101 protein-coding genes, 3 tRNA genes and 1 rRNA gene (1 of these 105 running past the window's edge) are annotated in these 115,343 nt (G+C 60.4%); 43 read left to right on the top strand and 62 right to left on the bottom strand.

Annotation, left to right across the window (positions count from 1 at the left end):
* The 8 genes from K328_RS0101320 to K328_RS0101285 all read left to right on the top strand — a co-directional run.
* Positions 1–289 carry the end of a branched-chain amino acid ABC transporter ATP-binding protein/permease gene (locus tag K328_RS0101320; RefSeq protein WP_051284271.1) on the top strand. It extends 1,385 nt beyond the left edge of the window, so only the last 289 of its 1,674 coding nucleotides appear in the window; its start codon lies off the left edge, out of view; it ends in the stop codon at positions 287–289.
* Positions 286–1,005: an ABC transporter ATP-binding protein gene (locus K328_RS22050; RefSeq protein WP_036553020.1), complete on the top strand. Its 720-nt coding sequence runs from the start codon at positions 286–288 to the stop codon at positions 1,003–1,005. Before K328_RS0101320 ends, K328_RS22050 begins: the two co-directional genes overlap by 4 nt.
* A gap of 56 nt (positions 1,006–1,061) precedes the next feature.
* Positions 1,062–1,748: an orotate phosphoribosyltransferase gene (locus K328_RS0101310; RefSeq protein ID WP_028464420.1), complete on the top strand. Its 687-nt coding sequence runs from the start codon at positions 1,062–1,064 to the stop codon at positions 1,746–1,748.
* 39 nt (positions 1,749–1,787) lie between these two features.
* Positions 1,788–2,411 carry a glutathione S-transferase family protein gene (locus K328_RS0101305; RefSeq protein ID WP_028464419.1) on the top strand — a complete coding sequence of 208 codons (624 nt, stop codon included), beginning with the start codon at positions 1,788–1,790 and terminating at the stop codon, positions 2,409–2,411.
* 89 nt (positions 2,412–2,500) lie between these two features.
* Positions 2,501–4,201 (top strand): peptide ABC transporter substrate-binding protein, encoded by a 1,701-nt coding sequence (locus tag K328_RS22045; RefSeq protein WP_036553019.1) that lies wholly within the window; start codon positions 2,501–2,503, stop codon positions 4,199–4,201.
* A gap of 38 nt (positions 4,202–4,239) precedes the next feature.
* Entirely contained in the window at positions 4,240–5,208 is a 969-nt protein-coding gene (locus K328_RS0101295; RefSeq protein ID WP_028464418.1) for an ABC transporter permease, read from the top strand.
* On the top strand, positions 5,205–6,128 hold the full coding sequence (locus K328_RS0101290; RefSeq protein WP_036553018.1) for an ABC transporter permease: 924 nt from the start codon (positions 5,205–5,207) through the stop codon (positions 6,126–6,128). The genes K328_RS0101295 and K328_RS0101290 overlap by 4 nt, the downstream gene beginning before the upstream one ends.
* A 49-nt stretch (positions 6,129–6,177) precedes the next feature.
* Complete coding sequence (locus tag K328_RS0101285) at positions 6,178–6,591, top strand: hypothetical protein (protein WP_036553016.1); 414 nt, start codon at positions 6,178–6,180, stop codon at positions 6,589–6,591.
* 22 nt (positions 6,592–6,613) lie between these two features.
* On the opposite strand, the gene K328_RS0101280 is transcribed toward K328_RS0101285, so the two are convergent.
* From K328_RS0101280 to K328_RS22035, 7 genes are all read right to left on the bottom strand, one after another.
* Complete coding sequence (locus tag K328_RS0101280) at positions 6,614–7,225, bottom strand: PAS domain-containing protein (protein ID WP_028464415.1); 612 nt, start codon at positions 7,223–7,225, stop codon at positions 6,614–6,616.
* 98 nt (positions 7,226–7,323) lie between these two features.
* Entirely contained in the window at positions 7,324–7,758 is a 435-nt protein-coding gene (locus K328_RS0101275; RefSeq protein WP_028464414.1) for an antitoxin Xre-like helix-turn-helix domain-containing protein, read from the bottom strand.
* A 237-nt stretch (positions 7,759–7,995) separates the two neighbouring features.
* The gene (locus tag K328_RS0101270) at positions 7,996–8,802 is read right to left on the bottom strand and encodes an ABC transporter permease (RefSeq protein WP_028464413.1); all 807 of its coding nucleotides are present in this window, start codon (positions 8,800–8,802) and stop codon (positions 7,996–7,998) included.
* A complete protein-coding gene (locus K328_RS0101265; RefSeq protein ID WP_028464412.1) occupies positions 8,799–9,398 on the bottom strand; it encodes an ABC transporter ATP-binding protein in 600 nt (199 codons plus the stop codon). The genes K328_RS0101270 and K328_RS0101265 overlap by 4 nt, the downstream gene beginning before the upstream one ends.
* A gap of 31 nt (positions 9,399–9,429) precedes the next feature.
* Positions 9,430–10,602, bottom strand: coding sequence for a M20 aminoacylase family protein (locus K328_RS0101260; protein ID WP_028464411.1), 1,173 nt, complete (start codon positions 10,600–10,602; stop codon positions 9,430–9,432).
* A gap of 52 nt (positions 10,603–10,654) precedes the next feature.
* A complete protein-coding gene (locus K328_RS22040) occupies positions 10,655–11,926 on the bottom strand; it encodes a metal-dependent hydrolase family protein (RefSeq protein ID WP_084608037.1) in 1,272 nt (423 codons plus the stop codon).
* Between the two features lie 59 nt (positions 11,927–11,985).
* Positions 11,986–12,900, bottom strand: coding sequence for a ribokinase (locus K328_RS22035; protein ID WP_036553015.1), 915 nt, complete (start codon positions 12,898–12,900; stop codon positions 11,986–11,988).
* A gap of 67 nt (positions 12,901–12,967) precedes the next feature.
* Here K328_RS22035 and K328_RS0101245 point away from each other — a divergent pair, with 67 nt between their 5' ends.
* Entirely contained in the window at positions 12,968–14,395 is a 1,428-nt protein-coding gene (locus K328_RS0101245) for a mannose-1-phosphate guanylyltransferase/mannose-6-phosphate isomerase (protein ID WP_028464410.1), read from the top strand.
* Complete coding sequence (gene bluB, locus K328_RS0101240; protein WP_028464409.1) at positions 14,392–15,042, top strand: 5,6-dimethylbenzimidazole synthase; 651 nt, start codon at positions 14,392–14,394, stop codon at positions 15,040–15,042. Before K328_RS0101245 ends, bluB begins: the two co-directional genes overlap by 4 nt.
* Positions 15,043–15,052: 10 nt before the next feature.
* On the opposite strand, the gene K328_RS0101235 is transcribed toward bluB, so the two are convergent.
* The 4 genes from K328_RS0101235 to pobA all read right to left on the bottom strand — a co-directional run bounded on the left by K328_RS0101235 (position 15,053) and on the right by pobA (position 21,214).
* A complete protein-coding gene (locus tag K328_RS0101235; RefSeq protein WP_084608202.1) occupies positions 15,053–16,669 on the bottom strand; it encodes an MFS transporter in 1,617 nt (538 codons plus the stop codon).
* Between the two features lie 97 nt (positions 16,670–16,766).
* A complete protein-coding gene (locus tag K328_RS0101230; protein ID WP_028464407.1) occupies positions 16,767–18,329 on the bottom strand; it encodes a tetratricopeptide repeat-containing glycosyltransferase family protein in 1,563 nt (520 codons plus the stop codon).
* Complete coding sequence (locus K328_RS0101225; protein ID WP_028464406.1) at positions 18,316–19,971, bottom strand: tetratricopeptide repeat protein; 1,656 nt, start codon at positions 19,969–19,971, stop codon at positions 18,316–18,318. Before K328_RS0101225 ends, K328_RS0101230 begins: the two co-directional genes overlap by 14 nt.
* Positions 19,972–20,038: 67 nt before the next feature.
* Complete coding sequence (gene pobA / locus K328_RS22030) at positions 20,039–21,214, bottom strand: 4-hydroxybenzoate 3-monooxygenase (protein ID WP_036553013.1); 1,176 nt, start codon at positions 21,212–21,214, stop codon at positions 20,039–20,041.
* Between the two features lie 154 nt (positions 21,215–21,368).
* Between pobA and K328_RS0101215 the strand changes: the two genes are divergently transcribed.
* Positions 21,369–22,286, top strand: coding sequence for a helix-turn-helix domain-containing protein (locus tag K328_RS0101215; RefSeq protein ID WP_028464405.1), 918 nt, complete (start codon positions 21,369–21,371; stop codon positions 22,284–22,286).
* A gap of 9 nt (positions 22,287–22,295) precedes the next feature.
* Here the strand turns inward: K328_RS0101215 and K328_RS22025 are convergent, their stop codons facing one another.
* The 5 genes from K328_RS22025 to K328_RS0101190 all read right to left on the bottom strand — a co-directional run bounded on the left by K328_RS22025 (position 22,296) and on the right by K328_RS0101190 (position 29,090).
* The gene (locus tag K328_RS22025) at positions 22,296–24,251 is read right to left on the bottom strand and encodes a polysaccharide biosynthesis protein (protein WP_036553003.1); all 1,956 of its coding nucleotides are present in this window, start codon (positions 24,249–24,251) and stop codon (positions 22,296–22,298) included.
* Between the two features lie 99 nt (positions 24,252–24,350).
* Entirely contained in the window at positions 24,351–25,376 is a 1,026-nt protein-coding gene (locus K328_RS0101205) for an MraY family glycosyltransferase (RefSeq protein ID WP_028464404.1), read from the bottom strand.
* Between the two features lie 45 nt (positions 25,377–25,421).
* Complete coding sequence (locus K328_RS22020) at positions 25,422–27,044, bottom strand: heparinase II/III family protein (protein WP_051284269.1); 1,623 nt, start codon at positions 27,042–27,044, stop codon at positions 25,422–25,424.
* A 27-nt stretch (positions 27,045–27,071) separates the two neighbouring features.
* Entirely contained in the window at positions 27,072–27,737 is a 666-nt protein-coding gene (rpe, locus tag K328_RS0101195) for a ribulose-phosphate 3-epimerase (RefSeq protein WP_028464403.1), read from the bottom strand.
* Positions 27,738–27,791: 54 nt separating this feature from the next.
* Positions 27,792–29,090 carry an RsmB/NOP family class I SAM-dependent RNA methyltransferase gene (locus tag K328_RS0101190; RefSeq protein ID WP_028464402.1) on the bottom strand — a complete coding sequence of 433 codons (1,299 nt, stop codon included), beginning with the start codon at positions 29,088–29,090 and terminating at the stop codon, positions 27,792–27,794.
* Positions 29,091–29,279: 189 nt separating this feature from the next.
* On the opposite strand from K328_RS0101190, the gene K328_RS22015 reads away from it, so the two are divergent.
* On the top strand, positions 29,280–30,638 hold the full coding sequence (locus K328_RS22015) for a methyl-accepting chemotaxis protein (protein ID WP_169721155.1): 1,359 nt from the start codon (positions 29,280–29,282) through the stop codon (positions 30,636–30,638).
* Here the strand turns inward: K328_RS22015 and htpX are convergent.
* Positions 30,635–31,498: a zinc metalloprotease HtpX gene (gene htpX / locus K328_RS0101180; protein WP_028464401.1), complete on the bottom strand. Its 864-nt coding sequence runs from the start codon at positions 31,496–31,498 to the stop codon at positions 30,635–30,637. The genes K328_RS22015 and htpX overlap by 4 nt on opposite strands.
* Positions 31,499–31,615: 117 nt before the next feature.
* Between htpX and K328_RS22010 the strand changes: the two genes are divergently transcribed.
* On the top strand, positions 31,616–31,840 hold the full coding sequence (locus tag K328_RS22010) for a DUF1674 domain-containing protein (protein WP_036553001.1): 225 nt from the start codon (positions 31,616–31,618) through the stop codon (positions 31,838–31,840).
* A 26-nt stretch (positions 31,841–31,866) separates the two neighbouring features.
* On the opposite strand, the gene K328_RS0101170 is transcribed toward K328_RS22010, so the two are convergent.
* The 3 genes from K328_RS0101170 to K328_RS0101160 are packed head-to-tail and all read right to left on the bottom strand — an operon-like array spanning position 31,867 to position 34,930.
* Positions 31,867–32,829 (bottom strand): dimethylarginine dimethylaminohydrolase family protein, encoded by a 963-nt coding sequence (locus tag K328_RS0101170; RefSeq protein ID WP_028464400.1) that lies wholly within the window; start codon positions 32,827–32,829, stop codon positions 31,867–31,869.
* Between the two features lie 6 nt (positions 32,830–32,835).
* Positions 32,836–33,987, bottom strand: coding sequence for a CaiB/BaiF CoA transferase family protein (locus tag K328_RS0101165; RefSeq protein WP_028464399.1), 1,152 nt, complete (start codon positions 33,985–33,987; stop codon positions 32,836–32,838).
* Between the two features lie 4 nt (positions 33,988–33,991).
* Positions 33,992–34,930, bottom strand: a complete 939-nt coding sequence (locus tag K328_RS0101160) for a hydroxymethylglutaryl-CoA lyase (protein ID WP_028464398.1) — start codon at positions 34,928–34,930, stop codon at positions 33,992–33,994.
* Positions 34,931–35,121: 191 nt separating this feature from the next.
* Here K328_RS0101160 and K328_RS0101155 point away from each other — a divergent pair, with 191 nt between their 5' ends.
* Positions 35,122–35,628, top strand: coding sequence for a YHS domain-containing (seleno)protein (locus K328_RS0101155; RefSeq protein ID WP_036552999.1), 507 nt, complete (start codon positions 35,122–35,124; stop codon positions 35,626–35,628).
* Positions 35,621–37,159 (top strand): sensor histidine kinase, encoded by a 1,539-nt coding sequence (locus tag K328_RS0101150; protein WP_084608036.1) that lies wholly within the window; start codon positions 35,621–35,623, stop codon positions 37,157–37,159. The genes K328_RS0101155 and K328_RS0101150 overlap by 8 nt, the downstream gene beginning before the upstream one ends.
* Here the strand turns inward: K328_RS0101150 and K328_RS0101145 are convergent.
* Positions 37,079–37,690 (bottom strand): LysE family translocator, encoded by a 612-nt coding sequence (locus K328_RS0101145; RefSeq protein WP_028464395.1) that lies wholly within the window; start codon positions 37,688–37,690, stop codon positions 37,079–37,081. The two genes, K328_RS0101150 and K328_RS0101145, sit on opposite strands and share 81 nt — an antisense overlap.
* A 105-nt stretch (positions 37,691–37,795) precedes the next feature.
* Here K328_RS0101145 and K328_RS0101140 point away from each other — a divergent pair, with 105 nt between their 5' ends.
* A complete protein-coding gene (locus tag K328_RS0101140) occupies positions 37,796–38,728 on the top strand; it encodes an SMP-30/gluconolactonase/LRE family protein (RefSeq protein ID WP_028464394.1) in 933 nt (310 codons plus the stop codon).
* 169 nt (positions 38,729–38,897) lie between these two features.
* Positions 38,898–40,292: an MATE family efflux transporter gene (locus K328_RS0101135; RefSeq protein WP_028464393.1), complete on the top strand. Its 1,395-nt coding sequence runs from the start codon at positions 38,898–38,900 to the stop codon at positions 40,290–40,292.
* A gap of 2 nt (positions 40,293–40,294) precedes the next feature.
* Here the strand turns inward: K328_RS0101135 and K328_RS0101130 are convergent, their stop codons facing one another.
* On the bottom strand, positions 40,295–41,866 hold the full coding sequence (locus K328_RS0101130; protein WP_084608035.1) for an alkaline phosphatase family protein: 1,572 nt from the start codon (positions 41,864–41,866) through the stop codon (positions 40,295–40,297).
* 89 nt (positions 41,867–41,955) lie between these two features.
* On the opposite strand from K328_RS0101130, the gene K328_RS22005 reads away from it, so the two are divergent.
* From K328_RS22005 to cysE, 3 genes are all read left to right on the top strand, one after another.
* Complete coding sequence (locus tag K328_RS22005) at positions 41,956–42,276, top strand: ArsR/SmtB family transcription factor (RefSeq protein WP_036552997.1); 321 nt, start codon at positions 41,956–41,958, stop codon at positions 42,274–42,276.
* A gap of 49 nt (positions 42,277–42,325) precedes the next feature.
* Positions 42,326–43,372 carry a permease gene (locus tag K328_RS0101120; protein ID WP_036553328.1) on the top strand — a complete coding sequence of 349 codons (1,047 nt, stop codon included), beginning with the start codon at positions 42,326–42,328 and terminating at the stop codon, positions 43,370–43,372.
* Between the two features lie 123 nt (positions 43,373–43,495).
* Positions 43,496–44,314 (top strand): serine O-acetyltransferase, encoded by an 819-nt coding sequence (gene cysE, locus K328_RS0101115; protein WP_028464390.1) that lies wholly within the window; start codon positions 43,496–43,498, stop codon positions 44,312–44,314.
* Positions 44,315–44,353: 39 nt separating this feature from the next.
* Here cysE and K328_RS0101110 read toward each other — a convergent pair whose 3' ends face one another.
* Positions 44,354–45,109, bottom strand: a complete 756-nt coding sequence (locus tag K328_RS0101110; RefSeq protein WP_245577368.1) for an IclR family transcriptional regulator — start codon at positions 45,107–45,109, stop codon at positions 44,354–44,356.
* Positions 45,110–45,367: 258 nt separating this feature from the next.
* Here K328_RS0101110 and K328_RS0101105 point away from each other — a divergent pair, with 258 nt between their 5' ends.
* The 4 genes from K328_RS0101105 (at position 45,368) to K328_RS0101090 (ending at position 50,107) form a co-directional block, all read left to right on the top strand.
* Entirely contained in the window at positions 45,368–46,429 is a 1,062-nt protein-coding gene (locus tag K328_RS0101105; RefSeq protein WP_028464388.1) for an NAD-dependent epimerase/dehydratase family protein, read from the top strand.
* 10 nt (positions 46,430–46,439) lie between these two features.
* Positions 46,440–47,699, top strand: coding sequence for a TIGR04372 family glycosyltransferase (locus K328_RS0101100; RefSeq protein ID WP_028464387.1), 1,260 nt, complete (start codon positions 46,440–46,442; stop codon positions 47,697–47,699).
* A gap of 264 nt (positions 47,700–47,963) precedes the next feature.
* A complete protein-coding gene (locus tag K328_RS0101095) occupies positions 47,964–49,232 on the top strand; it encodes a TIGR04372 family glycosyltransferase (protein WP_028464386.1) in 1,269 nt (422 codons plus the stop codon).
* Complete coding sequence (locus tag K328_RS0101090) at positions 49,229–50,107, top strand: DMT family transporter (RefSeq protein WP_028464385.1); 879 nt, start codon at positions 49,229–49,231, stop codon at positions 50,105–50,107. The genes K328_RS0101095 and K328_RS0101090 overlap by 4 nt, the downstream gene beginning before the upstream one ends.
* A 31-nt stretch (positions 50,108–50,138) precedes the next feature.
* On the opposite strand, the gene K328_RS0101085 is transcribed toward K328_RS0101090, so the two are convergent.
* The 3 genes from K328_RS0101085 to K328_RS0101075 all read right to left on the bottom strand — a co-directional run bounded on the left by K328_RS0101085 (position 50,139) and on the right by K328_RS0101075 (position 53,772).
* Positions 50,139–51,371, bottom strand: a complete 1,233-nt coding sequence (locus K328_RS0101085; RefSeq protein ID WP_028464384.1) for a hypothetical protein — start codon at positions 51,369–51,371, stop codon at positions 50,139–50,141.
* A 275-nt stretch (positions 51,372–51,646) separates the two neighbouring features.
* Entirely contained in the window at positions 51,647–53,062 is a 1,416-nt protein-coding gene (locus K328_RS25475) for an ATP-binding protein (protein WP_051284265.1), read from the bottom strand.
* A gap of 23 nt (positions 53,063–53,085) precedes the next feature.
* Positions 53,086–53,772, bottom strand: coding sequence for a response regulator (locus K328_RS0101075; protein ID WP_051284726.1), 687 nt, complete (start codon positions 53,770–53,772; stop codon positions 53,086–53,088).
* Between the two features lie 230 nt (positions 53,773–54,002).
* Here K328_RS0101075 and K328_RS21995 point away from each other — a divergent pair, with 230 nt between their 5' ends.
* Both K328_RS21995 and K328_RS0101065 read left to right on the top strand, forming a co-directional pair.
* A complete protein-coding gene (locus K328_RS21995) occupies positions 54,003–54,827 on the top strand; it encodes a MipA/OmpV family protein (protein ID WP_051284262.1) in 825 nt (274 codons plus the stop codon).
* A gap of 18 nt (positions 54,828–54,845) precedes the next feature.
* Positions 54,846–55,082 (top strand): hypothetical protein, encoded by a 237-nt coding sequence (locus K328_RS0101065; protein WP_028464382.1) that lies wholly within the window; start codon positions 54,846–54,848, stop codon positions 55,080–55,082.
* 37 nt (positions 55,083–55,119) lie between these two features.
* Here the strand turns inward: K328_RS0101065 and K328_RS0101060 are convergent.
* A tRNA-Leu gene (locus K328_RS0101060) sits at positions 55,120–55,206 on the bottom strand.
* 144 nt (positions 55,207–55,350) lie between these two features.
* Here K328_RS0101060 and K328_RS0101055 point away from each other — a divergent pair.
* Entirely contained in the window at positions 55,351–55,932 is a 582-nt protein-coding gene (locus K328_RS0101055; protein WP_028464381.1) for a YqaA family protein, read from the top strand.
* Positions 55,933–55,956: 24 nt separating this feature from the next.
* Here K328_RS0101055 and mnmA read toward each other — a convergent pair whose 3' ends face one another.
* The 5 genes from mnmA to K328_RS21990 form a co-directional block, all read right to left on the bottom strand.
* Entirely contained in the window at positions 55,957–57,132 is a 1,176-nt protein-coding gene (gene mnmA, locus K328_RS0101050; protein WP_028464380.1) for a tRNA 2-thiouridine(34) synthase MnmA, read from the bottom strand.
* Positions 57,133–57,197: 65 nt separating this feature from the next.
* A complete protein-coding gene (gene tenA / locus K328_RS0101045; protein WP_028464379.1) occupies positions 57,198–57,884 on the bottom strand; it encodes a thiaminase II in 687 nt (228 codons plus the stop codon).
* Entirely contained in the window at positions 57,881–58,201 is a 321-nt protein-coding gene (locus K328_RS0101040) for a 2Fe-2S iron-sulfur cluster-binding protein (protein WP_028464378.1), read from the bottom strand. Before K328_RS0101040 ends, tenA begins: the two co-directional genes overlap by 4 nt.
* Positions 58,202–58,236: 35 nt before the next feature.
* Positions 58,237–59,349: a cysteine desulfurase family protein gene (locus K328_RS0101035; RefSeq protein ID WP_028464377.1), complete on the bottom strand. Its 1,113-nt coding sequence runs from the start codon at positions 59,347–59,349 to the stop codon at positions 58,237–58,239.
* A gap of 73 nt (positions 59,350–59,422) precedes the next feature.
* The gene (locus K328_RS21990) at positions 59,423–59,836 is read right to left on the bottom strand and encodes an Rrf2 family transcriptional regulator (protein ID WP_036552993.1); all 414 of its coding nucleotides are present in this window, start codon (positions 59,834–59,836) and stop codon (positions 59,423–59,425) included.
* A gap of 358 nt (positions 59,837–60,194) precedes the next feature.
* On the opposite strand from K328_RS21990, the gene K328_RS0101025 reads away from it, so the two are divergent.
* Complete coding sequence (locus tag K328_RS0101025) at positions 60,195–60,863, top strand: alpha/beta hydrolase (RefSeq protein WP_028464376.1); 669 nt, start codon at positions 60,195–60,197, stop codon at positions 60,861–60,863.
* A 10-nt stretch (positions 60,864–60,873) separates the two neighbouring features.
* Here the strand turns inward: K328_RS0101025 and K328_RS0101020 are convergent, their stop codons facing one another.
* The gene (locus K328_RS0101020; RefSeq protein WP_051284260.1) at positions 60,874–62,001 is read right to left on the bottom strand and encodes an anhydro-N-acetylmuramic acid kinase; all 1,128 of its coding nucleotides are present in this window, start codon (positions 61,999–62,001) and stop codon (positions 60,874–60,876) included.
* A 110-nt stretch (positions 62,002–62,111) separates the two neighbouring features.
* Between K328_RS0101020 and tyrS the strand changes: the two genes are divergently transcribed.
* Positions 62,112–63,359: a tyrosine--tRNA ligase gene (gene tyrS / locus K328_RS0101015; protein ID WP_028464374.1), complete on the top strand. Its 1,248-nt coding sequence runs from the start codon at positions 62,112–62,114 to the stop codon at positions 63,357–63,359.
* Positions 63,360–63,378: 19 nt separating this feature from the next.
* Here tyrS and K328_RS0101010 read toward each other — a convergent pair whose 3' ends face one another.
* On the bottom strand, positions 63,379–66,510 hold the full coding sequence (locus tag K328_RS0101010; RefSeq protein ID WP_028464373.1) for a YhdP family protein: 3,132 nt from the start codon (positions 66,508–66,510) through the stop codon (positions 63,379–63,381).
* A 170-nt stretch (positions 66,511–66,680) separates the two neighbouring features.
* On the opposite strand from K328_RS0101010, the gene K328_RS21985 reads away from it, so the two are divergent.
* The 4 genes from K328_RS21985 (at position 66,681) to K328_RS0100985 (ending at position 73,240) form a co-directional block, all read left to right on the top strand.
* Entirely contained in the window at positions 66,681–69,671 is a 2,991-nt protein-coding gene (locus tag K328_RS21985) for a bifunctional [glutamine synthetase] adenylyltransferase/[glutamine synthetase]-adenylyl-L-tyrosine phosphorylase (RefSeq protein WP_051284258.1), read from the top strand.
* A gap of 100 nt (positions 69,672–69,771) precedes the next feature.
* A complete protein-coding gene (gene recQ, locus K328_RS21980; RefSeq protein WP_051284256.1) occupies positions 69,772–71,604 on the top strand; it encodes a DNA helicase RecQ in 1,833 nt (610 codons plus the stop codon).
* An 85-nt stretch (positions 71,605–71,689) separates the two neighbouring features.
* On the top strand, positions 71,690–72,151 hold the full coding sequence (gene bcp / locus K328_RS0100990) for a thioredoxin-dependent thiol peroxidase (RefSeq protein WP_036552992.1): 462 nt from the start codon (positions 71,690–71,692) through the stop codon (positions 72,149–72,151).
* A 246-nt stretch (positions 72,152–72,397) separates the two neighbouring features.
* On the top strand, positions 72,398–73,240 hold the full coding sequence (locus K328_RS0100985; protein WP_028464371.1) for a flagellin: 843 nt from the start codon (positions 72,398–72,400) through the stop codon (positions 73,238–73,240).
* Between the two features lie 20 nt (positions 73,241–73,260).
* Here the strand turns inward: K328_RS0100985 and K328_RS21975 are convergent, their stop codons facing one another.
* Both K328_RS21975 and hisI read right to left on the bottom strand, forming a co-directional pair.
* Positions 73,261–73,812 (bottom strand): cytidine deaminase, encoded by a 552-nt coding sequence (locus tag K328_RS21975; RefSeq protein ID WP_051284254.1) that lies wholly within the window; start codon positions 73,810–73,812, stop codon positions 73,261–73,263.
* 5 nt (positions 73,813–73,817) lie between these two features.
* Positions 73,818–74,267, bottom strand: coding sequence for a phosphoribosyl-AMP cyclohydrolase (gene hisI, locus K328_RS0100975; RefSeq protein ID WP_156901142.1), 450 nt, complete (start codon positions 74,265–74,267; stop codon positions 73,818–73,820).
* A gap of 105 nt (positions 74,268–74,372) precedes the next feature.
* On the opposite strand from hisI, the gene K328_RS0100970 reads away from it, so the two are divergent.
* The 3 genes from K328_RS0100970 to K328_RS0100960 are packed head-to-tail and all read left to right on the top strand — an operon-like array spanning position 74,373 to position 78,270.
* A complete protein-coding gene (locus K328_RS0100970) occupies positions 74,373–75,254 on the top strand; it encodes a ferritin-like domain-containing protein (RefSeq protein WP_245577367.1) in 882 nt (293 codons plus the stop codon).
* Positions 75,255–75,259: 5 nt separating this feature from the next.
* Entirely contained in the window at positions 75,260–77,077 is a 1,818-nt protein-coding gene (locus tag K328_RS0100965; protein ID WP_028464368.1) for an adenylate/guanylate cyclase domain-containing protein, read from the top strand.
* Between the two features lie 35 nt (positions 77,078–77,112).
* Positions 77,113–78,270 carry a M20 family metallopeptidase gene (locus K328_RS0100960; protein WP_051284252.1) on the top strand — a complete coding sequence of 386 codons (1,158 nt, stop codon included), beginning with the start codon at positions 77,113–77,115 and terminating at the stop codon, positions 78,268–78,270.
* A gap of 106 nt (positions 78,271–78,376) precedes the next feature.
* On the opposite strand, the gene K328_RS0100955 is transcribed toward K328_RS0100960, so the two are convergent.
* Complete coding sequence (locus K328_RS0100955; protein WP_028464366.1) at positions 78,377–81,961, bottom strand: ABC transporter ATP-binding protein/permease; 3,585 nt, start codon at positions 81,959–81,961, stop codon at positions 78,377–78,379.
* A gap of 155 nt (positions 81,962–82,116) precedes the next feature.
* Here K328_RS0100955 and K328_RS0100950 point away from each other — a divergent pair, with 155 nt between their 5' ends.
* Positions 82,117–83,031 carry a LysR family transcriptional regulator gene (locus tag K328_RS0100950; protein ID WP_028464365.1) on the top strand — a complete coding sequence of 305 codons (915 nt, stop codon included), beginning with the start codon at positions 82,117–82,119 and terminating at the stop codon, positions 83,029–83,031.
* A 119-nt stretch (positions 83,032–83,150) separates the two neighbouring features.
* Here the strand turns inward: K328_RS0100950 and K328_RS0100945 are convergent, their stop codons facing one another.
* The 3 genes from K328_RS0100945 to fliG form a co-directional block, all read right to left on the bottom strand.
* A complete protein-coding gene (locus K328_RS0100945; protein ID WP_028464364.1) occupies positions 83,151–83,762 on the bottom strand; it encodes a pyridoxamine 5'-phosphate oxidase family protein in 612 nt (203 codons plus the stop codon).
* Positions 83,763–83,941: 179 nt separating this feature from the next.
* Positions 83,942–84,277, bottom strand: a complete 336-nt coding sequence (locus tag K328_RS0100940) for a TraR/DksA family transcriptional regulator (RefSeq protein WP_028464363.1) — start codon at positions 84,275–84,277, stop codon at positions 83,942–83,944.
* Positions 84,278–84,302: 25 nt separating this feature from the next.
* Entirely contained in the window at positions 84,303–85,325 is a 1,023-nt protein-coding gene (fliG, locus tag K328_RS0100935) for a flagellar motor switch protein FliG (protein WP_028464362.1), read from the bottom strand.
* Between the two features lie 290 nt (positions 85,326–85,615).
* Between fliG and K328_RS0100930 the strand changes: the two genes are divergently transcribed.
* The gene (locus K328_RS0100930) at positions 85,616–86,917 is read left to right on the top strand and encodes a hypothetical protein (protein ID WP_028464361.1); all 1,302 of its coding nucleotides are present in this window, start codon (positions 85,616–85,618) and stop codon (positions 86,915–86,917) included.
* A 19-nt stretch (positions 86,918–86,936) separates the two neighbouring features.
* Here K328_RS0100930 and K328_RS25470 read toward each other — a convergent pair whose 3' ends face one another.
* The 3 genes from K328_RS25470 to K328_RS21960 all read right to left on the bottom strand — a co-directional run bounded on the left by K328_RS25470 (position 86,937) and on the right by K328_RS21960 (position 89,515).
* The gene (locus K328_RS25470) at positions 86,937–87,749 is read right to left on the bottom strand and encodes a universal stress protein (RefSeq protein WP_051284250.1); all 813 of its coding nucleotides are present in this window, start codon (positions 87,747–87,749) and stop codon (positions 86,937–86,939) included.
* A 99-nt stretch (positions 87,750–87,848) separates the two neighbouring features.
* Positions 87,849–88,715 (bottom strand): DUF547 domain-containing protein, encoded by an 867-nt coding sequence (locus K328_RS21965; protein WP_156901140.1) that lies wholly within the window; start codon positions 88,713–88,715, stop codon positions 87,849–87,851.
* Positions 88,712–89,515 carry a 2-keto-4-pentenoate hydratase gene (locus tag K328_RS21960; RefSeq protein WP_051284246.1) on the bottom strand — a complete coding sequence of 268 codons (804 nt, stop codon included), beginning with the start codon at positions 89,513–89,515 and terminating at the stop codon, positions 88,712–88,714. Before K328_RS21960 ends, K328_RS21965 begins: the two co-directional genes overlap by 4 nt.
* A 144-nt stretch (positions 89,516–89,659) precedes the next feature.
* Here K328_RS21960 and K328_RS0100910 point away from each other — a divergent pair, with 144 nt between their 5' ends.
* The 4 genes from K328_RS0100910 to K328_RS0100895 all read left to right on the top strand — a co-directional run bounded on the left by K328_RS0100910 (position 89,660) and on the right by K328_RS0100895 (position 92,216).
* Entirely contained in the window at positions 89,660–90,472 is an 813-nt protein-coding gene (locus K328_RS0100910) for a formate/nitrite transporter family protein (protein WP_051284244.1), read from the top strand.
* A 204-nt stretch (positions 90,473–90,676) separates the two neighbouring features.
* A complete protein-coding gene (locus K328_RS0100905) occupies positions 90,677–91,048 on the top strand; it encodes a hypothetical protein (protein WP_156901139.1) in 372 nt (123 codons plus the stop codon).
* 82 nt (positions 91,049–91,130) lie between these two features.
* A tRNA-Arg gene (locus K328_RS0100900) sits at positions 91,131–91,207 on the top strand.
* A 247-nt stretch (positions 91,208–91,454) separates the two neighbouring features.
* Complete coding sequence (locus tag K328_RS0100895) at positions 91,455–92,216, top strand: hypothetical protein (protein WP_028464358.1); 762 nt, start codon at positions 91,455–91,457, stop codon at positions 92,214–92,216.
* A 395-nt stretch (positions 92,217–92,611) separates the two neighbouring features.
* On the opposite strand, the gene K328_RS0100890 is transcribed toward K328_RS0100895, so the two are convergent.
* The 12 genes from K328_RS0100890 to K328_RS0100830 all read right to left on the bottom strand — a co-directional run bounded on the left by K328_RS0100890 (position 92,612) and on the right by K328_RS0100830 (position 108,266).
* On the bottom strand, positions 92,612–93,016 hold the full coding sequence (locus K328_RS0100890) for a hypothetical protein (protein ID WP_028464357.1): 405 nt from the start codon (positions 93,014–93,016) through the stop codon (positions 92,612–92,614).
* 563 nt (positions 93,017–93,579) lie between these two features.
* The gene (locus K328_RS0100885) at positions 93,580–94,470 is read right to left on the bottom strand and encodes an NAD(P)-dependent oxidoreductase (protein WP_028464356.1); all 891 of its coding nucleotides are present in this window, start codon (positions 94,468–94,470) and stop codon (positions 93,580–93,582) included.
* Positions 94,471–94,609: 139 nt separating this feature from the next.
* Positions 94,610–96,709 carry a TRAP transporter permease gene (locus K328_RS21955; RefSeq protein WP_036552990.1) on the bottom strand — a complete coding sequence of 700 codons (2,100 nt, stop codon included), beginning with the start codon at positions 96,707–96,709 and terminating at the stop codon, positions 94,610–94,612.
* A gap of 87 nt (positions 96,710–96,796) precedes the next feature.
* Complete coding sequence (locus tag K328_RS0100875) at positions 96,797–97,801, bottom strand: TAXI family TRAP transporter solute-binding subunit (protein ID WP_028464355.1); 1,005 nt, start codon at positions 97,799–97,801, stop codon at positions 96,797–96,799.
* 270 nt (positions 97,802–98,071) lie between these two features.
* Positions 98,072–100,231: a catalase/peroxidase HPI gene (katG, locus tag K328_RS0100870; protein WP_205620563.1), complete on the bottom strand. Its 2,160-nt coding sequence runs from the start codon at positions 100,229–100,231 to the stop codon at positions 98,072–98,074.
* A 443-nt stretch (positions 100,232–100,674) separates the two neighbouring features.
* Positions 100,675–102,927 carry a TonB-dependent receptor gene (locus K328_RS0100860; RefSeq protein ID WP_028464353.1) on the bottom strand — a complete coding sequence of 751 codons (2,253 nt, stop codon included), beginning with the start codon at positions 102,925–102,927 and terminating at the stop codon, positions 100,675–100,677.
* Between the two features lie 143 nt (positions 102,928–103,070).
* Positions 103,071–104,087, bottom strand: coding sequence for a FecR family protein (locus tag K328_RS21950; RefSeq protein WP_051284242.1), 1,017 nt, complete (start codon positions 104,085–104,087; stop codon positions 103,071–103,073).
* A gap of 111 nt (positions 104,088–104,198) precedes the next feature.
* The gene (locus K328_RS0100850; protein ID WP_051284240.1) at positions 104,199–104,723 is read right to left on the bottom strand and encodes a sigma-70 family RNA polymerase sigma factor; all 525 of its coding nucleotides are present in this window, start codon (positions 104,721–104,723) and stop codon (positions 104,199–104,201) included.
* Between the two features lie 119 nt (positions 104,724–104,842).
* Entirely contained in the window at positions 104,843–105,943 is a 1,101-nt protein-coding gene (locus K328_RS0100845) for a CaiB/BaiF CoA transferase family protein (RefSeq protein WP_028464351.1), read from the bottom strand.
* 10 nt (positions 105,944–105,953) lie between these two features.
* The gene (locus K328_RS0100840; protein ID WP_028464350.1) at positions 105,954–107,108 is read right to left on the bottom strand and encodes an acyl-CoA dehydrogenase family protein; all 1,155 of its coding nucleotides are present in this window, start codon (positions 107,106–107,108) and stop codon (positions 105,954–105,956) included.
* Between the two features lie 37 nt (positions 107,109–107,145).
* A complete protein-coding gene (locus K328_RS0100835; protein WP_245577366.1) occupies positions 107,146–107,727 on the bottom strand; it encodes a thiamine pyrophosphate-dependent enzyme in 582 nt (193 codons plus the stop codon).
* A 2-nt stretch (positions 107,728–107,729) separates the two neighbouring features.
* Positions 107,730–108,266: a thiamine pyrophosphate-binding protein gene (locus tag K328_RS0100830; protein WP_028464348.1), complete on the bottom strand. Its 537-nt coding sequence runs from the start codon at positions 108,264–108,266 to the stop codon at positions 107,730–107,732.
* A 107-nt stretch (positions 108,267–108,373) separates the two neighbouring features.
* On the opposite strand from K328_RS0100830, the gene K328_RS0100825 reads away from it, so the two are divergent.
* Positions 108,374–109,300, top strand: a complete 927-nt coding sequence (locus K328_RS0100825) for a LysR family transcriptional regulator (RefSeq protein WP_028464347.1) — start codon at positions 108,374–108,376, stop codon at positions 109,298–109,300.
* Between the two features lie 79 nt (positions 109,301–109,379).
* On the opposite strand, the gene K328_RS0100820 is transcribed toward K328_RS0100825, so the two are convergent.
* From K328_RS0100820 to rrf, 7 genes are all read right to left on the bottom strand, one after another.
* Entirely contained in the window at positions 109,380–110,411 is a 1,032-nt protein-coding gene (locus K328_RS0100820) for an extracellular solute-binding protein (RefSeq protein ID WP_036552989.1), read from the bottom strand.
* 32 nt (positions 110,412–110,443) lie between these two features.
* A complete protein-coding gene (locus tag K328_RS0100815; protein WP_156901138.1) occupies positions 110,444–111,265 on the bottom strand; it encodes an ABC transporter permease in 822 nt (273 codons plus the stop codon).
* Positions 111,258–112,187: an ABC transporter permease gene (locus K328_RS0100810; RefSeq protein WP_051284238.1), complete on the bottom strand. Its 930-nt coding sequence runs from the start codon at positions 112,185–112,187 to the stop codon at positions 111,258–111,260. Before K328_RS0100810 ends, K328_RS0100815 begins: the two co-directional genes overlap by 8 nt.
* Entirely contained in the window at positions 112,184–113,257 is a 1,074-nt protein-coding gene (locus tag K328_RS0100805; protein ID WP_028464343.1) for an ABC transporter ATP-binding protein, read from the bottom strand. Before K328_RS0100805 ends, K328_RS0100810 begins: the two co-directional genes overlap by 4 nt.
* The gene (locus K328_RS0100800; protein ID WP_028464342.1) at positions 113,250–114,728 is read right to left on the bottom strand and encodes an amidase; all 1,479 of its coding nucleotides are present in this window, start codon (positions 114,726–114,728) and stop codon (positions 113,250–113,252) included. The genes K328_RS0100805 and K328_RS0100800 overlap by 8 nt, the downstream gene beginning before the upstream one ends.
* A gap of 350 nt (positions 114,729–115,078) precedes the next feature.
* Positions 115,079–115,155, bottom strand: a tRNA-Met gene (locus K328_RS0100795).
* A gap of 58 nt (positions 115,156–115,213) precedes the next feature.
* Positions 115,214–115,328: ribosomal RNA gene (rrf, locus tag K328_RS0100790) — 5S ribosomal RNA — on the bottom strand.
* Between the last annotated feature and the right edge of the window lie 15 nt (positions 115,329–115,343).

Below are 115,343 nucleotides of genomic sequence, written 5' to 3'. Positions count from 1 at the left end.
CCTCGAAATCGCCCGCGCGCTCGCGACCGGCGCCTCCATCCTTGCCCTGGATGAACCTGCGGCCGGCATGAACGAGGTGGAGCGGGCCGCCCTTGCCACCCTGTTGAAACGGCTGGCGGATGCGGGTCATGGCATCCTGTTGATCGACCATGCGATGGATTTCCTGCTGCCCCTGGCGGACCGGGTGATCTGCCTCAGCGCCGGGCGCGTTGTCGCCGAGGGATCGCCCCACGAGGTTGCCCGCGATCCGGCGGCCATCAACGCCTATTTCGGGGAGAGTCCGCTGTGAGTGCCCCGCTGCTGTCTTTCCGGAATGTTTCTGTGCAGCGCGGCCGCGCGATGGCCGTGCGCGATCTCACGCTCGATGTCGAACCGGGTGAGATCGTCGCCCTGATCGGCCTGAATGGCGCCGGTAAATCGAGCCTGTTGCGGGCAGCCATGGGACTGGAAGCGCTCATGGTGGGCGACATCCTGTTCCGTGATCAGTCACTAAACGGCGTTGGCACACCCGACCGGGCGCGGCGCGGCATCGGATATTGCCCCGAAGGGCGCCGCCTGTTCCCCGGCATGAGCGTTTCGGACACGCTGCATGCGGCGATGCAGGCACCAAGCGGGCAACGCCTCGCACGGATCGAAGAGCTCACAGATCTTTTCCCCCTGCTCGGCACCATTCTCGACCGGGAGAGCTGGAGCCTCAGCGGCGGACAGCAACAGGTTGTCGCCATCGTCCGCGCGCTGATGCAGCGCCCGGAGATTCTGCTGCTGGACGAGCCCTCCCTCGGCCTTGCCCCGGTCATCTGCCAGGAGCTGTTCCCCGCCATCCGGCGGCTTGCGGATGAAGGAGCCGCCGTGCTTCTGGCGGAACAAAGCACGGCCACGGCCCTCGCTGTCGCCGACCGGATCGCGGTACTGCACCGGGGCACTCTCGTCCTCACAGAGGCGGTTGCCACGCTTTCTCACGACCGCTTGAAAACAATCCTGCTTTCCGAGGGTGAACAGCGCTGACGCTTGGTTTATGCTCGCCAAAAAATCGACCAGCCCGCCTTTGGAGATCCCCGTCGATGGACGAGAGCCAGACCCCCGACTTCCGCCAGAGCATCGCCGAGACCGCAGCGAATATCCTGCTCGAAATCGAAGCCGTGCATATCCGCCCGGAAGAGCCGTTCACCTTCACTTCCGGCCGGCTCAGCCCGGTCTATGTGGATTGCCGCAAGATCATCAGCTTCCCGCGCGCCCGGAAGCAGCTGATGGAGATGGGTGTTGAGCTGCTTGCCCAGAAAGCCGGGTTCGAGCAGTTCGATGCCGTGGCCGGCGGTGAGACGGCGGGCATTCCCTTCGCCGCCTGGATCGCGGATCTGCTCGGCCTGCCCATGCTCTATATCCGCAAGAAGCCGAAGGGCTTCGGCCGCAATGCCCGGATCGAGGGCACCTTCGAGGACGGCGCGCGCATCCTGCTGGTCGAAGATCTGGCGACAGATGGCGGCTCCAAGCTCTCCTTCATCGACGCCATCCGCGAGGCCGGCGGCGAGGTAGCTCACTGCTTCGTGGTGTTCCACTATGGCAACTTCCCGCAGAGCACCACGTCGATGAAGGAAAAAGGCGTCGACCTGCACGGGCTCTGCACCTGGTGGGACGTATTGGCCGCGGCGGAAAAGCGCGGCTTCACCGAAGCGCAGCTCAATGAAGTGCGGCAGTTCCTGCGCGATCCGGATGGATGGGCCGCAAGCCGCGAGACCGTCGACGTCTGATAAAAACGAACCGCTAAAAATCAAAATGGGGGAAGCGTGATGCTGAGGATTCTCGGCCGCAACAATTCGAGCAACGTGCAGAAGGTCACCTGGCTCTGCGAGGAGCTGTCGATACCGAACGAGCGCGAGGATTTCGGCGGTGCCTTCGCCAACACGAAAGACAGTCACTACCTCTCCCTGAACCCCAACTCCCGGGTCCCCACGATTATCGAGGACGATTTTGTCCTCTGGGAATCGAACGCCATCGTTCGCTATCTCTGCAACAAGTACTCGGCTGGCGACATGGCCCCGGCGGACCCCCGCGCCTATGCAGATGCGGACCGCTGGATGGATTGGCTGCAGACCACCGTTCTGGCCCCGATCACGGTGATTTTCTGGGGCCTGGTCCGGACACCCGAAGCAGAGCGTGATCTGGCGGCAATCGAAGGTGCGCGGGATAACATGATCCCGATCTGGAAGATCCTCGATGAGCGGCTGACGGGTCGCGACTACATCATGGGCGACAGGCTGACAATGGCGGACATCGCGATTGCCATCAATTGCTACCGCTGGATGACCCTGATACAGGACCGGCCGTCCATGCCCGCTCTTGAGGCTTGGTACGACCGGATCGCCGCGCGTCCAGCCTTCAGGAAACACGTGCTGGATATTCCGCTGACCTGATTTATCAATACCGGAGCGCGGCGCTGGAAATCCCCCGCCGCGCCGCTTATTCTTACAAGATCAATCCACCGAGACGGAGACAGCCCCCGATGCGACGATCCGCCCGCGTCCTGACCTTCTGGCTGCTCCTGTTTCTTTCCGCACTTTCCCTTGCCCGCCCGGCAGACGCGCGTGAACAGCTCGTCATCGGAATAACCCAGTTCCCGACAACGCTGAACCCGATGATCGATTCCATGCTGGTGAAGACCTATGTGCTCGGCATGGCGCAGCGTCAGATGACAATCTTCGGCCATGACTGGGAGCCGATCTGCCTCTGGTGCACCGAGCTGCCGACCTTCGAGAACACGCGGGCGAAACGCTTTCCGGTGCTCAACCCGGCAGGCAAGGAAACCGGCCGGGAGGGTGTGCGCACGACCTACACGATCAAGCCGGGCGCCATCTGGGGTGACGGCACGCCAATCACCACCGATGACGTCCGGTTCAGCTGGGAGGTCGGGCGCCATCCGGAAACCGGTGTCGCGGATGCCAACAGCTATCAGGAAATCCTCGATATCGAGGTCGAGGACGACCGTACCTTCACCATCGTCCGGGACAAGATCGACTACCGCTACAACACGCTCGGCGATTTCCAGCTCCTGCCTGTCCATCTGGAGCGCGACGCTTTCGCCAACCCGCGGGAATACAAGAACAGGACCCTCTACAAGACCGCCCCCGGCACGCCCGGCCTCTATAACGGCCCCTACAGGGTTACGGAGGTGAATGAAGGCGCCTATATCGTGCTGACCCGGAACGAGCACTGGCAGGGAAGGGAGCCTGTCTTCGAGCGTATCGTGGTCAAGACCATCGAGAAAACGGCCGCGCTCGAAGCCAACCTGCTCTCCGGCTCAATCGATTACATCGCGGGCGAAGCCGGGCTCACCCTCGACCAGGCGCTCGGCTTCGAGAAGCGTCATGGCGACACTTTCGACGTGATCTACAAGCCCGGCCTGATTTACGAGCATATCGAGTTCAATCTCGACAACCCGGTGCTGGCCGACATCAAGATGCGCCGTGCCCTGCTTCACGCCATCGACCGCAAGGCGATCTCGGACAAGCTGTTTGCCGGGAACCAGCCGGTGGCCCACGGCGCAGTCAACCCGCTGGACTGGGCTTACCATGACAAGCTGCCCCTCTATCCCTATGACCCGTCGCGCGCCAAGGCGCTGCTGGAGGAGGCTGGCTGGACAGAGATCAAGAATGGCGTGCGCCACAAGCCGGACGGTACGAAACTCAGCCTCGAGATCATGACCACCGCTGGCAACCGGATCCGGGAGCTGGTCGAGCAGGTACTGCAGAACTACTGGAAAAAGGTCGGGGTCGAGGTGACGATCCGGAACGAACCGGCCAGGGTGTTCTTTGGCGAGACCGTCCAGAAACGCAAATTCCCGGCCATGGCCATGTTCGCCTGGCTCTCCGCTCCTGAATCCCTGCCTAAAACCACGCTCTATTCAACCGCTATCCCGACCGAAGCAAACAACTGGTCCGGTCAGAACGTCACCGGTTACAGCAGCCCGGAAATGGACGGATTGATCGACGCCATAGAGATTGAGCTCGACCGGGAAAAACGCCGGGCGCTCTGGGCCGAGCAGCAGACCCTCTATTCCACCGACCTGCCGGTCCTTCCGCTCTATTTTCGTTCAGATGCCTATATCCTGCCGAAATGGCTGAAAGGGCTGAGACCGACCGGACACAAGTACAGCTCCACCTATTGGGTCGAGCAGTGGCGCGACGGATCAAGTGCGAGCCAGTAACGCCATGCCAGTAACGTCATGAGAACTCCCGGATCGCCATGACCGGATTTCTGGTTCGCCGTATTTTCCAGGCCTTGATCGTACTCTGGGTCATGTCCTTCGTGACTTATGGGTTGCTGGCCCTGATGCCGGGCGATCCGATCGACCTGATGCTGGCCGGTGATCCGAACGTGACATCCGCCGATGTGGCGCGCCTGCGTGCCCTGCATGGCCTCGACCGACCTTTTCTGGAGCGTTACGGCGATTGGCTGGCCGGCGCACTCAATGGCGATCTTGGTTATTCCAGGCTGTTTGGTGCACCGGTTCTGGATGTCCTGGCACCAAGGCTGCTCAACTCCCTGCTGCTGATGGGACTGGCATTCCTTGTTGCGGTCTCGATTGCCCTGCCGGCGAGTGTCGCTGCCGCACGCCGTCCCGGAAGCCTCACGGACCGTTTGATCAACCTGCTCTGTTTTGCCGGAATATCCGTCCCGGCGTTCTGGCTCGCATTGCTGATCATCCTGCTTTTCGCCGTCACTCTCGGTCTGTTTCCAGCGAGCGGCATGGCCACCATCGGCGATGGCGGATTTGACGACCGGGCAGCCCATCTTGTACTTCCCGTCATCACCCTCGCCGTCGCCAGCCTCGCTCAATATACCCGCCACGGCCGGGCGGCGATGATCGAGGTGTTGCGTGAGGATTACATCCGCACGGCGCGCGCTAAAGGCGTCACCGAACGAGCCATTCTCTGGCGTCACGGTTTCCGCAATGCGCTGATCCCTGTGATCACCATCATGGCGCTCGATTTCGGCGCTCTCTTCTCCGGCGCCCTGATTGTCGAGACCATGTTCGCCTATCTCGGCATGGGCAAGACGATCTATGACGCGGTGATGGGGAACGATTACAACCTCGCCCTTGTCGGACTGCTTCTGGCCACAGCCATCACCCTGGCCGCGAATATCGCCGCTGACATCGCCTATACTCTTATCGATCCGCGCATTCGGCTGACCGGAAGGCGCCCGGCATGAGCATGGCAACCATACATGCCGTTCAAAGGCGTAGCCCCTTCGCACGGCTGAGACGCAACGGTTCCGCCACCGCCAGCCTCGTTCTCCTCGCAGGCCTGCTGCTCGCATGCTTCAGCGCTCCACTGACCGGTGCCGCTGTCGGCATCGACGCCACATCCATCGATCTCTTCAACATCGCAGCGGCACCATCGGCCGATCATCCGCTCGGCACCGACGAGATCGGCCGGGATCTGCTGATGCGGCTCCTCGAGGGCGGCCGGGTGTCGCTGACGGTTGGCCTCGCAGCCGCGCTGAGCGCGACCGTCATCGGCACCTTGATCGGTCTGCTGGCCGGCTATCGCGGCGGCATTGCGGACGCCGTGCTGATGCGGCTCGCCGACGGGGTAATATCCCTGCCGTTACTGCCCCTGCTGATCGTGCTGGCCGCCATCGACCCGGTAAAGATCGGCCTGCCTTCGGAGCTGGTGCATTCGGAGAGTTTCAGCCTCTACCGGATCGTCATCATCATCGCGCTTGTCGGATGGACGACAACGGCACGGCTGGTCCGCGGAACGGTCCTCAGCCTGCGGGAACGGGATTTCATCGAGGCCGCCCGCGCCCAGGGCCTGCCGCCGTCCCGCATTCTGTTACGCCATCTGCTGCCGAACGCGGCATCTCCCATACTGGTCGCCATGACCCTGACCATAGGCAACGTGATCCTGTTCGAAAGCGTCCTCAGCTTCCTCGGTCTCGGCATCCAGCCCCCAATCCCGAGCTGGGGCAACATGCTGACCGGAGCACAGGACCTGATCTCGGTCGCACCGATGCTCGCAGTCTGGCCGGGATTGCTGATTTTTGCCGCCGTCATCGCTTTCAATTTCCTCGGCGACGGATTGCAGGACGCGCTTGATCCGCGCGCTCTGAGCCAGCACGGACGATGAGTTGCCGCGCCGCATTGACGCCTCGCCAGCCCGTCTCTAGCTTGGCCCCATGAACCGCTTCCGCGCCCTCTCCCTTATGCTGATCTTCGTTGCCACACTCGGCCTTGCAGCCTGCGAAGAGGAGCAGCCGACCGTGGTCAACCGGCGCGATGGCAAAGCACCGCCCGGCGCCGGGCAGACTGGTGAGCTTTGCGTGCTGGTCCGTAATCGCGCGCCTTTCACCATCACCGGCAGGATCCAGCTGAAAACGCGCGAGCGGACGAGCTTCCGGCTGGCGCGCAATGGACGGACGAAGATCTGTCTGGCGGGAACATTGTACGGCGGAGACACGGTTTCGCTGGTGCTGACCAACTTCATGACCCTGCCGCTATTTTCCTGCTATGTGCGGTTCGATCAGTCGATCGACGTCTATGCCCGGCCCCACCCCGACGGCGGCTGGCTCTACAACGCCCCCTGCAGCTAATTCGGCCACAACTCCGAAGGACCTAGAGCAGCCCGTCTTTCCGTCCGGTATCCGTCGGAACCGACGAGACCGGGATGTTTCCGACGATAAACTGCTCGCAAACATCGCCGCCGTAAGAGACAGGAAGAACCACGCGGCGCCAGATCTTTCCGCTGAGCCAGACCGGCGCCAGATGCTCCGAGTAAATCGGCCGGTTCGACTCGCAAACGGCGAGATAGACCGCACGATACATCAGTGCCAGCTCGTGCCGGGTTGCCCGGTTCATCTCGGAGACCGTGTGACCGGTCCAGTCTTTTGACGACGAGTCTGAAATTTCGGTGCCGTACAGCCGATAGCGGGCGTCGAAACCATTCCTGAGCACATCCAGGATCATGATATTTCCGACAGCAGGCAGCATGGACAGCATGTCGAAATCTGCGCGGTTATGCAGCCCCGTCTGCGGGTCGGCCTTGTCGAGCCAGAGCTTGTAGAGAAACGCGAGCTTCGGCTCGGCCAGACTGTCCATCTCCTCAACAAAGCTGATCTGATGGACGTCGCTGCCGAATTCGTCCCGGAAGCGCCCATCGAGAATGGCGCTCCCTGCCCGCCGGATCTCATCGTCTGTAAGCTCCGGCGGCTCTACCTGTGAGTGCATTGAATTATCAGGATTTTTCATTTGCAGACCGTAGCAAGAGCGGCAGAAGAGGGAAACTGATTTACGCGCTAATTAGACAGGCAATGTTGATTACCGGATCACACCGCCGCAGCCTCCTGGACCACTTTCAAATGGCGGCGGACAGCCTGAATTTTGTCGATATCACCAGTCGCCATGAAATCTACCGGAGGCTTGCCCCGAAATGGGTCGAGCCGATTATTCGTCGTCGGCCAGCTTTCCCCATTCGTTTCCCCGAAAATCGCGGTAAGGCTACGATAGATCGCAACGAATGCGGACGTACGCTCAAGCTGCTCAGCCGAAAGAATGCCTTTCCAGCTGCCGTCGTCCATCGCAGCCCAGGTCGCCTCGTCGACATTCATAAGCTTGGCAGCCTTGCGCTCCGGCAACGCCCAAAGATCAAACAACGTCGCCACTGTCTTAACAGCGACCGGCGTCAATTCCTTGCGATCCTTGGTTCTTTGCAGGCGATCATTTTGCGACCTATCGCCATGGTCTCTGGAAATATGATTCATAGTTTAAAAATCCCTGCCGAGATATTCCGTTTCGGCTCCCCTGTGTGCGCGGACGCACATGCCCACCGTTCAAGCGGCCGGGTCAATCTTTAGAGGCCAATAAAAGCACAGCACTTATACCATTGTCGTAAAAAATATACTTCAGATGATCGAAAATTCCAAGTATCGGACGATTTAAATAGAATAAAACTTTACCGAAATTCAGTGAAAAATTCCCTAAACAAAAGCTAATTTTCGTCAGTTCGCCGTTGCATCCGTCAACCGGTCCAACCTCAATCTATGTCGCTGGTCCGAAAGGCGCCGGCTGATGGCGAATACAGCCCCGGTAACGCCGATTGCGGTTGCCCCGGCGATCAGGAACATGACCAGAAGCTGATACTTCACAGCCTCGACCGGATCGATCCCGGCAAGAATCTGACCGGTCATCATCCCGGGCAGATAGACCAAGCCTGTCGCCGCCATTGAATTGATGGTCGGGGTCATTGCCGTCCTGAGGGCCGAGCGTACCATGGGCAAGGCCGACAACCGGAATGTCCGGCCAAGGGCCAGTTGCGCTTCAACGGCCTGCTTACCATCGGCCAAAGCGCTGGTAATGGAGCGAATGGCGAGCGCCACGCCGGTCATGCAATTGCCAAGCACCATGCCAAGCAAGGGGAGCAGATATTGCGGGTGATACCAGGGATCGGCCGCAACCTGTGTGATCAGGGCAAAGCTCATCACCAGAAGGGCGGCCAGCGTCATCACCCCGGTGCCGAGCCCATAGGCCCAGAACCCCTTCAGCCGCCGATCCTGCCGCGCCATTGCTTCGTACCCGGCAAACCCGAGCATCACCAGCACGGCGAGTCCGGTCCAGAAGGGTGAAACCGTGGCCAGCAGGAAATCGAGGATCAACCCGATCAGCAGAAGCTGCACGACCATCCGGACCGAGGAGATGGCAAGGCTACGGGCAAGACCTAGAGAGAGCGCGATGGAAACCGCACCGTTGATCAGAAGCAATGAAGCCGCGAGGGCAAGATCCACATAGTCGAGCGTTACGTAACTCACGCGGCTGTCTCCTGGACCAGCTTGCCTTCTTCCAGACGATAGCCTTGCCGGGAGATTCGTTTGAATTGTGCCGGGTCGTGGGTCACAAAGAGACAGCTCCCACCTGCCTCGCAATGTTCCGCGACAAGCTGCTCGACCACCGCCATTGCCGCTTCGTCGAGTGAGGCTGTCGGCTCGTCGAGAATCAGGCAGCGAGGCTGGTTCTCAAGAAGCCGGACAAGACCGAGACGTTGACGCTCCCCCGAGGAAAGGCGGGAGACGGACCAGTCTCCCGCTGCCGGATCCAGTCCCAGCCGCTTGGCCATGGGCCGACACGCACTCCAGTCGGCGAAATGCGCCGTTACACGGTCGGCCCACCAGCCGGGCTCCGCAGGCAGATAGCCGACCTGCCGCCGCCAGTCAGGCGCCGACATGGTGTTACGATCCCGGCCGTCCAGTGCGACAGTACCCTCGGAAGGATCAAGATCGGCAATCGCCCGCAGGAAAACAGACTTTCCGGAACCCGAGCGGCCGCGCAACGTAACGCATTGCCCGGCTGCAACCTCAAGATCGAGAGGGCCGAGATGCAGTCTTACAAGGCTCCGGACCGTCAGCATACCGAAGCGCCTCTCACAACCGATACCGGGATCAGCTCGCGCGAGGCAACTGATCCTCGACAAGCTGGCTCCAGTAGCTGGCGCCCCAGGGCAGAGCCTCGTCGTTGAAGTCGTAACCGGCGTTATGCAGCATCTTGCCTTCGCCGCCGCCGCCATTGCCCATCCAGATATAGCAACCCGGCTTCTTCTCCAGCATGAAGGCGAAATCCTCGCCGCCCATGCTCGGGGTCGGGTCGCGGACGACCATCTCGTTTCCGACCAGACGCTCGGCGACCTGGGCCGCTATCGCGGTCTCGGCTTCGGAATTCACGGTCGGCGGATAGCGCTTTTCGTAGCGCAACTCTGCGGTCGCGCCAAAACCGGCGCAGACACCGTCGATGATCTGCTTCATCTTCGGCTCGATCATGTCCCGCACTTCCGGACGGAAGGACCGGGTGGTGCCGGCGAGCTGAACCATGCCGGGGATGACGTTGTAGGCATCGCCGCCATGGATCTTGGTGACAGAGACCACCACAGCATCCATTGGGTCGACGTTGCGGCTGGCGATGCTCTGCAGGGCGGAGACGACCTGCGCGGAAACCAGAATCGGATCAATGCCGAGATGCGGCATGGCGCCGTGACCGCCGACGCCCTTGATGTCGAGCTCAAACATGTCATAGGCGGCCATCATCGGGCCCGGGCGGACCGCAACGGTGCCAACCGGCATGCCCGGCCAGTTATGCATGCCCCAGACGGAGTCCACCGGGAACTTTTCGAACAGGCCTTCCTCGACCATCACCCGGCCGCCGCCCTCGTTCTCCTCAGCCGGCTGGAAGATGAACTGGACGGTGCCAGAGAAGTTCCGGGTCTCCGCCAGATACTTGGCCGCGCCGAGCAGCATGGTGGTATGCCCGTCATGGCCGCAGGCATGCATCTTGCCCGGGTTTTCCGAGGCATATTCAACACCGGTCTGCTCGGTGATATCGAGTGCATCGATGTCCGAGCGCAGGCCGATGGCACCGCCCTCGCCATTGCCTTTCAGAGTGCCGACCACGCCGGTTCCGGCCAGTCCCCGATGCACCTCTATGCCGAAGCTTTCGAGCTTCTCGGCGATAAACGCGGCGGTCCAATGCTCCTCGAAAGCCGTTTCGGGGTGCCGGTGCAACTCACGCCGCCATGCGGTCATTTCCTCGTGAAACTCGGCGATCCTGTTATTGATTGGCATTGGGAACTAGCTCCGTTAATCGAAATCAAAAGGCCGCGTTCGCGACCCTGGCTCAGAAAGCCGCGTTGGCGGCACTGGCAAAGCGGAGCACATTGTCCGCCGGACTGCGCGTCTCGTGCTCGGCTGAATCCGTGCGGATCCGAGCCGGAACACCGTTCTTCACCACCATACGATGGTTCGCCCGATCCGCAACACGGTCGATATCGGCCAGCGGATCGCCATCAACGATCAGCAGATCCGCATGGTTGCCCACAGCGACCGTGCCGCGTTCCTCCAGCCCCATCAGGTCGATGCCGTTGCGGGTAGAGAAGATGATCGCGTCCATTGGCGATATCCCGATATCGACCATGTAGCGCAGCTCCAGAGCGTTCTTGCCGTGCTTGTTGAACGGCGTGCCCGCATCCGTCCCCATGGCGATCTTGCCGCCGGCCTTGTAGAACATCTGGATCGACTGGATGTGCCGTTCCTCGACCCGGATGGCCTTTTCCACGGCTTGCGCCGGAATACCATTATCCTTGTTAGCAACGATGTTCTTCACCGCCGACAGGGTCGGCACAAGATAGGTCCCGGCCTCCAGCATTTCCTTCAGGCACTGCTCGTCCATGAAGATGCCGTGCTCGATGGAAGCAACACCGGCGCGGACGGCGTTCAGGATACCGAGACCGCCTTGGGCATGACTGGCGGTACGCTTGTGGAAACGCTTGCCCTCTGCCACTCCGGCGGCCATTTCCTCGGCCGTGAAATGCGCATCTTCCGGGCTGACACCCGGCGTCATTACGCCGCCTGTCGCCATCAGCTTGATCAGGTCGGAGCCGGCATGGATCTGCTCGCGCACGGCCTTGATTACCTCGTCCGGCCCGTCCGCAATGCGGCCGTTGCGGTTGCCGTGTCCGCCGGTCATGCAGATGATCTTGCCGGAACAAAGAATGCTCGGACCGATCTGAGCACCGCTGTTGCAGGCATCGCGCACCGCGAATTCCAGATAGTCCTTGCCGCCGCAGTCACGCAGCGCGGTGATACCGCCCATCAGCGAGGTCTGCGCGTGCTTGTAAGCCGCCATGGTGATCTGGCCCGGCGTCATCATCGACTGAACCGAAACCGGGTTGCCCTCGCCGCCCATGCAGAGATGCACATGACAATCGACCAGCCCCGGCAGCAGCGTGCCGCCGGTGAAATCGACCCGAAAACCGGTGAACCCCTGAAAACGATCGCGCGGCGCCACCTCGGCAATCCTGCCGTCACGCACCATCACACCGTGATTTTCGAGATTGGCACCCTCTCCGTCGAGAATTGCACCGCCCTCATAAAGGGTTTCAGTCGTCATGATTTATCCTCACCGGGCCTGTCGGGCCCGCTCTTTGTTCGCTGCGTTTGTTGTCGTCTTTAAACGTGTAATACGGAAGGCAGGTCGGCCAGGGCCGCGTTGATCCGTGCCTCATTCAACTCCGGAGACTGGGCTCCTGGCAAGGTACAGATGACACCGCTCGCAGCCGCCGCGCGCCGCGCCGCGTCCAGCAAGCTCACCCCCCGATCCAGTGCAGCAGCCAGAACGCCGCAGAACGTATCGCCCGCGCCCACAGTGTCGACCGGCTGAATGGGCAGCGCCGGCACATGGAAACAGTGTCCTTCCGACGCGACGACAACGCCTTGCGCCCCAATGGTCATAATTCCAGTGCCCCGACAGAGCCCGGCGAGGCCGCGAGCGAGATCCACATTTTCAAGCCCGGCGCTGGCCCCGAGCAGGCCCATAGCCTCCTCCTCGTTCGCGATCAGAATGTCGACATCGGCGATGGCCGCCGGGGAGAGCGGACCAAGCGGGGCATCGTTCAGAATCACCCGGCACCCCCGCGTCCGGGCACGCTGGATCGCTGCTTCGGTATCAGCCTGAGGCAATTCCATTTGCAGAAGCAGAGTTGCTCCTTTGGCCAACAGATCGTCCGACAGCCAATCCGCCGATGCCTTCATATTGGCGCCGCTGGCAACCAGGATCTGGTTCTCCCCGCTCTCCTCGACCGATATGATTGCCGTGCCGGTTACACCTTCCACTGCATGAATGCCGGAAATGTTCACACCGGCATCAGCAAGCGCGTCCAGACAGGGCGCCGCGTTCGCATCCTGCCCGACAGCACCGACAAAGCGGACAGCGGCACCGTCCCGGGCAGCGGCGGCGGCCTGATTCGCGCCCTTTCCGCCAGGGCAGAAAGTAAAACTGTCGGTCAGCACGGTCTCCCCGCGCCGGGGTAATTTAGCAAAGGAAAAGAACAGGTCGGCGTTTATGGACCCGAACACGACGATCATGATCTGCTTCCGTCCGGTGCTGTATGTTAGTAAGCCTTTCTAGATATAGAAATTGCGAAGTTTGCACATGATTTATCCAGTCATTCTTTCCGGCGGCTCCGGCACGCGGCTCTGGCCTGTCTCGCGCGCACTCTATCCGAAGCAACTGCTGCCAATGCTGTCCGACAAGACAATGCTGCAGGAAACCGCGCTTCGCTTTCCGGAAGGCACGGGCTTCGGCGCGACCTCCGTGATCTGCAATGCCGAGCACCGCTTCGCCGTGGCGGAGCAACTGCAGAGCGCCGGTATCAAGCCCTCCGCGATCATGCTGGAGCCAGAGGGCCGGAATTCCGCACCTGCCGCCGCGATCGCCGCCCTGCATGTGCAGAGCATCGATCCCGAGGGACTGGTGCTGCTGCTCGCCTCCGATCACCGGGTTGAGCGGCCGGAAGCATTCCGAGCGGCCGTCGAAACCGGCGCTGTTGCAGCCCGCGCCGGACAGATGGTCACCTTCGGCATCACGCCTGACCGGCCTGAAACCGGCTATGGCTATATCCGGCGCGACGGCACGCTGGACGGTATGGACGGCTGTTACGCCATTCAGGGCTTTGTCGAAAAACCGGATCGTGGGACTGCGGAAACCTATCTCGCTTCCGGAGATTATTACTGGAACAGCGGCACCTTTCTGTTCCGCGCCACCGATTTCCTGATCGAATTGAAACGCCTGGCGCCGGATATCCTCAAAGCAGCCAAAGCAGCGCTGGACAAGGGGCTCTCCGATCTGGACTTCCGCCGGCTCGACGCAGACGCCTTTGCCAAGGCGCCTTCTATCTCACTCGATTATGCGGTGATGGAAAAAACCGACCTCGGCGCGGTTGTCCCTCTCGACGCAGGTTGGTCCGATGTCGGTTCCTGGAGTGCCCTCTGGGCCGTGCAGGACAAGGACACGGACGGTAATGCCGTGCAAGGCGATGTCTGGCTTCACAATACGAGGAATACACTGGTTCGAGCCGAAACCCGGCTGGTCACCGTGATCGGTGGTGAGGACCTGATAGTGGTCGAATCCTCCGATGCCATTCTGGTTGCGTCGATGGAGGCGGACCAGGACGTCAAGCTGGCGGTCGAGGCGCTGAAGGAAGCGGGACGCCCGGAGGCAATCAGCCATGCGACAACGCACAGGCCATGGGGTAACTACCGGAACATCGACAGCGGTGACGGGTACCAGGTGAAGCGGATCACCGTGACACCGGGCGGCCGTCTCTCCCTGCAGAGCCACAAACACCGTGCCGAGCACTGGACGGTAATCAAAGGCAAGGCCCGGGTCACGCGGGGGCCGACGATGGAGCTACTGGATGTGGTTCATCTCGATGCGGACCAGTCCATCGACATTCCGCTCGGCTGGATCCATCGTTTGGAGAACCCGACGGACGAGCCGCTGATCATCGTCGAGGTTCAATCCGGCTCTTATCTCGGCGAAGACGATATCGAACGCTTCGACGATCAGTACGGACGATGACCGGCGAGGGCCGAGTTCCGGAATTCGACGCCGCCTTTCGGGCGCAGTTCGAGCAATTGCTGCGTTGGCGCCGGGATGTCCGGGCCTTCCGTCCAGATCCCTTGCCTGAAGGTGCATTACAGCGGCTGGCGGAGATCGCTTCGCTCGCCCCCTCTGTCGGCTACAGCCAGCCCTGGCGCTTTGTCACCGTCTCCGATCCCGAACGCAGGAAGATCATCCGGACCGCTTTCGAGGACGCGAACAGAGAAGCGCTTGAAGGCTATGACGGCGAGCGAAAGCAGCTCTATGCCCGCCTGAAACTTGCCGGGCTGGATCAGGCGCCGGAGCAGATCGCCATCTTCACCGACCATGGAACCCCACGCGGTCATGGTCTCGGCCGGCAGACCATGCCGGAAATGCTTGATTACTCGACCGTGAATGCCATCCACACCTTCTGGCTGGCAGCGCGCGCGGAGGGTATCGGCGCGGGATGGCTGTCGATCCTCGATCCGGTCCGCGTAACCGAGGCGCTGGACGTACCGGAGGACTGGTCCCTCACCGCCTATCTCTGTGTCGGCTATCCGGCGGAAGAGTCGGAACGGCCAAAACTGGAACAGGTCGGCTGGGAAGAGAAAGCGGGCGAGAGCAGCGCGATACTGCTCCGCTGATTGCCGATTGCTAGGTTGTCCGGAAGCGCGTGGGCTGGATTACGGCAACAACAATCAAGGGAAGCGCCAGGGTCAGCACCGCAACGGTGATCAGCAGCATCCCGAGCTCGCTATAATCGGCTGGAACCTGAATTTCTCCGGTTGCCCTGTCCCGCACCTCGCGTGTGACCAGAAATGTCTGGTTCAGGTATTTCGTACCCAGGGCACCGGCAGACAGCCCCAAATTGATGAAGGAGGCCATGATTGCGAAGAAGGTCGCCTTCAAATGCACCGGGGCAGTCCTGGCAATCCAGGCCAGCACGGGGATCAATGAAACCTGACCGAGCGGCGATTCAATCGCCGTATCGATCAGGGCGATGAACCGGGCATCCACCACCCCGCCGGTCAGCGGTGCGGTCCATTCGTGGATGCCGTAATAGAGCGCGATATCCGGCAATGAGAGAACACCGGCAAACACCGACAGCAATACAACGATATAGGCGATCGACCGCGTTGCCATAAGCGGTCGCAGGATCACCATCCCGGCCATTGCAAGACCGGCGCTGATCAGTGTCAGAATCGAGAAAAACTGCTGATCGAAGCCGAGCTCGTCGATATTGAACCAGGCCGATCCGGCGCCCGGCGAGGGTATCGCGCGGAACACGAAGACGATAATCGCGGTCCCGATAAGCGCGAGCCGCTGGGCCGGCTCAAGCTCGGGCAACAGCCGGGAAATCAGGAAGCAGACGATTGACATCGATCCGGCGAAGACGACCTCCTCCGAATACCCGAAACCGCTCAGACCGACGCTGATGGTGAATCCGGCAAAAGCCAGACTTCCGCCGAGGATCCACCAATTCGGATCCGCTTCTCCGTCAGGCCGGAACAGCATTGAATCGACTTCGGACGGCGGCAGGCCGGTCGCGATCAGCTGACGCGCCCGTCGGCGCAGCATGACACCGCCGAGAATGACACCCACAACGGAAATCACCGGCACGCCGAGCGCGAGCAGATAGATATCGGCGTAGATCCCGACTTTCTCCGCCTCGCTCATGGCTTCCACACCGTCGAACATCGTGATGTTGACCACCGCCACCAGCGCGATCCCCCCGATCAGCGCAAACCGTCCAAGCATCTGCATGGTGGTGTGCATGGCCTTGACGTCATCTTCCGCGAACGGCTCCCCATGTTCGTCCAGGGCTGGAACCGCTTCCACGGTCATGGCGTCGGCAACCGCATCCTGCAGGATGTATCCCGTCGGTGACAGCAGCGCACTCAGCACGAACCAGGCTGTCGTCGGCATGACGGCAGCCATGGCTGTGGTATGCGCGATAAGCCCGTACATGATCAGCAAACTGGCCGAGACCAGCACTGCGCCGAGATAGACGAGAACCGACTTCCATTTCCAGATGATGTCGACCAGGTGCCCGACCGGCATTTTCAATGCCCAGGGAATACCAGCCCAGAACCCGAGGGCAGCAAGGAATGCCGCAGAAAGGTCGAGATATTCCTTCACGAAGAAGGTGCCAACGATCGACGTCAGGCCGGAGATGCCATAGGCGAGGTAGACCATCAGGGGCGGCAGATAGGACCAGCGCATCTGCTCCAACAGCCCTACGATGACCTCGTGCAGCCAAGTCTTTCTCATTTGCATCGCCATGTCTGCCTCAGTTAATCCTGTCACTCTGCCCGACGCTGAACATCGCACCTAAGCCTTTGTGAGCCTGCTCAAGGCCACCTACTTTTCATTCGCGGGATTGCACCCAAGCGGACAGTTCAGACTGAACCTGCCGGAAAACGGGTTTCCAGTCGCCAGGCACCGGTTGCCTGAACAGGCGGGCATTGGGATATGCCGGTGTCCGACTACCCTTCCGCAGCCAGATCCAGCTCGGGCCAAGTCCGGAAGCGAGCAGAACCCAGACTGGTGTCGTGGTCCGGGCGGCAATATGGGCCGTCGTATTGCCGACCGTAATCACCAGATCGAGTTCAGCAACTCGTTCCGCAAAATCTAGCGTCGGACTGTAGGGATCGAAGCCCGGTATGGATTCGATCTCCTGGAACATCTTCCAATCCCGCGCGCCTTCACCATATTGCAGCGAAACGAAGCAGCATCCCGGAGTCTTCAGAAGTCTCGCCCAGTCCTCAAGAGCCGTGGATTTGAGGCCACCGATAATTGGAGCACCAGACCACCAGGAAATGCCAATGCGCAGCTGATGACTGTTCCGGCGCGGCCTCTGAAGAACCCGTTCCCTGCCACGTTCGCTCAAGTCCGCCGGCCCGCGCGCAAAAAAACGCCCAACGAAATCGAACGGGTAGCAGGCTGTTGCCCGCCACTCCGCGCCACCGGTCAGGACTTCATCGATTGAATCGATCACCCTGACTTCAGGATACAGTTCTCGAAAAAGCGCGCGGTTCCTAGGGTCAACAAGGAGCGTAACCCGGTCCGCGGCCTCCACCGCCCGCTGCAGGAAAATCGAGAACTGCAACTCGTCACCAATCTGATCCATGCTCCAGAGCAGCAAAGACCCACTGGCCAGCGGGCGGCCCTCCCATTTCGGGAGTCCCTCAATCGGCGGCAGCCATGCGGGTAGCCTGAAATACTCGAGACGGCGCCAACCTTCCTGAAAAGCGCCAACAATCATCAGAGCGCGCCCCAGTTCGCCTTGCGCTTCTCTGCTCTGCGGATTGACCGCGACCGCGCGCCGGAACCACCCGACTGCCCCACGAGGGTCGTTTTTTCGCCGACGCCAGAGACCGCAATTGCGCAGAGATAAAAAATCGGCGGGCGTCGCACTCAGAGCTCTACGAACCGCCTCTTCGGCATCCTCGCCACCCATAATCAACGCTTTGAGGCGCGCTATATTACCTAGTGTTCCGGTGTGCAGCGGACGTGCGATCTGCGCTCGTCTGAAGTTCCCGAGCGCGTCCTCCGGCTGGTTGGCCCTGTCATCCGCGTTGCCGAGATTGTAGTGACCGTCGCCGTTTTCCGGTGCCATAAGCGCCGCGCGCCGGAGCATGGAGATATTGTCCTCCGAGAGCCCGGCCAGCGTGAAAAGCTCGCGGTGCAATGGAACGACGCATCGTCCCGGAAGTGCCGCTGCCGCCCAATGCGCAAAGCGGCCGGAATCCGATGAAGCGCCAATGGTTCTTGAGGAAAGGCTGAGATAGTAGCAACTCGCCGGGTCGAAAGGCGCCAGCAGCAATGCCCGTCGCGCCGCTATCAGGCTGGCCGTCGATTGACCCGCGACGGCAGCCTCAGCGGCCTTCTGGCGAAAATGCGCCGCGTGCCGCGTGTCAGCCTCCACCATGCCCGAACAACATGGTGATATTGATCCGCCGATGGATATAGCCGTCCTTGAACTTGAAACGGTCTGTTTCGTGGAACAGCCGCGAGTCGAACAGCAAGGCCCGATTCTCACGGTTAGGCACCCGAACCGGGTTATCCCTCTCATCGCCGAGGAAGTCGTAAATCTCTTCCGCCGGTGCAGCATTATAGCGCTCGAAAGTCCAATCTTGCGGGGCTGGTTTCCGGAACACCAGCAGACCACCGGTTTCGGGTTCCAGATTGGACTCTGCGTGATTAATCCAGAAATTGACGTTCACGGCGGCAAAATCGGCGTGTGGATTGATGCCGGCCATGTGCTGATCGTATTTGTAGGCCCACATCATTTTCAGATTGTGTGGACCAAGAATGCGCGGCAATCGTTCGCGCAAGCCGCGCCCGATGGCGAACAACAATGGATCGTTGAAGCCGGAGCGGTAGTAGGCACCGAGATAACCAGCGCCTTTCAGCTGATGCCAGATCGTCGATTCGAAACAGAACCGACGCAGCCGGGCGAGAGCGTCTTCACTCAGCAAGGCATCGATGGCAATCGCACGTGGATCGCCATCCAGATAGCTTTCCTCAATCTTGTTCCAGTCCAGGTCGGTGTTGAGAGGATTGGTATCCCCCCAGCCCGACGCGGCAATATAGACGAGACGATTGTAGGATCGCTCAATCCGACCATATTCGGCATCATCGAGATTGAAGGAAATTGCCCCGCGCTGCTCCTCGCTCAATCCGTCCAGAAGAGCTTGATAGGCTTCCCATTCCGATTTGAAATTGTCCGGCAGAACGTCACGTTCGGACAAATAGCGGTATTGCTCGGCATCATGCTTCAGACGATGGCGGGCACAGGTCCGGTCTACCGGTTGTACCGGCATCAAGGGCATTTCAGCGTATTCGGGAGCATCCTCTAGCGGACGACCGTGAACAAGCCGCGCGCGCCGGGCATAAGGCTCTGCAGCAGCCTCGAACCTGCCCTCATCGATAAGCGTGACTCCGAGATTGAACCAGATGTCGGGATTGTTCGGCTCCCGCTTCAGCAAAATCCGGTAGAGCGCCTCAGCCTCGATGTTTCGGCCATTCTGCTGCAGCAGAAATGCGCGATGCATACTGGCCCCGAGATCCGAAGAATCCGCATTGAGCAAGCGATCGGTTGCCCGCTCGACAAGAACCGCGTCGCCCGCGCCCTGTGCAGCCCCCAGCAGCAGGCCGCTCTGCTGATCCGGAGCGATGGCAAAGGCGCGTCCCGCCGCCAACAGGGCGCCAGCCGTATCGCCTTCGGCAGTAGCAGCTTCGCTTTGCAGCGTATAGGGGCCGATGCCTTCCGGCGCCAGAACCTGGGCCTTGACCGATGCAAGCCGGGCAACCTCCTTGCTGCCCGCCCGATGGGCCGCAAGAGCCAAATTCGAATGCACGGCAGCCACCCCCGGAAGCCCTCGGGCAGCAGCGGCATAAGCTCCTTCGGCCTCCTCGTTTCGTCCCTGCTTCAGGCGAATAATGCCGAGATAGAACTGCGCTGCCGGCTGGCGCGGGTTTTCCGCAACAATGGCAACAAGACCCGGCTCGGCGGCGTCAATGTCGCCCGCCTCCACCTGCTTAATCAAAGCGTTAATATCGTGGCTCATGCATCGGTCATAGCGCGTTCAAGGCTTGGCGCCAACTGGCGACATCATCCTTTATCGCCGATTTCGTTCAACCGAACGGAAGGCCGACATAATTCTCCGCGATGGTCTTCCGGCCCGCTTCCGAGCTCGTGAAATAGTCGAGGTCGGCAATCTGGATTGCCTCATCGAACGGCTCTCCGTCAGGGAACTTGTGCAGCAGGCGGGTCATGAACCAGGAGAACCGCTCTGCAGCCCAGACACGTTTCAGCGCAGTTGCCTCATACGCATCCAGCAAATCAGTTGAACCGCTCTTGAAGAAGGCCACGAGCGCATCGTTCAGCACCTTGACGTCACCAGCCGCAAGGTTGAGCCCCTTGGCGCCGGTCGGCGGCACGATATGCGCGGAATCACCGGCCAGGAACAGGCGGCCATGACGCATGGTCTCGCAGACGAAACTCCGCATAGGGGTTACATCCTTGCGCAGGATCTTGCCTTCGTTCAGGCGGAAGCCGTCTCCGGATTCCAGCCGTATGTGAAGCTCGCTCCAGACACGCTCATCCGGCCATTCATCAAGGTTCTCTTCCGGATGGCACTGCAGATAGAGCCGCGTCACTTCCGGCGAGCGCATGCTAAACAGGGCAAAACCGTTCTGGTGGTAGGAATAGATCAGCTCATCCTGGGCCGGAGCCGCCTCGGCCAGAAGACCGAGCCAGGCAAAAGGATAGACTTTTTCGAACAATTTCAGGCGGTCCTGCGGAATGGTCTGACGGGAGACACCGTGAAAGCCGTCGCACCCGGCGATGAAATCGCAAGTCAGCACAACATCCTCACCGTGCCGGGTGAAGCGCACCGACGGACTGTCGCTCTCGATATCGTGCAGCTGGACATTCTCGGCCTCGAACAGGATCTGCCCGTCGAAATCCTTCTTCAGCGCGATCAGGTCTTTCACCACCTCCTGCTGGCCGTAGACCGTCACTGTCTTGCCATCGGTGAGTGAGGGAAAATCAATCCGGCGCTTCTCACCGCGGAACACAATATCCACCCCTTCATGAGGCAGGCCCTCGCGTGCGAGACGGTCTCCGGCGCCGATCGAGTGCAACAGCTCAACCGTCGGGTGCTCAAGGACGCCTGCTCGGATCCGGCTCAGCACATACTCTTCCGAGCGGGCCTCAAGAATCACACAATCGATGGCGCTTTGACGCAAAAGTTGAGCCAGAAGAAGGCCGGCGGGACCGGCTCCGATGATAGCGACCTGTGTTTTCATTCTCTGGATCCTCCTGAATATCTTAAGTTTTATCCCGGAATCCGAAAGCCGCTAAGAGAGGTTCAGGACAAAGAATTGCATTTTCCGGCCAAACCGATCTTTATTAGAAGCGAGCGCGCTGATTTTTTGAGCACCGGAAACCGGCAATTTTAGTATGAATTCCATCCCCTCCTTCAATCTTTATCTCGACGGCGATGGAATTGTAGAACCGCGATTCCTGCATATCGAAACGATTCCAATGCGCAGCCGGGAAAATGATTGGACAATCCGGCCACACCGGCATCCGGAGCTCTTCCAATTCCTGCTTCTCACCGCGGGCGCTGCCGACATGCAGCTTGAAGGCTCGACAGCACGCCTCGTCGCGCCCGCCTTAACGGCCGTCGCGCCGAACGCGATTCATGGCTACGTCTTCCGGCCAGACACTGAAGGCTATGTTCTGACAATCGCGGAAGCCTACCTGACCGAACTGGTCAAACATGCTGATGATGCAGCGGCGCGGGACGCTATTCGAACGTCAGCGATTGTGCCACTTGCCGAAGACTTGCGAACGGTTGAAGAGATACGTCTTGCCTGCGAACGGGTGATCCTCGAAAGCCGACGGGAAAAAGCGGGAAAAAATGCTCTGGTAGCGGCAGATTTGCTCCGCATCCTCGGCCTGTTCATCCGCCTTACCGAAAGCGCCAGAGAGTCCAAGAATGCCGCCGCTGTACCGGACAATTTATTCGAACGGTTCCGGACACTGGTGGAAGAATGCTTCCGCAACCAGCTTACGATTACGGATTATGCAGAACGTTTGGCAACGTCCGAACGGACCCTCCGCCGGGCAACACAAACGTGCTCCGGACGCACACCTCTCGAGATACTGAAACAGAGAACTCTGCTTGAGGCGCAGCGCGACCTGCTCTACACGGCAAGGTCCGTCGCTGAAGTCGCCTACGGCCTTGGGTTTGAGGACCAGGCCTATTTCAGCCGTTTCTTCGCAGCAGGAACCGGCCTGACACCAACCCAGTTCAGAAAACAGCACAAATCCTATCTGACGGCCACGCCGGAACCCGATACGGCGAATGTCTGAGCAAATCTTCTAGGCCGGACGCTCGACTGCATGCGCCTCCGGGGGATGAACTTCCGGCTCCCCCACAACCGCACCCGTTTGCCCGCTGAACTCGGGCACAAGCCGGGCCAACAAGCCAAGAACCTGCTCGCCATTGCGCTGCCGCCCGCTCGCCTCGATCTCGTCGAGCACCCGGGACAGAACGGCAAGATCGGCTGTGCGCGGAGAAGCGCGATGAATGCCTTCGATCTCGGTTGCGATCAGGGCCTCGGCGTCGTGGAACAGCTCCTCGAAAAGCTTCTCGCCTGGACGCGGCCCCGTATAGGTGATCTCGATATCGATACCGGGAGTAAGGCCGGACAAACGGATCATCTGTGCCGCAAGATCGGCGATCTTCACCGGCTCACCCATATCGAGGACACAGATGGCGCCACTTTCCCGCGCCTCGGCGCTTGTCCCCGCATCCATCGCGGCAGCCTGCAGAACCAGCTCCACTGCCTCGCGCACGGTCATGAAATAGCGGGTCATGTCCGGATGGGTAACGGTCAGGGGACCGCCCCGGGCCAGCTGACGCTTGAACAGCGGAATGACCGAACCGGTAGAGCCGAGCACATTGCCGAACCGAACGGTGACATAGCGCGGACCGCCCCGGCGCGCCTCTTCCCGGTCTTTCGCCTGGCAATAGGCCTCGGCCGTCCGCTTGGTGGCTCCCATGACATTGGTCGGGTTCACCGCCTTGTCCGTGGAGATCAGCACCATCTCGCCCACGCCGTGCCGTGCGACGGCATCCGCCACATTGCGTGTGCCAATGACATTGGTCATCACCCCGTCGGTTGGATTGGCTTCGACCAGTGGCACATGTTTCAGCGCCGCTGCGTGAAAGACGATATCAGGCGCGAAGGCAGAAATCCGTTCATCTACTGACTGGGCATCGCGGACGTCGGCGAGCAATGCCTTGCGCGGCAGGTCAGGGAACTTTTCGGAGATTTCGAGGTCGATCTGATAAAGCTGGAATTCACCGGCATCAAGCAGGGCAAGCTCTGATGGCCCGAGTGCAGCGATCTGGCGCGAAAGCTCGCCACCGATGGTCCCGCCAGCCCCGGTGATCATCACCTTGCGGCCGCCAATCAGGTCAGAAACCCCTTTGCGGTCCAGAACCTTCTGCGGCCGGCCGAGCAGATCTTCCACATTGACAGAACGCACTGTGTCCACCGATCCATCGGCGCCTTCCAGCGACGCCATCTTCGGCATCCGGCCAACGGCGAGGCCAAGATTGTTCGCTCGATCCAGCAGATCGCGGATCACGGCGCCCTCGATGGACTGCCGGGTGATGACGAGGCGCTGCGGCGCTGTATCCCGCTTGCGCAAGTCGGCCACGACCTTATCCAGCTCGTCCAGAGTGCCCAGCACCGGCACACCACGGATCATACGGCCGACACGACCGCCAAGATCGTCAACAATCCCGACAACCCGGTAGGGCGCATCCTTCTCGCGGCCCATTTCACGAATAAAGGCATCCGAGCCGTCCCCGGCCCCGATCAGCAACACCGGAACCCGGTCCGCAGCGTTTCGCTCGAACAGGCTGGAGAAAGCCCCATCCTTGACCAGCCGGTAGGCAAAGCGCGGCCCAGCCAGCAGTAGCGTCAGGACGAAAAACTCGATGATCAGGAAAGAACGCGGGAAATCGTCCAGCCGGGTAGCGAGGAACTGCACGACAAGAAACAACGCGATGCAGACAACCACCGCCCGGACGATCCGGCTGAGGTCGCTCATCGAGGCGTAGCGCCAGACTGTCCGGTCGAGGCGCATGGAAAAGAACACAACGGCAGCAACGCCGGTAAAGGCAACCAGTCCGAACCCGACCACCTCACGCGGCCAGACCAGAATGTCCTGGCCAAGCCGCAAGGTCAGCGAAATCAGAAAGGATAGAGCCGCCATTCCGACATCGTGCAGGAAGGTCAGGAAACTGCGCCTAGAGCCGAACATTGTCACCGTTCTTAACTTCCCCGCCCAACGGGCCCGAAACGCCAATGACCATAAACCAGTTGTGCCGGGGCGTCTGCCCCTGCCGAGCCGCACACCGTTTCAGACCGCTTGCTCCACCTTCCGTCCGCCCCGGCGGAAGAGAAGGCAAAGCAAGATAACCGCGACCAGCCCTGCAAGCACGGAGAACACCGGATAGGCCGGTGCTACGAACAGGGCCAAGGTAATCAGGATGATATTAAGCGCCAGAATGGCCAGACAGGCACCGGCATGACTGAAGCCTCGCTGCGTTGCCTGCTGATAAAAATGCTGACGATGCGCCTCGAAGATATTTTCCCGCCGGAGCCCGCGTTTGACCAGCGTGAAGGTCGCATCGAACAGATAATAGCCCGGCAGCAGCAACACCACTGCCCAGCCTGAAGACCCATCCGAAGCGGCGCCGGTCTCAAGCAGCATCCATCCGGCGAAGAAGCCGAGTGGGATGGAGGCGACATCGCCGATAAATATCTTCGAGGGTTGCCAGTTCCAGACCAGAAAACCGGCAATCGCCGCAACCATTGCCAGCGCCGGAAGCTGAATAAAGGCGCCAATCCCGCCAAGCACGGACAATCCGAGCAGACCGCCACCAATGCTGATCGTCTCGATCCCGGTAATGCCGTCGATGCCGTCCATGAAGTTGAACAGATTGACGAACCAGAGCCAGGCGAACCCGGCGATCGGGAGTTCGATCCAGACCGGTATCAGACCATTGCTGAGCCCCGTGTCCGGGACCGTCACCAGCAACCCGGCAGCAACGGCCGCCGCCTGCACCAGCAACCGGAGACGGGCCGGCAGGCTTTTCAGGTCGTCGATGAAGGACAGCACGGCAAGGCCGGCTGTCAGTCCGGCAAGCAGCAGGGATTTGACATCGAGGTTTCCCTGCAGCGCCAACCAGCCGATCCAGCCGACAAGCATCACCGTGACAACGGCGATCCCGCCACCGCGCGGCTTCGGCACAACGTGGCTGCTGCGCTCGTTCGGAACATCAATCACGGCGCGGCGCGTCAACAAAGTGATCAGCGCGCGTGTTCCCAATAGCGAGGCAGTGAACAGGACGGCGAAAAGGATAAAGGCTGTAAGCAGTTGCATGGGCGCTCTTATAGCTTTCCGGCGGCCATAAGGGCCAGCCGATTGTCAGCCCGCCGTCTTGCTGTCTTCGCGCTGAAGGGCCCAACGGATGGCGACCTCCCCGGTCGCCCGGATATCATCCAGCGGCTCACGGATCACCAGTTGCTCGCAACGCTGGAACTGACCGCCCCGCCCGAAATAGACGCTCTCGTTCAATGCCAGCCCCCGGTCGCAGCGCAAACGCCAACCAGAGCCGCTGCCGAGCCTGATCAATGCCGCAGATCCGCCCTGGATGATGGAGGCACGGACTTTCGGATGCAGATGCAGCCTAATACAGGCTTCCTTCGGCAGATCTCCGGGATCGCCAGTATAGACCAGCCGGTCCTCAACCCTGAGATCGTTCCCCGCATGGGACAGATAGACGCGGCGGAAATGTTTCAAGCCATGGGTCGGCAGATAGCCGTCATGCTCCGCCTCGATCAACAAGTCCCCGTCATTTTCCGAGCGTTCGGCCCGCACATTCGCCGGTCGGGCGCCGGTAACGCCGTCCGACTCGATATCGGCTGCGTTGCGATCATCCACAACCAGTGTCGAATGCGCCGCCGTGGCACGGAGCGCACCGTCCCATTTCGGATCCATCGGGCTTGCGCCACAATTCACGATCATCCGCTGCTTGCCAACACTGAGCTCGAAGGAGAGCATTCCCGCATGGGCGGTGTGATCGGCAGGCGAAGGCTTGCCCGTGTCCATGATCAGACAAGTCCGCCCGGCAACAAGGCGTTCAAAACCGCTGTCCGGAGCGGAGGCCAGCGACTTCCGCTTGGTTTCGGCCTGCGCGATCAGACTGTCGATGAACCAGACATCTCCTTCGGTCGCATGATTGAAAAGGGCCAGCCCGCCATCGCCATGCCGAAGCAAGCGCAGCATCGCCGTCATCATGGAGATGCGCTCGTCCAATGCCTCGTCAGCATGTTCCGCCAAACGCAGCGCTTTCCTGATTTCGACCAGATCAGCGAGTACGGAAACCTGCATGGCAGGTGAGCGGGAGACATGCCCGCCATCTGCTGCGACCTGCCGGTCGAGCTCGCGATGCAGCCATTGCAGGGCCTGGGATATCTTGCCGTGACCTTCACCAATCACAGCCATCGCGGCGAACATGCCTTTCGCCGCAAGCAAACGCCGGGCACCCGATGCCGAGGCCTCGATATCGCCGACCAAATGCCTGTATTGGCGGCCGATGGACTGGAAGAAATCGGCGCGGAATTCATCATCGGCGGAGCCGCCGAAGAAGTCGTAATTGCCGATCCAGGAGGACAGGCGTGCGCCGAGAATGTCAGGACGCCAGAGCAGAGCATCCCATTCGTCATGCCGGGCAAGCCAGCCATCCACCAGATCGCGGGCCCGCAGCCGGGCAGCTTCACCGCCAAGTTCGCGAAGATCCCGCAGCCAGGAAAATCCGTGCAAATGCTCCAGCGCGCCGGGCTCTCCCGGCTCTGCGTTCCATGGATCTTTCTCGAGCTTGAAACTGCCGAACGCATAGGGCACGCGCCCATCGAGGATCGCACGCGCGATCGACGTATCGCCCGGCAGATCGTCCGAGAGCCGGTCCTTGAAGCCAAGCAACGGCTTCGCAGCAAGGCGCCAGCGATAGACCGGCGAGGCGAAATAGAGTTCCTTTAAAGTTCGCATGCCCGCCCCCAAAGGCTCAGCAGAAACTCAACTGTCACCGCGAATGGCCGCTATATTCGCGGCATAAGCATCCGGACCGCCCTTGAAAACTGCAGTCCCGGCGACCAGCACGTCGGCACCGGCGGCGATACAGCCCGGCGCGGTCTCGATCGTCACCCCGCCATCGACTTCAAGATCGATGGTCCTGCCGGTAGCGTCGATCTTCTTCCGCACCGCCTCGATCTTGCGCAATTGGCTGTCGATGAACTTCTGCCCGCCGAAGCCTGGATTCACCGACATGATCAGGATCAGGTCGCAAAGGTCGATAAGATTGTCCACGACCTCGACCGGCGTGCCCGGGTTGAGCGAGATCCCGGCCTTCTTGCCGAAGGATTTGATCAGCTGCAGCGTGCGGTGGGTATGCGCGCCCGCCTCCGGATGCACGGTGATGATATCCGCACCGGCATCAACAAAGGCTTCGATGAAGGGATCGACAGGCGAAATCATCAGATGCACGTCGAATGTCTTCGCCGTGCGGCCGCGCACAGCCTTGGTCACGGCCGGACCGAAGGAGATGTTCGGAACGAAATGGCCGTCCATGACGTCGACATGAATATAGTCGGCGCCAGCCTTGTCGATGGCTTCGATTTCCGCTCCCAGCTGGGCGAAATCCGCCGCCAGGATGGAAGGTGCTATTCGTGTATTCTGCTGCATGGCTTTCACCTAACAGGTTGCCTGACGGTGGACAAGTATGGGCACTGAAACAGCTTATACCCGCTTAAACCGCGCGATGAAGAATCCGTCGAAGCCACCCAACTCCGGATAAAGATGCGGACCAGTGCGGACATCGCCATCCGGGGTCAGCAGCTTGTCCAACCCACCCAGTTCTTCCACCGTCACCGGATCGCGTTCCAACGGCAATTCGGCCAGTGCGCGAGCAACTTGGGCCTCGCCCTCTTCCGACTGCTGGGAACAGGTGCAATAGACCAGACGCCCACCCGGCTGCAGCATCCCCGCCGCCTTGGCCAGCAGCTTCGCCTGCAGTGTCGTCAGCTTGTTGAGGTCCCCGATGCCCTTGGCGTGCAGGATATCCGGGTGCCGACGGATGGTGCCGGTCGCCGTGCAGGGCGGGTCGAGCAGGATGGCCTCGGGCGTGTCCGGTGCTGTCCAGCCGGTGATATCGGCGACGGCGACGCCCGCGCGGAGCCCCATGCGCTCAAGATTGCGTTCCAGCCGCTTCAGACGCTTGGATGAACGATCAACCGCCAGCACATTCGCCCCCATGGACGCGAGCTGCAGCGTCTTGCCGCCGGGTGCGGCGCAGAGATCGAAGACCCGTTTGCCTTTGACATCGCCAAGCAGCTTGGCCGGCAGCGCGGCGGCGGCGTCCTGCACCCACCAGCCTCCTGCGTCAAACCCCGGCAGGCCGGTGATCGCGCCGTCGAATTCACGGCGCAGCGTACCCGTCGGCAGCAATGTGGCTTCCAGCTTTTCCGCCCATCCTTCCGGATTGCTTCTGACGGAAATATCGAGCGGCGGCTGGGTCAGGGAATATTCGGCAATCGCATGCGCAACCTCGGCGCCGAAGGAAGCCCGCCAGCTTTCTATCATCCAAGGCTGATAGTTCATCTCGATCGGAAACTCTTTCAGACGCTCCGTGCCTTCACGGGAAACCCGGCGCAGCACAGCATTGACCAGGCCCTTAAATTTCGGGTGCCCCCGGCTTTCCACCATCGTCACCGCGCTGTCGACTGCCGCATGCGGCGCGACATCAAGGAACAACAGCTCGGCCACGGCGAGCCGGAGAACGTCATGCACAACCGTCGCCTGACGCGGCAGGGGTTTCTCTATCAGGGTTTCGATCAACGCATCGATCTGGCCGAGCCGGCGCAATGTCATGCCGACGATGGTGCGGGTGAAACCCCGGTCCCGGCGCGGCAGCAGGTTGAGGCCGTCATGTACGGCCAGCGCATCGTCCAGCGGCGTCCCCTTGGTCAGCACCGCGCGGAGAATATCGAAGGCGACGCTCCGGGCTGCGGAGACGTCCTGTTTTCGCTCTGTTTCCATAACCGTCGCTTACCCCAGCCCCCGTTTTCTGGCCAGTATTTTCGCAGCAGGGCGGCCATGCATTCGCACACGGACCTGCTGCACGGTCATCGAACCATCACTGGTAGATAAAGCTTGGATGCGTTTGGTATTTCTTAACCAAAACGGGTGATTCTTGTACCGAACTCAGAAATGCGGAAGGACAAGGTCTTGGCTGAAAACATCGCGCTCGACGACATCGTGCTCTTGCCGGACTCCTTTATAGACGCTCTGCTGGCCCGTAACGCAGATCTACTTGAGCCCTATTTTGGCGACCGAACGGCTGAAGTCCTCGCCTCGTTCCAAAGCCATTCGCAAGACGCCGAAGGCCAACTCAAGCAGTGGGTCGAAATGTCGGTGACCGCGAATGATAGCGTGCGCCAGGTTGCCGAGATGACCCGCTCCGTCCGGGAAGTCGACTCCCGGACCCAGTCTATCGCCTCCGCGGTCGAAGAACTTTCCGCCACCGTGAACAGTATCACTGCGACCTCCGAATCCGCCGCGGCGGAAGCACATGAGGCCGTCGCCGTCTCCGATACGGGTAAACAGGCTGCATCCAATGCGGTTTCCGCCATGGGGGCCGTTTTCGAGGTTGTGCATTCAGCCGTGGACAAGGTTGGAGCGCTGGCCGAAGCCTCGAACCGGATCGGTGAGATCGTCTCCACCATTGAGGCGATCGCCAAACAAACCAACCTGCTTGCCCTGAACGCCACGATCGAAGCCGCCCGGGCCGGAGAAGCCGGAAAGGGGTTTGCTGTCGTCGCCGGCGAGGTCAAGACCCTCGCCAATCAGACGGCCGAAGCCACGGACGATATCCGCTCACGCATCACCGAGCTCCGGTCGGAGATGGATACGATTGTCACCGTCATGAAGTCTGGCGCGGAAACGGTCGATACCGGCCGGCAATCCATCGAAACAGCAGGATCCGAAATGGATCGTCTCGCCAGCGGCATCACTTCCGTGACCGACCGCATGGAGGAGATTTCCGGAATTCTGATCGAGCAACAGTCCGCGACCGAGGAAATCGCGGGCGGTGTCGGCGTTATTGCCCGGATGAGTGCGGAAAACGTCTCGCTGATCGATGGAGCCATCGAATCTCTCGAGCGGACCGCGCCGATCATCTCGACCAGCATCGAGGCATACGTGCTGGAAGGAATTCCAAACGCAACGATCCATGCCGCGAAGTCGGATCATATGATCTGGATGCGCCGGCTTGCCCAGATGCTTGCTGGTCGCGCGTTTCTCGATCCGCAGGAACTGGCGGATCACCATAGCTGCAGACTGGGCAAATGGTATGACGCCCAGACCGACCCGGAGCTCACCGGCAATCCCGCCTGGGCCGCCCTCATGGAGCCTCACAAGGAGGTCCATCGTGCTGGGATCGCCGCCGCCGAGACTTTCATGTCCGGCGACATGGACGGGGCTATCCGGTTGATCTGGGATGCCGGCGAGGCGTCGAAGGAGGTCATGCGTCTTCTGGACGAATTATCCGGCCACGTGACGGAGCAATCCGACGAAGAAGAAGACTAGTCCCAAGGCCCTCGACTGGTATTGCCCGCCCCGGCCATTCGCTGTAACGCGGCAATGCGGTTCTGCGTATTCGGATGGGTGGAAAACAGGCTGTCCACGGCATGCGCGTGCAGCGGATTGATGATGAACATATGCGCAGTCGCCGGGTTGCGCTCCGCCGCATGATTGTCGATCGTGGCCGCCCCCTTCTCCAGCTTGGCCAGTGCCGAGGCAAGCCAGAGCGGACGGCCACAGATTTCGGCACCGAGCCGGTCAGCTTCGTATTCACGCGAACGGCTGATCGCCATCTGCACCAGCATTGCCGCCAACGGCGCCAGAAACATCATCGCCAGCGTGCCTATCAGCCCAAGCGGGTTGTTTCGGTTATTGCCGAAGAACAGTGCGAAATTGGCCAGCATGGAAATGGCACCGGCGATGGTTGCCGTTATCGTCATGATCAGAGTATCGCGGTTCTTCACATGCGCCAGCTCATGCGCCATGACCCCGGCGACCTCTTCATGGCTCATCCGCTCCAGCAGGCCGCGTGTTGCGGCCACGGCGGCATTTTCCGGGTTCCGTCCGGTGGCGAAGGCGTTCGGCTGATCCTGTTCGATCAGATAGACCTTCGGCATCGGCAGTTCCGCCCGGCGTGCCAGTTGCTGAATCATATCGTGGAGCCACGGCAGGTCGGCGCGCTGGATTTCGCGTGCGCCATACATGCCGAGCACCATCTTGTCGGCGTTCCAGTAGGTGAAGAGATTCATGCCGGCCGCGAAGACCAGCGCGATCATCATTCCCGCCTCGCCGCCAAGCATGTAACCGACGCCGAGAAACAGCGCCGTCATTCCGGCCAAAAGCAAAGCGGTGCGAGCGTAGCCCATCTATTCCTCTTAAAGGTTTCCGTTATCCGGCATCATGGCCGGAACGACTGTTAAGTGGGCATCGGGAAAAACGGATCAAGGCTTGGCGCGGCGCCTACCAAGGACCATATATAGTTTATGAGCGAGACCAAACGCACCTTCACGCAAGTCACCGTCAGCGGCACGAAACCGTCACCCGACAGGGCGCCAAAACCGGTCAACGCCGAAACCTTCGTCACCCCGCCTCAATTGAAGCCGGAGACGAAAGGCACGCCCGGTCAGGAAGAAATCGGCGGCTATGATGGACCCGAGCCGACCCGCTATGGCGATTGGGAACATAAAGGTCGCGTGACCGACTTCTGAGCAACCAGCCTTTGCTTAGCGGCTGATCAGCTAACAGCTTCCCGGTGCACCACACCCGTGAGGCAGCCCATGGCGCCAGCGGCTTTCACCAGCTCCGAGCAATCCACGGTCACGCATTCGACCCCGGCATCCTCATAGACTTTCTGAACGGAATCATATCCGGCGCACATCAGGACCTTGCGCGGCGCCAGGGTGACGATGTTCATCGCCCGGTTCAGTTCAAGGTCCGGTCCTTCCGGCAACCAGATGATCTCGTAGCCACGCTCCTCCAGCGCCCGCACCGTGGCGTGTGGTGTGCGGCGCCACCAGCAAACGGCCAGATCCTTGTCGACGATCCGCAGCAATCCCATGAAATGCATGCAACCGAACGGCATATCGACCGGGATGACCTCGACGCCCATGCCGGTCAGCACATCATCAATCTGTCCCACGGCCTCGGCATTGGTCCGTTGCCCCATGCCGACCATCACCGTTTCCGGATCGAGCCACATCGCATCCGCGCCTTCGAAAAGGGCATTGCCACGCAAGGTACTCTGGATCGGCACGCCGATATCTGCCAGCCGGCGCGCGATCAGTCGCTCCTCGCCGGCCCGGACAGTCGAGGCCGGACGGGCCAGAATGGCGCCTTCAGGCGTCATAACGAACAAGTCGGCGCAGAACATCTGGTTCGGCGTCGGCGTTGCCGGTGGGTCGACGTAATGCACCTCGACACCGTGCGCCCGGTAAGCCTCGGCAATCCCGTCATGCTGGGCGCGGGCAAGACCGAGATCCACCGGCGCCAGCATCTGCACGGCATCAGGATCGTTGTGGGAGATGTCGAGCTCCGCACCGGGACGGTGCATGACCACGCTTTTAAGGGGCGCCCATTCGCTATCGATACCCGATGGCGCCCAGAGATCGCCAATCTCCTCGCGGTGGGTTCGGTCCCGTCCGGACCAGCCCGGCCCGCCATAGGCGGACGTGTTGAACAGCCCCTTACGATCACTCATATCAGTTTATCCTGTTTTCTTGACCGCCGGAGACAACGAAGCCAACACGGATTCCGTATCGCCGCCAAGTGACGGGACCGGATGGCGCAGCTGTGCCGGTGTGTCCGAGAGTTTAACCGGGAACCCGGTCATGCGGATGATCGTACCATCCGGCTGCGCCACGTCCAGAACCAGATCCTGCGCAAGCACCTGCGGGTCGCTGAACACCTCCTGCAGATCCATCACCCGGCCGCACGGACAGCCGGCCTTGTTTATCGCCTCGATCCAATGATCCACCGGCTGTTCCGCCATCCGCGCGTTGATATGCTCGTTCAGGGACGGCCGGTTCCGCACCCGGCGCTCGTTCGTCGCGTAATCCGATTGCTCCAGCAGATGCCCGAGCCCGATACATTCAAGGAACCGCACCACGAAGGCATCGTTCGACGGCGCCACGGCGACTGTGCCGTCGGACGCTGTAAACAAACCGTAAGGCGCGACGATCGGATGGTCGTTTCCGGTCCGCTTCGGTACTTCGCCTGTGGCGAAATACTCCGCCGAAAGATACCCGAGCATGCTGATCAGGCCACCGGTAAGGGAGGATTCTACCCTTTGCCCCTTGCCGATCCGCTTGCGGGCATGCAACGCGGCAAGCGTACCGAACGCGGCATAAAGGCCCGCGATAAGGTCGCTCATCGGCGGCGCGGCACGCATCGGATCGCCGCCGTCCGCCCCGTTCACGCTCATGAACCCGCTCATGGCCTGGGCGATGAAGTCGAAGGACGGACGATCAACATAAGGCCCGGTTGAGCCGTAGCCATTCACGCTGGTCACAACCAGATCGGGGTTCAACGCGGCAAGGCGCGCCTGATCGAAGCCCATCTTGTCCAGCACGCCCGGCCGGTAGTTTTCCACCAGCACGTCCGCGCCCTCGATCAGCCGGGCGAGGGTCTGCTTCCCCTCGTCCGTGTAAAGATCGAGGACTACCGATTTTTTGTTCCGGTTGAACTGGGCGAAATACCAGCTCATGCCGTCGCGGGTCACGCCCTGCTCACGCACCGGATCACCTGTAGGCGACTCGATCTTGATGACGTCCGCTCCCATATCGGCCAGCAACTGGGTGCAGAACGGCCCGGCGAGAATCCGCGTCAGGTCAACGACCTTGATGTCAGAAAGCGGCATGAGATCAGCCCACTGCCGTCTGCACGTCCCCCATGGAATGCAAGTCGAGCCGCGGCCCGGCTTTCATCACCTGGCCAGGCAGCGGATGCCCGAGGGCTTCTTCCACAATGCTGGCGATCTTCATCAATTTGCCAAGATCGATACCCGTCTCGATGCCCATTTCATGCATCAGATAAACGAGATCCTCGGTGCAGATGTTCCCAGTCGCCTTCGGTGCGAACGGGCACCCGCCGGCGCCGCCGAATGAGCTGTCGAAATGCGTGACGCCTTCATCGAGGCCGGCAACCACGTTCACCAGGCCGATACCGCGCGTGTTGTGGAAATGCAGATGGATCGGCAAGCTCGGCACATGCTCTTTCAGGTAGCGCACATTGCGGGTCACCAGCGGCGGCGTCGCCATGCCAGTGGTATCCCCGAGCGCAACGCCCTGAAAGCCGAAATCAACAAAATGCTTGGCTATATAACCGAGCTGTTCAGCCGGAATGTTCCCCTCGAACGGGCAACCGAAGGAGGTGGCAATCGCGGCCGAAACCGGGATCTTCGCTTCCTCGGCGATCTTGGCCACCTGAGCAAAACCGGCCAGTGACTCATCGACAGTGCGGTTCACGTTCTTCTTGTTGTGGCTCTCGGAAGCGGAGACAAAGACGATCATCTCGTCGACGCCGGCTTCGGCGGCGCGGATGGCGCCCTTAACGTTCGGCACCAGAGCTGCAAGCACTGCGCCCTTGGATCGGTCGACGCCGTTCAGAACCTCAAGAACGTCCGCCAGCTGCGGCACGGCGCGCGGCGAGACGAAGGAGGAAAACTCCATGCGTTTGACGCCTGCATCGACCAGATCGTTGATCAGTTTGATCTTCAGTTCCGTCGGAACGAATTTCGGCTCCGCCTGAAGGCCGTCCCGCGGCCCGACCTCAGTAATTTCCACCCGTGTCGGCCTTGCCATTTTCTTGCTCCTTTTGAGGGTCATTTACGACCAATTAGCATTTTGACGGCATCCTAGCGAATTCGGCGGTGCAAACCAGCTATCGTGTCGGAACCAATCCTGTTCCGGAATCCGGAGATGGAACGGGCGTTTAGGAATTGGTAACGAAATTCCCGGATAGTGATTCTGACAATAATTCGCGAGTACCGACGATGTACCGAAGCCAGAGTAAAGCCCGTCAAAACAACGGGGTTGCGCCGTTCATAGCTGCATTTGTTTTCGCAGCCCTTTTCTGTTGCGCACAGGCATTTGGTGCCTCTCCGGACCTCAACCTGGACAGCAATGGCCTTGCGCTTCGCGGCTACGACCCCGTGTCCTATTTTTCCGACAACCGGGCGGAGCGGGGAAAATCCGGTATTAGCGCTGAGCACGGCGGTGCTACCTACTATTTCGCCAATGAGAATAACCGGGACGAGTTTCTCAGGGAGCCGAGGCTCTATGAGCCTCACTATGGCGGCTTTTGCGCTTATGGCGTTGCCGTTGGCCAGAAATTCGACGGAGACCCGGAAGTGTTTGCGATTGTCGAAGGCAAGCTCTACCTGCAGCTGGACAGGGCCACGCAGACTCTGTGGAAAGCTGAGCTGAACAAGAACATCGCAATCGCCGACCGAACCTGGCCCGTCATAAAGCCGATCCCGGCCGCGGCCCTCAATGAGTAATCCGCACTCACATCCCGACTGGACCGTGCACCCCGTTCGCCTGACATCCATCAGCACACGCTACCTGATGCGCTTTGTGCCGATCATCCTGGTGATTTTCACGATCCTGATTTCCATATACGGCACAATCGCTTACCGGGAAGCAATCAGCAGTCTCGAATCCAAGCTCGATACTCTGGTCTCCCGGCAATCCCTGCTGATGGGCGAAGCCGTGGCGGAAAGCCGGAATGACCGCATCGGGCTTCTTGTCGCACAAACCATTGCCGATCGGGATGTCGCCACGATTGCGGTACTCGACAATAGCGGCGCCGCGCTCAACAAATATGGCACAATGCCTGATGTAAACGCCCCGCTCACCCGCGCAGTTGCCATCAATTACATGGGTGACAACAGTTTTAAGAGGGTCGGCACACTCGTCATCAGCATGAGCAAAGAGCCCGCCGTGGAGCGGCTGACATACACTCTGTTCTGCATCGCTCTGCTAGGCATTGCCTTGCTCGCTGCCGCCTCCGTCGCCGCCCACCTGGTCTTGCGAACAACGGTGAGCCAGCCGCTGGACAAGATGCTGACGGCTATCCGCATCCAGCGCGAAAGCGGCGCGCGCATCCCGATCGACTGGGACAGCGAGGACCAGATCGGCCAGGTCGTGTCCGCCTATAACGCCCTGCAGCTGCGTCAAACGAAAACGGAAAGCGATCTGACCCGTTTGCGTGTGAAAGCCGAACGTGCGCACCAGTCCAAATCCGATTTCGTCGGGCGCGTGATCGACGAACTCCGGACACCGCTGAATTCAATCGTCGGGTTTTCCGAGATTGTCAGCAGCCAGCGGTTCGGACCCGACACGATCCACCGTTATCTCAGTTATGCCGGCAACATCAATCAGGCAGCGCGGCACCTACTGTACCTGATCGAGAATGTTCTGGATCTTACACGGCTTGAAGGCGGTGAGGTCGAGCCAGTCTTCGCCCCGGTGAAAGTAGAGATGTTGTTGCGGCGCGCGGAAAACACCGCCTCTTCCCTGTCACGCAACAAGGGCGTGCGCCTGACCGTCAACCCACCGACGCCCGGCTATGCCCTGAATGTCGATGCGGAACTTATCGGCACGCTGCTCGGAAAACTCCTGGAAAACGCGCTGCGTCACACGCCCGACGACGGGAAGGTAGAGCTTACCTTCGTCGTTTCCCCGGGCGGTACGGCATCCTTCACCGTGCACGATACCGGCAAGTCGATTCCCGAGGCGGAGATAGAGCGCCTGCTCATTCCCCTTGCTGTCTCCAGAGAGATTGACGAACGCCGCTTCCATGGCACAGGGCTCAGCTTGCCAATCTGCAAGATGCTGGCTGAAATGCACGGCGGCACGCTTGAAATCACCAACCCGTCGACCGGTGGCTCGGCCGTTTCGCTTCTCCTGCCGCCGTCTCGGGTAACGGAAACTCCGGAGATCGATCCCTCAACGGGTGGCGATGTAAACCCCAGCCCCAATCATCGCGCTTCCAGCGCTTCTGTTCAGCACCTTCACGGCCCGGTCTGACCGGAAGACCTTCCGAGCCTTGGCGGCCATCAATCCGTAGAAATTGTTCACCACCAATATAGCAGCGACAACGATCACGGCGAGAATGGTGATATCAGGCGCCCTCAGCGTTTCAAGATCGACGAAGGTGGGCAGAAAAGCCCCGTAGAACAGGATGACTTTCGGATTTCCGAGAGTGATCAGGACACCGGCCATGATCTCCCGGAACAGGCCTTTCGATGCCTGCGGTCGGGCGTCCAGAGGTTCCGGCTTGGCGAGCCACAATTTGGTGCCAAGCCAGAGCAGATAAGCCGCCCCGACGAACTTCACCACAATGAATATCTCACCAAGCAATTCGGCAATGATCTGCAGCCCGAATATGGCCAGCATCAGGAAGATCAGATCGCCTATGCAGACGCCGATATTGTACTGAAAACCGGTCCAGAACCCGGTGGCGAGAGACTTGGCGATGGTTGTCAGCATGGAGGGCCCGGGCGTCAGCATCAGGATGACCATACCAAGCGCGAACGCGAGCGCAGTTTCCAGTGTCATGAGGTGGTTCCTATCGGAAGGATTGAATTTGCCTGATTGCACGGTCCGTCGGCGCTGGCCGATACTTCCCTAAAACCATAACAAATGTTGGGGAAGGAAGTACAAGTGTCAAAGATCAGGATCATCACTGACGGGCTCATGTTTCCCGAAGGACCGATCGCGATGCCCGACGGCTCCGTCGTCCTTGTCGAGATCGGGCGCGGCACGCTGACCCGCGTCTTTCCGGACGGCAAGAAAGAGATCATCGCGGAAACCGGAGGCGGCCCGAACGGCGCGGCCATCGGCCCGGATGGGCACTGCTATGTCTGCAACAATGGCGGTTTCGCATTCGAGCGAGGCCCTCAGCCCGGCAACATGCGATCGATCGGACAGGCTGCCGACTACAAGACCGGCCGGATCGAGCGGATCGACCTGAATACCGGCAAGATCGAACGGCTCTACGACAGCTGCAACGGCCGCAAGCTCAAAGGCCCGAACGACATCGTTTTCGACCGCAATGGTGGATTCTGGTTCACCGACCTCGGCAAGGTCCGCGAGCGCGATATGGATCGCGGTGCAGTCTATTACGCGAAGACCGACGGCAGCATGATCAAGGAAGTCATCCAGCCTATCATGACTCCGAACGGGATCGGCCTCAGCCCCGACGAGAAAACACTTTATGTCGCGGAGACGGAGGGTGCCCGGCTGTTCGCTTACCCGATTACCGGAGAGGGTGAGGTTTCCAAGATCGGTTTTCCTCCGTCCCTGAACGGAGGCAAGCTGGTGAATGCCGATGGCGGCTGGAGGCGCTTCGACTCACTCGCGCTCGAGGAGAACGGCAATATCTGTGTCGCCACCCTGATGACCGGCGGCGTCACGGTCGCCCATCCGGATGGCAGTACGGTCGAATTCTTCGAGACCGGCGATCCCTATACAACCAACATCTGCTTTGGCGGGGCCGACCTGAAAACCGCCTTCCTGACGCTCTCATGGGCCGGACAGCTGGCTGCGGTGGATTGGCCGCGAGCAGGGTTACCGCTGAATTTTCTCAACAAATAGTGGCGCTTGGCGAACCCGGGAGGGTTCGCCTTGACCCCTCCGCTCATGAGGTCTAAAGACACCTTATGGAAACGAACCTGCAGGCTCTAACGGAACGAATGACCGCGTAACTGGCCCACCGGCCCGCGACGTCTCCCCTTTTCGTATCCTTTTGAGCCTGAGCTGTTTGATGTCCGTTCTTCACTCCCGATCTGCCCCCATTACCTGGCGCCGTGAATTGGCAGCCACCCTCAGGCTTTCCTGGCCTCTGGTGCTGACCCAGCTCGCCACAATTGCCCTGACCACGGTCGACGTGATCATGATCGGCTGGCTGGGTCCGGACGAGCTGGCGGCGGCAACCCTCGCCACTTCGCTGATCTTCCCGCTGACCTTTTTCGGCATCGGATTGCTGGCTGCGACCGCAGCCATGTTCAGTCACGAGATCGGCGCAATCAGACTACGCGGTGTGCGCCGAACCTTGCGACAAGGGTTCTGGGTCGCGATCTCGCTCTGCCTCCCCTGTCTCGTCTTCCTCTGGAATGGCGAGGCCCTGATGCTGCTGATGGGGCAGGATCCATGGCTGGCCGCCTCTGCCGCCGACTATGTCCGTCTGGCGATGTGGGGACTGCTGCCGCTGATGTGCTTCACGGTGCTCCGCAATCTGGTTACCGCCCATTCCCGGCCACGCTCCTCCTTGATCATTCTCATTCTCGCCATCGGTGTGAATGCGGTGGCGGACTACGCGCTGATATTCGGCAACTTCGGAGCGCCAGCTCTCGGTCTTGAAGGCGCCGCACTGGCGACACTGCTTGTTCAGTGCTTCATGCTGCTGGCCCAGACCCTGTTCGTCGTGACCGACCGGAAGTTCCGCCGCTACAACCTGTTCGGCAGATTCTGGCGGCCTGACTGGGTCCGTTATCTGGAAATCATGAAAATCGGCATTCCGATCGGCCTGACAGTTCTTGCGGAGGCCGGCCTGTTCGCTGCCAGCGCCTTCATGGTCGGGCTGTTCGGGCCGGATCAGCTCGCAGCGCATGCCGTGGCCATCCAATGTACCTCGGTCGCCTTCATGATCCCGCTTGGCGTCAGCCAGGCAGCCACCATTCGCGTCGGTCTTGCAATGGGCCGGGACCGCCTTAAAGGTGCACTTCTGGCTGGCCGGGTTTCCACTTTCGTCGGTATCGGGATAGCAGCCCTGACCGCGCTGACCTTCTGGCTCGCCACCGAACCTTTGGTCGGACTCTATCTCAGGCAGGAAGACCCGGAGAACGCAATCCCGATTGCCCTGGCGGTCGAATTCATCAGAATTGCGGCGATCTTCCAGCTCGTCGATGCGGGGCAGGCTGTCGGCGCCGGTAATCTGCGTGGCCTGAAAGACACCACGATCCCGGCAATACTGGCTTTTCTCGGCTATTGGGTCCTCGGCTTTTCGGCCGGCGCCTATCTCGCCTTCACTTACGGGCTGCAAGGCGCCGGGGTCTGGATGGGATTGGCAGTCGGCCTGACCGCCGCCTGCTTCGCCCTGATCTTCCGGTTTGAGCTGCTGATGCGCCGGATGATCAGGCAGCGCCCTGCAACCGCCTGATGTCAGGCGGTGCGTCGGCCGCCCCGCAGATAATGGTTCGGAACGCCTTCTATCTGGGCGACGCGGAGCTCCTGGGCATAGTCGCCACGCTCCGCCCTGATCAGCATCTCCTTCCAGAACGGCGCCGGCGCTTCGATCCGGAAAGCCTCGGCAAGCACTCGTCCGGTCGTGCTTTCCGGCGCCTCGACGTCAAGCGCGGCAAGCATGGTCGGCAGGATGTCGACCAGACCGGTCGGCGTCTCGACGATGTGGTCCTGACGGAACAGATCGCCGCCAGCGGTCAGCAAATTATTGATTTCATGCTGATGCAGTCCGCCGTGGATGCCGCCGCCCGGCGGAATATCGCTGTTATCCGCAAAGCAGAGTCCCGGATATCCATGTGCGTTCGCCCCGTCTGAAGTGCGCAGTACCATATAGAGGTCCGGGGCGCGTTCGCTGGACACATTGATGGCACTCATCGGCAATGCGCCCTTCAGATCGTCCCGGCTGAATACCAGACCGCACCAGTCCTGCTCGATAAGCCAGTGGAACACCTTCTCGGTCATGGCCTGATCACGATCCCGAATGCTGATGCCACCCGCATAGCTGCGCTTCACCACGACATCCACGTCGGGGCCAATCGCTTTACCGACACGGAAGCCCGCCTTGGTCAGCTCCTCCGCAACGTTGATCTGGCGCGTTGCTGTAATCTGGCCGTGGTCGGACGCGGCAATGATCTGCCACCCCTCTTCCCGGCCCTTTTCTTCCCACCAGTCGAGGATACGCCGGAACGCATCGTCCACCGCCTTGACCGCTGCAAGAGAGTCCGCCGAGCCGATTTCCTTGTAGTGGAAACTCAGGTCCGGCTCGTTGAACCAGATCACCTGGACGTCCGCATCGTGCTTCGGGATGAATTCCTCAAGCAGCACGGTGGCCGCGTAATCCTGCACGGCGACATTCGGAAACTGCTGTTCCGGCACCGGTCCATGCCGCTCGATCACACCGTTGAAATCAGCGGCTGGGCTGGAGATATCGGCACCCCAGATCGAGAAGACCGGCTGGCCATGCTCCGCCGCATTAAGATTGAGCAACCGGGCATTGCCGATCTTGCCCGTGGTCACGACCCCGTATTTCAGCCCGGCCTCATGCAGGATCTCGCCTGTGTTGTGCGCGCCTTGCAACCGGCCATAACGGCGGGCTGCCTCGGCCATCTTGGCATCGTCCGACGTGTCCATCGGGCCATCGAAACCGAGCGCGGGATCATAGAAAGAATTCCCCATGATGCCGTGACCCGGACGCGCACTATCCCCGAGACTGTGCTGAGCAGCGTGGCCCGGAAAGGAACCGGTGACAAAGCTGGAAACCTGCACCCGCGTCTCCACCGGGAAAACGGACGCGCTGTTTGGGAAGTCAGTCCAGGACTGGCGGAAGCCATGAATGTTCGGGGCGGTATCCGGCCGCACCATGTCGCGACGCAAACCGTCGAAAAGGACAAACAGAAAACGCGGCCGCGCCATGGAACCCTCACATAAAGTCAGCGAATTAACGGCCGCATTGTCGGCCTGCTTTCGGGCATCGGCAAGACGATGATCCATGAAAGCTCTATGACAGCGCCAGATCACAATAGTTCGATAAATCTAGAATTATCGTTGACCGATCCGATTTCGACACTTACCTTTGCAGCATGGACATAGAAACCGCCTCAAAATGCCTGTCGGAACTTGGCAACCCGCATCGCCTCGAAGCCTTTCGCCTTCTCATCAAGGCGGGGCCGGAGGGGGTGACGGTTGGCGATATTCAAAGGCATCTGAATATCCCGAAATCCACGCTCTCTCATCATATCTCGCATCTCGTCTGGGCCGGTCTGGCACGGCAGGAGCGAGAAGGCCGGGTGCTTCGCTGCACGGCAAATTTCGAGCTGGCCGATGCCCTGGTTGCGTATCTCTGCGCCGAGTGCTGCAGCGGTCTGGACGTTGTGCAGACAGACGAGACGCAGGACGCGTGAGTTTTTTTGACCGTATAGTTCGATGATTCCGGAAGGATCGGATAAAATCATGACAACAGCAGACCTGACACGCACCCTCTCGCTTCGCTTCGGGCGGATCGACCGGGTCTGGATCGCAACCGCTCTTTTATTTGCCGCCCTCGCCCTCCTTGTTCCCCAGCAGATCGGGGAAAGTGCGGTCTTCACACTAGATGCTCTTCTGCATGTCGGCCCCTTCATAATCCTTTCCGTCGTTGTCGCGGCCTTTGCTCGGGCAAGCGGGCTTGACCATCAGATCGGACGCGCCTTCTCCGGGAATGCCACACAGGCCATCCTGCTGGCTGCCCTTTTCGGCTCTCTATCGCCCTTCTGCTCCTGCGGGGTCGTGCCGATCATTGCAGGACTGCTGGTCGCTGGCGTGCCGCTGGCGCCGGTCATGGCCTTCTGGCTTGCATCACCGCTGATGGACCCGGAAATGTTCATCCTGATGACTCCGGTGGTGGGCCTGGAGTTCACTTTTGCGAAACTTGCCGCCGCCTTCAGCATTGGTGCAATTGCCGGCTTTGGCACGCACCTGCTGGTCAAGGGTGGCGCCTTCAGGGACGCCCTGCGCCCCGATCTCGCAAAATCCTGCGGCTGCGGTAGCTCCAACGCTCTGAAGACAGACAAAATCGTCTGGGGTTTCTGGAAAGACCAGGAGCGCCGGGCAGCCTTCACCGGTGAAGCCAAGCGGTCCGGGTTTTTCCTGCTGAAATGGCTGACCCTTGCCTTCACCCTGGAAAGCCTGATGGTGGCCTATGTTCCGGCGGAACAGGTGGCAACATATCTCGGCGGTGACGAATGGTGGACGATTCCGGCAGCGATCCTTGTCGGCGTACCGAGCTACCTGAACGGCTATGCGGCCATTCCGCTGGTCGGCGGGCTGATGGATCTCGGTATGACGCCCGCCGCCGGTCTCGGCTTCATGATTGCCGGCGGCATCACCAGCATTCCGGCCTCGATGGCAGTCTTTGCCCTGGTGCGCGGCGGTGTCTTCACCTGGTATCTGGCGCTCGGGCTGCTTGGCTCACTCGCCGCGGCATATGGGTTTTCCCTCTATCTTGCGGTTTTAGCATGATATCCTTGCGTTAAACTGGATATTGCTTCCGCATTTGGGATACCTACCTATCCTGAACAACACCGCCGCCCCGGACGGGCGGCGGTTGCCACGGACGCCGGCGAGACGGCGGGGAGAAACAGCATGGTAGACGCCAACCCGAAGCCGAAGGCGGTAGTCGACCCGGTCTGGAGCTCTATGCTCACCGATGCGGCCCAATGGGCGGAACAGGAATCCGCTCTGGCAAGCTGGATGCACGCCAGCGTTATGGACCAGCGCACCTTCGAGGATGCGCTGGCCTATCTGATTTCCCAGAAGCTTGGCGGCACAGAGATGAGTGATCTCTCGGTCTATCAGGTCGTGCACAACGCGATGCTGTCCGACGCCACCATCGGAGAATCCGCCCGAGCGGATCTTTCCGCCACCTATGACCGCGATCCGGCCTGCACCAGCTATCTTGAGCCGTTCCTCTATTTCAAGGGCTTCCATGCCCTCCAGGCCTACCGGATCGGTCATTGGCTCTGGGGCCATGACCGGACGTTCCTGGCGAAATACTTCCAAAGCCGGATCAACAGCGTTTTCGGTGTCGACATTCACCCTGCTGCCCGCATTGGCAAAGGCATCATGGTCGATCACGGCACCGGCGTCGTGATCGGCGAAACCGCAATTGTCGAAGATGGCGTCTCCCTGCTGCACGGAGTGACGCTGGGCGGCACAGGCAAGGAAACCGGCGACCGGCATCCGAAGATCCGGCGCGGCACCATGATTGGCGCCGGGGCAACCGTGCTTGGCAATATCGAGGTCGGCGAATGCTCCCGCGTCGGCGCAGGCTCTGTCGTGCTCAAGAGCGTCGACAAGAACACGACTGTCGCCGGCGTTCCGGCGAAAGTCGTCGGCAGTGCCGGCTGCGCCCAGCCGGCACTCTCCATGGATCAGCAATTCTACGCCGAAGAGTACGACTGAGGCGCAGCGGCAAGGCTTATAGGAAGCCGGGCTTTGGCTTTACGCCTTTGTGTCCGGCCAGATTCCGCCAAGCGCCGTCGTTGCTTCCCGTGCAACAGAGCAGACGATCTTGCCGAGCTTGTCGATCCGCTCATCCGTGATCCGCGCCGTCGGCCCGGAAATGGAGATAGCGGCAAGCGGCTCGCTGTGATGACCGAAGACGGCCGAGGCGACACAGCGCAATCCCACCGAATGTTCCTCGTTATCGACGGCGTATTCGACCTCACGGACTTTCGCCAGTTCCTGCTCCATGCGCGGCAACGCATCGATGGTACGGCGGGTCTTGTGTTCCGAGCCGACCCGCGTCAGCAACTTTGAAACATCTTCCGTTTTCATCCGCGCCAGCAGAGTCTTGCCCACAGCCGAGCCGGCGATCGGTACCCGCGCGCCGGGTTTGGCGAATGCCCGCATCATTTCCCGACATTCGACCTGGGCGAGATAGACCATTTCATCGTGGTCGCGGACAGCCAGGTTCACCGTCTCCCCGCTTTCCTCCATCAGGCGCCGCATATAGGGTCGGGTAATCGCCACCAGATCGCGCGTGCGCAGGAAGGCATTCCCAACGGCGAAACACTGGACGCCTATCTGCCAGGCGCCACGCTCGGTATCGAACCGGACATAGCGTTCCTGCTGCAAGGTTGTCAGCAGCCGGTGCACCGTCGACGGTGGTAAAGTCACGGTATGGGCAATCTGGGTGAGGGTCATGCCGTCTTCGTCGGCAGCCAGCGCATTCAAAACGCTAATGGCGCGCGCCACGGACTGGATTTGGCCAGATCTTTCGGAATCTGATCGCTTCGGTATTGCGTTCATGAACTCGGTATCTTCCCTGTCTTTTTTGTATACAATTTAGTTCCCTACACCGGTCCGTTGGATCGCCGATTTCCGGCATCTTAGATTTCCGTATCGTGGGATACAATTGCATTCTGAGAATGAATTGTTCCGATTTGCATTTGCCCCGCGCCCGGGGCTGCGTTAAGCCGGATCAGGACAGGCTTTGAACCGTAAGTCAGACACATGCGCATTCTCGTAACCGGAGGGGCCGGCTTCGTCGGCTCCAACCTCTCTCTTGCCTTCAAACGCGACAATCCAGGCGCCGAGGTGATTGCCGCCGATAATCTGAAACGCCGCGGCAGCGAGCTGAACCTGCTGCGGCTGCGCGAGGCAGGTGTCCAGTTCGAGCATGCCGATATCCGCGACCCGAGCGACATCGCAGCTCTTGGCCCCATGGACCTGCTGATCGAGTGCTCTGCAGAGCCCTCGGTCCAGGCCGGATACGGCGGAAACCCGGCCTATCTGATCGACACAAATCTTCGTGGCACACTGAACTGCCTGGAGGCCGCAAGGACACACGATGCGACCTTCGTGTTTCTCTCTACCAGCCGCGTCTACCCGATCGACCTGTTGCGCGCGCTTCCACTCGAAACGAGATGCAACCGGCTCGTCCTGCCGTCAGGTGCCGCAGGGCCCGGATGGTCAGAATATGGCATCGCCGAGGACTTTCCCCTCACTGGTCACCGTTCCCTCTACGGCACGACAAAACTGAGCTCGGAACATTTCATTGAGGAATACCGGGCCGCTTTCGGATTGAAAGCCATCATCAACCGCTGCGGCGTTCTCGCGGGGCCATGGCAAATGGGCAAGGTAGACCAGGGCTTCATGAGCCTCTGGGCGGCCCGCCATCTCTATGGCGGCACTTTGTCCTACAACGGTTTCGGCGGTCACGGACACCAGGTCCGTGACGTGCTGCATGTGGACGATTTGTATGACCTGATTGCCCTTCAGCTCACCAAAGCAGAGGAGGCAACGACAGGCGTCTGGAATGCCGGTGGCGGGGCGAACAATGCAACCTCGCTCAAAGAGCTGACGGACGCCTGCTCCACGCGATCCGGACGCTCCCTCGGGATCGCGTGCAATCCCGACACAAACCCGGCGGACATACCCTGGTTCGTGACAGACTCCCGCAAGGTCTCACGCACGTTCGACTGGCGACCAAAGCGAACGCTGGACGATCTTCTCGACAATATCTTCGAATGGCTGGAGGTCCAGCGCGCGACGCTGGAACCTCTGCTGAGATAGAGGCCCGCAGATGGCGGATGAGCAAAAGCCGAGCCGGCGCGACGAACTCTCGAACATCCTCGCACCCGAGCACGTCACCGCGTTTGTCCGCGAGATCTCAGGTTACCTGTCGTCAGGAACAGCATCCGTCGCTCACATCATGCCGCTGGCGTGGCGCATCGGACATCTCGCAATGGAGCCCCATGCACTCTGGGAGCTGTTCAGAGAAAGTCACGACCAGCAGATCATTGTCATCCCCCCGGCAACGCGTGCCTACCACAGCGCGGGCGTACGTGCCGTAATCGAGCCCTTTGTTACAATCGCCGAGACGACCAACAGACAAACCATGCTCATGGGCCACATGGATGCAGGAACTCTCAGTGTCGGCCCTCTAACCTGGTACCAGCGCGGTCCCGCCGGGCTGCTCGACGATTACATTAAACTCCTCAATAATGCCGGTCGGCAGCCGCGCCATTTCCCCATCCCGGAAAAAGTGTCATTCGCTGCGCAAGAATTCTGTGAACGGCGTGGAATAGGAGAGCGCGACCGAATTGTCGTCCTCAATGTCCGCGACCGTAATTTCCTGCCTGACCAGGACGCACATTTCTATCGCACCGCAGATATTACAACTTACGAGCCAGCGGTACGGTATCTGCTGGATCAGGGATATTGGGTCCTGCGCACCGGCCTGGCCGGTTCGGTCGATGCACCGTTCGCCCATCCCCGCTATCTCGATATCTGGAAGGAGCCGGACTATACGGACTTGCTGGATCCCGGCCTGATCGCGCGCGCGCACTTCGGAATCTCCTGCTCATCCGGCCCGGAAGCGATATTTCGCATCCTTGGCGTGCCACAACTCATGGCAAATGGTGTCTTGCAATCAGGCATGTGGATGAATCCTCAAGACAAGCTGGTTTTCAAGACCTATCATGCGATCAATGATGGCAAACCGGCGAAACTTCACTCTCTGTTGATGCAAGGCGTAGCTCTCTTTTCCGATGTAGAAAATGTTGCGAGATGCGGGTTTACGGTGAAGGACAACACCGCCGAAGAAATCCTGGAGGCTGTGATCGAGATGGACGCCTCACTTTCCAATGAACACCGTCCCGACGAAACCGCCAATCAGCGTTTTCTGAAAATTGGTGCCGATTACCAGGCCTTCCTCGGAAACACCGGCCATCCGGCTGATCGCAGATCCGTTGCTCGCCGCCAAACCCAATACGGCTACGCTCTTCCTTGGACACAACTTGCAGATAGTTATGTAAGTTTCCATCCGGAATTTCTCGAATAGATACTGTGACTAGGATCAGCGCTCCGGAATTCGGCAAATCATCCCCTAACGCTCAACTTAATCACTATCCCGGACTATCGCAGTCACTCGCAATAATCGCATGTTTGGATTATCTGTTTGCCTTTTGCGTTTGCCCCGCGCGCGGGGCTGCGTTAATCCGGATCGGGATCAGGTTTTGGAAAGTAAGTCAGACGCATGAGCATTTACATAACGGGTGCGAGTGGATTCACACGCTCCACTCCATTTTATTATGAGCGCTGAGCAATGTCAGATTCCGCCGGTCCCTATCGCCTCAGCGAAGAAGAACTCAAGAACGTTTTTGCCCCCGAGCGCGTCACCCGGCTGATCCAAAGCCTCGCCCCCTATCTTGCGCAGGAAGGGCGAACAGCCCTCCACATCCTGCCGCTCGCATGGCGCATCGGGCACTTTGCAATGGAGCCGCACGCTTTCTGGGAACTTTATGGGGAAGAGCATGCCAGATTGGTGCTCCTGATTCCGAACCGCTCCATCGCCCAGCATAGCCTCGGCCTCAGATCAATCCTCGAGAACATCTTCAAACTCGCGGAGACAACGGACGGCGACTTGCTGCTAATGGGGCACATAGGGGCCAGCATTACGCGGGCTGGCAAGCTTACATGGCATCAACGCGGAACCACTGGACTGCTCGACGACTATATCAAAGTCTTGAACACCCCCGGGCGGCGCCCGCGTCACTTCCCAGTGAGCCAAGACGTGACGACCGCAACAAATGATTTCCTGACATCGCTTGGCATCTCGCCTTCCGACCGGATCGTCGTCCTTAATGTCCGCGATCTGAATTTTCTGCCCGACTTGAAAGTGCACGCCTTTCGCGCGGCCAATATCGAAACCTATAAGCCGGCCGTGGAGCAACTCTTAGAAAACGGATACCGGATCCTGCGCATCGGCGTCCGTGATTCAATCCCGTTGACGTTGGAGCACCCGCACTATCATGAGGTCTGCAGGATCCCCGAATATTCGACCCTGCTTGATCCGGGGTTCATCGCCCGCGCCCATTTTGGCATTACCTGTTCGTCTGGCCCGGAAGCCATCTTCCGGATACTCGGAGTGCCGCAGCTCCAGGTGAACGGCGTCCTGCAATGCGGCATGTGGATGAACGAGCGCGACAGGCTGCTCTTCAAGACATACCGGAAGACCGATAATGGTCGCGTGGCCAGCTACCGGGATTTGCTCGAAGCTCATGTAGCTGCTCGCCCCGCAACCGCCGAAGCCCTTGGCGAATGCGGGTTTTCAATTGAAGACAACACTGCGGAGGAAATCCGCGCAGCGGTTGACGAAATGCACCGGACGCTCGCCGGTGAGCATGTCGAAGATCAGGCAGCTACGGCACGGTTTCTGGAAATCGGTGGCGACTATCACGCCTTGCTCGAAGCAGGTGGCGAACCAGTCGACCCATCATCAATCTCTGCCAATCAGACCCAATACGGCTACGCTCTCCCATGGACGCGGCTTGCTGACAGCTATCTGGAAACCCATCCGGACTTTCTTGAATGAACAAACTCGTACAGGTCGCCGCCCCGGTGATCTTTGTCGTGCTCTGGAGTTCGGCATTCATCGCCGCGAAATTCGGCCTGTCGCATGTGGAGCCACTCACCTTCATGGCGAGCCGGTTCGGCCTCGTCACGGCAATCTTTGTTGCCATTGCCCTGATTACCGGCGCCCGCTGGCCGAAGAGCGTGCGCGGCGTCTTCGATATCGCCGTGGTCGGCTTCTTCCTGCACGCAATTTATCTCTCAAGCATCTTCACCGCCATACACGGCGGCATGCCGTCCGCACTGGTCGCTCTCGTCACCGGGCTTCAGCCGGTCCTGACCGCCATTGCGTCAGGCCTTTTTCTTGGCGAGCCGCCGACACGCCCGCAGTGGTCGGGCTGTTTTGTCGGTTTCGCCGGTATGGCACTGGTGCTGTCTGACCGGATGAGTGTCGACGGCGTCAGCATGACCGGCATCGGACTCTCGATTCTGGCCCTTGCCTCGATCAGCATCGGGACGCTCTATCAGAAACGCTATGCGACCGACATGAACCTGATCACCGGCAGCGCCATTCAGTGCGCGACCGCTTTTATCGTGACCCTCACCGGTGCGGCGCTGTTCGAAAGCATGGTTCTGGTTCCGGCACCCGCCTTCATCGGCGCCTATCTCTGGCTCTCTCTCGTTGTCTCGCTCGGGGCCTATTCGCTGCTCATGACGCTGATCAAACATGGCCAGGCCACGAAGGTGGCAAGCCTGTTCTATCTTGTGCCGCCGACGGCAGCCGTCATGGCATATATCGCATTCGGGGAGGAAATAACGCCTGTTGCCGGAATCGGCATTCTGGTGACGGCGATCGGTGTTGCGCTGGTCGTGTTTCCCCAATCGGGGCGGCGTTGAGTCGAAACGCCGCTGAAGCCCGCATTCAGGTTCAGGAAATCAGCCGACCCGCCTCTTCATCGGCATGTTTCTTCTGGCCTCTCTCGACCCGGCGCGCCAGCTCATTGTCCAACTCCTCGGTCGACCAGGAATGCATAGCCGCGACAATCTTCACGCGGGCGCGTTCGATACTCGCCTGACTGTCGAAACCGTCTTCCGGATGAAGTTCCCGATGCGGAATGATCGGCAGGAAATTCATGACATACGCAACGGCCCGGTCACGGTTTTCAACACAGTCCGGCTTTTTGCAGTCCAGTGCATCGGCCTCTGTCCAGTACTCGATCAGGTCATTCCAGCCATCAAGCGCAAAGGCCACATCGCGGCGCAGCTTGATGAGGTAGGAAACATTCGTGTCCTGCTGGGAGAAAACATTGGCAAAACTTCCCAGAAGGGAATCCAGCGTCACGATCCGCTCATCTACGTAGCGGATGGTCTGATCGACGACTTCGAGCAAAACGTCCGCTGCCGCAGCGTATTCATCCGGCTTCTGCTCCATATAGGCGGCGACGGATTTCCGGAATTCCATCAGGTTGACATGTTCGAGGAACAGGTGGCCGTTGGTGCGGTCTGCCTGAGTGCCTTTCACGGTTCCGAACGGTGTGATCAGGCCGACCAGTGGTTCCAGCCATTCCCGCACGTTGTCGATGCTCACACCGCTGCGCTGGGAGGCGAACAGGAAAACCCGGTCGATCAGCATCTCAAGGTCGAAATGCGTCCGTGACTCTTCGGCGGTCATCAGATCGACCAGCGTTTTGGTATTAGCGCCCGCCATTACCGGGTCACCCCGTTCGATACCGCATTCCTTCATCAACTGGGCGATACAGGACATTCGGACAACTTCCTTGTCCTCGCTATCCTGCTGGGCCTGCTCGCGCGCCCTGGCTCTCTCTTCCGGATCGTCTGAATAGGCGGCATTCACCTTGTGAAGAAGCTCGCGCACCTGCAACGGGTCGATGCCATTCTTGCCGACAATTCCCGGAATACCTTCGTGCAGCTCCCTGTCCCGGTCTGACATCTGAACGAAATCAGGTAGGTCCTTCCAGGGCACCACCATCAACTCGCCACGCCGGCCACCGCCGAAACTCGGGATCACCGCTTCGAGGATTCTGTCATTTCCGTGCTGATAAAGACGGGCGCGTGTATGGCGCAGGGAATCCCCCGACGTGAACGGGACACAGGTCCCGCGCCGTTCGAAGGTTTGCGCGACACTGATATTATTCGCCATATGGCGGAATCCTAAAGCTTGCAGGTTGACTAATTAGCGCAAAAATCGGTGCTTTTTGCAAGATTTTCAAACTATGAAGCGGTTTGGTGAAGCTCAGGTTTTCTTATAAAAAACGGCAAAAATTATACGGCTTTCCTCCTTGCCGAGCCCGGGAAGAAATCCCAACTCATCAATTGCTTCGGTCACCCCCGGCCTGGAAGGCTTCCCGGTCGGCAAATGGCATCGCAGAGACCGTTCCTCACATTCGCAATGAGCCTTAATCGGCAGAACAGCCGCTAAGAAAGCCGAGGCAACGTCACAGTGACCTCCAGGCCGTGCGGTGCTACCGGCGCAAAGGTCAACATCCCGGAGTGAGCACGAACAACCTCATCGGCGATGGTGAGGCCGAGGCCACTGCCTCCGGTATCGCGGTTGCGCGAAGCCTCCAGCCGGACAAAGGGACGGAGAGCAGCTTCGACCTGTTCAGCGGGAATACCCGGCCCATCGTCCGACACCGTCACTCGAACCAATTCAGCGGTAACACTGAGCGTCACACGCACTGAAGTCGCGTATTTACACCCGTTGTCGATCAGGTTTGTAAAAGCACGGCGAATGGCCACCGGCTGACAGGAAACGGGTGCATGGTCCGGTCCGTCATACGTAACCGTGCCGCCGGCATCGGATGCCGTGTCGCAGATACTGATCAGGAGCGAGGCCAGGTCGACCGTACCAGTCCGCTCTTTGTTGAGCTGATGGCTTGCGAAGGTCATTGTCGAGCTGACGATTGCTTCCATGTCACCGATATCGGCCAATACCATGCGCCGTTGCTCTTGATCCGGAAGATACTCCGCGAAAAGCCGGAGCCGCGTCAGCGGTGTTCGCAGATCGTGCGAAATGGCGGCGACCATCTGAAGGCGGTCGTCGACGAAACGCTTCAGTTCATGCTGCATCTCGTTGAAAGAGTCCGCGATCGCCTCCAGCTCGGGGCTTCCGTAATTGCCGAGCAGCGTCGGCTCGCGATCCCGGCCAAGACGTTCCGCAGCGGCGGAGAGATCGGTCAACGGCCGCGCAATGCTGCGCGCCACCCAAATCGACAGGCCGCAAATCAGCAGAATGGCCGCGATCGGCACCAGCAGGTTACGGACGAAGCGGGCAGCTTCCAGCCCGTCGCTCTTGGGTGAGATCGTGAGCCAGCCACCAGACGAAAGCCGGACAGCGATCCGCATATGCTCGACGACCATCTTGTCGATATTGTCGTCTATCAGATTGGTGATCAACATCGGAATGCTCTCGAGTATGATCACGATCGGTGTCAGGGCGCGCTCGGGTCCCTCAGTATCAACTGTCCGCACAAGCACATCATCAACCGGGACACCAAGACGCCGGGCCAGATCTTCCCGGAAGATTCCGAATGCATCCTGCTCCCATTGATTGGTTATCGACGGCTCGACAGTCTCCACGAAATCAAGCCATTGGGCTGCCGGCAGGGTCTCCCGTACCACAACCCACTCGTCCCCATCGGTTTGCTCGGCGCGTTGCACCGTTTCGGCCACTGTATCGACCAGCCAGGTCTTCTCAAAAAACAGGACGTCGGGCATGCCGATCACCATGCCCATAATCTTGTCCGTTGCCGTTGTCGCGACCAGCGTGAGGACGATGACAATGGCGATCCGCGGGGCAAGGCGCAGGCGGGACCAGAAAGGTATACGCATAGGGTGGCTCTCTTCTTGATTGGCTATCGCTCATCCCCGGCCATGGGTGAGGCTGTGACTGTAGCGGTGAAAAAATACCCCTCGTTGCGAACCGTCTTGATGAAGACAGGGCTCTGCGGGTTCGCCTCGATCTTGCGGCGAAGCCGGCTGATCTGGACGTCGATACTGCGGTCGTAAGCCTGACTAGACCTGCCGTGTGCAAGATCGAGAAGCTGGTCGCGGTTCAATGCACGCTGCGGATGCTCAAGGAAGGCCAACAGCAAATCAAACTCGCCACTCGTGAGGTCCGTTAACGCACCGCCGGGTGAAACCAGCGTCCGGCGATTGGCGTCCAGCACCCAGCCCTCGAACTCGTAAGTCGCGCTCCCGCGATGTTGCGGAATGGTACTACCCGCCATCATCCGTCGGGTAACGGCGCGGATACGAGCCAGCAGCTCGCGCGGATTGAATGGTTTCACCACGTAATCGTCGGCGCCAATTTCCAGCCCGATGATGCGGTCGGTGTCGGCGTTCATCGCGGTCAGCAAGATAATCGGCACCGCACTTTCCGCCCGCATCCGGCGGCAAAGAGACAGACCGTCTTCTCCCGGCATCATGATATCGAGAATGATCATGTCGATCCGCGCGTTGGCGCTCACCTCAAACATTTCCACCCCGTTACGCGCCTGACTGACGCGGAGCCCGTGATCGACCAGGAATCGCGCCAGCATCGTGCGGATGCGCTGATCATCATCGACGACAAGGACATGTGTCCCGCCGCCCTGGGGGTTGCTGCTCTGAATCAATCGGTCTCTCCGTCTGTTTGAGACACTAGCCCATTCCTCTCCCATCAGGATCGCACTGCAACATTCTGAAACACATTGATACGGGGCCGACACACGTTCCGGCGGTGCCTTGCGTAGGTTTTCTGCGCGACACACCCAGCGAACGGATTTTCGACATGAGATGGCATATTACTAAAGCGGTCGGCGCCCGCCTGACAGCCCAGATCCTGATGGTCAGCGGCTTGGCGGTATTGGGCGGCTCCTGCAGTGTCCTGGCGGAGGAACCCGCATCCGACTGGGAGATCCAGATCGGCGCCAGCGCCATGGTCAAACCCGACTATGAAGGCAGCGACGACTACGAGGTGAGCCCACTGCCTCTGGTCAATATCAGCTACAAGGACCGCATCTTTCTGGATGGGCCGTCGCTTGGCGCCAACCTGTTCATCTGGGACGGTCCCCGGCCGGGCGACCAGCTCAAGATCGGCCCTCTGCTGCGCTACCAGATGGGACGGGACGACGATGACAATGATGCGCTGAAAGGGCTTGGCAGTGTCGACGGTTCCGCGGAGGTTGGCGGCTTCATCAGCTATGACAACGGCCCGTACTCGGCCGGAATAAAGGCGTTCCAGGATGTCGGCGACGGGCATGAAGGCATGACCGTCGAGCTTGAAGGCGGATACAGGCACCGTTTCAACGACAGCTGGTCCATGCAAGCTGGAATCGCGACGACCTGGGCGGACGAGGACTACACCCAATCTTTCTTCGGGATCGACGCAGGCCAGTCGCTCCGCAGTGGCTACCGGGAGTACAGCGCCGAAGCTGGCTTCAAGGATGTCAGCCTTTCCCTCGGTGTCAGTTACGCAGTGACCGAGAACTGGAACGTCACCGGAATGGTCGGATACAGCCGCCTCATTGGCGATGCCGCCGACAGCCCGATCGTGGATGAACAAGGTTCTGCGGATGCGTTCATGACCGGACTTTTCGTCGGCTATCGCTTCTAGTCCTGGTGAAAGCGAGACATGCATAAAATCGAGAATGAAATCGCCGCACCGGCGTGTCCGCCAGGACACGACCGGGCGGCCGTTACCGATATCGAGGTCACCGCGGAAATGATCTGGGCCGCGCTCGAGGAATGGTCCGGCTTCGACGAGGCCCGCAACGAGTTGGAGCCTTTGTTCGCGCGCGTCTATCGGGCCATGGTCTGTGCCCGGCGCAATACCGGCATTAACCCGGCTACAATCGCCTGCGCCGATTAAAAATCCAGCCAGAGGGAAAGCACTGTTTGATATGAAATGGTGCCCCCGGGGAGACTCGAACTCCCACTCCGTTGCCGGAAACAGATTTTGAATCTGCCGCGTCTACCGATTCCGCCACAGGGGCCCCGCTTGGCGAGGAGCGCGCATAATAGCCAAAAGCAGGGGCCGGTCAATCCGCAACCGGCAACTTGCACGGCAACCGTAACGACTGCTAAATCGTTCGTCGCGCCGGAAGGAACCCGGCCCGATTTCCGGGACATCTGACAGCATGCTGCAAGCGACCTACGAGCGATTGATGCGGGCCGCCGCGCACAAACGGGCAAATTACTGGCTGGCGCTGATTTCCTTCATCGAAAGCTCGGTCTTCCCGATCCCGCCGGACACCATGCTGATCCCGATGGTTCTGGCCGACCGGCGCAATGCCTGGCGCGCGGCGGGCATCTGCACCATCGCTTCCGTCCTCGGCGGCCTGCTGGGCTATGCTATCGGAGCCTTGCTTTACGAGGCTATCGGCCTGCCATTGCTCGAATTCTACGGCTATGCGGAGAAATTCGCTTCCTTCACCGATCAGTATAATGAATGGGGCGCCTGGATCGTGTTCGGTGCCGGGATCACGCCGTTTCCGTACAAGGTGATCACCATCGCCAGCGGCGTGGCCCATCTCGATCTTGCGGTCTTCGTCATCGCCTCGGTGCTGGCCCGGGGCATCCGGTTCTATCTCGTCGCCGCGTTGTGCTGGAAATTCGGGCCGGCCGTGCAGAAGACCATCGAGAAAAATCTCGGGCTCTGGACCACCGCCGGCTTCCTGCTTCTGGTCGGCGGTTTCGCGCTGATCAAATTCCTGAGCTGATGCTCTTCGGGCTTCTGACGGGGGTCAGGCTGCGGCGGCACTCTCTTCGGTGCCGGTAATCCAGCCGCCACCGAGTACGCGTGTCGATTCGCCCGGCGTGTAGAAGACAGCGGCCTGTCCCCGCGCGATACCATGCTGTGGCGTATCGAGCAGAATGCGGCCCCGTCCTTCGCTGTCCGAATAGATCCGCGCCGTTGCCGGGCGGGTAGCGGAGCGCAGCTTCACCTCGATCGGTATGCCGGCCTCTCCCGGCAGGGCATCGCCGAGCCAGTTCAGCTGGTCCACATAGACGATCTCGCGGCCCAGCGCCTCACGCGGGCCGACCACCACCTTGCTTGCCGCCGGATCGAGCCGGACCACATAGAGCGCGTCTGTGTCCGGATTGCCGTCCTCGTCGCGGCGGCCACCAATACCGAGGCCTTTCCGCTGACCGATCGTGTAGTGAATGATGCCCTTGTGGCGCCCGAGAACGGTGCCGTCGAGATGCACGATCTCGCCCGGTTCGGCCGCGCCGGGGCGCAGCTTCTCGACCAGTTCGGCATAGCGCCCGTTAGGCACGAAGCAGATATCCTGACTGTCCGGCTTGTCCGCGATGGCAAGGCCGAACCTGCGCGCATGCTCGCGGGTTTCCTCTTTTTCCATGCCGCCGAGCGGGAAGCGCAGAAAGTCGAGCTGCTCTCGCGTGGTGGCGAACAGGAAATAGCTCTGATCCTTCTGCGGATCGATGGCGCGGTGCAGTTCCGCCCCGTTCTCTCCCTCGATCCGGCGCACATAATGACCGGTGCAGAGCACATCGGCCTGCAACTCCCGTGCGGTCGCCAGCAAGTCGCGAAACTTTACGGTCTGATTGCAGCGCACGCAGGGGATCGGAGTCTCGCCACGCAGATAGCTGTCGGCAAAATCGTCGATCACTTCCTGGCGGAACCGGCTCTCGTAATCGAGCACATAGTGTGGGAAGCCCAGAGCATCAGCGACATTGCGCGCATCATGGATATCGAGCCCAGCACAGCAGGCGCCTTTCTTGGCCAGAGCCGCACCGTGGTCATAGAGCTGCAGTGTGATGCCGACGACATCGTAACCCTGCTCAGCCATCAGCGCCGCGGTCACGGAGCTGTCGACACCGCCGGACATGGCGACGACGACCCGCGTGTCCTTCGGGGCCTTGGCAATGCCGAGCGAGTTGAGCGTGTGTGCTGTCATAATGGGCGCAATATAGGAAAAGCGGCGGCGGAAACAAGAAAACTCAGCGCATGGCTGTGTTTCGATCAGACGGCATTCAGTCCCATCTGCCAGAAATCCCGCTCCAGCACGGTTGCCGCCTCGAAGGTTTTGGCAAGTTCAGCGAACCGGTCTTCCCCGCCGCGCCGAGCCGCGAGCGCGTCGAGATGCGCCGCAGCACCGCGCGCGACATCCTGATATTCCTCGCCCGCATACATCTCGATCCAGGCGAGATAGGGATTGCCGTCCCGCTTTGTCGCCGGGTCTGCCGCAAGTTGAGCACCGATCACGCCATAGCCAACCACGCAGGGCGCCAGCGCCACATGCAGGTCGAGCATGTCACCCGCCATGCCGCGCTCCAGCACGTAGCGTGTATAGGCCATACAGGCCGGGTCTTCCGGCAGTGCGGCCATCTCCGCCTCGGTCAGCCCCCACCCGGCGCAATATTTTACATGCAGGTCCATCTCCACATCGAGAATACCGGAGATGACGGCGGAGGCTGCGCGCATGTCCTCAAGCCGATCCGCCTTGTAGACAGCAAGGCCATAAGCCCGGGCAAAATGGATCAGGAACAGGTAATCCTGCCCCAGATAATGCTTGAACGCCGCTTCCGGCAATGTGCCGTCCGCCATGCCCACGACGAAGGGGTGCGCGGTATAGGCTTGCCAGGCATCCGGCGCGGAGGCGATCAGCCGGCCAAGGAAGCCGCCTTCAGGGACAAGGGTCTCGCTCACGCCGTGCCGTCCGGCGGCAAGGTCACGACCAGACCGTCGAGTTCTTCCGTGATCCGGATCTGACAGCCGAGGCGGGACGTGTCCACAATATTGAAGGCAAGATCGAGCATGTCTTCCTCGTCATCACTCGGCGCCGGTACCTTCTCATACCATTCCGGAGCGACGTGGACATGGCAGGTCGCACAGGCGAGACATCCCTCGCAGGCACCTTCGATATCGACATCGTTTTCGCGCGCGATCTGCAGCAGCGTGTATCCGAGCGGTGCATCGACTTCCTGACGGGTACCGTCACGGCCGATGAATGTCATACGGGGCAAATCACTCTCCGTTCGATATCCGCTTATCCAGCGGATTATTGTTGGTCGGCTGACGAACGGTTGTACAAATCGCACCACGCCGCGACAAGCCTGTCGATATCTTCTTCTGTGGTTTCCCATCCTATCGAAACACGAATTGCGGTCTCCGCATCCGGGGAGCCCGGGTCCATGGCGTCCAGCACATGGCTGGGCCGGACTTTACCGGACGAGCAGGCAGAGCCCGAGCTGACGGCGATCCCGGCAAGGTCCATCGCAATCACCTGCGTCTCCCCCCTGGCACCGCTGATCGACACGCAACTGGTATTGGGCAGGCGCGCTGCTCCCGACGAAAAGATCCGGGCGCCGTTCCCGGCCTTCCGAACAGCCGCATCGAACCGGTCGCGCAGAGCCGAGACACGCGACCAATCCTCTAACGCAGCGAGAGAGGCTTCAGCCGCAGCACCGAAACCGATAATACCAATCTTGTTCTCCGTGCCCGAGCGACGCCCCTTCTCCTGCCCGCCACCGGACTGAACAGCCTTGAGGTCCAGGCCCTCGCGCACCACCAGGGCACCGACACCCGCCGGGCCGCCCATTTTGTGAGCGGACAGAGACAGCAGATCGACGCCGGCGGCTTTCATGTCGACGGGAATCTTGCCCGCAGCCTGCACCGCATCGCTGTGAAAAAGAGCTCCGTGTTCGTGAGCTATTTCGGCAATTCGATCGATTGGCTGCAGCACGCCGGTTTCATTGTTCGCCCATTGCACAGAGACGAGACAGTCCGCTCCGCCACCTGAAAGCGCTGCTTGCAGGGCATCAAGGTCAAGAACGCCTTGTGCATCCACTGGCAATCGGACAGCCTCCGGTACGGCCGCGAGGACCGCTTCATGTTCGATGGCGCTGGTAATAATCCGGGACCGCCCGCAGCCTTTGAGAGCCAGGGCGGAGGCTTCGGTGCCGCCGCTGGTGAACACGACCGATTGCGGCGCCGCACCGATCAGGCCGGCCACCTGGCGGCGGGCCATCTCGATTAGCGCACGGGCCTCCCGGCCCGCTCCGTGAACGGAGGATGGATTGCCAACGGCATCCATCGCGCCGATCATCGCGCTGCGGGCTTCATCCCTTAGCGGCGCTGTCGCATTGTAGTCCGCATAGACTCTGTCTGACATTGTTGCCCCAAATCCCGGCCCATCGCTCAGCCGGGATAAGCAGGCGGGACAAAACCGTCAAGGAGGGAGCGCGTCAGTGGGGCACGCGCCCCGTCATCAGATCCGCAACGGTCACCTTGTCCAGATAGCCGAGAACCTGACGCCCGACTTCTTCCCAGAGTGGCTTCGTCGGATCGTCCGAACATCCCCGGGTTGCAAACATGCCATCGTCGTCCTGGTTACCCCGCACCGGGTGCTCAATCGCCGTCATAACTTCGGAGATCTTGATCTGCGCCGGCTCTATCGCGAGGAGGTAGCCGCCACCCGGCCCCCGTACGCTCTTTACGAACCGGGCCTTGCGAAGCTGCGCGAACATTTGTTCAAGATATGAAACTGAGATTTTTTGTCTCGAGGCTATCTCGGCGAGAGAGACCGGCCGACCATCATCATGTCGGGCCAGGTCGCAGACAGCCATGACTGCGTAGCGCCCTTTAGTACTGAACTTCACGTTATTCGACCCCCGTGCCGATATGGTCACAATTCACCGAGGCCCCAACAAACGGTGAACGTTGCAGCAGAACGGAGGTCCCGTCCGTTCAATTACGAAATAGCGACCTATTTTCTATGGTCACAGTGCGCATCGACCTATGCATCCGCGTACGGGCTGCAATGCTACACTTGAATCTTACAGCCCGAGTAAGCTAAAGCCAGACTCTTGCTGTTAGATTGAGATTACAGCTAATGCGCAATAAATGTAAACCGGGATAGAGACGGATTACCCTGATATGCTCGCCAAGAGTAGTCAGCAGTTATCCGCCCGACCGGATCGGGTGAGCCGGAATACCGGCGGTTGAGGAACGGATCGTATGCCTGAAGTCATTATGAATGGTCCCGAGGGGCGCCTTGAGGGACGTTACGTCCACAGCAAGAAAGAAAATGCTCCCATCGCCCTGCTGTTGCATCCGCATCCGCAGCATGGCGGGACCATGAATAACAAAGTCGTTTATTCCATGTTCCAGAACTTCGTGAACCGCGGGTTCTCGACCTTGCGGTTCAATTTCCGCGGAGTCGGACGAAGCCAGGGTGTGTTCGACCGTGGCGAAGGCGAACTCAGCGATGCCGCCTCGGCGTTGGACTGGCTGCAGACCTACAATCCTAACGCGCCCTATTGCTGGGTTGGCGGCTTTTCCTTCGGCGCCTGGATCGGCATGCAGCTTCTGATGCGCCGCCCGGAGATCACCGGCTTCATCTCGATTGCCCCGCCGGCCAACATGTTCGATTTCACCTTCCTCGCCCCCTGCCCTGCCTCGGGCATCATGGTACACGGCGATGCCGACGATGTTGTCCCGCCGGATTCCGTGAAAAAGCTGGTGGACAAACTGTCGGCCCAGAAGGGCATCGTCATCGACCATGTCGTGGTGAAAAACGCCAACCATTATTTCACCAAGCACCTAGAAGACGTGAATAAGGCCGTCACCGGTTACCTGAACAAATCCTTGCCGGAGAGCGAGCAGCTTCCCGCCGCGTCGAAATAAAGCCGGCGACTCAATCCGGCCTGTGCAAGGTGCCGCCTGACAGCGGCACCGGCGCACGGGTCGTGCCTGGGAAGGTCAACGGCTTTCCCTGCAGGCTGCGAATTGCCAGATAGGCGAAGGCCTCGGCCTCGACGGCATCGCCATTCCAGCCAAGATCATCCGCCGCGACAATGGGCGCATTCAGACGCTCTGCCAGCATGGTCATGAGTGTCGCATTGTGACGGCCGCCGCCACAGGCGACCCATTGTGAGGCCGCATGCGGGAACCAGCGCCCGGCCAGAGCGACCGAGGCCGCCGAGAATGCTGTGAGCAGCGCGGCGCCATCTTCGTCCGACAGACCAACAACAGCCTCCATCGCGCGACGCGCGAAATGATCCCGGTCGAGAGACTTCGGAGGCTGGCGGTCAAAATACGGATCGGAAAGCAGATCCGCCAAACGTGCTTCGTCGACCAGCCCCTTTGCCGCCAAGGTGCCACCGGCATCAAAACGCTCGCCACGCCGCGCCCGGACGAAATCATCAACCAGAGCATTCGCGGGGCCTGTATCGAAAGCCAGCATTGCTTCCGGGCCGGCGCTTTCATCTCCATCGATCCAGGTAACGTTCCCCACACCTCCAAGATTAAGCACCGCGACGGTAGAGCCGAGCCGTCGCGTCAACGCCCGATGATAGACCGGCACAAGCGGCGCGCCCTCTCCACCGGCGGCGACATCGGCAAGCCGCAGATCGAAAACAACAGGCCGGCCGGTCGTGCGCGCAAGCACGTCCGGCGCCCCGATCTGGACCGTCCGGCGCCGCTCCGGTTCATGCAGGATGGTTTGTCCGTGAAAGCCGATAACATCGATCTCGGTGCTGGCCACACCTTCGGCGGCAAGCAGGGCGGAAACCGCCTCCGCATGACGCTCGGTTAATTCGAATGCAACACCGGCCACATCGCCGACATTGCCCATGACAGATTGCAGGCGAGCCCGGAAATCGTCGGGATAGGGCATGCTGAGAAAGCCGCACCGGATCACCATACCGTCACCGTCGCTCTCGATCAGAGCCGCGTCGATCCCGTCCATCGAGGTGCCGCTCATCAGGCCGATTGCCCGGTATGTCTTCTGCCCGTTCACCCCGATATCTCCGCGAAAACTCATTCTCGAACGCACAAAGCCCCACAATACGGCGGTTCCGGTTGAGGCCGGGGTGGCCATGTGCTAAGTGCTCGCGCCTTGGATTCTGACACATCTTCACCGGGAACACGACCATGAGCCAGTTCAAATCGGGCTTCATGCAGACCATGAGCGAGCGCGGGTTCGTCCATCAATGCACCGATAATGACGCACTCGACGAGATGCTGAACAACAAGGTCGTGACTGCCTATATCGGCTTCGACTGCACAGCGGACAGCCTTCACGTCGGCAGCCTCATCCAGATCATGATGCTGCGCCACCTGCAGCGGTCTGGCCATCGCCCGATCGTGCTGATGGGCGGCGGCACCAGCAAGATCGGCGACCCATCCTTCAAGGACGAGGCCCGCAAGCTGTTGTCAGACGATGACATCGAGCACAACAAGTCCGGCATCAAGACCGTGTTCCAGCGCTTTCTCAGCTTCGGCGAGGAAACCAGCGACGCGATCATGTGCGACAATGCCGAATGGCTGGACGGGCTCGAATACATCCCGTTCCTGCGCAAGATCGGACAGCATTTCTCGGTCAACCGGATGCTCAGCTTCGACAGCGTGAAGACGCGCCTGGAACGCGAGCAATCACTGAGCTTCCTCGAATTCAACTACATGATCCTGCAGGCCTACGACTTCCTGGAACTGCGTCGGCGCTACGGCTGCCAATTGCAGATGGGCGGCTCGGATCAGTGGGGTAACATCGTCAATGGCGTCGAGCTGACCCGGCGTGTCGACCAGCAGTCAGTGTACGGCCTAACCACGCCGCTGCTTACCACCGCCTCCGGCCAGAAAATGGGCAAGACGGAGAAAGGCGCCGTCTGGCTCAACAAGGAACGGCTCTCCCCCTACGACTACTGGCAGTTCTGGCGGAACACTGAAGATGCCGATGTGGGCAAGTTCCTGCGTCTCTTCACCGAGCTGCCGCTGGACGAGATCGCCCGGCTTGAGAAACTGGAAGGCGCCGAGCTGAACGACGCCAAGAAGGTGCTCGCGAACGAGGCAACGGCCCTGCTGCATGGCCGCGAAGAAGCCGAAACGGTTGCAGAATCTGCGCGCAAGACATTCGAGCAAGGGACTCTCGGCGATAGCCTGCCGCGCGTCTCCGTCGAGGCATCGCAACTTTCCGAAGGCCTCTGGGTTGTCGACGCCCTGCGCATTGCCGGACTTGCCGCGACCAACGGCGAAGCCCGACGCCTGATCAAGAATGGCGGCGCCCGGGTCAATGACGTTGCGGTCTCCGACGAGACGCTGAAGCTTGGTGATGCCGATCTCGCCGATGGCGTGATCAAGCTGTCGTCCGGGAAGAAGCGCCACGTGTTGCTGGAAGCCTGATTTACGGCTCTGCCGCAGGTTAAGGGCTGGTATCCTGCGGGGGAGGCTCCGCAGGTTCCGGGTCCTTCGGCGGCGCGTCTGACAGTCGGAACAGATTACGGAAGATACCCGGTGTCAGTGCTGTCAGCGGATTGACCGATACCACCGGTTTTTCCAGTGGGCCGTTGATCCCGAATTCCGACGCCAGGAACCCCTCGCCTTCGCCGCCGGTCAACAGCGTGCCTATCAGCGGTATTGACCCTATAATTTCGTTCAGCACGTATGCAGGGACGAGCATACCGGTCAGGTCCATCTCATCCTTGATGCGATCAATCGATCCGGAAGCAGAAATACCGAGCGAAGCGCCCTGCGCCAAAAGCCGATCCAGAACCAGCATCTCCTCTGAGACATGCATGCTGACATCGAGGTTGGAAAAATTAATACCCCGCCCCTGCACGACGGCGGGCAGCCCGCTAATTGACGCGGCGCTCAGTAACTGGGCCATGACCGGCGCATCGACCAGATTGAAATCACGAACCGACAACGAGACATTCCACCCCATGTGGCCGTCCAGCTCCTCACGAATCCCCGAAGCGGCAAGTTTCCCACCCGTAATCGAATCGAAGCCCTCGAACGATTTCAGCATGTTCCCGGCATTCTGAGAGCTGATTTCGAAATGCGGGCTATCGTTCGCGGTCGAATAAATCACATCGACCGGCTCCGTTCCGAGCAAACCATTTGCCGCCAGGGACAGAGTCCCGGCTCCGTCATTCTCCAGCAGCACGGTGACATCGCGCATCGGATCGAGGTTTCCGATCAGCACCTGATCGACCCGTGCGTTGACGACAAGCGGCAGATCTATGTCCCCCGAATGCCCGTCGAACTGTTCGACAAGCGGACGCAGGTCTGCGAACGGACCCTTGATGTTCGCGGTGAAGCCGCCCGTGCCATCGGCTGCGATCACGCCTGAAAGATCAGTCTTGCCGAGCTGGAGTCGCTCGACCGTCAGACGGCGCGGCAAATTCGTCTGTTCGGAAAACTCAACGGAACCGGATGCGGCGAGATCGCCGGTTGCGACCTGAAAGCTGTCGATCGATGTCAGGACATCGTTCCGCGTCTGCAGGCTGGCCCGCAATGTTCCGGCAGAACCCGACGGCTTTTCCCAGGCCAGTTCAGCAACCTCAAGTTCGGTATTCTGCAATCCCAGGACGAGGTCGATCGTCGCCTCGGTGTCGGTTTCTTCTTCGATGGTCGCATCGAGCTCTACCTCACCGCTGGCAAAGCGCCGGATGTCGAGCCCCAGATCCGCCAGCTTGTCCGTGTCTGGCCGGACGATGACATGAGTCCGGCGGCGGATCTCGGCCTCCTTGTCGAAGGACTGCAGGAAGCCAAGCTGCATCGGCAGCCCGGAAAGCGCGCCACTGCCGTCCAGCAGCATGCCGTTCTTGTCGAGCTTCAGGGACATTTCCCCTTGCTCGAACGGCAAGCGGGTCGTCCGCGTGGGCAGAGAGACATCCGACAGCTGCCCCTCCGCCGACAGATCCACCATGTCGAACGTCATCACCCGGAGAAGCGGCATTTCGAAATGCATCCGCCCTTTCGCGATTCCGACAACTTCATCCGGCGCAAGGCCCAGGGCACGCGCGTAGCCGAAAGGTTCCGTATCGAGTACGCGTAAAATATCCGAGATTGGTCCATCGATCTCGGCGTCGATCATTGCGTAATCGTCGCTGACCGTATGAATACCGGTGAGCGAGACCTTCGCCCCTTTCAGCTTGACCTCGTCGAGATGCCCCGTCGTCACCGTCGCATCGAGGCGTTTCTCGGTGAAGCTCAACGTGCCCCCGACCTTGAGTGCCGGCGGAAGCGGCGGCAGGTAATGCACCGTGACATCCTGGTACGCCAGCTCACCATCGACCGCGACATCCCTGAACCGGGTTTCTTCGGTGCCGACTTCCATATTCCCGGTGACCCGGGCCGTGATCTCCGTGACTATTCCATCCTGCAGATTTTGCGTGGTCCAGCCGCGCGCCATCTCGAACAGTTCCGGCGGCCAGTAATCCTTGATGTTGTCCACCGGCAGGCCGGAAATCTTCGTCGAGAGCTCCAGTACAGGGTTGGACAAGTCCTTGAGAGATCCCTGCAGGATGGCGACCATGCCGCCTTTCTCGAGGACAAAATTACGCAGTGCCACAGAATCTTCGCGGCCGTCATAGCCGATCTGGAAGCGCAGGCTGTCATAAGGGAGAGGAGCCGGCAGAATGGAGCCGAGAGAAATCGCACCGTCGGTCGCGGTCGCGATCACATCGATGCTTTCCAGCGCACGAAAGTCCTGCAGAGCAAAGGCGATGCTGCCGCTAAGCCTGCTCGACACCGAGAAATCTACAGGGAGTTCAGGAAGACGGGAAAGCACAAGATCCGGCGCCAGCCCCTGAAACAGAACGGCACCGTCGAGCGTGTGGCTCCGGTAAAAATAGTTGCCGTCCCCTCGGATTTCGACACTGTCTCCGCCTACCGTGAGATCAGCCCGCGCTTCAACGCGCCAGCCGTCACGCTCACGCTCGAACGTGCCGTCGAATCCGGACATCCTGATATTGCCGAATTGCCCGGCATCGTCTTTCACGCGCACGGTGGCGCGTCTCAGGGAAAACCTCTCAAGCCGCTCAAGGCCGGCCAGCCCTTGCCGTCCGCTTTTCGGAGGCTCTTGCAGCACTGACAGCAGGTTTCCAGCATCCACATCCACGTCGCCGCCGGACGGCGTCGCGCCATAGAGCGCATAAGATCCATCAACCCGGCGCTCCAGATTAAGCACGGGTTGATCAACGGCAATATGGACGGGTGCAATCTCGCCGAGCAGAAGCTGCGGCCCGGACAGGGCGATATCCGCGGACGGAGCGAACAGAATAAGACCGCCGGACTGACTGTTCAGGCGCAGGCTTGTCACCCGAACTTCGAAAAGCCGGCTCCAGCCGCGCCATTCCATGCTGAGCTCGCCGATTGACGCTGTTCCGCGTTCAGCAGGGATCAAAGCCTCGGCAACCCGGGATTTCAGAAACTCTAGAGGGACCGGCTGCGTGCTCGCGCGCCAGAACACCAGAGCCGCGAGCACGACGATACCGGCAAAGATCGCAGCTGCGATTTCTAGGGCGATCTTGGTGGTTCGTATCAGCACGCGGGGCACTCTTGGCTCAGGGTTGTTCCGCTTATCATAGGGTATGCCGACTGGCGACGTTAAAGACGATAAATCATCGTGATCCGACGTGACCCGGGCGTCTGTCCGGTTGACGTTCGTCCTGACCGTGCGCACCCTTCAACAAGTTTAACCACAGCTGGGGGGCGTCGGTGTTTCTGGACCAGATAGAGCATTTCCCGGAAATAACGGATACCGAGGCGGCCCGTATCGGCCTGGAGCGCTGGCAGGAACAGCCCGGCCTGCTTTCAGACCAGCCCCTCGCCGACCGGACTCGCTTCATAGCCGAACATCGGAACGGTGGACGGCTGTTGCAAGGGCTCTTTGCGAACAGCCCCTATCTGACCCGGCTGATGATTCGGGATATCGAATTCGCCGCCTCCCTTCTCGAAGAGGGGCCGGACGCAACCGAAGCACGCCTGAAGGCGGACGCCGACGCTCTCGATCCCGCCGCCCTGAGCACGGCCGAGCTGATGACCGCTCTGCGGGTTCTGAAGCGCCACTACTCCCTGACCACGGCCATTGCCGACATCACCCGGGTTTGGCCATTGGAACGGGTGACCGGGGCACTGAGCGAACTTGCCGACATTGCTATTGCCACTGCCTGGCGCCACGCCCTGCATGTGCAGACCGGCACCGGCAAATTCCCCGCTGCGGGCGGTGATGACATACTCGACGGCTCAGGCGTGATCTGCCTCGGCATGGGCAAGCTCGGCGCCCGAGAGCTGAACTATTCCAGCGACATCGATCTGATCGTTTTCTACGACAATGAAATCCCGCTCTATCAGGATGTCGACGAGTTGCAGAAGCATTTCGTCACCATGACCCGGCTGGTTGTCCGCATGCTCGACGAGCGGACGTCCGACGGATATGTGTTCCGAACGGATCTGCGGCTGCGCCCCGATGCGAGCGCCATGCCGCTTGCCGTCTCCACCGCCGCGGCCGAAATCTATTACGAAAGCCAAGGCCAGAACTGGGAACGCGCCGCGCTGATCAAGGCCCGGCCGATAGGGTCGGACAAACAAGCGGCGGAAGAATTCCTGACCCGCATCCGCCCGTTCATCTGGCGCAAGCATCTGGATTTCGCGGCCATCGAGGATATTCATTCGATCAAACGCCAGATCGCGGCCCACAAGGGCGGGACGAAGATCAAAGTCGAGGGCCACAATGTGAAACTCGGCCGCGGCGGTATCCGCGAAATCGAGTTCTTCGTGCAGACCCAGCAACTGATCTGGGGCGGCCGCGATGCCCGGCTGCGCGGCATGAAGACCAGCGAGGGCATGGAAGCGCTCGTCCAGCTTGACCGGGTGAAGCCTGACGTCGCAAAGGCCATGATGGATGCCTACCGCTTCCTGCGCACGGTCGAGCACCGGCTGCAGATGGTGGATGATGCCCAGACCCATTCCCTGCCCGAGACGACCGAGGGCCTCGCACAAATCGCAGGCTTCCTCGGTATCGCCGATGCGGACCGGTTCCGCCGGGAGTTGATCCACCAGCTCTCCACCGTCGCCCATCATTATGGCCACCTGTTCGAGGAAAGCGCACCGCTCTCCTCCGGCAACGAGATCGAAGGCAGTCTCGTCTTTACCGGCGTCGAGAACGACCCGGAAACGCTCAAAACACTGGCGGATATGGGTTTCAGAGACCCGGATTCCGTTGCCACCAGAATCCGCGCCTGGCATCACGGCCGCTATCGGGCGACACGCAGCGAGCGGTCCCGGCAGATCCTGACGGAGATTGCTCCGGCGCTGCTGTCCTCGTTCGGACAGGCACCGGAACCGGACGAGGCTTTCAGGCGGTTCGACCGCTTCCTCGAAGGCCTGCCCGCCGGCGTCCAGCTCTTCTCCCTGTTCCAGGCCAATCCGCCCCTGTTGGCAATGCTGGCGGACATTATGGGTATGGCGCCATCTCTCGCCCGTCAGCTCGGTCAGCACCCCTCCCTCTTCGAAGGTGTATTGACCCATGATCCCTCGGATCGTCTGGGCGACAGGGCCAGCCTTACGTCCGAACTTGAGCGCGACCTGAAACGGGCAACCTTCTACGAGGACGTTCTCGACATCTCCCGACGCTGGATCAACGACCAGCGCTTCCTCGTCGGCATTCAGGTCATGCAGGGCCGCGTCCCGGCCTCGCGCGCCGCCATCTGCCTTTCAGACATCGTCGATGCCGGCATTTCCGTGCTGCTGCCACGGGTCGAGGCAGAATTCGCGAAGCAACACGGCAGAATCCCGGACTGCCCGCTTCCTGCGCTTGCCGTCATCGCCTATGGCAAGCTCGGCGCCCGGGAGCTTTCCGCCGGATCCGACCTCGATCTGGTGTTCCTGTACGACGCCCCGTTCGATGCCGAATCCGACGGGGAAAGACCGCTGCCTGCAAGCACCTATTTCAACCGGCTCGGTCAGCGCCTGCTGGCAGCCCTGACAGCGCAGACAGCAGAGGGCGGGTTGTTCGAGGTCGACATGAGGCTTCGCCCGAACGGCAATAAGGGCACCATGGTGCCCAACTACGAGGGCTTTGAGAAATACCATCGCGAGGACGCCTGGACGTGGGAGCGAATGGCAATGTCCCGTGCCCGGGTCATCGCCGCGTCACCGCCACTCGCCGACAAACTCAATTCACTTTTCAAGGAAGTGCTTTGCGCCCCGCGCGATTCTGACGGGCTGTTGCGCGAGGTGGCCGTCATGCGGGAGCGGATCGCGAAAGAACATGCCGCCACCTCCCATTGGCAAATCAAGCATTGGCGGGGCGGTCTGGTGGATCTGGAGTTCCTGGCGCAATACCTGTTGCTGAAACATTGCCGCGAACACCCGGACCTGATTACCGGCAATACGGCGGATGTGTTCGACCGGCTGGCCGAAAAAGGCCTGATGGATACAGAACTGGCCGACCGGCTGTCGGCGACGACCCGGCTCTGGCGGGCGATCCAGTGGGTCCTCCGCCTCACCGTGGAAGAAAAGTTCGATCCCGAAACCGCCCCCGAGGCTCTCAAGACGCGGCTCGCCAAAATTGCCCGTGTCGAAACTTTCGAGGATCTGGACCGGATCATCGAGAAACGCGGCGCCGATGTACGCGAGGCTTTTATCAGCCTGATCGGGGCCCCGGCAGCAGCACTCCTCGGTTCCGATCCGGAAGCACAGGAATGAGCCGGGACATGGTTGCGGGCCTGCCCGTCCTCCTGTACCAACATCACAAGATCTTGGCGCAAAAGGCGCGCACACCCACCAGACTTGGACTTGTTTCCTGATGATGCATGCCGTTCGCCCGGACCCTGAGAGCGAGAAATACCGCGTTCTGAAGGGGATATTCGGGTTCGACGGCTTTCGCCCCGGCCAAGAGGCCGTGGTCGACGCAATTCTGAGCGGCCGCAATGCCCTCGCGGTGATGCCCACCGGCTCCGGAAAATCGCTCTGCTTTCAGCTCCCTGCGCTGGTCCGCGGCGGCCTGACAGTCGTCGTCTCTCCTCTCGTCGCCCTGATGCAGGATCAGGTCGCCGCCCTGAAACTGGCGGGCGTGCGGGCCGAGACCATCAATTCGGCGAAAGACCGGGCGGAGAATGTCGATATCTGGCGCCGTGTCGCGGCCGGAGAGGTCGATTTGCTCTATCTCTCACCAGAACGATTGATGACGGACCGGATGCTGGCTGCCATCGGCAAGCTGCCGCTCTCCTTCCTCGTGGTTGACGAAGCCCACTGCATTTCCCAATGGGGCGCCTCCTTCCGCCCGGAATATGATGATCTTGCCCGGCTGCGGGACGTCTTTCCGAACGTGCCGATTGCCGCCTTCACCGCCACCGCCGATCAGGTAACCCGCCTCGACATTGCAGAGAAGCTGTTCCGCAGCGATGCGGAGATGTTCGTGCATGGTTTCGACCGGCCGAATATCCGCCTCGATGTGACCTTGCGCTCGGACTGGAAACGCCAGGTGCTGGATTTCCTCGGCATGCATGAGGGTGAGAGCGGCGTGATCTACTGTCTCTCCCGGAAAAAGACTGAGGAAACCGCCGCGTTTCTGCGGGATAAAGGCTTCAATGCCCTGCCCTACCATGCCGGGTTGGCCAAGGAAGAGCGGGACCGCAATCAGGACGTCTTCATGTCTGAGAGCGCGGTCATCATGGTTGCCACGATTGCCTTCGGCATGGGTATCGACAAGCCGGATGTGCGCTTCGTGCTGCACACGGACATGCCGGGCAGCGTTGAGGCCTATTACCAGGAATTCGGCCGCGCCGGACGCGATGGAGCGCCTGCACGCGCCCTGATGCTCTATGGCCTCGACGATATCCGCATGCGGCGGATGTTCATCGATCAGGAGCACGAGGACGGCGACCGGCGGCGGCGTGAGCACAAGCGGCTGGACGCGTTGATCGCCTACTGTGAGGCAGCGGAATGCCGGCGCCAGTCGCTGCTGCGCTATTTCGGCGAAGAATCCGAGCCCTGCGGTAATTGCGATGCCTGCCTGGAGCCGATGGATCTGGTTGACGGCACCGAGGAAGCTGTCCTCGCGCTAAAGACCATTCAGGCCACGGGTGAGCGCTTCGGCACGGTGCATATCGTCGATGTGCTGCGTGGCGGCAATACGGAGCGTATCCGCAAGTTCGGTCATGAAAGCGTCGAGACATATGGCGCTGGAACCGCACACAACGCGAAGGACTGGCAATCCCTGATCCGCCAGCTCGTCGCCAACGGTTTCCTGACCCTCGACATCCAGGGCTTCGGCGGTCTCTCCGTCAGCGACAAGGGTCATGCCCTGCTGCGCGGCGAGTTGCCCTTCCGCTACCGTCGCGATAGCTTGCGCCGCGAACGTCAGGAAAAGACCGCGCGCTCCACCAGCGTTCCGACCGAAACCATGAGCGGTCCGGAGCTGAAACTGTTCAAGGCCCTGAAACAACTCCGCTCGGAAATCGCCCGCGAAGGCAACGTGCCGGCCTATGTCGTCTTCACCGACCGCAGCCTCGCCGACATGGCCGCCAAGCGACCGACCTGCAAGGATAGTTTCTCAGGTATTCACGGTGTCGGAGCAGCCAAGCTGGAGAAGTTCGCAGCGCCCTTCATCGACCTGATTCTGCGAGAGACAGCATAAGGTCCTCGGAGTTGCTTGACCAAAGCGCGCACAGCGCCATTTAAAAATCCATCCTTCCTGAATTTCTGTTTCCTGGAGAGTTTTCATGGTCGATGTCGGCGAAAAGGCACCTGAATTCAGCATGGCGGCCGATAGCGGCGGCGGCGTTTCGCTCGCCGCGATGAAGGGCAAGAAAGTGGTGCTCTATTTCTACCCAAAGGACGACACGCCCGGCTGCACCAAGGAAGCCTGCGCATTCCGGGACGCCATGCCCGACTTCTCCGGCATCGATGCGGAGATCATCGGTGTCTCCAAAGACCCGGTCGCCAAGCACGACAAGTTCAAGGCCAAGTATGACCTGCCCTTCATGCTGGCCTCGGACGAGGAAAGCGGCGTCTGCGAACGCTACGGCGTCTGGGTCGAAAAGAACATGTATGGCAAGAAATACATGGGGATCGAACGGGCGACATTCCTGATAGACGGTGAAGGCATCGTGCGGAACATATGGCGCAAGGTGAAAGTGCCGGGTCACGCCGACGCCGTGCTCGAGGCAGCAAAAAGCCTCTAGTCTCAGCCTGGAAGCAGCCGGTTCGTTAACCAACCGACTTTAATCCGGCCTCGCATCCAGCGTTTTCCCTGTTGGATGCGAGGTCTGGACAGATTGTTTTGTTTTGAAGTCCTTAGCGTCGCCCCGCAAAGACGAGGCTGATTTGGCACAGTCAAAAAACACACAGCCGTAACTATTCTTGCAATTATGTAAAATATGATATATTAACCACCTTTCACAGTTTGAAATTGCGAAAGCGTGGTCAGAATGACCTCGATATTGACCAATCCTTCGAGCCTGACCGCCCTCAGAAACTTTGGGGCGATCCAGCGCTCCCTCAGTACGGTGCAAAACCGGGTATCAACGGGTTTGCGCGTCACGGGTGCGGTTGCGGACGCATCGAACTTCGCCATTGCACAAGGTGTCAGGACCGAGATCAGGGCAATCGATGCCGTCATCAAGGGTCTGAATAACGCCAAAGGCGTCGCCAAAGTGGGTATAGCCGGCGCGACAGCCGTGTCGGACCTAATGGCGGACATCCGGAAGAAAATCACCGAAGCCGCCAATCCGGCCAACACCGCTCAGCAGCAGCAAATTCTTCAGAACGATTATGACGAATTGGTCGCGCAGTTCCGCCAGATCCTGGAAAATTCGTCTTTTAATGGTGAGAACGTCGTCGTTGAAAATGCCATTGCCTTTAACCTCGCCCTCGGCACTCCGAACAACATCAACGTTCTCTCAAATATCAACGGCGGTACGCTGACCGTCCGGGGCCATCATCTCGATTTTAGCTACGCCCGCCTCAACAACGAAGATGTCAGCACGTCGGCAAATGCCCTCGACGCCCTGGACATCTGGGAAGAGGAAATGGAGAGGATCGGTGAGGCTCTTGGTGAGCTGGGGGCCGACATGCGCGCACTCGAACTGCAGACCGAATTCCTGGAAAGTCAGCGCGACGCAGTGGAGGAAGGTCTCGGCAATATCGTCGATGCAGATCTGGCCCGGGAAAGCGCGCGCCTGACAAGTTTCCAGGTGCAGGAGCAACTCGCAGTCCAGACACTAAGCCTCGCCAATCAGCGACCGCAAACCCTGCTTGGTCTCTTCCAGTAGAGTCGGTGTCCGGCAAGGACCTAAAGCCGGAATCCGTAGGGCAGCAGCCGATCGATATCGAGAATGTCGGCGGTGAGATCCGCATCGCCTGTATCCATCAGAATCAGAGCAGCGTCCTGCGCCTCATCGCGTTCGATGAATTCCCGTATGACCTGACGGCAGATGCCGCAGGGTGAGCGGTCCGGGAGCGGGCCGTCTAGGCTGTCCGCCGTCGACAAGGCGAGGAATTTGATCCGGCGGAACCCTTTGCCAGCGGCGGCATGCAGCGCGTTACGCTCTCCGCAGATTGTGGCGCCGTAGGAGGCATTCTCGATATTGGCTCCGGTGATGACGGAGCCTTCCGGGTCGTCCGCCATGATGACGGCGGCACCGACATGGAAGTGCGAATAGGGTACGTGCGCGTTCTTTGCCGCCGCACGGGCAGCCTTGACGAGATCCCGCAATATTGCCGGGTCCACCATCACCCGCTTTTCCGGAATGTGCTGGCCGATCACACGGAACCGCCCGGCATCGGTCTCGACCACCGTATCGGCGGCCTCGATTGCTGGCAGGACAATTTCGATTTCAGCCATGCGGTCTACCCCCTCTTGCCATAGACCGCATCCGGATCGTAGGTCTTGCCGTCCTTGACGACATTGAGCACGGCCTTGCCATTCTCGATCCGGGCACCCCGGTAAAAGCAGCTATCGTAGCCGACATGGCAGGCTGGACCGGAAAGAACTCTCAGCAGCACCACGTCCTGATCGCAATCAACCCGAAGCTCGACCACCTTCTGGACATGCCCGCTTGTCGCGCCCTTGTGCCAGATCTCAGACCGGGAGCGGCTCCAGTAAACGGCTTCGCCCAGCTCCAGCGTCTTCGTCAGCGCCTCCCGGTTCATGAAGGCGAACATCAGCACCTCGCCTGTCTCCGCATGCTGGGTGATGCAGGGGATCAGGCCGTCCGCGTCGAATTTCGGCTGGAAGGTCGAGCCTTCCTCAAGATCTGCCTTGCCGCCGCGCTCTGAAAACAGGGTAGTCGCTATCATGGTCATCGCTCCGTGATCAAGATCCGGTTATAGGCCGCCGCCCTGCGTACCTGCAACGCCGCCAAAAGTGGACCAACCGGACACCGCGCGCGTACAACCATCGAAATGGATCGTGAAAGTGACCGGATCGGCATGTCCCGCGTGAAACAGTTCCAGAGTTTGGCCGAAGCCGCCGTCGCCGTGCTTGAAACCGGCGACACCCGAGAGAAGGCAACGCTCGGCCAGGCCGTGGTCGCAGCCTGGAAAGACGGAACCATCAGTGACATCGGCAAAGCGGCACCGCCGGACCGCCCGGCTCGACCGCCCCTTCCCGCCCTGCGGCCGCCACGTGAGGTGCCGAAACGCAAGATCACCGCAGCTCCCGCCGGCCGGATCGCCCTGCTGCACGCGCTGGCTCATATCGAGCTCAACGCCATCGACCTCTCCTGGGACATCATCGCCCGCTATACCGGTCACGATCTCCCCGTAGGCTTCTATACAGACTGGATGAAGGTCGCCGACGATGAGTCGAAGCATTTCCTTCTGATCGCCGACCGGCTGGAAGGGCTTGGCTCCCATTATGGCGCCCTGAACGCCCATGACGGGCTCTGGGGCGCGGCGACAGAGACCGCGCACGATCTGCTGGCCCGACTTTCCATCGTGCCGCTGGTGCTGGAAGCGCGGGGCCTCGACGTCACCCCGGCGATGGTCACCAAGATGCGCGAGGTCGGAGACGAGGCAAGTTCGGCCATCCTGCAGATCATCTTCGATGACGAGATCACCCATGTCGCCGTCGGCAAGCGCTGGTTCGATCATGTCTGCGACCGGGAGGGGAAGCCCCGGATCGAAACCTGGCAGCATCTGGTGCGCACCCATTTTCGCGGCGGCGTGAAACCGCCCTTCAATATTCCGGCCCGCGAATTGGCCGGTTTCGCAGCGGCCTTCTATGTCCCGCTCGGCGAGGAGTTTCTGGCCTCCCGGAAGGTGGACGAAGGCAAATCACCGTGAGCGGGATGTTGTCGCGAGAGTTCGTCCGCCACCTCGAGGCTCCCCGAGCCCGGGTCTGGGAAGCTCTGGCTGACACGGCTCGCTATAACGAATCTGTCGGCCTGCCAAAACATGATATCCGCGAAGAGCCGCAGCCGGACGGCAGCGTCCGGTTCTACGCCACCGCCAGGATCGGCTTCCTTACCTTGAATTGGGAAGACATCCCGCAGGAATGGTCGACCGGCAACTGGTTCCGGCACCGCCGTCTCTTCCTCAAGGGCCCGCTTAAACAGCTCAACGTTCATGTCCGTTTCGAGGACGTCCCGAACGGCGAAGGCTGTATGGTGCATTACCGCACCGATATAGAGCCGCGGAACCTGATCGGCCGCATCCTCGCCCATAACGTCATCTTTCCGGTAAACGAACGGAACTTCATCCTCATAGCCAACCGGATCGAGGAATGGGCAAAGGAGCAAATCGAGACACCCTACCCGACAGAACCGATGGAACTGGACGAAGCGCACAGCAAGCGCCTCGAGAGTGTGCTCACCCGTCTCGACGTCTCGCACTACGGCCACGGCCTAGGGCGCAAGCTCGCGGACTGGCTGCTTTCCGCTCAGGAAGTCGACCTGATGCATATCCGCCCCCTGCGCCTCGCCCGGCAGTGGGAGCAGGACGAACGGCATGTCATCGAGTTGTGCCTGCAAGCTGTGAAGGACGGGCTTCTGGAAAGCCGCTGGGACCTGCTCTGTCCACGCTGCAAAGGCGCCAAGATTTCCGAATCCTCGCTCGAAGCGCTGCCGCAGGGCGCGCACTGTCCATCCTGCAACGTCAGCTACGACAGGGATTTCGCCCGCAATGTCGAGCTGACCTTCCAGCCGGCGGCCAGCATCCGCAAGGTGGTGCACGGCGAATTCTGTCTCTTCGGCCCGATGTCGACACCCCATGTCCGCCTGCAGGTAAGGATCGCACCGGGCGAAAGCGAGAGCGTCGAGACCGAGCTCGCACCGGGCTCTTACCGGATACGGACACTGGAGCCCGGGCCGGAGCGGATTCTCGATTTTTCGGGTGGCGGCTTCCCCTCCGTAGCGGTCGAGGAAGAGGATATCGCATCGGAGACAGACGGAGCGGCTGACGCGGCGATCATGCTGAAGAACCGCTGCCAACGTCCCCGGGTCGTCATCGTCGAGGCGCGGGACTGGGCCGAGGACGCGCTCACGGCCCATCGTGTCACCACCATGCAGGCCTTCCGCCATCTCTTTGCCGAGGACGTGTTGCGTGGCGGCGACGAGGTCGGCATTGCCCATATCACGCTGATGTTCACCGATCTCAGCGGCTCAACGGCACTCTACGAGAAGATCGGCGATGCGCCGGCCTACGGGCTCGTGCGCGAGCATTTCGATTTCCTATCCCGCATCGTGCGCGAGCATGACGGCGGGGTGGTGAAGACAATCGGCGACGCGGTGATGGCCTCCTTCGCCGAGCCGGAGAACGGACTGCGCGCCACGCTCGATATCCGCAGCCATGTGCTGGAATTCAACCAGCAACATCCCGCCACTCCGATCGGCCTGAAACTCGGACTGCATACGGGTCCCTGCATCGCCGTCACCCTGAACGGGCGGCTCGATTACTTCGGCAGCACCGTGAACATGGCCGCCCGCCTGCAGGGTGAGGCCGGAGCGGGAGAAATCGTCATCAGTGAGGCTATCGCCAGCGATCCGGCGGCGGCGGAAGTTCTCAAAACGCATTGGTTGGAACAGGATCGCCGCGCTATAAGGGGTTTCAAGGATCCCGTCACGTTCCGGCGTCTCCCGCCGGAAGACACAGCGCACAAACCAACCTGACGACGACCAAACCAACCGCGAAAGGCCACGCCCAGATGAGCCCGGACTCCGCTCAGCAGTCGAACACTCCAAAGATCGAACCCGAAGAAATCCTCGAAGGCATCCTGGACTGGGTCGAGGCGGAAAGCCCGACCACAGACAAGGACGCAGTCAACAAGGTCGCCGACAAGGTACAGGGGCTCTATGACGGCCTTGGACTTGCCATCGAGCGCACACCGGGGCGGGACGGTTTCGGCGATATCATCCGGGCGCGGACCGAGAATGCGAGTGGCGAAAAAGGCATCCTGGTCCTCTGCCATATCGACACGGTGCACCCGATCGGTGTGAAGGATGGCGCGCTGAAAATCCGCCGAGAAGGCGACGAGGTCTATGGCCCCGGCATCTACGACATGAAGGCGGGTGCCTACCTGCCCTACTACGCCTACCGCCACCTGCAACGCCTCGGCCGGAAGACCAGCCTGCCGGTGACCTTCCTCTATGTCTCCGAGGAAGAGGTCGGCAGCCCGATGTCCCAGCAATTCATCGAGGAAGAGGCGCGGAAGGCGAAATATGTGCTGGTCACCGAGCCGGCCCGCGATGGCGGCAAGGTTGTGATCGCGCGCAAGGGCGTCGGCCGTTTCACCATGACCATCACCGGCCGGCCGGCCCATGCCGGAGCCAGGTATCAGGACGGCCGCAGTGCCATCAGTGAGCTTGCCAACCAGATCAAGGCTATTGATGCGTTGGTGGACCTTGAGCGCGGCGTGACCACCAATGTCGGTATCATCAGCGGCGGCACCGCCGTCAATGTGGTGGCCCGGGATGTGGTGGCTGAAATCGATCTCCGGGTCCTCACGAAGGAAGATGGCGAAGAGATGACCGCCAAAATCCTCGGCCTGACGGCCCAGAACCCGGACGTCACTGTCGAGGTCATCGGCGGCATGAACCGCCCGCCGATGGAAGCCACCGACGCCAGCATGAAGCTGTTCGAACATGCCAAGGCCTGCGCGGCCGAGGCCGGGTTCGAACTGGTCGCGGCCGAGACCACCGGCGGCGGCAGCGACGGCAACTTCACCGCAGCTCTCGGCGTTCCCACTCTGGACGGCCTCGGCGCCGACGGTGAAGGCGCCCATACGCTGGACGAGAAGATCTATTTCTCCTCCCTCGAACCCCGCGCGAAAATGTGGGTCCGCCTGCTGGAAACGCTGGAATAAACAAAATGATTCGTCATCCCGGACTTGATCCGGGACCTAGGGATGCAGGGGCCAGCCCATTGATCACCTAGGTCCCGGCTCTCCGGCCGGGATGACGGTGATATTTTTACTCAGCCGCCACTGCCGAGGCGAGCTGGTGGGAGACGAGCTGGGCGTAGAGCCCGCCCTTCGCCACCAATTCCTCGTGAGATCCGGTTTCAACCAGCGTGCCCTCGCTCAACACCGCGATCATGTCCGCGTTTCGGATAGTCGAGAGCCTATGGGCGATGACGATGGTGGTGCGGTCGCTCTGCAGCCGGTCCAGCGCTTCCCGAACAGCCCGCTCGTTCGCCGCATCCAGATGAGAGGTGGCTTCGTCCAGGATCAGCACCGGTGCGTCCTTCAGGAAAGCCCGCGCGATGGCGACACGCTGACGCTGACCTCCTGAAAGACTGGTGCCGCGTTCGCCGACCTTGGTGTCGAGCCCGTCCGGCAGCATATCGACCAGATCGCCGAGCGATGCATGGCGCACCGCCGCCTCCAGGTCCGCTTCGCTGGCCTCGGGCCGGGCCAGCATGATGTTGGCGCGGAGCGTGTCGTTGAACAGGTAGGTATCCTGCGCCACCAGCGCTATCCGGCCGCGCAGATCGTCCAGCTTGTAGTCCTTCAGATCCGTGCCATCCATCAGCACGCGGCCAGCGTCCGGATCCCAGAACCGCATCAGCATCTGTGCAAGTGTCGTCTTGCCCGCGCCGGACGTGCCGACCAGCGCCACCGTCTTGCCCGCCGGAATTGTCAGGCTGAAGTCCCGGATGGCCCGGCGGCTCTGCCCCGGATAGCGGAAATCAACGTCTTCCAGCGTAATTGACACCGGCCCGGACTGATCGGGACCGCCCGGACCGTCCGTCACCGGTACAGGCTCGTTATTCAGGGCATAGACCCGCCGGGTCGAACCCAGCGTGTCTGCGAGCTGACGGCCGATCTGCGCGATCTCGGAGACCGGCAGGAAGGCCGCCATGGCAAGAATGGTGAGCAGCGGAAGTACAGCCACCTGGATCACACCGGACGCCGTGAGCCAGGCGCCAACAACCACCACCGCCAGACCGCCAAGGCCTGTCAGGGCTTCCAGCAGGCTCTGCTGTGCCGTCAGCTCCCGGAAGAACGGCAGGCGGAGATCGATATGGCGCTGGCCAAGTGCGTCCAGCTTGTCACCGCGCGGCCCTTCCTGCTGGAAAGCCACGATCTCGCCAAGCCCCTGCACGCTATCCACCGCGAAAGCGCCAAGCTCACCCGATGCCTCTCGAGCTTCCGAGCCGAGCGTGTCGACCCGGCCGCGCATCAGGAACGGGCTGAGGCCGACGGCAACGAGAAACGGCAGCAATGTCAGGGCCAGTATCGGGTTTTCCATACCGAGCCAGACCAGCACACCGGCCGGCACCAGGATGGCGACGAAAGCCGGCGCCACCGTATGGGCGAAGAAATACTCCACCAGCTCGATATCGTGGGTGACCAGTGTCATCAGGTCGCCGGTGCGCCGCCGCACCAGATAGGCCGGTGCAAGCGCATCCAGCTTGCGGAAGGTATCGATCCGCATCTCCGCCAGCAGCCGGAAAGCCATGTCATGGGCGAGCCAGGATTCCAGCCAGTGCAACACGCCGGACAGCGGCGCCACCACCGCCAGCCCCCAGAGATAGGGGGTGAAATCCGTGCCGTTCTTCAGGGCCAGCACGACAAAGGCGCTGAGCACGCCGACACCGATAAAACCGAGCACCCGGAGCACGCCGAACAGAAAGGTCAGCACCAGCTTGCCCTTCCACGGCATGATGACCTTCATCAGCTCTGTGACAACCTGCGTCCAGGTCAGCCCCTCGGCCTTGATGATGCCTTCGGTCGGCGCCTGCATGGCACCGCCCGGAACGTCGGCAAGGCTTTCCGCTGCGGGTTTCGCCGCCTCGTCCCGTACCAACGGTTCCGCTGCTTCCGCTGCGTCCGCTTCGCGGGCCTGCTCCGCCATCAGCCCGGCATACAGGCCGCCTGCTTTCATCAGCGCGCCATGCGGACCTTCCTCGGCGACCTTGCCCTCGTTCAGCACCAGAATGCGGTCGCAATCGATAACGCTGGAGAGACGATGCGCCAGAACCAGCGTGGTCCGGCCTTTCATCAGCCGGTTGAGGGCGTCCTGGATGACCGCCTCGTTCTCAGCATCCACCGCCGACAGGGCTTCGTCGAGGATCAGGATCGGCGTGTCGCGCAGCAGGGCCCGGGCAATCGCCATGCGCTGACGTTGACCGCCGGAAAGCTTGATGCCGCGCTCGCCGATTACCGTCTGGTAGCCTTCGGGCAGGCCTTCGATGAAATCATGGATGTTGGCAGCTTGAGCGGATGAAACCACGGCTTCGTGGTCCGCCTCGGGCCGGCCCATGCGGATATTTTCCTCCACCGTGCCGTGGAACAGGAACGTGTCCTGGTTCACCACCGAGATCATGGAGCGGATCTGCTCGAAGGACAGCGTATCGAGCGATTTGCCGCCAAGCAGGATGCGGCCTTCCGTCGGATCGAAGAAACGCAGCAGCAAACGGACGACAGAACTCTTGCCGCAGCCGCTCGGGCCGACGAGACCGATCCGCTCTCCCGGCTTCACGGCAAAGCTGAGCCCGTCATGCACGGTGCGCGGCGCGCCCGGATAGTGGAAGCCGACATCTTCGAAGGTAATTGAAGCCTGAAGCGGCGCAGTGCTAGACGCAACCGCGTCCTCCACATCCGGCTTGCCGTCCAGCACCCGGTATATGCCTTTGGCGGCAGACAGCCCGACCATGCCTTCGTGCAGCACGTTGCGCAGCTCCCGCATCGGCCGGAACACCTCGACGCCGAGCATCATGATGACCAGCAGTGACGTCAGCTCTAGCTGGCCTTCCGTCACCCGCCAGGCGCCGAGCCCGAGCGCGGCGGCGGCTCCGCAGGCAATCGAGCTGTCGGTGATGCCGCGGGCCAGCACGTTGCCGCTCAGCACCCACATGGTGCTGCGGAACACTTCCCGCGCCTTCACTTCCAGCGTATCGCCGCGCGCCTTGCTCTGGCCGAAGGCCTTCAGGGTGGCGAGGCCTTGCAGGGAATCCAGAAACTCGGCGGCAAAGGAGGAATAGGCTTCCTGCCGGCGGCGGGCGCTGCGCTCGTTCGAGCTGTGCCAGAGTGCCGGCGCGAACACCGCAAGCAGCGCAAACACCAGCATGACCAACGCCACCGGCAGGTCGATCCAGGCCACGAAAGCAAAAATCAGCAGCGGTGCCAGCAGGGAGACCGCAAGTTGCGGCAGATACTGTCCGAAATAGACTTCCAGCCGGTCCACAGCATCGGTCAGGGCCAGCGTGATGGCACCCGACCGTTCCCGGCCGACATAAGCCGGGCCGAGGCTGGCCAGCTTGTCATAGACCTTCCGGCGCAGACTGACCTGCACCTTGGCCGCCGTCTCGTGCGCCACCATGTTACGCCATTGCTCGACCCAGCCACGGGCGATCATCACCAGCGCTATACCGGCGATAGAGGGCCAGAGATCTTCCAGCGCGTCGCCGGAGAAGATCCGGCCGATCAGCCAGCCCAGAAGGCCGAGCCGGGCGACACCGAGACTGACCCCGAGCAAGCCGATCAGGATGGCCCATGAAATCCGGCCACGAACCCCTTCGGTGAACTGCCACAGTCTGGTTTCGAAATGCATGATGATTTCCCTTCGGACGGTCCGGACCGGCTGGCCCTTATTCCAATCGGGATCAGAATATTCGAAAGATAATATTCCGGGACTGGACAAATTTCGCAACGCAGCGAACAATTTTGTACCGCCACATTGCGAGCCACTCGCATTAAGGTACCGCCATGCTGACCGATTGGGACGATTACCGGGTATTTCTGACCCTAGCGCGCGAGCGGAGCCTGACGGCGGCCGCTAAGGCGCTCAATGTGAGCCACCCGACCGTGGCCCGGCGGGTAAAGTCGCTGGAAGACGCTATCGGCGCCCGCCTGTTCGACAGGCTACCGGATGGCTATGTGCTGACACCAGCCGCCGAGCAATTGCTGTCCGACGTGCAGGCAATGGACGATGCGGCGCAGGCCATCGAGCGGCGCAGCCTCGGCCTGACGGACACGGCGCGCGGCACGGTGCGGATATCTGTCGGCGAGCACATGATGCATTTTCTGACCCAGCACCTCGCCCAGTTGCGCGACCGGCTGCCGGAAATCGAGATCGAACTGCACGTGACCCACTTGATGGCCAACCTCTCACGGCGGGAAGCGGATATCTCCATCCGCGAGGTGGTGCCGGATGCGGCGGACCTGGTCACGCGCCGGATCGGCCGGTTCCATTATGCCGTCTACGGCACGCCTCAGCTTGTCGGTCAGATCGGCGGTTCCGGGAAAGATGCGGATGCGTTGAACGGCTCCCTCGCCTACCTGCCATGGATCGGTTTCGACGAGGAACATCACTACATGCCCGGGCAAGCCTGGCTCCGGCAGATGCTCGGCAATCGCAGCCCGGTGGTGCGGGCCAATAACGGCAACAGCCTGCATCTCGCGGTGAGCGCCGGTGCCGGGGTCACGGTCCTGCCCTGCTTCATCGGCGATGCGGACCCAAACCTGGTCCGCGCCACTCCGGTTCTGGAAGACGTGGTCGCCGACCAGTGGATGCTGGTGCATCGCGACCTGCGCACCCTGCCCCGCGTCCGCGCCATGATGGACGAACTGGCTCGTCTGTTTCAGATGGAAAAACCGGCGCTGGAAGGGTCCGCGGGGTAACGTGCTCTTCTCGCCCACACAGTCGTCACCCCGACGCAGGTCGGGGTCCATGGAGGACGCGCGCCACCCCATGATCGGTGGATCCCGACCTGCGTCGGGGTGACGATTGAAGCTCGGGATTAGTAAAGCGCTTCCTTGTAACGCTTGACCATCTGCTCCTGGCTTTCGCCATCGTCCTTCAGACCGAGCTGATCCATGATCATCTTGCCGAGGGTCGGCAGCGTCGAGCGTTCGATCTGTACCTCCGGATCCCAGAGCCGGGAGCGCATCAGCGCCTTGGCGCAATGCAGGAAGGCAAGATCGACCTTGATCTTCAGCACGGTGGCCGGAAGCCGCTTCTTCATTTCAAAGCCGGCAAGCAGCTCCGCATCGTCACGAATCTCGGCGGTGCCGCGAATGCGCAAGGTCTCATCAACGCCGGGGATCAGGAAGATCACCGAGCATGTCGGATTCGAGAGGATATTCGTCAATGAATCAAGACGATTATTCCCCGGCCGGTCAGGAATCATGATGGTGTTGCTATCTGGAACCGCAACGAAACCCGGCCCGTCGCCTCGCGGCGTGATGTCGACCACACCGTCCCCATTGTGGGTCGCCAACAGCAGAAAGGGAGAGAGTTCAATGAAGCGCTTGCAGTGTGGATCAAGCGCGCTCAGTTCCTTCTCGACTGCACGCCCAGCGGCAGGCCGATAGATCTCGCGTAGCGCCTCGACCGTTTCGATTTTAGCCATAACTTCCGTCCGGGTAAGCAACTGGGGCGGACATGCTGCTCTGCCGAGCCTTTAACGTCAACTGGGCGCCGCCAACTCCACCAGCACAAGACTGTATCGTGGAGAATTCCGTCTCCACTTGCGCTCATCCCGTTCATGGTGCGGAGACTGCTAACGGACCGGTCATGCCGCACGCCGGGTCATTTTCCAGCGCAGGTAACACACGTGGTGACGGCGGGATCGAGCTCCAGCCGCTTCAGCGGAATTTCCTCACCGCAGGAAACGCAATAGCCGAAATCCTCATCCTCTATACGGGCCAGAGCGGACGCAATGCGCCGCAGTTCCACCCCGCGACGCCGTTCCGTTTCCTTGGCCATGGCTTGTCCCTGCAATGCATCCATACGAGAGAGGCGCCCGACCCGGCTCTGGTCGAGCTCGACCGGGTCCGCATCTCCGGATGCTGCTTGCATAACCGCTTTCAGCTCAGCGCGCCGAGCGAGCAAGAGATCGCGGAACTGGTCAAAATCGAACGCCATAGAAATGATCGTACAACGTGCATAATCAGTAAACCAGCTGATCGTCACCACCGGAGCCGCCGATTACAAGCTCGCCTCTGTCGGCGAGGTCCTTCGCGGCCGTCACCATGGCAGTCTGGGCCTCCTCCACATCCTTGAGGCGCATCGGGCCGAGCGACTGCATGTCCTCTCGCAGCAGCTTGGCCGCGCGTTCCGACATGTTGGAGAAGAACAGGTCTTTCAACTCCTCCGACGCGCCCTTCAGCGCGATGGTGAGCTTGTCTTTGTCGAGCGCGCGGAGCAGCGTCTGCACACCCGCCGGATCGACACGGGAAAGATCCTCGAAGGTGAACATCAGGCTGCGGATCTTCTCGGCGCTGTCCTTGTTGCGCTCTTCCAGCGCGGAGAGGAAGCGGGACTCGGTCGCCCGATCCAGATTATTGAAGATCTCCGCCATCATCTCGTGACTGTCGCGCCGGTTGGTGCGCGCCAGGTTCGACATGAACTCGGTGCGCAGCACGCGCTCCACGTCTTTCTCGATGTCCTTGTTCACCGCTTCCATGCGGAGCATCCGCATGACGACTTCCATCGCGAAGTTTTCCGGCAGGATCGACAGCACCTTGCCAGCATGGGCCTGGCCGATCTTGCCAAGGATCACGGCGACGGTCTGCGGATATTCATTCTTCAGGAAGTTCGCGAGAACCTGCTCATTCACATTGGCGAGCTTGTCCCACATGGTCCGGCCGGCCGGACCACGGATCTCTTCCATGATATCGTTGACGCGGTCGCCGCCGAGCACCTTGGTGAGCAGGCGCTCCGTGGAGTCCATCGAGCCGACGAGAGAACCGGTCGAGGAAACTTGCTCGGCAAATTCGACGAAGAGGCGCTCGACGATGTTGGAGCTGACGGTTCCGAGCCCCGCCATAACCTGCGAGACTTCCTTGATTTCTTCATCATCGAGAAGGGCAAACAATTTACCTGCCTGCTCCTCGCCGAGCGACATTAGCAGGATGGCAGACTTCTCAGGGCCGGTGATGCCCCGATAATCCTCTCGAACCCGCATTCCCATGGTAGCCGTCCTCAAAAAGGCATCAGTCAAGACAAATCGGTGAATCTTAACATGAAGCGATGGACGCCTGAACCCATTAACAACAATTTTATCAAGGAGAATATTGGACCGCATTCACGCAAAAACCGGCAATCAATAAGTTTACCATATCTTCAGGGTTGCAGGCCTAACCTCGGTTCACTCGGAAAAATTTGCGCTTATTGCAGTGCGCATTTGCCGTTTGCCCCATTCAGAAGGCTTTGACCACCATGACTGTCCAGCAGTTGACCACAAAAGACCGATTGAAAACGATGCTTGCAAGCGGATCCCGTCCACTCGGCGGGCAACTGCAATTTCTCGGTCTCGACGAAGTGAAGCAGCAGCTGGGTGATCGGTGGGCGACAAAAAAGGACTTCATCCGTTCATTGTGCCAGCGGACAGTCAAACCGCATATCGGCAAATCCGACCTTTGCCTGGAATATGGTGAACTCGGCTTCGTCATCCTGTTCGGCGAGCTCGATGATGAAACAGCGACGATCAAGTGCGGCCTGATCAAAGCGGAGATTCTTCGTCAGTTGAAAGGCGACGATGAGCTTGCCAGCCTCAAAGTCCAGACATCGGTCGGGGATTTGGCGACTGGAGGCACGAGCAGCGCAAGCCTTGCGGACATGATCGAGAAAGCCGTGAGCAGCAAAGCAGAGAAGCCGGTCGATCCGCGAGCTGATGATACTCCTGAAAGCATGACGCACGACTCTCCCCCGGCCGAGGCGTTTGACTATTCCGAGAAACAGAAAGCCAATTTCCAGCAGGCGCAGTGGGCCTCGATCAAATCGACCCTGCAGCCTGGATCAGATCCCTTCAGCTTCCAGGGAGAGGAACAGCACGCAGGCCTCGGCGAGGTAGATTTCGGCTTCCTGCCTCTGGTCAATCAGAAGAGCGGGGTCATTTCGATTTTTCATTGCGCAGCTGTCCGCCTCGATTCCTTTGACAGAATCATCAATGGGCATGACGTGCTCACGGACAGCGACAACGAAAAATCCGCCATCGAACTGGATCTGCTGACCCTTGCCCGCGCAAAAATCGGCCTGATGGACATGACCATGCGCAAACGGATTGCGCTGGTTTCCATTCCGCTCAGTTACGCCACCCTGTCACGCCCGCGCGCCAGGCAGGATTTCCTGGCCGCATTAAAAACGGTCCCAACAGAATTACAGCGCTATCTGGTCATTACCCTGACCGGCTTTCCAGACGGCGTTCCGACAGGCACCCTCGCGGAATATGTCCATCTGATCAAAAACAATGTCAGGGGGGTCGCCGCCCGCGTTCTTCCGGGGACGAGCAGCTTGAAATCGCTTAAAGAAGCTGGCGTCCAGATTGTCGGGTTCAAGTTTCCGGAGGCCGAGCCAGTCTCTGCGAAAATGGCTGAGACCATGCTCACCTTCAAAAAGAACGCGAGCAAGTTTGGCCTCAGCACCTTTGTCCGGAACCTGAAACAGAAAGACCTGGTCCGCGCGGCAATAGATCTTGAGTATGACTATTTCAGCGGACCCGCCATCGCCGATCTTTCCGATTATGTCGGCCCGGTCAGAGATGTCGACCTCTCGGCCTTCTGACCGGCACCGCTTCCCCGCGTCAGTGTGCGAAGATCACCGGAATATCCGCCTGATCGAGGATCTGGCGGGTCGCGCCGCCGAAGATCAGCTGGGTCAGGCGGCTCTGCGTATAGGCACCTTTCAGCATCAGGTCCGCGCCAAGATCGCGCGAAATCTCGACCATCTTGGCTCCCGGCCCGTTCGGCGCCTCGCTCTTGTGTTGCTCAGCCTTGATACCGTGGCCGGCAAGATACTTCTGCAGGGCCTTGCCATCCGGCCCTGAGGCGTACCAGCCCTCAAGCTCAACGATATGAACCGCCTTGGCGGAACATAGGATCGGCAGGCTCTGCCCGATCAGCCGCGCCGTTTCGGTGCTCCGGTTCCAGGCGACCACAACCGTATCCCCAAATGGCTTGTCCCAACCTTCTGGCGTCAGCATGACCGGACGGCCGCCTTCGAACAGGGCCATCTCGAACAGGGTCTGCCAGTGCGGGCTTCGGGTTGCCCGCGCCACCACGGTCAGATCGAAAACGCGCGACTCCTCGCCAACCTGGCGCCAATTCGACAGACGCTGCAACTCGACGGAAACGCGGCCCCCAAGATCGACCGGCAGCGTCTGCTTCGCGGCAAGGAATTGGGCCTCTGCCTGCTCCCGCTGCGCGGCAACCTCCTCGTCAATTCCCTCGTAAGACACCACACCGCCGCTCATCGGGTCGACAATCACCGGATCCGGCAGGCGCGGGTAGAACAAGGCAGTGACTTGACCGTCGAACCGGCTGGCAAAGCGGGCAGCGGCCGAAATCGGCGCCACATCGGCATTGTCGGCCCCGAACGGGAGAAGGATTTGTTTCATTGAGTGCGTCCCCTTTTCATACCGCAGCGTAGGCCGATCACGGCGCCGAATAAAGACCCAAGCGGCAAAGAAAGCATAGCAGAAGTGGGGAAACCAACTCTAACCCAAACTGCCCGTCGCATCATTCAATGACCAGTCATAGGCATAGCCTACAGCGACGTTGTCCATCAGCATCTGGCGCAGCCCCGGCAATGCGTAAAGACGAAGGTGCGCCAGGATGGCACTGCGCGAGCCGCCAAGATCCTCCGCATACCATTCATAGAGGCGCGAGAGAGTTGCCGCCCTCCCGTCGGCCCAGACTCCGCGCGGGTGATTGACGAAATCGAGCGCCTGCTCGTCAAGTAGCCTGTCGACGTTGGCGCCGGTGAACCCTTGCGCCAACAGGCCTGGTGATCCAACCGCGCCGTAACAAAGTCCGTAATGCACGCGGCCGTCGCGCCAATAAGCGCGAAGAATACCGTTGCGGATATCGGCGAGACTGAGAGGACGCCCCTCGACCTCGACGATCGGCCTGTCCCACGGGGTTCCGTTGCCGAAATCGATGTCACGCACCGACAGCACGAGATAAGCCCGGGCGATCAGGCGCACCACCAGGGCATTGTGCAGATTGAGCCAGAAAGCATATTGCTCCGGGCGGTCCAGAGTGTGGACCGGAGTTGCGGCCAGCGTCCCTAGATACGTATCGAGCAACTCCCATTCCGCAGTCGGGATTTCACCGTAGGGCAACAGCGGAACGTGGTCGGACCTCAGCCTTCGGTATTTGGAGAGAAACCTGTCCCAGAGGCGATGATCGACCAGTCGGCGCGAGCCCGCCACATGCGGCCGCCAATCCTCCAGCGGCCGCACAGGCCCCGGCGTGAAAGGCCGTTCTGACCGGGAGAAACCTCCGGCACAGCCGCCGAGTGCTACAGCAAGAACGCCGCCGATCATCACCTCGCGGCGGGTCGGTCCGGGCCTTGAGGTCACGGGACGGTCGACATCTGAACCGATCCAATCCCTTCGACTTCATAGAAGAAGTGCTCTCCCGTATTTGGAAAGCGGGTTTTCAGGGTGGACCCTGTCATCACGATCATCCCGGCTTCTAGCGCTCGTCCCTGGGCGGACAGCGTGTTGGCAGCCCAGGCCAGAGCAGTCAGCGGGTTGCCAAGCGCCGCACCGGTTGTCGCGGTCTCTGTTTCCGCACCGGCCTCCAAGCGCGTCGGCGTGGCGGTCAGATCGAAACCGCGCCAGTCCGTCACCGGCTTGCCCAGCACAACGCCGCCGGACCAGGCATTATCGGCCACCAGCGATTTAGCATCGAAATTCTCATAAACCGCGTTGCGGTCCTCGATAAGCTCGAATGCCGGTATCACGGCGTCCACGAATGACGCGATCGACGTCGCATCGTAAGATCCGGGAGGAACCGTAAGGCCAAGCCGCAGCGCCAGCTCGAACTCAATGCCGACATGTTGGAACCCGGCCAATGACACCTCGGCAGGCGACGGCACCACCGTATCGTCGAAGATCGCGCCGAGCAGCGGATGATCAACACCGACAAAGGCCTGCATGGCGGCAGAGGTTAGAGCGATCTTGTATCCCGCGATGCTGGTGCCGCTGCGCTCCTGACGCATGGAGACAAACGCCTCCTGGGCCCTGTAGGCCTCTGCAATGTCTGAGAGCGCCAGTTCCCCTGAAAGCGCCACATACGGCACGCGGCCCGCATGCTCATCCAAGAGATGCCGGGCCACCGCCCGCTCCTTCTCCAAATTCCTGCCGGCCTCGGCCATGGTGGGTTCCTCCTTCTTCTCGTTCTGGCGCAAGTCTCCTCGATACCGGGCTGTCCCTCAAGCGCGTGCTACGCTTGACGGCAAGTCCGTTCGTGACACAGTCCACACAAAGGATTCCGAGCATCGGGTTTTGGGGGAGCCGTAATGGCGCAGGAAAAGACTCAACAAGAAACACAATCGTTGGCTTTCGAGGCCCATACCCCGGCCCGGATCGCCGAACTTGTCGAGACATCCGGCATCGGCAAGGCTCGGCTCCCTGCACTCAAAACCCTACTCCTCGCCGTTCTCGCGGGAGCCTTCATCTCCCTCGGAGCGATGGTCTTCACAGTCACCGTCACGGGCAGCGAACTCGGTCTAGGCCCGACCCGGCTGCTCGGCGGGATAGCCTTTTCTCTCGGCCTCATCCTGGTCGTTGTCGGCGGTGCCGAGCTTTTCACCGGGAACAGCCTGATGGTCATGGCCTGGGTCGATGGCAAGGTCGGCACGAAAGGCCTCATCCGAAACTGGAGCCTTGTCTATCTCGGCAACCTCGCCGGGGCCGTCACCACCGCTTTTATTGCCTGGCGCGCCGGCGTACTCGAGATCGGGGGCGGCGCAGTTCTGGAAACCGCAACCCGGATCGCCATTGGAAAACTCGAACTTTCATTCGAACAATCCTTCTGGCGCGGCCTCCTGTGTAACGTTCTGGTTTGCCTCGCCGTCTGGCTCTGCATAGCGGCCCGCACAGTCTCCGGCAAAATTCTCGCCATCCTGTTCCCGATCAGCGCGTTCGTCGCCATCGGCCTCGAGCATTCCATCGCCAATATGTACTTCCTGCCCCTCGCCGCTTTTTCGGGAGTTCCCGAAGCAAGCCTCATGCGAATCGCAGGTAATCTGCTGCCGGTCACTCTCGGCAATATGGTCGGCGGCGGGGTATTCGTGGCCTTTATTTATTGGATGATCTACCGCCGCCCTTAGGGGTTTTTAAACCAATAATATGGTAATTTATCAGCGACATAGACGAATGCGGGCATAAAAAACAGACCGGCACGAAGAAGCAAGGCGCAATGAGTGCGCATTATTTTCTGGAAATTGATTTCGTTCGAACTTATTTACTAAGTCATTGAGATGTAACCCGTGCGGGAAAGGTGCGAGGCGGCCGATATGGTCATAAGAGGTAAGGTGAAGAAATCGATCAAGAAGCAGATACGCCACCAGGGCTTTGCCGAGGTGGATCTGACGCTTGACCAGATTCAGAAACTTAACCTGATCAATGACGACCGCGGCATGGACCGGGAAAACGAACGTTTCTGGAAGCTGGTCCGCGCCATCCGGGATCACGGCTACGCATCATCCGACCCGCTCCGCATCTTCTATCTCGACGACAGCTTCGTGCTTGTCGATGGTGGCCACCGTCTGACCGCCGCCCGAAAGGTCGCGGAAGAATGGCTGTCAAACCTGTTCCGGGAAAAGGTCCACTATATCAGCTGCCTGGTGACAGAAGGCCCGCTGCAGGATGTCTCGGACAACGACAACCGCTCCCTGCCCGCCTGACCTCCCCAGTATCCCCGCACTTAGGAGCCTGCCACGCCCCATTGGCAATCGCGGCCCGCTCCTGTATCACGTTCGCCTAGGCGGCCCCGTAGCTCAGCAGGATAGAGCGACAGATTCCTAATCTGTAGGTCACTGGTTCGAATCCAGTCGGGGTCACCACTTTTCTTCTCATACAATCCAACGCGAAAACCGAGTCTGAATCATAATCTCTGGGGATGCCAGAGATTGATGTGGAGTGGTCACGTCAGGCGCTGGCAACCATTCATGCATACAGGGAGGTCACGGGGGTTGAGTGACCAAACAATAAAAACGAAACCCCGCCAATATACACCCATCATTTTCCGCACACTCCAAGACGTCGCATGGCGCATGCTATCGTTCTCTTGCCATAAAAAGGAGAACCGGCATGCAACCCCATATCGAAACAGCGCGTTCATTCTACCGTGAAATGATGACCCTTATTGTCCGGTCTGGTTATCGCATCTCGATCGAAAGCGACATGAGTGAATGGAAGCGCATAATGCTGGGAGCGCCCGCAACGACGGCCGTTTCGAGCATGTTCGACCCTGACAAGGCCGACTACCTGCCAAGCGACGCATTCTGGTTACGCGTATCAAACAAGAACGCGGAGACTGTCGCGATCATCTGCGACCGGGTCATCGAGACTGGAGATTTTGTCGACTTCGTGAAGGAAACCGGAATGTTCGCGGATCCTTGCACGAGACATCCTATCGGGATGGATTTATCCGGCAAAATCGGGCATGCGGGGGGGCTATGGGTCCATCCGAAAGCACGCAAGACCGGACTTTCTCAATCTCTGCCCCGCCTCGTTCGTGCACTTTCTGTGATTCATTGGGGCGTTGACCGACATTGCGGCATCATTCTCTCTGGCCTTCATGACAAAGGCTTCGGTGCGGGTGTGTATGGCTTCGAGCGCGAATGGCTTGGCCTATCAGGTGATTTTCGTCTCACCGGAGAGGCCGACCGGATCTATTTTATCGACATCAATGCCGAGGAAATCGCCCGGCAACAGGCCCTGGAACTCGACTGTTTTATGAACAACGGCGCAAAGGACCTGATCGATTTCTCGGCCATTTGTGGACAGCGGCATGATCAAGCGGCGGTACGCGTACCATTTGCCGACGGAGCGCGTGTGAACCTCGGATAGAGAAATACGGCTTCGGAAGGCTGCATCGGCATAGAGACTGGCAAGACTGGACCAGAGCTTTGGGCCAAAGAGCGGTACAGTTTCACCGAAATATCTCGGCTGAAATCCGCCCGTTACAGTCGTACCGAAGCCGAATCTCTCGAATTCGAAAGTGGCCGGCTCGTCAGAAACATTCAGAATATGAATATAAGGCAGTACATCCGGTGCGCGGCGTGCAATTTCATTGAATGAGATCCCGGAAATGCTGGGTGCTTTGCGATTTCCAGCGCGCGAAGTCAGAGTAAAAATTTCCGCGAGTTGATTGTCAGCTCCAAGGCGAAAATCCAGCTTGTCGTACGTGACAATCGCTGCCGGATCTTCTCCTTTGATGACATCAAGGCGCATGCCGTCCAAGATCACACCACCACCACCAGACAAACTCCCGCATTCTGGAAAAGTGGCAGGATCGTTACATCGCACAGGGAGCCAGCACTGACCGTGTATCTGCGTGCGCCGTCTTCCGAGTTCCTGATCTCGTTTTCAATAATTCTCGTAATCGTCTCGGCAACCTCGGCGCTGACATAGTGCCCACTTTCGATCACCTCAATCCGACTGTCCACGAGCTGAAAGAGCACATGACAGGGACCGGAGAGCGACGGTTGAGAAGCGATTGCCGTCAGAACGGCTTCACGATCATCTGTTCGAGCAAGCTCATAATAGAGACGAAGCGCGACCATGGCCGTCTCCGGGATATCATCCACGAAATCAGTTTCCCGCCAGCTATGCAGCGGTAAAAGATCTTCGTTGGACTGCAATGCCATCCCCCTAGCATCTTCGAATCAGATTATTAGCCAAGAACCTGCGTACCTTATGGCGACTTTTCGGAATAAGTCCAGACTGAAAGCAAGTATTTAATTCGTAATTCAGGACACAAGAAACCAATGCAGCAGGCGCCCCGCCGCAGCAAGAACGGTCACACCTACGCACCAGAGCAGGACGGTCCAGCACAGTTTACGAACGATTTGCGGCATCAGAGACACCCTCTCCATTCCAGATTTTTCGTGAGACACTCGATGGGAATGAGCCGAATAACCAAGGATTAAAGGCAAAAACAAGGCAGCTCTGACGAGCAAGAATTAGAGACCTCCCCTCGAGTATCGTCGACCGCCTGATCGTGATCGACGGCAGCATCCATGCGGGAACAGACATCGATCCCAAATCTGGTGAAAAAGGGCGGAAAATAGCGCCAGGGAAGACCAGACCGCCGATAGCCGGCGCGCGCGCCGTCAACTCATGGCAATTCAGTCGTGACGAACTGTGGCGGTTTCCATGCGACGTTTCGGCACACTCTGAAAGCTTCGAAAGGTCAGATATCCGCACTCCTTTAAAGGCCGTTCAGCTTTCCCATGACATCCATCAGCTTGGGCACGTGTGTCTTGCCCTCGCCCTGGGCATTGGCCAGCGCGTAGATCTGCTGAACGGTCGCGCCGATCAGTGCCGTCGAGCCTGCATCCGCCGCGACCCGGTTGTAATAGGAGACATCTTTCAGAGCGTTCTCGATTGCGAACTGAAGCCCGCTCGCATCCTGCTTCAACGGCCAGTCCATGACCTTCTGGAAAAGCCCGTTGTTGAGTGCGCCGGCAGAGATCACCTCGTGCAATCCAGCGATACTGACATCGGCCTTGCGCGCAGTGGTGACCGCTTCCGCAAAGAGCGCGACCATGCTCATGGACATGAAATTATTGATCAGCTTGAGGCTGTGCGCCGCCCCGAGCGGGCCGACATGGAAGATGTTCCTGGCGAAGGTCTCAATGGCCGGACGCGCCATCTCAAGATTCTGGTCCGCGCCACCGACCAGCACATTCAGGGTGCCGCTCTCTGCCTCCTTCGGCGTCATCGTCAGCGGTGTATCCAGCATGGCGACGCCCTGCTCCCGGAGAGCAGCCCCGATCCGCTTTGTCTCGCCCGGATCTGCCGTGGTGGAATCGGCGACGATCAGACCATCATGAGCGCCCTCCAGGATTCCCTCGGCGCCGAGGACAACGCGTCCCACGATTTCGGAATTCGGCAGACACAGGAAGACCAGATCCGAAGCTTCGGCGACCGCACGCGCCGTGGAAACTTCCCGGGCGCCGAGAGAGACCAGATGGTCGATGGGCTTGTGGTTCCTGTTGCCCATGACAGTCAGGGAGAACCCTTTCTCGATCAGGTTCTTCGCCATGCCATGGCCCATCAATCCGGCCCCTATGAAACCCACCCGCATTTTGCCGGTCATCGCATCCTCCCCTTTTGATTGACTGGCAGCTTACCCCCATGACGGCAGGGCTTCCACGGTCTGCACTTGCCGGGAACGAAGAAGGCCCCGGTGCGTGCGCGCCGGGGCCTTCTTCTTTGGATATCCGGGTGGAGCCCGGTCAGGCTTCCGCTTTTAGCAACTCCGCCGCCTTGTTCCGCCGCATTGCAACGACCTGTTGCAGCAGAACCGGTACGGCGAACACGGCAGCGTAGATGTCACTGCTCTCCCCCGGGGCCACCAGAAGGATGCCCGCCAGGGCCATAGCCGCACGGGCGATCCCCGGCATCGGGGCGAGGAAGTAGGCCGCGACGGAGGTCGCAAGCATGAAGACACCAACCGCGCAGGTGATCGAAGTCACCAGGAACGCTTCCAGGGTGAAATGCGTGTCGATCACGATCAGCATGGCCGGCGAGTAGACGAACACCATCGGCACCAGCAGCTTGGCGATACCGAGCGTGAAAGCCGAGACACCTGTCCGGAACGGGTTGGCGCCCGCGATCCCTGCCGCCGCATAGGCCGAAGCACAGACCGGCGGTGTGATCTCGGAAATGACCCCGTAATAGAGCACGAACAGATGTGATGCGAGAGGCGGCACACCGAGATTGCCGAGCGCCGGCTGAGCAACCGTGGCAAGCATGATGTAGAGCGCCGTGGTCGGCAGCCCCGCGCCCATCAGGATACAGGTGACGGCAATCAAAATCAGTGAGATCAGCAGGGTGACGCCGTCTTCGGTAAAGGTGGCAAGCGGGAACCAGTCGATCAAGGGCAGGATTCCCTCAGCGATCTCGCGGGCACTGTTCGCGACCATGAAGCCGAGCCGGAAACCGAGACCGGTGGAGTTGACGACCCCGACGATAATCCCGATAGCGGCGCAGACGGCGCCCACCGCGAGCGCATATTTAACGCCCAGGACCGCCGCATCGAAAATGTCCCGGAAGCCGATCCTGTGCATCGGATTGAGCAGGCCTACCGCCAGGGCGGTGGTAATTCCCCAGAAAGCTGCCATGTTCGGCGAATAGCCGCTGAACAGCACATAGATCAATACCGCGAGGGGCAGAACTGTCGGCCAGCCCCGGCGCAGGACTCTGAACAGGTTCGGAATTTCCTCGGCCGGCATGCCCTTGAGACCAAGGCGTTTGGCCTGGAAATGTACGATCGAGAGCACGCCGATATAATGCATCATCGCCGGCACGATCGCCGCTACGACCACGGTCGTGTAAGGCACTTCGAGAAACTCGGCCATGACGAAGGCCGCGGCCCCCATGATCGGCGGCGTGATCTGGCCACCGGCACTGGACGCAGCCTCGACACCGCCCGCCAGATGCCCCGGATATCCCATCCGCTTCATGTTCGGAATGGTCAGCGAGCCGGTCGAGACCGTGTTCGCGATCGAGGAGCCTGAGATGGTGCCGAAGAAAGCGGAGGACACCACGCTGACCTTGGCGAGCCCGCCTGTATAGCGGCCCGCCATCACGGCGGCGATGTCGACGAAGAACTGTCCAAGCCCCATGCGCTGGGCAAGCACGCCGAACAGCACGAAATGGAAAACGACGGTCGAGACGATCCACAACGTCACGCCGAAGATGCCTTCGGCCGGGAAGTACATGTTGTTGATGTACTGGGCCCAGGAAATGCCGGGATGCATCAGGATCTGCAACGGCATGTAGGGGCCGAAGATAGCGTAGGCGGTGAAGATGCCGATGATGATCGGAACGACCATGCCCAAAGTCCTGCGCACGGCCTCAAGCAGAACGATGATCAGCGCCGTGCCGAAAACAATGTCGATGTCCGCCGGATCCCCCTGGCGCATGACCTGTTCGACGAGATGCAACTTCATGCCGAATACTTCGATGTCCACGCCATACCAGGTCACCCCGATATAGAGCGAGCAAGCGATGCCCACGGCGATAAAGAGCCAGTCCCACAGAGGCACTGTGCCCGGCCGCCACCAGGCAGGCGCCTGGATCGTCATAAGGCGGTTGGATTTGATGATCGGATAGCAGATGAAAACCAGCAGGATGACTCCCGACATATGGAAGCCCATGTGCCAGTAGTCGATCGGTGTCCCGAACCCTGCGGTGAAATAGTGATATCCCGCGAAGAAAATCGAAAATAGGTAAATGAACCACTCCATGAGTGGCGTTTGCGTCCGTGTCTGCAGACCGGAATCGTATTTGCGCTCAAGCTCTTCGGCGGTTTTGACGTCGAATTCGGCCATGCTCTGTCCGGACTTTCAGTGATTCTGATAAATGGAAAAAAGAAAAACGGAGACAGGGCAATCCGCGCCTGTCTCCGCTAACGGTCCTTATTTGATAAGGCCGACTTCCTTGTAGAACTTCTCCGCACCCGGGTGGACCGGGATCAGGACGCCCTTGAGGGCGGTTTCAAGCACGATCTGCTTGCCCTTGGCGTGCCCCTTGTCGAGCAGCTTGCGGGTGTTCTTGTTCCACAGAGCCTTGGTGATCTCGTACACCAGCTCTTCGGGCTGATTGGCGCCGGTGATCAGCTGGCCGCTGACGGCAACGGTCGGCACATCGTAGGTGATGTTCTGGTAGGTACCGGCCGGGATCAGGGACTCGACATAATAAGGGATGATCGAGTTGATCTCTTTGCGCTCTTCCTCGGAGAAGGTGTAGAGCTCGAAGCCCTTGGTCGAGCCAAGCTGGATCAGCGCCGCGAACGGGGTGCCGCCTGCATAGAAGAAGGCATCGATCTGACCGTCGGCCAGACGCTGGGTGCTCTGGCCCAGGTTCAGTTCAAGCTCGTCAGCCTTGATATCGTAGTGCTTGAGGATCATCCGCACGGAAACCTGGGTTCCCGAACCGGCGGCCGCGACACCGACCTTCTTGCCAGCCAGATCCTTCAGGCTGCCCAGCTTTGTGCCTTTCGGCAGGACAAGGTGCATGTCTTCCGGATAGAGATTGGCGATCATCCGGATCTTGTCTTTTTTGGCGCCGACAAACTTGCCTTCGCCGTTAAAGCCCTGGGTCACGCTCTGGGCGCCGGCAAGACCGGCATCAAGCTGGCCTGCATCGATGGCGTTCACATTGGCAACGGACGCATTGGTCGAAACCGCAATGGCGACGAGGCCCGGGACGCCGCAGCTTCCGCCCTTGTCGCAGGGCCGCGAGCCTGGCGGGTTGGAAATCGCGTTCGCGATCAGGCCACCGATCGGATAGTAGGTGCCACCGGCGCCACCGGTGCCGATCCGCCAAAACTTCATGTCTTGGGCGTAGGACGGAGCGATAATGCCCGCAATCCCTACGATGGCGATAAAGGCGGCGACAAACGCCCTAATTCGAAACTTCATTATTCATTCTCCACTTCGCGCAAGACAGAGCACCCCCCTGGTGCAAAACGTCGCGAAGCGTGCCCGCTGATATATTGCGGCGCAATAAATTCTTAATGAATTGGAGTGATTTCACCCGATTTTCGCGATAATCAATCCAGAGTAACCCGCGAGGGAAAGCGAAAACATAGCGACCGGAGACATTCCCCCGCCGGACTGGATCATAAATTGAAAAAGCCCCGCAGCATGATCTGCTGCGGGGCCCGTATCAGGTTTCAGAGAGACGCGCGATCAAGCGAGATCGAAGCGGCCCGCATTCATGACCTTGGTCCAGGCGGCGACGAAGTCCTTAACGAACTTCTCCTTGTTGTCGTCCTGGGCATAGACTTCGGCATAGGAACGAAGGATCGAGTTGGAGCCGAAGACGAGATCCATACGGGTCGCCGTCCACTTCACCGCGCCGGTCTTCCGGTCCTGTATCTCGTATGTGCTCTTGCTGGCCGGGACCCACTTGTTGGCCATGTCGCACAGGTTGACGAAGAAGTCGGTCGTCAGGGCGCCTTCCTTGGCGCTGAACACACCGTGCTTGGTGTCGCCATGGTTGGTGCCGATCATCCGCATTCCGCCGACGAGGCAGGTCATCTCCGGCGCGGTCAGGCCCATGAGCTGCGTGCGGTCGAGCATCAGCTCTTCCGGGCTCACCACATAGTCCTGCTTCTGCCAGTTGCGCATACCGTCCGCGAGCGGCTCCATGGAGTCGAAGGAGTCGGCATCCGTCATCTCGGCAGACGCGTCTCCACGGCCCGGCGCAAACGGTACCGGAACGTTGAAGCCGGCGGCCTTGATCGCTTGCTCGACACCGACATTGCCGGCCAGGACAATCACGTCGGCGAGGCTAGCGCCCGCTTCCTTCGCGATTGGCTCAAGCACGGCGAGCACCTTCTCGAGGCGCTTCGGCTCATTGCCTTCCCAATCCTTCTGCGGTGCCAGGCGGATACGAGCACCGTCGGTGCCGCCCCGCATGTCGGAACCGCGATAGGTCCGGGCGCTGTCCCAAGCGGTGGAGACCATCTCTCCCATGGAGAGGCCGCTGGCGGCAATCTTCGCCTTGACCGCATCCACGTCGTAGCTCTTCGATCCTTCCGGAACCGGATCCATCCAGATCAGCTCTTCGGACGGCACGTCCGGGCCGAAATAGCGGACCTTCGGGCCCATGTCGCGGTGGGTCAGCTTGAACCAGGCACGGGCGAAGCAATCGGAGAAGTAGTCGAAGTCATTGAAGAACTTCTCGGAAATCTTCCGATATTCCGGGTCCATCTTCATCGCCATGTCGGCGTCGGTCATCATCGGCATCTTGCGCACCGACGGATCGGACGCGTCGACCGGCATGTCCTCTTCCTTGATGTCGATCGGCTCCCACTGGTTGGCACCGGCCGGGCTCTTCGTCAGCTTCCACTCGTAGTTCAGCAACAGGTGCAGGTAGCCATTGTCCCACTTGGTCGGGTTGGCGGTCCAGGCGCCCTCGATACCGCTGGTGATGGCCATGTTGGCCTTCGCGGTACCGGCAGGGTTGGTCCAGCCGAAGCCCTGCTCCTCAAGATCGGCTGCTTCCGGTTCCGCGCCGAGGGCACCGGCATCACCGGCGCCGTGCGCCTTGCCGACGGTGTGGCCGCCAACGGTGAGCGCAACGGTTTCCTCGTCATTCATCGCCATACGGGCGAAGGTCTCACGCACCTGTCCGGCGGTCTTCAGCGGATCCGGCTTGCCGTTGACGCCTTCCGGGTTCACGTAGATCAGGCCCATCTGCACGGCCGCCAGCGGGTTTTCCATGGTCGCCGGGTTTTCGACGCTGCCGTAGCGGGTGTCGCTCGGGGCCAGCCATTCCTTCTCGGCGCCCCAGTACACGTCCTTTTCCGGATGCCAGATATCCTCGCGACCGAAACCGAAGCCGAAGGTCTTCAGGCCCATGGATTCGTAAGCGATGGTCCCGGCGAGAATGTAGAGATCGCCCCAGCTGACCTTGTTGCCGTACTTCTTCTTGATCGGCCACAACAGGCGGCGTGCCTTATCCAGGCTCGCATTGTCCGGCCAGGAGTTCAGCGGCGCGAAACGGATGTTGCCGGTACCGGCACCGCCGCGGCCGTCGGCCAGGCGATAGGAGCCGGCAGAATGCCATGCGAGACGGATCATAAGGCCGCCATAGTGACCCCAATCGGCCGGCCACCAGTCTTGGCTCTCCGTCATCAGCGCGTGCATGTCTTTCTTCAGCGCCGCGATATCGAGCTTCTTCAGCTCTTCACGATAATCGAAGTCCTTGCCGAGCGGGTTGGACTTGGTGTCGTGCTGATGGAGGATGTCCAGGTTCAGCGCCTTCGGCCACCACTCGGTCGGAGACATCTTCGCCTCGGTGTTACCACCATGCATCACCGGGCATTTGTTCATCTCATTCATCGTAGACCCTCCCATCTGGTCCGAGGCATTGCTCAAGGGGGAAACCGTGAGCGCGAATTATAATCATTCTAAAATGACTCAATTCCAGCCAAGCGCAAGAGGGATGATTCAGATTTCTGGAATTATTCTAATCGATGAGGCCCTGCCCCGTTTTCGAAGATGGAAACCGCACCCGCACGCCTCCCCAGAAAGCCGCATTCTGGAGAAGCTGCAGAATCATGTAAGATGGTTGAAAGATCGAGAAGTCAGACGTTATCCGGCCGTCGACTATCAATGCAATTTGCAGAAATACGCTGGCCGGCAGGTCACAATTGAACTGCCGGCCAGTGATATCCGTTACTGTCGCGGGTCCCGGCCATAAAGGTCGAAGCAGCGCTACTCAGTGTCAGGCGCTGAACAGAATCAGACACATGTAGCGTTCTGTCTCTCTGAGCCGGCCTTTCCTAGAATGTCGCCCGGACCTTGAGCAGGAAACTACGGCCCTGTTCGAGCAGAGGCTGCACATTTGTGAAGTCCTGGCCGTAGGTCGCCCGGTCGGAATAGGTTTCGTCGAACAGATTGTTCGCCTCAAGCCTGACCAGGAGATACTGCGCGAAGTCCGGCTGGTACTCGCCGAAAAGGCTCACGACCTCATAGGCTCCGAGTGCCTGACCGCCCGCATCTTCCGTATCCGAATTCTCCAGGGCCATGTCCACTGCGCCGCCGACCCGAACGCCGGCAGTTTCAAACAGGTGCGCGGCCTCAAGCGAGATGATCTGCCCCAATGGCGCGCCCAGATATTGGGTCGCGTCTGAACTTGCCGGATTGCCATCGACCTCGATCTCGCTGTCCGTATAGCTCACGCGGACAAATCCAGGCCCCCAGCTATAACCGGCCGACAGGTTATACCCCTTGGTTTCGAAATCCGTCGTCAGGGTCGGTCCGCCGCGATATGTCGGATCGCGGGCATCAGAGAAGTCACTGTGGAAAACCCCGGCCCCGAATGTGAAGCCTTCATAGGCAATATCGAACCCGGCCGTGACGTTCTCGGCACGCACGGGGTCGATGCCTCCATCATAATTCCAGCCCGGGTTCATGATGAAGTTCTCGGCGAGCGAGATTCCGCCCCAGACCGACGAGTATCCACCGCGCACTGTCAGGAAGTCCGTCGCGTCATAAGCCGCTGAGACATTGCCGCTGAGGCCGCCATTATCGAGCTCGGTACCGTCCAGGCCCTCGAACCATTGCTTGTCGGCCCGGGCACCAAAGGAAACCCGCAGCGCCTCCATCGGTGTCAGCCGAGCCTGGGCATAGGCACCCAGATTGCGCGCCTGCTCGTCCATCTGGTCGGAGGGGTCTTCATACTTCGCCTTGTCGTCATAGAAATCGACGCCGACCGTGACCGTGTTGCCCGTTCCGAAATTCAGATCGTTCTCAAACGAGCCTGAGAGACTGCCGGTTTCACCTTCACTGCCGTAGGGAACGGGGACGCCGAGGGTCGTCACGCCATATCCGAGCACAAAGGTCGGGTCCCAGAAGCCGTCCGCATCAGGTGTGCTGTAGCTCAGCCGATAGTTTTGGCGCTCCAGGTCATAGATCCGCTCGGCCGGCTCGTTCCGGTTCGTCAGCCTGCCGATATTTGCCCGATAAGGCCGATTTGCATCGTCATGGACCCTCTCACCGGAAATCTCGATCCGGTGCCCCGACTGGGATTCATAGGCGCCCTTGGCAAGGAGCGTGCGCAGTGACGTGCCGGAGCCCGGCACTTCATCGCCATCCCCGCCATCATAATTATCGCCCTCGCCCCACTTGAAGTATCCCAACGCCTCGAAACCGCCGGAGCGACCGTAGACCGAGTTGTCATTGATGAAGGTCTCGCCATTCGTATCGTAGCTGACCGATGCGAAACCTCCGACATCCTGACCGGGTGCGAGCATATCCGCCGCATCAACCGTCTCATAGATGATAGCCCCGCCAAGTGCGCCTGGGCCCGCATCCGCTGCGGCGACACCAGGTTCGATGCGGACGGCCTTGAGCAGGCTCGGATCGATCAGGTTGGTGCCGTTGTGGTGGAATACCTTGTTGTTCTGCCGGGCACCGTCGATCGACACCGCCAGATTGGTTTCCTCGATGCCGTTCACATAGACCTTCTGGCTCAGCGGGATAGCCCCGCCGACGGAGACGGAAGATTCGCCGGCGAACACATCCCGGATATTGGCCGGGTTGCGGCGCTCCAGGTCCTGCCGCGTGATATAGAGCGAGTTCTCCCGGTCGGCGGCGCCTGCATGGCGGTCCGAGCCGGAGCGGCCTACAACCACGACCGGATCAAGCGCGACCCCGGTATCTCCACTCTGCATCCCCAGAATGACGATACCGCCACCTTGCATCTGAAACCGGAGGCCCGTCCCGTCGAGCAGACGCGTCATTGCCTCGGCGACCGGCAGCGCGCCGGAGACACCTTGCGTGCTCACCCCGTGCACGAGATCGCTGTTCGAGGAAACCTGGATGCCGCTCTGCCGACCGAATGCGGTCAGGGCACTGGCAAGATCCTGCGAAGAAATGCTGAACTGGTGTACTGCCATGCCGGCCTGGGCACTGCCCTGCTGGCTGGTCTGGGCCTGGGCTATCCCCTGCCCCGCCAGCGACAGGCCGAACGTTAGTCCCAACGCCGCCAGCAACACTGCCTTTTGATGAATATTCGAACTTTCGGCCGTCATTCTTCCCCCGGTATTTCCGGCGCGCCAAACCCGGCAGCGCCTGCAATTGCGACTAAGTCGCATCTAAGCGTCACATGTATGACTGGGGAGTGGGCGGTATGTTCAAAAATAATTTCGGGCGTCGGGAAAACGGCCTCTCGGCTTCAGCTTTCCGATATTACGACGATCCAAGGAGACAGCCGCGTCAGAACCGCATCCTGTGAAGCCGCGATGAGTTCCAGCGCGGCAACCGGATCCGACAGGCTATAGATCCCGGTGAGGTGCCGGGCTGGAAGAGTGGCGCCGCGCAACAGGACCAGACCGCCATAGTAACGCCGCAGGTCATCGACCACATCGGCCACGGAACGATCCTGTGCAACCAGATAGCCATCAATCCATGGAGCCACCTGATCGGGCGTCAGCCGGGACCGAGCCATGGAGCCATCGGCCGATACCGTCGCCCGGTCACCGGCGTGCAAATCCGCCAACGACGGATCGGAGAAAGCTTTCGGCGCGACCCTGACATGTCCTTCACGCACCGTGACAACATCCTTTCCGCGCACCTCGGCAAGCTCGAATGCGGTTCCCACGACCCGGGCTTCAGCGATATCCATTCCGGCCAGAAACGGATGCTTGGTGTCCGGCGCAACTTCCAGGAACGCGATCCCGCGCAACAGCTCCAACCGGCGTTCAGCGCCGGACAGATCGACCGTGATCGCGCTTTCCGGCGCAAGTCGGACGATGCTGCCATCGGCAAGCTCGATCTTTCGAAGTTCCGCCGTTCCGGTAGTGAAATCCGCGCGCAGGCCGAGCAAGAGATCCGGGGCAATCAGCATCGCCACGACACATGCCGCCAATGCCGTAACCGCGATCACGGCCCGGCGACCCAGACGGAAGCCCTGACGGGAGCGGCTCGCAACGCTCGACGTCATCCTGACGACATCCGCGCCAGAGACACCGGCCTGGCCATCGTCTTCCGTTCCAGAGTGCGGCGAAACGAAACGCGGCGAGACCATTCCCATTTCGCGATAGGTACTGACAGCGTCCGCCCATTCGGAGGGGCGCCGCTCGTCCATTGCCAGCCAATCGGAAAATTCCGCCTCTAGCGCCTGATCGCCTGGCCCGTCGAGCAAGGCAACAAGCCATTCGCTTGCCCCCCATTCTCGCTGTCTATTTTCCATTATCAGGCTCTCTCATGCGCGCATTGCCGCTCTCCGCGCCTAGAACTCTGCTTTGGCCATTTCGCATAGACGCGGGTCTCATATTTTTAGACGTCATGCTGGCCCACATGTTCAAAACTCATTATTTCGGCCAGCCCGCTGACGGCAATGGTCAATCGCCTGGGCAATCAGTAAATGCGCGAGACCAACGGAGATACCCAGTTCAAGAGCGACCTCCCGGAAGGAATATCCCTCCAGACGATGCAACTCGAAAGCCAGGCGTGTCCGGTCCGGCAATTCAGCGATAGCGTTTGAGACGTGCAGCAACTCCTGCCGGGCACTGGCTTCGGCTTCAGGAGAGACCGAACTGTCGCGCACGCCCTCAAGCAATCCGAGAGCATGCGAAAGCAGATGCTTTTTCTCCAGATCGCGGACCTTGGCTCGCTTGAAGTCCAGACAAAGGTTTCTGACAATCCGATAAAAATATGCGAGTGGCTCGTCAATCGCGTGTTCCGCATTCCGTGACGAATAGCGCAGGTAAGCCTCCTGCACGACGTCTTCCGCCTGCGTTCGGTCCCCCAATATGCGGCCGGCATAGGTAACAAGGTCACCGCGATGCGCTGCATAAAGCCGTTCAAGATTATTCTGGGCCGCCAACAGACACCATCCGGATGGGAAATCGCTTCATCCGCAAACTGCCTCGTTCCGGATCGCCCGGTTTTTGCGAATGATTCCTAATAGCACTTCGTGCCAGGAATTCGCAAGACGTGTGCTGCCTATATACCGGGCCGCTCACCAATCCCCGGAACGGGGCCGTAGCTGCGCGGTGCGCCCATAAAGATCGCCGCCGGGGCTGGATAGGAGACTGGCCCCTCCGGCGTATCGACGGTAATCCGGCGCAAATGCGGGTGGGAAGACAGGGCGCCTGTATCGTTCACCCTGGCAAAGGCAATGGCCGCGCCGTCGAGCATTGCTTCCAGCGCAGCAGCGTCGTTTGCAGCGAAAGTGCGGGCCACAAGACCATCCGTCTCCGGCCGGTTCTGTACCCGGACAACATTGATTGCAAAGCGCTCATCCGTGATAGCGCTCTCATCGCCGAGAACATGACGGCACAGGCTGGCCCATTCTCTATCGCTCTGGATCGATATCAGAAGGGATACGCCGTCCCGCGTCTCGAACACGCCATAAGGCGCGATGGATGGATGCCGGAGCCCCATCCGTTTCGGGGTCTTGCCGCCCTCGTGATTAAGAAGCGGTACGGTCATCCAGTCGGCCATCACGTCGAACATCGAGATCCGGATGTCCGCGCCCTCACCGCTGACCGAACGGGCAATGACAGCTTCCAGAATGGCCGCGTGGGCGGTCTGGCCGGTTGCGATATCCACGATGGATACGCCGACCCGTGCCAGCTCCTCGGCCCCGCCCGTGATAGAGCACAGTCCGGATTCAGCCTGGATCAGCAGATCGTAGGCCTTGCGCGCGGCAAGCGGCCCCTCGTCGCCGTAGCCGCTGATCGAGAGGGTAATCAGGCGGGGACAGGTGCGGCGCAGCTCCTCGATCGGAAAACCGAGCCGGGTCAGCGCACCCGGCTTCAGATTCTGGACCAGAATATCCGCTTGAGAGACCAATTCCCGGAATTCGGCATTGCCCTCGTCCGAGGCAAGGTTGAGCACCACAGACTCCTTGCCGCGATTGAGCCAGACGAAATAGCTGCTCTGCCCCTTCGCCACGTCATCGTAGCCTCGGGCGAAATCGCCCTCCGGCCGCTCGATCTTGATCACCCGGGCGCCCGCATCGGCAAGGCGCGCGGTACAGAACGGCGCCGCCACGGCCTGCTCAAGCGCAAGCACGGTCAGCCCTTCAAGAGGAAGTCGCATATTCAGTTCCTTAGAACGACCGGGGCATGCCGAGCACGTGCTCGGCGACATAGCTCAGGATCAGGTTGGTCGAGATCGGAGCCACTTGATACAGCCGGGTTTCGCGGAACTTGCGCTCGACGTCATATTCGCAGGCGAAGCCGAAGCCGCCATGGAACTGGATGCAGGCATTGGCCGCTTCCCAGGAGGCTTTCGCCGCGAGGTACTTCGCCATGTTGGCCTGCGCACCGCATGGCTCGTGCGCGTCGAACAGCTTGCAGGCCTCGTAGCGCATCAGGTTGGCGGCCTCGATCTCGATATGGGCCTCGGCAATCGGGAACTGCACGCCCTGGTTCTGCCCGATGGGGCGGCCGAAGACGATCCGCTCCTTCACGTACTCGGTCACCTTGTCGATGAACCAGTAGCCGTCACCGATGCATTCCGCTGCGATCAGCGTGCGCTCGGCATTGAGGCCGTCGAGGATGTATTTGAACCCCTTGCCCTCTTCGCCGATCAGGTTCTCGACCGGGATTTCCAGATTGTCGAAGAACAGCTCGTTGGTCTCGTGGTTCACCATGTTCGGGATCGGCTGCACGGACATGCCGTTGCCGATGGCCTCGCGCAGATCAACGATGAAGATCGACATGCCCTCGGACTTCTTCTCCACATCCTCAAGTGGCGTGGTCCGGGCCAAGAGGATCATCAGGTCCGAATGCTGGATGCGGGAGATCCAGACCTTCTGACCGTTGATGACATAGCGGTCGCCCTTGCGCTCCGCCTTGGTCTTGATCTTGGTCGTGTCTGTGCCTGTCGTCGGCTCGGTCACGCCCATGGACTGCAGGCGCAGCTCGCCGCTGGCGATTTTCGGCAGATAGAGCTGCTTCTGCGCGTCGGAGCCGTGCCGCAGCAGGGTGCCCATATTATACATCTGGCCGTGGCAGGCGCCGGAATTGCCGCCGGACCGGTTGATCTCCTCCATGATGACGGAGGCTTCTGTCAGGCCGAGGCCGGACCCGCCGAACTCTTCAGGGATCAGCGCGGCCATCCAGCCCGCCTTGGTCAGGGCATCGACAAACTCTTCAGGATAGCCGCGCTTCTGGTCGATCCCGCGATGATATTCCGGCGGAAAATCGGCGCAGAGAGCCTGCACGGCTTCACGGATATCGTTGTAGTCGTTGGCAGACATTGATTCTCTCCATTAGGCGGATCGCCCACTTAACAGGTCAGATTGTCGAGAGGCCTAGGGCAGCCCGGAAGCGGTTCTTCACATGCACGCCATCACGCGGCGGCAGGGCCCGCGGAAGGTTCTCGGCGGCGATCTTGATCGCGGCGAAGGAGGTGCCGGCCTGTGACTGCATGCGGCTGCGCAGATCGCTCACGCCGTCCATGTCCGTCACAACCCGGGTCCAGGGGAAATTCGCCGCCTCGGCGAAGCGGGCGAGCTCGATATCCCGGCCGGTGTGGCTGGTCTGCATGCCGGTCTCGCCATAATGCCCGTTATCGAGCACAGCGATGGTCAGGTTCGGCGGCAGCTTCTGGCCGATGGAAGCAAGCGCGCCCAGCCCCATCAGCATCTCTCCGTCACCGGTCAGCACCAGCACAGGTTTCTCGCGCTGGGTCATGGCGAGGCCGAAGCCGACAGTCGCCGCACTGCCCATCGCAGCCCAGAGGTAGTAGTTGAGATCGTGGTCACCGGCGGCCATGGCATCATAGCTGGGTGAGCCGAGCCCGGTGACGACCAGAAGATCGCCCCGGTCTTCAAGGAGTTTCGCCGTGACGGCGCGGCGGTCGAGAGATCCGGTCATGGTCATTTCACCCACTTCTTTTCACCGATCAGGCTTTGTCCAAGCAGGACCGCGCAGGCTTCGTCACCGTTGAAAGCCATTGTGGCGGCGCCATGCACCAGATGCGCGACCTCTTCCGGCTGGTCGGCCCGCCAGGTCCGGACCCCCATCAGCTTCAAGGCAGCCTCGGTCGCCTGCCCCATCGGGTTCTGCCACGGATTGAACTCCGCCCAGTCGCCGCGCATGGTCACCAGCATCAGCAGCGGGAAACGGGTCATGGTCTGCAGCGCCAGGGTATTGAGGCAATTACCGACGCCACTGGACTGCATCAGCAAAGCCCCACGCTCACCGCCGAGCCAGGCACCGGAGAGATAACCGATGCCCTCTTCCTCCGTGGTCAGCGCGAGGGACGTGATACCGTTATCCTTCTCCGCCTCCCGGATCGCCGAGGCGTGTCCCGCATCGGGCACATAGACCAGATGACGGACATCGAAACTTTTCAGGATCGGCAGGATCTCATCCTGCCAGGACGGGGCCTCTTCGGCGGGCACTGCGGTCATCTCGACTCCGGAGCTTGATGAACGGCGGAAAGTATTGGCGTAGCGTTCGCGGAAGCAAAATACGAGAAGCATATTTCTCATTCAGCTATGCCATGATTTAATATCTTATGGATTTAAGACAGCTTCGCACCTTCCTGCATGTCGCCGAGCTTGGCAGCCTGAGCCACGCGGCCGAGCGGCTGCATATCGCCCAGCCCGCCCTTGGCAGGCAAATCCGGCTGCTGGAAGAGGATCTCGGCGTTGCCCTGTTCACCCGGCACGGGCGCGGCATGGCCCTGACATCCGCCGGCCGGATTCTGACGGACCGCGCGTCGGCGATCCTGCGCCTGGTGGAAGACACCCGTGCCGAAGTCTCGGCCGATCAGGATGCGGTAAAGGGGGCCGTATGCCTCGGCGTGCCGCCAACCATCGGGGAGGTGATCGCGGGCCGGATGGCGGAACGGTTTCTGAGGGACTATCCGGAAGTCACCCTGCGCATTGTTCCCGCCTTCAGCGGCTATCTGCTGGACATGATCCAGCGGGGCGAGGCCGACCTTGCCGTGATGTACGAGACCGGCGCGACGAGCCATATCCGCACTGAGCCGCTGATCGAGGAGACACTCTATCTCATAGGCCCGCCCTCATCCGATCTGGAAATAGCCAAGCCCGTGCCCTTTCCGGGTCTGGCAGATCTCTCCATGATCCTGCCGGGATCGCGGCACGGCCTGCGTAACCTGCTCGAGAACGCCGCCGGCCGGGAAAGTATCGTGCTACGGGTATCGGTCGAGGCGGACGCCTTGCAGACACTCAAGGAACTCGTCGCCCGGGGGCTCGGCTACACCGTCCTGCCCCTCGCCGCGGTCCATGCGGATATCAGCGCGGGCACCCTTCGGGCCGCGCCGATCGCCCGCCCGGCCCTGACGCGAAAAATGGTCCTGACACGCTCCATCGTGCGCCCGGACACCAACGCCGTGCGGATCTTCGCCAGCACATTGAAGGCGGAGACGGCGGATATGGTGCAACAGGGCATCTGGCAGGGGACGCTATTGTTTTAGGATTGTTCCTCTTCAGTCTGGAAAAAGAATAAGGCCCAGAGATTTCTCCCTGGGCCTTTCAACATCCAGATCCGGCTGATTACTTCTGGAGTTCAGTCCAAATCGCCGTATAGAGATCGCGCGACTCACCCGAGCAGGTCGGCAGGAACTGGCCGGCGCTCTTGAGAGCCTCAGGCGTCACGATTTCCGGAGCCGTGCGCATTTCCTCAGGCATGAACGCTTCCGACCCGTCGATGCCGTTCGCATAGCGGGCAAAGGCAGAGATCAGGGCCGCATTTTCCGGCTCCATGATGAAATTCTGGAACAGCTTCGCGTTCTCGGGGTTCTTCGCGTCCTTCAGGATGGCGACAGCATCCATCCAAAGCGGATAACCCTCTTTCGGATACCCATAGGCGACCTTGGGATTGTTCAGGCGGGCGCGGAAGGTCGAGCCGTTCCAGTTCACAGTCGCCGGATATTCGCCGCTGGAAAGCTTGTCTGTCGTCCCGTAATCCATCGACAGCCATTTTGGCTTCGCGGCAACGAGGACATCCCGCACCTTTTTCAGGACGGTCTTGTCCGTCGTGCAGGGCTCACCGCCGACATAGAAAAGGGTCATGTTGATGATGTCGTTCATCTCCGGAACGACATTGACCTTCCCGACCAGCTCGGCAGGCGGATCGAGGAAGATCGCCGACGTATTGATGTCGCCGCCATAGACCGAGGTATCCACGGCAACGCCCGTCGTACCCCACTGCCACGGCACCGTGTAATGACGCTTCGGATCCCAGGGAACGTCCTTCCAGTTCTCGGAAACGTTCTTGAAGTTCGTCATCTGGTCGGGGCGGCTCTCAAGCAGCAGGCCCTTCTCGACATAGATCGGAACATAGTTTCCGGTCGGCACCACAATGTCGAAACCGTGCCCGCCAGCCTCGATTTTGGTCAGGGCCGTCGTGTTCGAATCATAGTCCGTGACGGTGACTTTGACGTCGTGGGCTTTCTCGAACTTCTTGATCAATTCGGGGTTGGTGTAATTGCCCCAGTTGTAGATGTTCAGTTCACCTGCGGCAAAAGCCTGTGTGGACAGTGCCAGCAGTGCAGTCGCGGACATAGCAAGCATTGACGTGCGCATAATGGATCTCCTGTTGTGCGCTTCGGGATTGTTCAGGCTGACTTGTCGTTCCTTCCGGTCAGAATAAAAAAGGCGGTAAGCAAGAGGATTGTCAGGCCGAGCAGCGCCGTCGAGATCGCGTTGACCTCCGGCGTTACCGCCCGCCTCAACTGGCCGAGCATGTAAGTCGGTAGCGTGTCCTGCCCGGCGGATTTGACGAACTCGGTGATGATTACGTCATCCAGCGAAATCACAAAGGCCAGCATGGCACCGGCGACGATTCCGGGCGCGACCAGCGGCAACGTCACCCGGCGGAACGTTTGCCACGGAGTCGCGTAAAGGTCGGCCGCCGCAATCTCCAACACCCGGTCCATCCCCTCCAGCCGCGCCCGGATCGGCAAATAGGCGAAGGGCACGCAGAAGGCCGCATGGGCGAGGATGAGATAGGCGAGCCCGGAATAGCCGGTTGCCACCTTGATCGAGGCAAAAAAGATCAGCAATGCCACGGCGGTGACGATCTCCGGCACCATCAGCGGCTGGTTGATCAGTACGTATATCAGGGTGCTGCCGGGGAATTTGGCGGTCCGTGTCGTACCGAGCGCCGCCATCGTCGCCAGGGTTGTCGCAATGCCCGACGCCCAGAGCGCGATCAGCAGCGAGCGCAGGGTGGCATCCTGTACCTGCTCATTCTGCGCCGCGACGGTATACCAGTCGAGCGAGAACCCTTCCCAGAGGGCCACTGAATCGCCCGCATTGAAGGAATAGAGCACGATGACGATGATCGGCGCATAAAGCGCGGCAAAGCAGATCATTGTCACGGTTGTGAACCCCGGCAATCGTCTTATCGAGAACGCCTTGCGCACACGCTCAGCCATGTGGCTCCTCCCGCGAGGAGGCCCGAACATAGAACAGCAGCGCTGCCATCACGATCAGCAGCAGAAGGATCGACAGCGAAGAGCCAAGCGGCCAGTTCCGGCCCTGTCCGAACTGCAGCTCGATGAAGTTGCCAATCATCATGTTCTTGCCGCCGCCGAGCACGCGCGGTGTCACATAGGCGCCGAGCGAGGGCACAAAAACCAGGATCGATCCCGCCACGATGCCGGGCTTGATGATCGGCAGGATCACCTTTCGGAACACCTGCAGGCGGTTTGCGTAGAGATCGTAACCGGCCTCGACCAGCCGGAAATCCAGCCGCTCGATCGCGGCATAGAGCGGCAGCACCATGAGCGGCAGGTAGACATAGGCCATGCCGATCAGGACGGCCGTATCGGTGTAGAGGATCTGGATTGGCTCGGCGATCAGCCCGAGGCTCATGAGGCTGTTATTGACGATGCCCTCGTTCCGCAGCATCTCGAGAATGGCGAAGGTCCGGATCAGCAGATTGGTCCAGAACGGGATCGTGATCAGGAACAGCCAGAACGTGCGCTGCCTGCCGGACCGGGTGGCGATGAAGTAGGCCGTCGGCAACCCAAGCACGAGCGTGATGAGTGTCGTCGAGAGGGAAAGCCGGACGGAACGCCAGAAAATCGTCAGATGTGCATCGGCCAGTCCGACCGTGTCGTCGAAAATATCGCGGGAAAACAGGATCTGAAACCAGGCATTGAATGACGGCTCCCAAACGACACCGCTGAAATCGCCGGGCTTGAGGAAGGAATAGACCAGCACGATCAAAAGCGGGCCGGAGGCCGCCACCAGCAGAAGCAGGATTGCCGGCAGCGAGAGCAACCAGTTACGCCGGATCCGGCGGTTTGTCGCTTCCGCTTCCAGAGAACGCGGCTGTCCGGCTTCGAGTGTCATGACCCGTCCTCGACAACGCGCAGGCCCCCGGACGCGAAACGAACACCGGCCTGTTCCCCTTTGACGAGGCTCCGGTCGGCTTCCGCCTGTACCCGGGCGACAAGCACACTGCCATCCCCAAGATCGACATGGGCGTGCATGTCCGTGCCGAAATAAACCAGCTCGGTGATCGTCCCCGCCAGAACGCCCTCACCCGCCGGATCGAGCTCAACCTGCTCCGGCCTGATCGAGACGGTGACTTTGCTGCCCGTCACCAGATCGTCCGGCACAACGGCAGGCACCTTATTGCCATTAGCCAACGTCACCATGCCAACTTCAGCCACCTCGGCAGGCAGGAAGTTGGACTCGCCGATGAAGTCAGCCACGAAACGGTTTGTCGGCGCGTTGTATATATCGCGTGGCGCGCCGATCTGCTGAATGCGGCCCGCACTCATGACCGCGATCCGGTCGGACATCGTCAGCGCTTCTTCCTGATCGTGCGTGACGAAGATGAAGGTGATGCCCGTCTCCATTTGCATCCGTTTCAGCTCGATCTGCATCTGCTTCCGCAGCTTCAGGTCGAGCGCGGACAAAGGCTCATCGAGCAGCAGCACGGACGGTTTCGGCGCCAGCGCACGGGCCAGCGCAACACGCTGCTGCTGGCCGCCGGAAAGCTGGCTGGGATAGCGATGTGCCATCTCCTCCATGCGTACCAGAGCCAGAACCTCGTCAACCGCGTGCGTGATCTCTTTCTTTGTCTTGCCCAGCATCTCCAAGCCGAAGCCAACATTCTGAGCCACGGTCAGGTGCGGGAAGAGCGCATAGCTCTGGAACACCGTATTGACCGGCCGCTTGAAGGGCGGATCTGTCGTAATGTCCACGCCCTCCAGCACGATGCTGCCGAAAGTCGGGGTCTCGAAACCGGCGATCAGCCGCAGCAGCGTGGTCTTGCCGCATCCGGACGGGCCGAGCAGCGTGAAAAATTCGTTGGTCTTGATGTCGACCGACACATCGTCGAGCGCGCGCAGTCCGCCGGATAGAGATCCGAAGACCTTCGTAATCGACTGCGCGGAAACCGCTATGTCACTCATTCACCCTGCTCCCCTCACCGGCACGCATCCCTGCGAGCGGTGGGCGTTTGTGAAACCACGGCTGCGCACGCTCCAGCTCGGCGCAAATTCCCATCAGGAGTTCGTCCGCCCCGAACGGAGCGGCCAGATGCACGCCGATGGGCAACCCCGCGCGCGACCAGGCAAGTGGAACAGAAGCTGCCGGCTGACCCGTGGCATTGAAGGAGGCAGTGTAAGGCGAATATGCAAACACGCCGTCTGGGCCGAGCCGGTAGTCGAGATAACTCTTCCGGTCATGGGAAAACCGCCCGACCCTGGCAGGAGGTTCCGCCAGTGTCGGGCTGACCAGCAGATCGAACCGGTCGAAAAAGACCGCCATCTGCCGACCGTACTCATGCACAGTTTCCAGCGCATCGAGATAGCCCGCGCCGGATATCGTCGCAGCAAACTCACAGGCACTGCGCGAGACTGGCTCGAGATCGTCCGGCAGGAGGTCCCGGCCGAGCCGCTTCAGTTTGTGCTGCACCCCGAGAGCGGTGCCGCAGGCCACGATCTCTGTCCAGGCCTGCATCATACCCGCGGTATCCGCTTCCGGACGGGCGATCTCGACGTGATGCCCCATATCCGAAAGCAGCGCCGCTGCCGCTTCCGCTGCTGCCGCACATTCCGGATCAACCGGTTCGCCATCAAGTGTCGTTGTACACAGCGCCACCCGAAGACCCTTTCGGCTCGTCTCCAAGGCATCCATGAAAGTTCCTTCCAGAGGCGGCGCCACATAGGGCGCCCCCAGATCCGTGCCGCAGCAAATGTCGAGCAACAGCGCATTGTCCCGCACAGACCGGGTCAGGAACCCTTCAATGGCCATCCCGCCCCAGCCCTCACCCGACGCCGGCCCGTCAGGTAACCGTGCACGCGTCGGCTTGAAGCCAAACAAGCCGCAGCTTGAGGCTGGAATACGAATGGACCCGCCTCCGTCCGAGCCATGTGCAGCGGGAACGATGCCCGCCGACACGGCAGCTCCGGAGCCGCCGGAAGACCCGCCCGGCGTATGATCGGTATTCCAGGGATTACGCGTCGGCCCGCCATAAACGGCGGCTTCTGTCGCACAGCCGATACCGCCTTCCGGCGACGTGGTGCGGCCGAACACCACCAGACCGGCCGCGAGCAGTCTCTCGACCAGGTTGGAATTGTAGAAATAGGTCGTGTTCTTCAGAAGCCTGGAGCCATTGTTCCCCGGAAAACCAATAGCCTCCGCCCCAAGATCCTTGAGCAGAAATGGAACACCCGAGAGCGGCCCTTTCGGGACGCCCGCCTTGATTGTCTCCCGCGCCCGGTCGGCCTGGACCTGAGTGACCGCGTTCAGTTGCGGATTAAGCGCATCAACCCGCGCGAGTGCGGTGGAAAGTGCCTCGTCGGGGCTGAAATCCCCCACGGCAATCCCCTGGGCGAGCCCGGTTGCATCAAAGTCATCATAATCGGGCAGAACCTGCACTCTCGCCGTCTCCGCTATCATAGCAACAGGCAAGCCAGCCGAACCTGCTGTTTAAACTGTTAACTAAGAAGGGCCCACGCACAACGGCCATTCTGCTGCCGGAGGGGGCTATGAAGATACCCGGTGGAGACAATTCCGGAATATGCAAGGCTCTGCTTCGCTTCTTGCGCGGCCATGCCGCACTCAAGTGGATTAAGAGCTTTGTTGACGCCAGCAGGTTTCGAGTTGTTGAGGTAGTTATTCGGGAGTTCCGTTCAATGACCCCAGCCCTGCCCACCTGCTTCTATACTTCCAAGCAACAAAAAACGGCCCAGCCTGGAGTGGCTAAGCCGTTGATATATTGTTTAGTTTGGTTGCGGGGGTAGGATTTGAACCTACGACCTTCAGGTTATGAGCCTGACGAGCTACCGGGCTGCTCCACCCCGCGCCATGGGTGTGATTGATTTGCATTGTGGAGGTTAAGATTTTTGTCTTGTTCGTAGATGACCTGGCGGCGACCTACTCTCCCACGCCTTAAGACGCAGTACCATTGGCGCGGAGGGTTTTCACGGCCGAGTTCGGAATGGGATCGGGTGCGGGCCCCTCGCCATGACCACCAGGTCATCTACGAGCAAG

It is taken from the genome of Nisaea denitrificans DSM 18348 (assembly GCF_000426505.1).
In the GTDB taxonomy this organism is placed as follows: Bacteria; Pseudomonadota; Alphaproteobacteria; order Thalassobaculales; family Thalassobaculaceae; genus Nisaea; species Nisaea denitrificans.
This window is presented reverse-complemented; position numbering and strand designations above follow the sequence as displayed.

Bases quoted from the DNA above. Each gene is read 5' to 3' on its own strand.
- K328_RS0101065 (WP_028464382.1), top strand. From the start codon at position 54,846: ATGCATAAAATCGAGAATGAAATCGCCGCACCGGCGTGTCCGCCAGGA.
- pobA (WP_036553013.1), bottom strand. From the start codon at position 21,214: ATGAAAACACAGGTCGCTATCATCGGAGCCGGTCCCGCCGGCCTTCTT.
- K328_RS0100970 (WP_245577367.1), top strand. From the start codon at position 74,373: ATGGATCGTGAAAGTGACCGGATCGGCATGTCCCGCGTGAAACAGTTC.
- K328_RS0101100 (WP_028464387.1), top strand. From the start codon at position 46,440: ATGGCGGATGAGCAAAAGCCGAGCCGGCGCGACGAACTCTCGAACATC.
- recQ (WP_051284256.1), top strand. From the start codon at position 69,772: ATGATGCATGCCGTTCGCCCGGACCCTGAGAGCGAGAAATACCGCGTT.
- K328_RS0101035 (WP_028464377.1), bottom strand. From the start codon at position 59,349: ATGTCAGACAGAGTCTATGCGGACTACAATGCGACAGCGCCGCTAAGG.
- K328_RS0101215 (WP_028464405.1), top strand. From the start codon at position 21,369: ATGAATTCCATCCCCTCCTTCAATCTTTATCTCGACGGCGATGGAATT.
- K328_RS0101135 (WP_028464393.1), top strand. From the start codon at position 38,898: ATGTCCGTTCTTCACTCCCGATCTGCCCCCATTACCTGGCGCCGTGAA.
- K328_RS0100960 (WP_051284252.1), top strand. From the start codon at position 77,113: ATGAGCCCGGACTCCGCTCAGCAGTCGAACACTCCAAAGATCGAACCC.
- K328_RS0100860 (WP_028464353.1), bottom strand. From the start codon at position 102,927: ATGACGGCCGAAAGTTCGAATATTCATCAAAAGGCAGTGTTGCTGGCG.
- K328_RS0100940 (WP_028464363.1), bottom strand. From the start codon at position 84,277: ATGGCGTTCGATTTTGACCAGTTCCGCGATCTCTTGCTCGCTCGGCGC.
- K328_RS0101275 (WP_028464414.1), bottom strand. From the start codon at position 7,758: ATGAATCATATTTCCAGAGACCATGGCGATAGGTCGCAAAATGATCGC.
- fliG (WP_028464362.1), bottom strand. From the start codon at position 85,325: ATGGGAATGCGGGTTCGAGAGGATTATCGGGGCATCACCGGCCCTGAG.
- K328_RS21955 (WP_036552990.1), bottom strand. From the start codon at position 96,709: ATGGCCGAATTCGACGTCAAAACCGCCGAAGAGCTTGAGCGCAAATAC.
- K328_RS0101260 (WP_028464411.1), bottom strand. From the start codon at position 10,602: ATGCCAATCAATAACAGGATCGCCGAGTTTCACGAGGAAATGACCGCA.
- K328_RS0101025 (WP_028464376.1), top strand. From the start codon at position 60,195: ATGCCTGAAGTCATTATGAATGGTCCCGAGGGGCGCCTTGAGGGACGT.
- K328_RS0101290 (WP_036553018.1), top strand. From the start codon at position 5,205: ATGAGCATGGCAACCATACATGCCGTTCAAAGGCGTAGCCCCTTCGCA.
- K328_RS22010 (WP_036553001.1), top strand. From the start codon at position 31,616: ATGAGCGAGACCAAACGCACCTTCACGCAAGTCACCGTCAGCGGCACG.
- mnmA (WP_028464380.1), bottom strand. From the start codon at position 57,132: ATGACAGCACACACGCTCAACTCGCTCGGCATTGCCAAGGCCCCGAAG.
- K328_RS0100985 (WP_028464371.1), top strand. From the start codon at position 72,398: ATGACCTCGATATTGACCAATCCTTCGAGCCTGACCGCCCTCAGAAAC.
- bluB (WP_028464409.1), top strand. From the start codon at position 14,392: ATGACCGGCGAGGGCCGAGTTCCGGAATTCGACGCCGCCTTTCGGGCG.
- K328_RS0101150 (WP_084608036.1), top strand. From the start codon at position 35,621: ATGAGTAATCCGCACTCACATCCCGACTGGACCGTGCACCCCGTTCGC.
- K328_RS0100885 (WP_028464356.1), bottom strand. From the start codon at position 94,470: ATGACCGGCAAAATGCGGGTGGGTTTCATAGGGGCCGGATTGATGGGC.
- K328_RS0100965 (WP_028464368.1), top strand. From the start codon at position 75,260: ATGTTGTCGCGAGAGTTCGTCCGCCACCTCGAGGCTCCCCGAGCCCGG.
- K328_RS0101130 (WP_084608035.1), bottom strand. From the start codon at position 41,866: ATGGATCATCGTCTTGCCGATGCCCGAAAGCAGGCCGACAATGCGGCC.
- K328_RS21950 (WP_051284242.1), bottom strand. From the start codon at position 104,087: ATGGAAAATAGACAGCGAGAATGGGGGGCAAGCGAATGGCTTGTTGCC.
- K328_RS0100890 (WP_028464357.1), bottom strand. From the start codon at position 93,016: ATGGCATTGCAGTCCAACGAAGATCTTTTACCGCTGCATAGCTGGCGG.
- K328_RS25470 (WP_051284250.1), bottom strand. From the start codon at position 87,749: ATGAAACAAATCCTTCTCCCGTTCGGGGCCGACAATGCCGATGTGGCG.
- K328_RS22040 (WP_084608037.1), bottom strand. From the start codon at position 11,926: ATGACGACTGAAACCCTTTATGAGGGCGGTGCAATTCTCGACGGAGAG.
- K328_RS21975 (WP_051284254.1), bottom strand. From the start codon at position 73,812: ATGGCTGAAATCGAAATTGTCCTGCCAGCAATCGAGGCCGCCGATACG.
- bcp (WP_036552992.1), top strand. From the start codon at position 71,690: ATGGTCGATGTCGGCGAAAAGGCACCTGAATTCAGCATGGCGGCCGAT.
- K328_RS22035 (WP_036553015.1), bottom strand. From the start codon at position 12,900: ATGATCGTCGTGTTCGGGTCCATAAACGCCGACCTGTTCTTTTCCTTT.
- K328_RS0101310 (WP_028464420.1), top strand. From the start codon at position 1,062: ATGGACGAGAGCCAGACCCCCGACTTCCGCCAGAGCATCGCCGAGACC.
- K328_RS0100950 (WP_028464365.1), top strand. From the start codon at position 82,117: ATGCTGACCGATTGGGACGATTACCGGGTATTTCTGACCCTAGCGCGC.
- K328_RS0101020 (WP_051284260.1), bottom strand. From the start codon at position 62,001: ATGAGTTTTCGCGGAGATATCGGGGTGAACGGGCAGAAGACATACCGG.
- K328_RS0100820 (WP_036552989.1), bottom strand. From the start codon at position 110,411: ATGCGCACGTCAATGCTTGCTATGTCCGCGACTGCACTGCTGGCACTG.
- K328_RS0101075 (WP_051284726.1), bottom strand. From the start codon at position 53,772: ATGCTGGCGCGATTCCTGGTCGATCACGGGCTCCGCGTCAGTCAGGCG.
- K328_RS25475 (WP_051284265.1), bottom strand. From the start codon at position 53,062: ATGCGTATACCTTTCTGGTCCCGCCTGCGCCTTGCCCCGCGGATCGCC.
- htpX (WP_028464401.1), bottom strand. From the start codon at position 31,498: ATGGGCTACGCTCGCACCGCTTTGCTTTTGGCCGGAATGACGGCGCTG.
- K328_RS0101155 (WP_036552999.1), top strand. From the start codon at position 35,122: ATGTACCGAAGCCAGAGTAAAGCCCGTCAAAACAACGGGGTTGCGCCG.
- K328_RS0100825 (WP_028464347.1), top strand. From the start codon at position 108,374: ATGGATTTAAGACAGCTTCGCACCTTCCTGCATGTCGCCGAGCTTGGC.
- K328_RS0100945 (WP_028464364.1), bottom strand. From the start codon at position 83,762: ATGGCTAAAATCGAAACGGTCGAGGCGCTACGCGAGATCTATCGGCCT.
- K328_RS0100875 (WP_028464355.1), bottom strand. From the start codon at position 97,801: ATGAAGTTTCGAATTAGGGCGTTTGTCGCCGCCTTTATCGCCATCGTA.
- K328_RS0100845 (WP_028464351.1), bottom strand. From the start codon at position 105,943: ATGCGACTTCCTCTTGAAGGGCTGACCGTGCTTGCGCTTGAGCAGGCC.
- K328_RS0101285 (WP_036553016.1), top strand. From the start codon at position 6,178: ATGAACCGCTTCCGCGCCCTCTCCCTTATGCTGATCTTCGTTGCCACA.
- K328_RS22025 (WP_036553003.1), bottom strand. From the start codon at position 24,251: ATGTTCGGCTCTAGGCGCAGTTTCCTGACCTTCCTGCACGATGTCGGA.
- K328_RS0100840 (WP_028464350.1), bottom strand. From the start codon at position 107,108: ATGTCTGCCAACGACTACAACGATATCCGTGAAGCCGTGCAGGCTCTC.
- K328_RS0101165 (WP_028464399.1), bottom strand. From the start codon at position 33,987: ATGCCGCTTTCTGACATCAAGGTCGTTGACCTGACGCGGATTCTCGCC.
- katG (WP_205620563.1), bottom strand. From the start codon at position 100,231: ATGAATGAGATGAACAAATGCCCGGTGATGCATGGTGGTAACACCGAG.
- K328_RS0100815 (WP_156901138.1), bottom strand. From the start codon at position 111,265: ATGGCTGAGCGTGTGCGCAAGGCGTTCTCGATAAGACGATTGCCGGGG.
- K328_RS0100910 (WP_051284244.1), top strand. From the start codon at position 89,660: ATGGCGCAGGAAAAGACTCAACAAGAAACACAATCGTTGGCTTTCGAG.
- K328_RS21995 (WP_051284262.1), top strand. From the start codon at position 54,003: ATGAGATGGCATATTACTAAAGCGGTCGGCGCCCGCCTGACAGCCCAG.
- K328_RS0100955 (WP_028464366.1), bottom strand. From the start codon at position 81,961: ATGCATTTCGAAACCAGACTGTGGCAGTTCACCGAAGGGGTTCGTGGC.
- K328_RS0101090 (WP_028464385.1), top strand. From the start codon at position 49,229: ATGAACAAACTCGTACAGGTCGCCGCCCCGGTGATCTTTGTCGTGCTC.
- K328_RS0101120 (WP_036553328.1), top strand. From the start codon at position 42,326: ATGACAACAGCAGACCTGACACGCACCCTCTCGCTTCGCTTCGGGCGG.
- K328_RS0101145 (WP_028464395.1), bottom strand. From the start codon at position 37,690: ATGACACTGGAAACTGCGCTCGCGTTCGCGCTTGGTATGGTCATCCTG.
- K328_RS21960 (WP_051284246.1), bottom strand. From the start codon at position 89,515: ATGGCCGAGGCCGGCAGGAATTTGGAGAAGGAGCGGGCGGTGGCCCGG.
- K328_RS0101095 (WP_028464386.1), top strand. From the start codon at position 47,964: ATGTCAGATTCCGCCGGTCCCTATCGCCTCAGCGAAGAAGAACTCAAG.
- K328_RS0100830 (WP_028464348.1), bottom strand. From the start codon at position 108,266: ATGACCGCAGTGCCCGCCGAAGAGGCCCCGTCCTGGCAGGATGAGATC.
- K328_RS0101105 (WP_028464388.1), top strand. From the start codon at position 45,368: ATGCGCATTCTCGTAACCGGAGGGGCCGGCTTCGTCGGCTCCAACCTC.
- K328_RS0101245 (WP_028464410.1), top strand. From the start codon at position 12,968: ATGATTTATCCAGTCATTCTTTCCGGCGGCTCCGGCACGCGGCTCTGG.
- cysE (WP_028464390.1), top strand. From the start codon at position 43,496: ATGGTAGACGCCAACCCGAAGCCGAAGGCGGTAGTCGACCCGGTCTGG.
- K328_RS0101225 (WP_028464406.1), bottom strand. From the start codon at position 19,971: ATGAGCCACGATATTAACGCTTTGATTAAGCAGGTGGAGGCGGGCGAC.
- K328_RS22005 (WP_036552997.1), top strand. From the start codon at position 41,956: ATGGACATAGAAACCGCCTCAAAATGCCTGTCGGAACTTGGCAACCCG.
- K328_RS0101230 (WP_028464407.1), bottom strand. From the start codon at position 18,329: ATGGTGGAGGCTGACACGCGGCACGCGGCGCATTTTCGCCAGAAGGCC.
- K328_RS0101190 (WP_028464402.1), bottom strand. From the start codon at position 29,090: ATGGAAACAGAGCGAAAACAGGACGTCTCCGCAGCCCGGAGCGTCGCC.
- rpe (WP_028464403.1), bottom strand. From the start codon at position 27,737: ATGCAGCAGAATACACGAATAGCACCTTCCATCCTGGCGGCGGATTTC.
- K328_RS0101235 (WP_084608202.1), bottom strand. From the start codon at position 16,669: ATGAGAAAGACTTGGCTGCACGAGGTCATCGTAGGGCTGTTGGAGCAG.
- K328_RS0100930 (WP_028464361.1), top strand. From the start codon at position 85,616: ATGCTTGCAAGCGGATCCCGTCCACTCGGCGGGCAACTGCAATTTCTC.
- K328_RS0101305 (WP_028464419.1), top strand. From the start codon at position 1,788: ATGCTGAGGATTCTCGGCCGCAACAATTCGAGCAACGTGCAGAAGGTC.
- K328_RS0101280 (WP_028464415.1), bottom strand. From the start codon at position 7,225: ATGCACTCACAGGTAGAGCCGCCGGAGCTTACAGACGATGAGATCCGG.
- K328_RS0101085 (WP_028464384.1), bottom strand. From the start codon at position 51,371: ATGGCGAATAATATCAGTGTCGCGCAAACCTTCGAACGGCGCGGGACC.
- tyrS (WP_028464374.1), top strand. From the start codon at position 62,112: ATGAGCCAGTTCAAATCGGGCTTCATGCAGACCATGAGCGAGCGCGGG.
- K328_RS0101295 (WP_028464418.1), top strand. From the start codon at position 4,240: ATGACCGGATTTCTGGTTCGCCGTATTTTCCAGGCCTTGATCGTACTC.
- K328_RS0101265 (WP_028464412.1), bottom strand. From the start codon at position 9,398: ATGCTGACGGTCCGGAGCCTTGTAAGACTGCATCTCGGCCCTCTCGAT.
- K328_RS0100810 (WP_051284238.1), bottom strand. From the start codon at position 112,187: ATGACACTCGAAGCCGGACAGCCGCGTTCTCTGGAAGCGGAAGCGACA.
- hisI (WP_156901142.1), bottom strand. From the start codon at position 74,267: ATGATAGCGACTACCCTGTTTTCAGAGCGCGGCGGCAAGGCAGATCTT.
- K328_RS0100835 (WP_245577366.1), bottom strand. From the start codon at position 107,727: ATGACCGGATCTCTCGACCGCCGCGCCGTCACGGCGAAACTCCTTGAA.
- K328_RS0100805 (WP_028464343.1), bottom strand. From the start codon at position 113,257: ATGAGTGACATAGCGGTTTCCGCGCAGTCGATTACGAAGGTCTTCGGA.
- K328_RS0101055 (WP_028464381.1), top strand. From the start codon at position 55,351: ATGCTGCAAGCGACCTACGAGCGATTGATGCGGGCCGCCGCGCACAAA.
- K328_RS22045 (WP_036553019.1), top strand. From the start codon at position 2,501: ATGCGACGATCCGCCCGCGTCCTGACCTTCTGGCTGCTCCTGTTTCTT.
- K328_RS22020 (WP_051284269.1), bottom strand. From the start codon at position 27,044: ATGCGAACTTTAAAGGAACTCTATTTCGCCTCGCCGGTCTATCGCTGG.
- K328_RS0101170 (WP_028464400.1), bottom strand. From the start codon at position 32,829: ATGAGTGATCGTAAGGGGCTGTTCAACACGTCCGCCTATGGCGGGCCG.
- K328_RS0100895 (WP_028464358.1), top strand. From the start codon at position 91,455: ATGCAACCCCATATCGAAACAGCGCGTTCATTCTACCGTGAAATGATG.
- K328_RS0101160 (WP_028464398.1), bottom strand. From the start codon at position 34,930: ATGGCAAGGCCGACACGGGTGGAAATTACTGAGGTCGGGCCGCGGGAC.
- K328_RS0101205 (WP_028464404.1), bottom strand. From the start codon at position 25,376: ATGCAACTGCTTACAGCCTTTATCCTTTTCGCCGTCCTGTTCACTGCC.